Source organism: Marinomonas pollencensis (genome assembly GCF_003387375.1).
Taxonomy (GTDB): domain Bacteria; phylum Pseudomonadota; class Gammaproteobacteria; order Pseudomonadales; family Marinomonadaceae; genus Marinomonas; species Marinomonas pollencensis.
Window position 1 is genome coordinate 1 of sequence record NZ_QUNG01000003.1, and the last position, 115343, is coordinate 115343.

The following is a 115343-nucleotide window of genomic DNA, read 5'->3' on the forward strand; positions in this document are numbered from 1 at the left end:
ACGCCCTTGCGATTCGGATTCTCTTCCCCTCAGTCGGGGTAAGACAGGTTTCTTTCAACCTGACGGGTTTGCCAGCTTCGCTGGGCAAACAAAAATAGCTAATACCATTTGGTATTAGCTATTTCCTTTCCTATTCCAACGACGTATTAGCCCTCTAATCGAGTTTGTAACACAGCACAAAACCGCTGTTTACTAACTTTTGAAAATAGAGCGGGATGCCCGCCACATGGGTAAAATGACCGCAGCAAGAAAGCTACAAACCGCCCCATAAGACAACAAATAAAACGCACTTGAGTAATCTAACTGTAAGTAAAAGCTAATAAATAGATAGTTAGGCAAGACGACACAGAGCCACACCCCCACTACCAATATCATCATAGAAAAACTCGACATAGGCTTTACTTTTACCAGCAACCAAGCCGTAAAATACAAGTAAACAAAGGAAGCAAGAACAAAGCCTACAATGCGCTCAATAGAAGGAAGTTTAGCCATACCTTGATTAGCATCAATCAACGCTGTAGGAACAGCTGAATACCACAAAAAACCGACTAGGATTTGCAATAAGAAGACCAGCACTATGGCTTTATGATTGATTTTATTCACGCTAAACTTCACCTCCCTTTAATTATGATTTATAAAGCTCTCTAACCAAATTACGCAATACAGAACGCCATGGTCTTTGTTTTACGCCATAATGGTTAAATATTTTCCGGCACGAGAGCGACTGTCTTTTAACCTGAACAACCACGCCATCCTCTTCCGAAAACGCCCCTTCTAAAGACTCTACTTCCATTTGTGCCTTTGGGTCGAATTGACTAGAGGTCACTAAGATAGCCTCGACCAACCCCACCCAACTGATTTCTTCCGCACAGCAATAATGGTAAACACCTGTATTGCTCGCGCCATAATGTCGTTGCTTGATCAAAGACAGCACAACGCGCGCCAAGTCCGATACTGGTGTAGGACTGCCAAGCAAGTTGTCTTTGTAAGCAAGGTTAACGCCATCTTGAATTAAACCTAATGTACGACAAACAAAATCATCGCCTTTGCCACTGAATAACCAGCCCGTTCTTAAGATAATGTTCGCCTCATTTTTTGCGACCAGTTGCTCTGATTGAATCAGGGCTTGGGCATAAGGCTCGGCACTATCTGGCGTATCTGTCTCAAGGTAAGGAACATTGTTATCACCAGAAAAAACGCGCGCACTACTTATCATAATAAGGGGCGCAGATGCCTCACTGACGGCAGTTAATGTAGCTTGAAATTTGCCGTAATCGCTTTGCAACGCATAACGCAAGCTAAGCGCATCAATAGCCACATCGTAATCTATTGCGGCCAATTCTTGTGCAGCACCATGCTCCAATAGCAAACTTTCCTGAGGGCATACCCAATCAATGTCTCCCTGCGCTTTAGAAAGCTCTAATAACGCGGCCCCCACTTCTGACTCAGCGCCCAATAAAAGGACACGAATCGGGGCATTAATATCTTGTTTATTAGTCAAAGTGTATCCTTGTACCACTTAGGAAAAGTACTAAGAAGGTTATTATTTGTTTGTCGAGCAATGTCGGCAACACTGCTGTTTCTTATTCTGGCTACGCTCTGTGCGATACGAGGGATCGAAAGCGGGGTATTAACCTCTCCCTGAAAACCACACACTGGCATATCCGGTGAGTCCGTTTCCAAAACAAAAGCTGTATCCTCTAATTCCGCTAACACTCGATGCGCCTTCTTTGCTCTAGGGTAGGTAATCGTGCCACCTATTCCTAAAATAAAGCCCAGTTCCTGCAGACGGTTTGCTTGCACAAGGCTGCCATTAAATGCATGCACTATCCCGCCATAAATAAAGCCTGTGTCGCGTACTGCTTTAATCACTAGATCATAACTTTTTCGCGCATGAACAATAATCGGAAGTTTTAAATCACGCGCGATTATGAGCTGTCGAGAAAAGAAAAACTGTTGCTTATCCAACGCCATCGCACCCGGCCAGCAATCTAGCCCTATTTCACCTATCGCTAACGCATCATTGGTTTCACAGCACTCTGCCAAATGCTCAATATCATCACTCTTGGCCTCACCAAGAAAGTAAGGGTGCAAGCCATAAGCTACTCGCCACTGCGGGTACGCAACAGCGAGTCGAGTAACCCGCTGCCAGCTCGATCTCGTTGTAGAAGGCACCAAAAAACCCTCTACTCCCGCTTGCTGACAAGCACTCATTAAAGCATCACGTGAGCTATCAAACACGCTAAAATCTAAATGACAGTGGCTATCGTTATACATCAATAAAGATTACATCATGAAACAGGATACGCCTAGAGAGCACTAAGCATAGATATGAAAAATAGAGCTCTTTTACCATTATTATGGTTTCAAATGACAATTAGTCCACTTTGGTGCATTTCTCAACTGCAGTTAACATACCTCGCAGCATACCTACTTCTTGTTGATCTAATTGCGCTCGTTGATATAAGCGGCGAAAACGCGTCATCACTTTACGAGGTGCTTTCGGATCCAAAAACTCAGTTTTTGTTAGTACTTTTTCTAAATGCTCTAAGAAAAAGTCGAGCTGTTCAACGGTAGCAGCAGGAACATCCCACTTGGGCGCAACCACTGGAGCATCAGCTATCAACAATCCTTTCATACGAAGTTCATAGGCAATCACCTGCACCGCAGCCCCAAGATTTAGTGAACTGAAGTCTTCAACCGAAGGAATATGCACATGATAATGGCAACGCTGTAACTCCTCGTTGGTCAGTCCACGGTCTTCCCGCCCAAACACAAATGCGGTCTCCAACTGCTCTTCAAAAACCAAATCCACTGCTTGCCTTGGATCCACTAGAGGGCATGGAATATGACGCTCGCGCGCGCTGGTTCCAATCACTAACTGGCAATCTGCTAGCGCCTCTTCTAGGCTATCAACTACAACCGCATTATCTAATATATCCGTCGCACCAGCCGCTCGACTTACCGCCTCAGGGCTTGGGTATTGCTTAGGAGCCACCAAGTAGAGATCGGCCAACCCCATATTTTTCATTGCCCTGGCGGCCGCGCCAATATTTCCTGGGTGAGACGTGTTTACCAAGACAATTCTTACTTTATTCTGCATGTTATGAACTACCAATTTCCAGCGATCGAATGATTTTGTGAATGTTAACAGATTTTTCTTTCAAATCCTTAAAGCGATCAGTTTTTGAACAATTTGCACTGGTTAAAAAACTCCTTTTGCGTTAGAATCCGCGCTCATATTTTGTGCCTTTCTTAAGATTGCTTCATAAAGCATTGCAGCAATATAGAAAGGCACTCGCTCTTTAACACTTTATTAGCAACTGTGACGTCTTTGACTAAAGGCGGCACATGACTCTTATTTGGAACAATTGACGGTACCCTATGCAACCTAGAATCAATGTCGCAATCAAAGCTGCTCGCGCAGCAGCAGAATACATCATTCACTCTCAAGAGAAGCTTCTTTTCGACAAAGAGCAAGGGCAAGATGCCGCACAAGTTTACCAAACAGTATGTTCAGGTGCGGAACGTGCAATCGTTTACCATCTAGAAAAAGCCTACCCTGGTGACACTATTACCACCCGCCTACAAGGCAGCGTGCAAAACGGTGAAGAAGGTGAATGGATCATTGATGCCATCCAAGGGCAACATTTGTTTAGCCGTGGTCTAACCGGTCATGTCATCACTATGAGTTATCTAGTTGCTGGTAAAGTTGAGCACGCTCTCGTGCTAAACCCTCACACAAAAGACGAATTTTATGCCAGTAAGGGCCGCGGCGCTTACCTAAACAACACTCGAATTCGCACTAGCGTTGCACGCACACTCGAAAAAACAACCATTGCTGCTCAATTTCCTGCGACAGACCGAACTGCGCCTTACTTATCTGGCCAATTAACCGTTTTGTCTGAAGTAGCTGAGAAAGGGGCACGAGTTGTTATGCAAGATGCGCCAGCCCTGATGCTTGTCAACACTGCTGCAGGTCGCTTAGATGCTGCTTGGGGCATCAAGCTTCAAGAGTGGGAAATGCAAGCCTCTCTATTTATTGCTAAAGAAGCAGGTTGCCTGTTCGCCAACTTTGACGGTTCTCCGAGCATTGAAAATGGCGACGTATTATGCGCTAACCCACGTTTATTCAAGGTTTTATTACCGACTCTAAACAAGCACTTGAAATAATTTTCATACAAAAAGGCCCACTTGAAAGTGGGCCTTTTTTTCAAAGTCTAATTTAAGACTTATAAATATTCTCATAGCAATAGTTCGTTGCTTCTACGAAACCATCTACACTGCCGCAGTCAAAGCGTCGACCTTTGAATTTATACGCCAACACACACCCTTCTTTAGCTTGCTGCAATATAGCATCAGTGATTTGCACTTCACCATTTCGGCCTGCAGGTGTATTACGTATTTTATCAAAAATGTCAGGTGTCAAAATGTAGCGACCAATGATCGCTAAATTAGAAGGCGCCTCTTCTTTCGTTGGCTTCTCCACCATGTCAGTGACACGATAAAGACCTTCCATCATATCATCGCCTTTAATTACACCATATTTATGCACTTCGTCTTCTGGCACTTCTTGAATAGCCACAATCGTACAACGGAACTGGTTATACAACTTAACCATCTGTGCCATCACACCATCATCGTCGGTTTCGCCAAAACACAAATCATCCGCTAATACCACACCAAATGCTTCGCCGCCGACTAATGGCTCACCGGTCAAAATAGCATGACCTAAACCCAACATTTGATTTTGTGGAATATAAGAAAACACGGCATCCGCGATCAGGTTTCTAATACCTTCTAAATATTGCTCTTTGCTGGTACCAGAAATTTGGTGTTCAAGTTCATAACTAATATCAAAATGTTCACCAATTGCTCGCTTACCACGACCCGTTACAAAGGTGACGTTCTTTAGACCCGCTTGTACCGCTTCTTCCACACCGTACTGCACCAAAGGTTTATTTACGATAGGAAGCATTTCCTTAGGCATCGACTTGGTTGCAGGTAGAAATCGTGTGCCATATCCTGCCACAGGGAATAAACATTTACGAATCATACTCTATCCTTAAAAATAGCATTAAAGAATGGCCACTAACGCATAAAAGTAGCGGCCTATTAATTAGCTTAACGTGTTACGTGTCGTTGATAAAATAACACTCGTTAAACGATCCAAAACCGGAGAATTTAATTTATACCAATGCCAATACAGCGGCACGCTGAGCCTGTTATTAGGGAACAATGAAACGAGCTGCCCCTCTTTAAGCTCTTTTTTTACCTGCACACTAGGAACTAAAGCACAGACCGTACCACCCATTACCATTTCTACAAAACCATGAGAGGAAGGATACCAGTGACTATTACGAATGTCCGCCTTTACTTGTAGACACTCATCCTGGTAGCGCCCCCATAGATCATCAAACTCATCAAAAATAAGTGAAGGAGCCGACATCACCGTGGCCACACTAATCACCCCATCTAGGTGTTTACGTATAAATTCAGGAGACGCCACTAACTCATAGGTCATATTGCCTAAAAACACCGACTCGCCCCCTGACACAGGGGTTCCTAATTGGCTTAAACAAGCCACCACCTCACCAGTTTGCAAAATTTCTCGCGTCTTACCTTGATCAGCGGCTTTAATATGCAACCTCGTCTCATCAATACGAGAAAAAGCACTGAGCACTTGCGGAAACCAGGTCGCCAGTGCGTCATAATTGATCGCTATTGCCAATGGCTGATGGCTGTGCTCTTGTTGCAAAGACTCAAAAAGACCATCTTCTAAGATAGCCACTTTATTGGCATGCGCTAATAATTGCTCGCCCAACGGGGTTGCTGAAATCGGGCGCGCCCTGATCAATATTGGTCCACCGCAGTCTTGCTCTAAACGTTTGATACGCTGAGAAACAGCAGATTGCGTTAAACCAAGGTAGTCTGCAGCTCGCTCAAAACCTTGAAAGCGCAACACGGCCACAAAACACGATAGAGCCTTGTAATCCATCATAACTATTTCTTATGTAATTTAAGTTAAATTAATTTAAATTTAATTGTAAACCTCTTTAGTATCAAGACATTCAAACAAGTAAGACATAACGAGAGCAACATGATTGCATTTTTAAGCGGAGCGATTACCGGCGGCGGGCTAATTATCGCGGTTGGCGCCCAAAATAGTTTTTTACTCGAGCAAGCCCTAAAGCGTCATCTCGCCTTTCCCATCGCATTTTTATTTATCCTTAGCGACGTGCTGGCTATTGCCCTTGGTGCGTTTGGGTTTGGTTTACTGATTCAAAACAGCGACTGGCTGTTAATGCTGTTTCGTTGGGGTGGCGTGATTTTTCTACTTTGGTTTGCCGCACAAAAATGGCGCTCTTCTTTTATGGATGAGCAGATCATAGTAGAGCAATTGAACAAACGTTTGGCAGGATGGAGCTTACTCAGCATGGCTCTTGCTGTGACTTGGCTAAACCCTCACTTTTACATCGATACGATGATTTTAATGGGAAGTTTATCTAATCAGTTTTTGGCCGATAAATGGTTGTTTGTGGTGGGCGGCGCAGTGGCCTCTTGCCTGTGGTTTTTAACCCTCGCCTTGGTTGGTCATGCTTGCGCCAAATGGCTTAAATCTGCACTCTTTTGGCGTTGGTTTAATCGTGCTAATGCACTGCTTATTACTAGTATCGCAGTGAAAATTGCCACTCAACCATTAGTGACTTAGCCACTAATGGTTGAGTCTAGAAGGCTATAGTTTAATTTCAACCTCATGGCTTTCATCTGGGGTGGTGGACGAAGTTGAATCCGCCTCTACCCACATTTCTGCGGTGGCAATAGGACTCACAGACAGCGCCACTTGAATCGGATCACTTTGCTCTTCAATGACCATCGGCGGTTGATAGTTAATCCGGTACAAGGCCATCAAAGCCACTGAAAAGTTAATCGCTGCAACAAACCAGAACAAGGCATCAATTTGAATAAAGTCCATTAAAGAGGCTGCCAGTAAGGGGCCCATCATACCACCCACACCATTGAGCAAAATCATGCCACTACTCGCGGAAAGTATTTGTTCCGGGCGTAATTGGTCATTCATGTGAGATGACGCTAACGAGTACATTGGGAAAGTAAATGCCCCTACACAGAACATCCCCACCATCATAATCACCTGACTGTTACTCATATTACCAAACGGCACAATAAAGGCCGTTAGCCCACCTACTAGGCTTACCCATAATATCGTCACACGACGGTCCTGACGGTCCGACAGCTTTCCTATCGGCCACTGCAAAATCATCCCGCCAACATAACTCGCACCTATAAATAACGAGATCTGTCCAATACTCATGCCAATACTCTGAGCATATAAAGCACCAAGCCCCAACAACGCCCCAGCAGTGATCCCGGCAGCCGTCACCCCTGTTACCCCGAGCGGCGCGGTCTTAATCAACCCCACAATATTGAGCTTTTCCGGCACATTAATGGTTGGAGAAGGTGTGCGCACCAACAACAAAGGCACCAACGCCATAGAGATCAGCACCGAGGTCAAAATAAACAAGCCGTAACCCCCAGGAGAAGACAAGTTCAATAACACCTGCCCAAGCGTCTGACTGGCCCATATTTCAATGGTATAAATGGAAAATAGTCGGCCTCGAGTTTGGTTGGTGGCAATGTCGTTTAACCAACTCTCCGTAACGATATACAAACCGGCATAACACAAGCCTGTTCCCATCCTCATCAGCATCCAAAACCAAGGATTTACCACCACAGATTGCATCAATATGGTCACCGAAGCCAAGGACGCTACTGCGGCAAAGACGCGAATATGGCCAACATTTTTAACCCAAACAGGCACCAAAATAGAACCGGCAATAAACCCCAAATAGTACGACGACATAATTAAACCTGTCGCCGTAGTATCAAAAGACTCTATTGAGGCTCGTATACCAATCAATGAACTCTGCAAGGCGCTTGCCATCGAAAGAATAGCAATACCAAAAAGCAAACTCCAAATAGGAAGCAGTAAGGTTTTAAACATGAACATCCTTCGTATTAGCAGGCAATGTAAGCAAAATAGGTGGTTATAATTTCGGCAGACTATACCGACACAATTGCTGAATGCAATAACTAATCAATCGCTTAAAAAAATTACCACCAAGATGACTTTTCTATGACTCAGTGTAGAGCGGGTAACGCGTATAAAGCAAAAATCAAATCTACCTACTCAAGCTTATTGCAGCATCATTCAAGTTTATTTAACGGACAATATCCATTCAAAAAAACAAAGCGCCGATATTGATGATTAATGCCCCTTGGCCACTCTCTATCACTCTAATAAAGCCAATAAAAACGCTACTAAGATCAAAAAATGCAGCATGATTTTTCACGAAGAAAATATAAATCAATGAAAGACGATCTAAGTCAATGACACAAAAGGCACGCAGTAGCACAATTTATGGATTCTTTTTACGCCAATTTAAGAAGTCTCCTTTCCATTGGAGTCGATCACGCTTTTTACTGAAGCGGCTCAAGTTATGCTGGGTATTTTTATGGATTTTGCAAGTTGGCTTACTTACACCATTTTAGGCTTGTCGCCCGACACAAAATTAGCCGATGCCCTGCACTTCTTTGTTGAAGACGTCACTAAAATCTTCGCCTTACTCTTGTTTATGATTTACCTAATTGCCTCATGCGTGCGTCATTAAACATCGAAAACGTGCGAGACTACTTAGCTAGAAAACATTGCAGCATGGGTTACCTTATGGGCTCTGGTTTTGGCGCTATTACCCCATTCTGTTCCTGTTCGAGCATTCCTATCTTCTTAGGCTTTACCTCTGCGGGCATACCCGTAGGCATCACTATGGCCTTTTTGATCACCTCCCCTTTGATCAATGAAGTGGCCGTGCTATTGCTAATGGGCCTTTTAGGTTGGAAATTCACGCTACTTTATGTGGTAATCGGCATGTCCGTTGGAATTTTAGGAGGCTTGTTTCTCGATACAATCAAAGCAGAAAGGTGGCTACAATCTTTTGCCGCCAAAGCGCTTGCTAAAGGTAAATATGGTCAACAAGACGCCGTCAAGACAAGGTTAAAAACAAAACAAATTTCCTATAAAGAGCGCCATCAATTCGCTAAGGAAGAATCATTTGAAATTTTTGGACGTGTCTGGAAGTGGGTCATTGTCGGTGTTGGACTGGGCGCCGCGTTGCACGGTTTCATCCCTGATGGTTGGTTGCAAGAACACTTAGGAGACGGGCAGTGGTGGTCTGTGCCTGCCGCGGTATTACTTGGTATCCCTCTTTATTCCAACGCAACAGGAGTGATCCCAGTGATGGAAAGTCTCATCGTTAACGGTTTACCAATAGGCACAACACTGGCTTTTTGCATGAGTACCGTTGCCGCCAGCTTTCCTGAATTCATTTTGCTAAAACAAGTCATGCAGTGGAAGTTATTGGCAACATTATTTGTGATGTTGTTGTTTTCATTCACCCTAGTCGGTTGGCTGTTTAATTTCTTCACCCCTTTCCTATAGAGGATCAGATTATGAAAATTATCAAAGTACTAGGTAGCGGTTGTGCAAAGTGCAGCAAATCAGTGGAGCTCATTAAAGCCGTCGCTCAAGAGCAAGGCACAGCGGTTTCAGTCGAAAAGGAAACCAGCCCTCAAACCATGATGGAATATGGTGTGATGAGCACACCTGCGGTGGTCATAGATGAGGTGCTAGTCCATTCAGGCTCCGTTCCACAGGCAGCAGACATCAAAGAATGGTTGGCATAATACAAGTACGACACCTCGTTAACTGTTATCTGGCGGCTTCTCGAACGGTTAACGTATGTTTGGAGCAAAAGCCATTTGGAGAACTATTATGAGCAGTAAAATGACCTTTCGCGTCATCGCTAATCGAGTTGATGCCCATGGCAGCACAGTCAATTGTAAAGACGCCTCTCTAGTTATCGACACCGACTTACAAGGTCGAGCTGACGCCTTTAATCCTGCAGAGCTATTAATGGGAGCCTTAGCAGCCTGCATAATTAAAGGAATTGAACGGGTAACACCAATTTTAAAGTTTGATCTAGAAGGGCTTGAAGTAGAAATTCATGGTGTCCGACAAGACACTCCCCCCAAAATGGAATCTATCCAATATAGCATCAGAGTCAAAACCGAAGAGTCGGATCACAGGCTCGCCTTATTACACGACAATGTTCGCAAGTTCGGCACCGTATTTAATACCATAGCCCCCGGTACTGAGCTCACAGGGACATTAGTTCGAGCCTAATGGCTTGCTCACAGCCATCATAAGCCCCAGACACGTGTGTCGCTAAAAGAGTGACAAAAAAGCGAAGATAAAAACCTTATCTTCGCTTTACATTGAACAGAACTAAAAAAACCTCACGGCGTTAAAAACACCACGGATTATTCTCTTATGACGACACTTCGGTACGACTAAAATGCTTACCTAACAGCGCATGGTAAAAGTTATGGTCGCTCAAAATACCCACACATTGGCCTGCATTTTCTAGCACCAACGGTCGATCTGTATGATAACGAATTTCCACTGCATCACGCATAGTGATTGTTTCATCTACTCGAACAACGGTATTTGCTGGAACCTGCTCTATCGGCATGCCAGGTGCCCATTGAGCACTAGCTACTTCTTCTTCGAGGTTATAAACACCTTGGAATTGACCAGAATCCAACGCCAACCAAAGGTTCTCACCTACAGAAAAACGCGCTTCTTTCTTCGCTAGTTCTGCAATCGGAGTCATTAGCGCACTGCCACATAAGACATTGAGCGGGTTGGTATGAGCCACAAACTTCTCAACGTATTCCGTGGCTGGGTTCAATACTATTTGTTCAGGCTCATCTTGCTGAATGATGCGAGCAGATTCCATAATGGCGATTTTGGAGCCGATTTTTAGCGCTTCATCCAGATCGTGACTAACGAAGATAATCGTCTTGTTTAAGCGCTTTTGCAGTTCAATCAATTCATCTTGCAATTGAGAGCGAATCAAGGGATCAAGAGCGGAGAAAGGCTCATCCATCAACAATACATCCGTGTCCATCGCAAAAGCCCGAGCCAATCCAACTCGTTGTCTCATACCGCCAGATAGCTCATCTGGTTTTTTATCTGCCCATTGGGTCAAGCCCACCATGTCTAACTGCTCTTTCGCCTTAGACAGACGCTCTTTTAGCCCCATACCTTGCATTTCAAGACCGAAGGCGACGTTTTCTAATACCGTCAGCCAAGGCATTAATGCAAAACTTTGAAACACCATAGACACCCGATGAGTTCGCATATGACGTAACTTAGTCTCATCACAGGTGGCCATATCGACCATCTCGTCACCGTCTCTAACTAAACAGCGTCCACGGGCAATTTTATTGAGTCCATTAACAGCTCGAAGCAAGGTCGATTTACCAGAGCCTGAAAGCCCCATTAAGACACAAATTTCGCCCTCGTTAACTTCGATGTTGGCGTCTTGAACCCCAACCACATCACCAGTCAAACCGAGAATATCGTTACGTGTGTGCCCTTTATCCATTAGAGGGAGTGTTTTGGCTAAATTATCGCCAAAAACAATATCTAGATGCTCTATTGTTACCACAGCCATTATTATCCCTCTTTTCTCATCGATGGTGTTTTACAAATACGGTCCAACATAATCGCGACCAAGACAATAGCAACACCCGCTTCGAAGCCTTGCGAAATATTAACCGTGTTCAAGGCGCGGATTACTGGCTTACCTAAGCCATCAGCCCCAACCAAAGCTGCTACAACCACCATAGACAAAGACAGCATAATACATTGAGTAATACCGGCCATAATGCTTGGCATCGCAGCAGGAAGCTCTACTTTGTAAAGTAATTTTGATTTTGTACAACCAAAAGCAAGCCCAGCTTCTAATAGCTCACTTGGCACCTTGCTAACACCGAGGTAAGTCAAACGAATAGGCGCTGCAATAGCAAAAATAACCGTTGAAATCAGACCAGGCACATAACCTAGACCGAATAGAATAAGAGTTGGAATCAAGTACACAAAGGTAGGAATAGTTTGCATCAAATCTAAAATAGGTCGCAACATGGTATACAACCAAGAGCGATGCGCTGCCGCAATACCAATTGGCACGCCGATAATCACACTGAAAGTCGTCGCTGACACCACCAACACCAAGGTTTGAATAGTTTCTTCCCAATACCCCATATTAATTATTAACAATAAAGAGGCGGTAATGAAGGCCAATAAGCCAATACTGCGGTGTAAGAACCAAACACCAACCAAGACAATCGCAATTACGACCAGCGGATGAACCCACATAATAGAGTCAACCATAGATGTGATCATGGTTTCTAATACCATGGAAATCAGATCAAAAAAGCCAGAAGCTGAACCTACAAGCCAGTCAACAAAGCTTTCCATCCAGGCGCCAAGAGGGATTTTATTATCCGTTAGCCAATTCATATTTTTCTCCCGATATATCAAAAACTGACGTTAGCGACACCGTGCCGCTAACGTTCTAGAGCGTCATTGCTGACTTCTTTATAGACCCAAGTGCGTTTTAACTGCCGCTAGGCCATTACCGCCTGACTGTGTTTTTACGCCATCAAGCCAAGAAGTTAGAGCATCGGGATTTGCCGTTAACCACTCTTTTGCAGCGACTGCAGGTTTTTTACCATCGTCTAGGATATAACCCATCACTTGGTTTTCCATTGACATGGTGAACTTAAGATTTTGTACCAACTTGCCTACGTTTGGACATTCAGCAAGATAGCCTTTACGGACGTTGGTATGAACGTTCGCGCCACCGTAATTTGGTCCAAAGAAATCATCGCCACCCGACAAGTAATCCATGTCGAAGTTCGAGTTCATTGGATGGGGAGCCCAACCTAAAAAAGCAATCCATTTATGTCGACGAATATTGCGTTTTACTTGAGAAAGCATGCCTGCCTCGCTTGATTCCACCAACTGGAAATCACCAAGGCCGAAGGCATTTTTGTCTATCATATCTTGGATCAAACGGTTCCCGTCATTGCCCGGTTCAATACCATAAATACGTCCGGCAAACTCTTTACGGTGTTTGGCTAGATCAGAAAAATCGGTCACCCCAGCATCATAAGCCTCTTTGCTTACTGCCAGTGTGTATTTAGCACCTTTTAAGTTCGGTCCTAAATCTTGCACCGTACCTGCTTTCAGGTATGGAGCAACATCGGCCTTCATCGAAGGCATCCAGTTACCGAGGAAAATATCAATGTCTCCATTCGCCATGGAGGTATAGGTAACAGGTACAGACAAAAGCTGTATCTTAGTTTGATAACCTAGACCTTGGAGTATTTCCGTTGCCACAGCAGTGGTAGAAGTGATGTCAGTCCAGCCAACATCGGAGAAGCGAACAGTGGAACAATTCGCCGCCATTGTTAAGCCAGAAATACTGGCGATACTGACCGCGAGCGCGACCTTGCTTGCCTTCTTTAACATAACCTATCCTCTTTTTATGGAAACCCATTACGAACAAAATTTGTTCAATTAATTTACCGCACAGCCAAACGACTAATGCTTAAACACTAACTCAAGGTAAGCAGCAATCTGGCGAGTCGAACGCGCCGTATCAATACCTCCTGATAAACTTCCTCTCAACCACATGCCGTCAATTAACGCCGCCATGGTTTGCGCAACTTCTCGCGCTTTATGTATTTCAAACGCTTCTTTAAGAATCACAACCAAGGCCGTATGCAGGCGATGGTAGTAAACATTCTGCAAGCGATACAATGACGGTGTATGCATCGCCGATGCCCAAAAACCAGTCCATGCCTTTACCACCTGCGGGTGAGTTTGCGACTGGCTAAGGCTGGCATGAACCAATGCCATGACTTTTTCTTTAGAGGTCTTATCTTTAGCCTGCGAAACGTCTTTACGTAAGCCTGAAAAAAACTCTTTGATTAAGCTTTTCATCGTTTCTTCAAACAGACCGTTTTTACCACCAAAATAATGATTAATTATGGCTGGGGATACACCTGCATTTTTACCAATAATACTGACCGTTGCGCCCGAAAACCCGTGCTCATCGATCGCATCAATCGCAGCTTGTATTAGCTGAGGTTTTCGTATTTCTTGCATTCCCACTTTTGGCATTACGCATCCTTTTTTATTAAACAGGCGTTTAATGAAAACTATACTAGGCTGCTTTTACAATGAGGGTCAACCCTTGACAAATCAAAAACTTAGTACACTAAACAACTTAACTATATGATTTTAAAAAGAAAAATAACAAATGAAATAAATTTAAACTTTTCTTCAAGGCAGTCAATTGTCGGAAAGTTAAACTTTAAGGACGTTTTTTGAAGGCCTGTTTGTTTTTTGATCATTATAGTGCGATTTTTTAAGCTTTTGTTTAAAAAGCATTCGCGTACAAGATATAGTAAAAGAGGATCTGCCTAGATTAACAATAGAGTTCAAAATACTGATAGGAATCGAAAGAGAATGGATGAGCAAATGTCATGCTTTGATAAAGAGATCGAACGCACTAACAGCCAAAGTGATAAATGGAGCAAATACCCTCAAGATGTGATTCCACTGTGGGTCGCCGATATGGATTTTGAGTCACCAGATTGTATTAAACAAGCCCTCAGTGAGCGTCTTGATCATGGTGTCTTTGGCTATACCCACGCATCAAAAGGTCTAGAAGAAAACATCATTAAACACGCTGAACAGCGCTATAACTGGGAGCTTTCTAGGGCTCAAATCGTTCACCTACCAGGTCTAGTCTGCGCTTTGCACTTGGCGGTTAGAGCCTTCTCCAACGAAGGCGATAGCATCGTTGTTCCTAGCCCTATCTATCCTAATTTTAATAAGGCCGTTCTCAACGCCAATCGCGAGCTATCTCATGTCGAAATGCAAATAAAAAACGGCCGTTGGGTACCTGATATGCAGGCCTTCGAAGTCGCCTGCGCCCAACCGAATAGTAAGATGATTTTGCTGTGTAACCCGCACAATCCAGGTGGCACGGTTTATACCAAAGCAGAGCTGGAGGCGATTCATCAACTTGCCAAGCGTTATGACTTATTGGTAGTTAGTGACGAGATTCACTGCGATCTGATTCTCGATGATCTGCCTCACACGCCTTTTGCCAGCGTGAACGAAGACGCGGCGAACCGAACCATTACTTTAATGGCACCAAGCAAAACCTTTAATGTAGCAGGCTTAGGCTATGCCTTCGCAGTGATTGCCAATCCAACACTAAGATCCGCCTTTAACGACGCAAAAGCAGGGCTAGTGCCATACCCTAATTTACTCGGATTAACCGCAGCCAGTGCGGCATTCGCTGAAGGTCAAGATTGGCATAAATCACTGTTAACTTATCTTAAGAAAAACCGTGATCTGATCGAAGCTTGGCTGCCCAATACACCTCTTAAGATGGTGCATTTAGAAGCCACTTATTTAGCTTGGATTGATGTCTCAGCGCTACAACTTGATAACCCTCATCAATTCTTTTTAGCGGCAGGAATAGGAATTTCTGATGGAAAAGATTTTGGCAATCCTAACTATATTCGCCTAAACTTTGGGTGTCCTAAATCACGACTCGAAGACGCGATAAAGCGAATAAACAATGCTTTGAAAAAGCATAATTATCTATAGTTTCACTTTATTAAAAAGGAATTAGGTACGCATAATCGAGCCCCTTGGAGGTTATTATGATGACATTACCTATCGATACCTTTGTTGATAACTATATTGAGCACGCATCTGCCAATATGCGTGCTGACTTGCATGAGATAATTGCCATAATGCGCCTGATAGCTCCCAACGCGGAGCTTTCTTTTGACTTTGGTATCCCCTATTTCCAACAAGATTCTGAGCTACTATTTGGCGTTGCTGCCCGCGAAGATCATCTGTGTATTTATTTTAATGATTGCACTCAATTTTATTCATTTGCAGAGCGTTTAAACCATGCCCAATTTGGTGAAAACTGTCTAAGCTTTCATCGTCTTAATGATATTAATATCAACGTGTTTGCTGAACTTTTAAGTCAAATAAAAGTCCACTCAGTAAAGCGAGGGCGTGACCGATTAGCCCATTTGTTGCATTAATACCGGGGGACGTCTATTTAGCACTTTGTTTAACTAGGCGTTTGTTCACTACTTAAAGCCATGTTATTGATTAAAAGAGTGTTTTATTATAAAAACATAGAAAATAAACAGGTTAAAAATGTCATAACATTCGCACCTTGACCCGATAGGCACTCAGGCTAAATGATCGATTTTTCCTTACGTATTAGCATTTTTATATGTTTGCTCTGCCTGCTCATAATTTGGCAATGGAAAGCCCCTAGAACGCCCTTAAAACAATGGTCTTGGCGCTGCTTTCATAATCTGAGTTTGTTGTTATTAGGGGCTCTATGTGTCCGCCTCATCCAGCCATTACTGCTCTCTATTGTTGCTTTTATCAACTCAGGTGAAGGCCTGTTCAGCGTTTTCCAGCTTCACTATTGGGGGCAAATATTGCTTGGCATTGTCGCCTTAGATGCTCTCATTTATTGGCAACACCGCCTATTTCACCGTATTCCTTTACTTTGGCGCCTTCACCAAGTACATCATAGCGATCAAGCCTTAGACGTGAGTTCTGCGCTTCGTTTTCACCCTATCGAAATTCTGCTTTCGCTATGCATTAAGGCCATTGCAATTTTAGCTTTAGGCATTCCAGTAGAGGCGGTTTTAGCCTTCGATATACTGCTAAATGCCTGCGCTATGTTCAATCACACCAATGTTCGCCTCCCCCAATACGCTGAATCTGCCATCAAGCTATTCATCGTCACCCCAGACATGCATCGCATTCATCATTCGGTGCGTTTTAGCGAAACTAACAGCAACTATGGATTTTGCTTGAGCCTCTGGGATCGCATATTTCATAGTTATACAGAATGCGCTAAAGGTGGTGACGATCACATTCGAATCGGCTTACCAGGCCAAAAAAACAGGTTAGAAGCATCCATAAAGTCCCTATTATTGATGCCTTTCAAACCGCCTTCTACAGTCACACAAAAAACATCTCAACAGAATAAAACTTAGGAAAGACTATGAGCTATCACGACATAAACCACATTGAAATGCGCATCATCGGCTGCCTAATTGAAAAAGAAATCACCACACCTGATCAATATCCATTAAGCGTTAATGCTCTGGTCAATGCCTGTAATCAAAAATCCAACCGAGAACCGGTCACCAGCTACTCAGAGTTAGAAATCCAAGATGCCCTAGACACATTGGTTGAACGAGGCTTGGTCACTCAAGTCTCGGCTTCCAACAGCCGTGTCAGCAAATACCAACATCGCTTCTGCAACACAGAATTTTCTGACCTACAGCTCTCGCCAGGCGAATTAGCCGTCATTTGCTTATTGTTTGTCAGAGGAGCACAAACACCAGGTGAACTACGCTCTCGCAGTGGACGTTTGTACGATTTTCAAAACCGAGAAGAGGTTGAGCAGGCATTGCAAGCCTTACAAGAAAAAACTGGTGGGCCGTATGTACAACAGCTCGCTCGCGAGCCTGGAAAACGAGAATCTCGTTATCAAGAGTGTTTTTGTTCAACCTACCAAGCTGAAGTAAATACTATTACTGCCACGTCCGAAACAACCCATGAGGCATCACTTGAAGCACGCATCGAAACACTCGAAGCCTTAGTTTTCAGCTTATCTGAAAGATTAGCAAAGCTAGAAAATGACAGTGGACTATAATGACATTTAGCGTCAGACTTAGCCGCTTTTGAAGATAGTGCATATACCATCACAAGTGATATATGCACCCGCCTTATTACGTGAAAAGGAGAGTTCCATGAAACAAGTACGTTGGGGAATTATCGGTACCGGTAACATAGCACGCCTTTTTGCGAGTGACTTTCGTTATGCTAAATCTGGCGAACTCCGCGCTATCGCATCACGAGATAAAGCATCGGCAGACGCCTTCTCCGCCGAGTTTGATATTGAGCTCGCATTTGTTGACTACTTCTCATTGATTAACAGCCATGAAGTAGATGTTATTTATATTGCCACACCACACACATCCCATTACGATTTAACGAAAGCCTGCCTGTTGGCTGGTAAAGCGGTATTATGTGAAAAACCTTTCACCCTAAATGAAGCCCAATCAAAAGAGCTTTACGAACTTGCTGCCGCGCAACAGGTTTTCTTAATGGAAGCCATGTGGACCCGCTTTAACCCTGTTATCGAACAAACAATTGAATGGGTAGAAGAAGGCGAAATTGGCGATCTACATAGTATTCAAGCCAGCTTCAACTTTCTCGCTCCCACAGATCCAAACCACCGACTAATGAACCTAGAAATGGGGGGCGGTGCGCTGCTGGATATTGGTATTTACCCCGTGTTCCTCGCTCAACTTTTCCTTGGAAAACCTGACTTTATACAGAACCAAGCCGTAATTGGAGATACCGAAGTCGATGTGTTCGAACAAATTTTACTAGGCTGGGATAGTGGTCAGCTGGCGTCTTTAGAAGCATCATTGATTTCCTGTCACCCAAACCGTGCGATTTTGTCTGGCTCTAAAGGCTACATTGAAATTGATTCACAATGGTTCAAGGCGAGATCTTGTCGCCTTGTTTCTAATGAAAACCAAGAACGAGCTGTCGAATTTGATTTCCCTGGTGAAGGTTATCAATTCGAGGTTGATGAAGTAAATCGCTGTTTAATGGAAGGTTTGCTGGAGAGCCCTAATCACAGTTGGCAAGACAGTCTTGAGTTAATCTCTACGCTAGATGAAATTCGCCAAGATATAGGACTCTACTACCCAGGTGAACCAGAACTTCGCCACCCCGAAGAAGAGCTTCATGACCATCATCATGAACACCATCATCATAAGCACTAATCTTGTTGAAGCTTGTTTAACTTAACCGACAAGCCATGAAACTAATCACCTTCATGGCTTGTCGCACTCTAATAGCGACAATCTCCTGGCTAACCAAACACCCATTGGCTTAACCAAACACTGGCTGGAAGTGTCACCACACAGAGAATCGTTTGCAAGGTGATATAAGCCGCCATGCGCTCGGCATCTCCGCCTAGTTGTCGCGCTAAAGCATAGGCAGAAGTTGCGGTAGGCACCACACCGAATAAAATAGCCACCAGGGCTGGCAAGCCAGTCATCCCTAACCACCAGCACATTCCCCCAATTACTGCAGGAAACACCATAAAGCGAGCCATAGTCGACAATACAAATGTCATGCCCACAGAGCGAATCACATCCAATCGCACACTCGCGCCCACTGCTAAAAGCACCATGGGTAAAGCCGCCTTAGAAAGCAGTTCTGCCATATCAGAAATGACCGGCACGGGAGTCACTCCTAACAAGTTCAAACTGCTTCCTAGCACAATAGAGATAATTAAGGGGTTGCGGATCAAGGCACCACTTAAGAGTTTTGGCAAAGAAGGATAAACCTTACTACCCGCTTCATTTGCTGACGGTTTACCATGCATTAACACCATACTAACCACTAAAAATACGTTTACCGATGGGATCAGCACAGATGCACCCAATGCCGCATAAATTAGCCCTTCATTGCCATACAAGCTGCCAGCCAATGCAAGTACGATAAAGGTATTAAAACGCACCCCTGCTTGTAGCATGGATGACCCAGTGGGTGCTTTGGCTCCGACTAACCAAGCACTGGCAAAAGTAAACAGCGCGGTCACGATCAGGGCGCACAATAAAATCAGCGCATAACTTGCCAATAATGGATTAGAGAAATCTATTTGTGACGTTTTATAAAAAAGTAAAGCAGGAAACAGCAACCAATAGGTGAGCTTATCGACACCTTGCCAAAACCCTTCCATAGGAAAGCGGAAGCGTTGGCATAAAGCGCCGAGCATCAGTAACAAAAATATTGGAATTATCGCCATTGAAAGTGAAAACACACTGCATCCTTATTGTGACTAAAGCTCAACCTTTAGCATTTCATTAAACACCAATCTTGCTTGGCCAGCTGTTCGATAAACCAACTTAGCCCACGCCCTAGCTCTTCTCTTTTCCATACTAAATAAGCCACTTGATTAGGCCGTGGTATTTCACATTCGCGGATCACCAAACGACCAGTATTTACTGCCTCTCGAATTCTGTGTTTCGGCAAATACCCGACCCCTAAACCTGAACATTGCGCCTCTATTTTACTGCGCATAGTATCGACTTTTACCACTTGTCGGCTAGCGAAAATACCACTGTCGCGAGCCGGAAAAATTTTTGATGTATCTGACACCACAATCGCAGGGTAATCTCTTAACTGCGCGGCGCTAATTGGCGCCTCGAGCAAAGCTAACGGGTGTGAAGGAGACAAGGCGAAGACAAATTCGACCTCGCCTAAAATGCGAGTATGAAAATCGCCTTTAGGCCGCTCTCCTGTTGCCCCTATCACCAAGTCTACACGATCATCTTGTAATGCATCCCAAGCACCTCCGACAGCCTCCTCAGACAGAATCACTTCTACCGGTCGATCCTGTGATAAGAAATCCCCAACCACCGAAATCAGTGGTTCCTCTGACAATACCGTATCACGAGCAATTCTTAATCTTGGTTCCCACCCCGACTCTAATGCCATAACCGACTCTTCTAAACGCCGTGCGGCGTCTAAAATGGAGCGACCTCGCTCTAAAACCAGTAAGCCTGCCGGTGTTAAAACCGCTTTTTGACGGGAGCGATCAAAAAGCGGCACGCCCAGATCTTCTTCCAGCTTTTTAACCGTGTAGGTGAGTGCAGAAGGAACTTTAAATAAGGCCTCTGCGGCGGCGGCAAAGCTGCCGAGCTGATCAATCGCTTCTAGTACTCGAAGTGCCTCTAATGTGATCGCATTATTCATACCCTTCTCGCTTTGTTCAATTTTTTTGAAATAATAACTCAGAATCTTCTAATTTTCTTTTCAGCTACCGACTCATACACTCAGCACACAACACATAGAGCAAGCCTAAAAGAGATCGCCTAGCTCATATATCGACTATAGATGGAGTTCAATAATGATCACTATTCGCCATGCAAACGACCGAGGACATGCCAGCTTTGGCTGGCTAGAAAGCCGCCACACCTTTTCTTTCGGTAGTTATTACGACCCTCAACAAATGGGTTTTTCTCACCTTAGAGTCATTAATGACGACAAAGTGACACCCGGTGCGGGATTCGACACACATGGACACCAAGACATGGAGATTATCAGCTATGTCTTGCAAGGACGTATTGCCCATAAAGACAGCACTGGAAACATCAAAGAATTACCTGCAGGTGAATTCCAATTAATGTCAGCAGGCGAAGGAATTCTTCACAGCGAGTTTAATGCCTCAGATACAGAAGCATTGGCCTTCCTACAGATTTGGATTGAACCAAACGTCAGAGGGGGCAAACCAAGCTATCAACAAAAAGCCTTTGGAAAGCAACATGGTTTAACTAAAATCCTCACTCCTGACGGTCGTGATGGTACATTGAGCATTAAACAAAATTGCCAATTAGATCAACTTATTCTCGACTACAACAAACAGGAAACCATCACTATCCAACCTAGTCGAAACCTCTATATTCATCAAATCGAAGGTGAATTAACCCTACCAGATGGCACAGAATTAAGACCAGGGGATGGTGTAAAAGTCCGTTTCGAAGAGACCCTCACCTTGAAAAACATCAAACAAATTCAAGCAAAGGCGCTCGTTTTTGATCTTGCTTGATGGCCGCTAATACTCACGGATGAGAAGAGAACGTCAGAGGCTCTGCCTCGCTTTTATGATCACTTTAAAACAGAGCGAAAGAATCGACTTAAAACACTAATTTATTGCTTGATCCGTTACTGTCTTATTTTCTTTACAGCTATTCCACATTTTCCCATCTTAGTGCATTGTATTTTGTGCTAAATACGGCAGAATGGATTGCTTGTTCAAGCAAGTAACACGCGTTATTTTTCCTTATAGCGGTAACGCTGTGAGTCATTCTAAAAGGACCCCGTAACTATCATGTTTAAGCATTTAAAAGCCGTTTCTGGCGACCCTCTTTTAGCCCTTATCGTTGCCCACAAACAAGACACAAACCCAAACAAAATTGACTTGGGTGTGGGTGTCTACAAAGACGACAATGGCGCGACCCCAGTTCTCAGCAGTGTGAAAAAAGCAGAAGCCATTTTGCTTGAACAAGAAGATTCTAAAAGCTATCTCGGTATTTACGGTGCAGCAGAGTTCGAAGCCATTATCCAAAATTTAATTCTTGGTGAAGGCAATCCATTGATTGCGTCTGAACGTGTTCGTTCAACACAAACACCTGGTGGTACTGGTGCGCTTAAAGTGGCAGCAGATTTCATTAGCGCTAATTTAAAAGACGCGCGCTTGTGGGTCAGCGATCCAACATGGGGAAATCACCAATCCATCTTTAATTCTGCTGGCGTTGAAGTAAAGTCCTACCCTTACTATGACCCTAAAACCAATGGCTTGCGCTTCGACGATATGATGGCAACCCTAAAAGCCGAAGTAAAAGAAGGCGATGTGTTATTGCTTCATGCTTGCTGCCATAACCCAACGGGGATCGACTTACAGCAAGGGCACTGGGAAGTATTAACGAATTTCGTCAATGAGCGTGGTTTATTGCCTCTGGTTGATGCTGCTTATCAAGGCTTTGGCGATGGTTTAGACGAAGACTTAGCGGGTCTGCGCCATATGGCCGCAAATGTAAAAAATATCTTGATTGCGAATTCGTTCTCGAAAAACTTTGGCATTTACCGCGAACGCTGTGGCGGTTTAAGCATCATGGCGGAAAACAAAGACGAAGCGAACGCTGCTTTCTCTATTGTCGGCCAAGCAATTCGCGCCAACTACTCTATGCCCCCAGCACACGGCGCGGCGGTTGTTTATACCATTATGAGTCGTCCCGAGTTAAAAGCAGAGTGGGAACAAGAAGTAACTGAAATGCGTAACCGCATCAATGGTTTGCGTGAAAAGCTAGTGGCTAAATTAGCCGCTTCTGGGGTCAGCAAAGACTTTAGCTTCATTAAAGATCAACGCGGTATGTTCTCTTACTCTGGCTTAACGCTCGAGCAAGTACGTACTTTGCGCAGCGATTACTCAATTTATATTGCCGATACCGGTCGCATGAGTATTTCTGGTGTCAGTGATAACAACATTGATTACTTATGTGAAAGCATCGCGAAAGTAGTGGGCTAATTCGTCTTCTATTTAGCGCTGGCTAGCAATATAAAAAAACGCGAATAAGCTCCCCTTATTCGCGTTTTTTTATTCACCTAAAAGCCCAGCTAACCCCTTGTTTAATGCAGGGTATGAGGCTTGTTAGCTTGTTCTGACATTGGAATTTCCGGATGGTTAAATTGCGCCAAGCGAAGAATAGAAGACTCTATATTATCCCGCCAGAACTGAATTTCTTCTTCGACCATGCTTTCTAACTTTTTCCAGCCAGCTTCGCTGCCAAATAAGCGCACTGCAGCCAGAACATCATCATAGAACTCTCGATTTGTTTCATCCAAACCAAGACCAATAAGACGAGAACCTCGCATAAAGCCAACACACCATTCTTCCACTAGAATGTGGCTCTCACCCTCTTCCATTTCTTGCTCTAAATAAACAGGATACAGGTCTCCATGGACCAGAGTATTCATGGTTTCCATATACATGATCAGTACAAGGCTAAGGAATTCGTCTTCTTCCTCTGAAGAGCCCCACTTAGGCTGATCTTCATTGGCGCCCCAAATAGCACTCAACCAGAAATCAGGAGACAGTTCTTGCGAAGAGCAGCCGATTGCGGTTAAAAAGCCATCCAATTCTGACACACAAAGAATAGATCTATCCGTTCCAAGCGTAGACAAATAATGGTCTAGACGCTCATAAAGCGCCTCTTCACTGATGACGTTAAGATCTTCATTATCAGACATGTAATAGCATTCCACTTTGTTGCTGGTTTCTCTAAGTGTAACCCGCCTTGCCAAGACTTGCTGATGAAACACTCAAATTTGATCCACAGAGGGGCGTTCACTCCCACAAGGGACGAAAAACGCCTCTCTAAAGAAAGCACTTTTCTCTACTAAACTTCAACAATGGCTAGGTTGCCATAGGTTTCTAGCCAATGTTTACGGTCTCCTGAACGTTTTTTAGACAACAATTTATCCAGAAGTTCGCCTGTGTCTAAAGGGTCTTCCATGGTTAGCTGGATCAACCGGCGAGTATCAGGAGCCATTGTCGTTTCACGCAACTGAGCAGGGTTCATCTCACCCAAGCCTTTGAAACGCTGAACGTTAGGCGTACCGCGTTTGTTCTCTGCCTGCATTTTATGCAAAATAATGTCTTTTTCTTCATCATCCAAGGCATAAGAAACTTCTTTCCCTAAGTCTATTCGGTACAATGGAGGCATAGCCACAAACACGTGCCCAGCTTTCACAAGACTTGAAAAATGACGTACAAATAAAGCGCACAATAGGGTAGCAATATGCAACCCATCGGAATCGGCATCCGCTAATATACAAATTTTTCCATACCGCAATCCGCTCAAACTTTCTTCGCCAGGGTCCACTCCCAAAGCAACAGAAATATCGTGAATCTCCTGCGAACCCAGTACCAAGCTAGAGTCGACTTCCCAAGAGTTTAAAATTTTACCTCGCAAAGGCAGAATGGCCTGAAAATCTTTGTCTCGCGCTTGCTTTGCAGAGCCACCTGCTGAGTCCCCTTCTACTAAGAAGAGTTCACTGCGGCTAGAATCTTGTCCAGAACAATCCGCCAACTTACCTGGTAAAGCAGGACCTTGAGTAATTTTTTTACGCACCACTTTTTTACTGGCTTTTAACCGTTTTTGTGCGCTATTAATCACTAAATCGGCAATTTTCTTGCCATCTTCCACATGCTTATTCAACCATAAACTGAACGCATCTTTGGCCGTCGCAGAAATAAACGGCACAATCTGACGAGAGGATAAGCGTTCTTTCGTTTGCCCAGAGAATTGTGGCTCTTGAATTTTTGCTGACAGCACATAACTACAACGATCCCAAATATCCTCTGCCGTCAGTTTAACGCTGCGTGGTAATAGATTATGGAACTCACAGAATTCACGAATCGCTTCCAATAAACCAGTACGTAAGCCATTTACGTGAGTGCCGCCTTGTGCCGTAGGAATAAGGTTAACATAGCTCTCTGTTACCAGTTCTCCACCCTCTGGCAGCCACTGCACAGCCCAATCGACACCTTGCGTTTTTTCAGTTAAGCCACCTAAAAAAGGTTCGTCTGGCAACAGCTCAAACCCTTCATTAGCTTGCGCCAAATACTCTTTTAATCCGTCCTGATAAAACCACTCTTCACGGGCTTCTTCAGTACCGCTCTGGTCGATGAAAATCACATGTAAACCAGAGCACAAAACAGCTTTGGCTTTTAATAAGTGCTTAAGACGAGATAATGAGTATTTTGGACTATCAAAATACTTACCGTCAGCGGAGAATTTCACTTTTGTGCCGGTGTTTTTCTTACCCACGGTACCAATTTCGGCCAGTTCAGAGGTTTTAAAACCATCCGCAAAACCAATGTGGTAATGTTTGCCATTACGCTTCACAAACACTTCTAATGAGGTGGATAAGGCGTTAACAACAGACACACCAACACCGTGCAGACCACCAGAAAACTGGTAATTGTCACCGGAGAATTTACCACCAGCATGAAGTTTAGTCAGAATCAATTCTACCCCCGACACGCCTTCTTCTGGATGAATATCCACCGGCATACCACGGCCATTATCTTCTACGCTAACAGAGCCATCTTTATAAAGAATCACTTCTATACGGTCAGCATGCCCTGCTAACGCCTCATCTACTGAGTTATCAATAACCTCTTGCGCTAAGTGGTTAGGGCGCGTGGTGTCGGTATACATTCCTGGACGTTTTTGTACTGGCTCTAAGCCACTCAACACTTCTATCGATCCGGCGTTATATTCTTTAGCAGACATGCGTATTTGTTCTTCCAAATTGAGATTACGATACTAAGATAAAATACTGTATCGAGTTAGGATGTAAATAAGATGATCTAGAGTCTATCACTGGAGTTGAAGCCTGTGAAATAGACCTGTTACTTAGTGACTATAATTACTCAGAGATTCCAGCAAAGCGCAAAATATCCGCACTAAAACGTTCAAATCCGACAAATCGATGATCACCATTTTTTTCTTGGGTTAGCTTAGCGGTTTGCGAAAAGACCTGTCGCGCCATTCGATAATCCAAAACTTCATCACCTTCTTGCAGCATTAACCAATACCGCTCTGGTGTCGGATTTGACACCGCTAAGGCGGTTAACTCATCCATATGACGTTGAGTTAATTCATAGTGCTCATCCGTGTAAGGGTTATATTGAGGACCTAGATAATCCAGCAATAACGTGGGTGCTTGTACCGCTGGGTTGACTAATATCGCTTTCAGCTGAAATTTTTCGGCCAAGTAACTGGCATAAAACCCACCCAGTGAACTGCCAATTAAGGTGATGCTGGCACTAGGATACATCGTCATACGAGTGCGAATCAGTTTTTCCAATAGCATGATTGCTTGCGCTGGCTGCCATGGCAAGCGTGGCGAAATAAAGCAATCACTTACCCCCATAGCCTCTATTGCCGAGCTTAACACCGAGGCTTTATGAGAACGCTCTGAGCTATTAAATCCATGGATATAGAGCAAGCTGTTCAATGCGCTCCCCTCTTTACTGATGTGTTATCAATTGAAAAATAAGGATATTTTCCCTGAAAAAGACCCAATTTAGGCAAATTGGAAGTAAGGCGTCTCGTAAAGGCGATGCCCATGCTTAAGGCATAATTCTAACAGATCAGACAACTGTTGATTTAAGCGGAACTTTTCGTCTCTATGGTACATATCACCATTAGGGTATGGATAGCTGCCGCGATATTGGCGATGTCCATCCGTTATCTCAGCAATGCCCACGTCGTGATATAAGCGAATCGTCATAGCAAGCTTATTATCAAACAGTAATGCATTACTAGTGTGTGCGCCGAACTCTAATAACACTTCGGTGGTAAATCGGCTTTCTTTACTAAGAGATAAATGCAATCGGCTCTCTTGATCGCCAGCACTATGAATCGAAAAATGCCATGTATCTTCTTCCTCGTGCCCACGCATCAGTTTAGCCACACGGCGATAATTCAACTCGCCGAGCAGCTGTAAACTGGATAAATCAGGGACATACTGTTTTGACATTTTTTCTGTTACCTCGGTCATTTTTGTGATGTATTTCCTTCTCTTAGTACATCTTTTAAAGGCGTATTTGTCGCTTTCATGGCTTTCAGTTGCTGTACCATTCTGCTGTCTTTATCGTGCCAGTATAGATTAAACCAAGCAAAGAAGTCTTCACGATCACTCGTTGCTGCCTGATAAGTCGGTTGCAACATAGATTCAGGCAATGCCACGTCTCTTACTATTAGCTGCGCCTCAGTTAAACGACCGCAGAGCAAATCCCAAAATGAAATATTTTTCTGGCCATATAAAACATTGATGTCTGTGAGACGAGAGAACTTTCCTGGCATCGCTTGTAATACCAAACTGACACCACCCGCTTTAGGCTTCAATAAGCAGTGATAAGGCACTCCTTGTTGACGGTGTTTTTTAGGCGAAAATCGAGTGCCCTCTACAAAGCTTAGCACCGAGTTAGGACGCTGCATAAAACGTTCACAAGATTGTCTCGTGGTTGCTAAATCTTTGCCTTTAAGATGTGGTGATTTTTGCAGTTTAGCTTTACTGTAGCGTTTCATAAAAGGAAACCCCATCAACCAAGCCGCCGATCCAACCAAAGGCAACCAGAACAATATCTGTTTTATGAACACTCTAGGCAATGGGCGACGCCCATTTAGTTGGGCTAAAATAATATACACATCCGCCCAAGAGCGGTGATTTGCCACCATTAAATGCCAATGCTCAAAATCTTTCTGCATACTTTCATCAAGCTGCCAATACACCCCCAGCACCCTCTGAAACCACCATTCATTGGTACTGATCCAACCTGAAAAGCAGACATCATAAAGTTTCTCTGTGCGCGCTAAACTGCGCTTTTTCTGCCAAAGGCGAGAAACCGCAAATACATGCATCAAACCAGCCCAAAACAACACATTGCCACACATAAAGCAGAAGGACATCACTCCAATTAAGGGGTGAATCAGGGTGAATCTTCCTAACGCCAAAGAATGAATTCGCTTCATTTTCTATCAACACCAACGCTTAACTAGCTTAGCTTTGTTTAATGCAAACCACTGCAACCCCATGATAGTACTTGCATTCTCGACATCAGTATCAAGCAAAGCAATCGCCTCATCTGCAGTCATTAGGTGCAGGCGAATATCTTCATTTTCTTCATCTAAACCATGGGTACGATTCACATCGACGCTCGTGGCATCAAATTCGCCAGCATACATGCGTAAATACTCAACTAAACCACCAGGAGAAGGGACAAACTTAAACAGGTATTCGAGACGCTTCACAATCACCCCCGCCTCTTCCAACGATTCGCGGCGAGCAACCTCTTCATCACTTTCCCCTGCTTCGACCATGCCAGCCACCAACTCAATCAACCAAGGTGATTCACTCTTAGGCAAACTTGGACGAAACTGCTCAATCAACAACACTTTATCCGCCACAGGGTCAAACAATAATACGCACACAGCATCACCACGCACCATCATTTCACGAGTCATGGGCTGACTCCATTCACCGTTAAATTTTTTGTGTCGCAGGGTCAGCTTATGCATTTCGAAAAAGCCTTTGTAGACGCATTCATCATCGATGACATCCACATCTTGCTGACTATAAACAGGTTTAAAAGCCATAATTACTCATCCTATTTCGTGGCGTGTTAATATCTCATATCAGCTGCAATCAAATCACAACCAAGCGAGTGTTGGAATTTAGATGACGCTATCAAATCAACAAGGTATGCTCATTTATTGATTTAAGGAGACAAATTCATGGAAGTCGTCCGTTGCCATTGGTGTTTAGGCTCACCAGAGTACATTCGCTATCATGATAATGAATGGGGGAAACCTGTTTATGATGACCAGACGTTATTTGAGTATATTGTACTCGAAAGCGCTCAAGCAGGTCTAAGCTGGATTACTATTTTACGCAAACGCGAAGGCTATCGAGCGGCATTTCATCAATTTGATCCCAGCAAAGTCGCTGCCATGAGCGAACAAGACGTTGAGCGCCTAGTACTCAACCCCGCCATTGTTCGTCATCGTGGGAAAATCAGCGCAACCATTAAGAACGCTCAGGCTTTTCTCGCCGTGGCAGAAGAATTTGGCTCATTCAGTGACTATTACTGGTCTTTTAGCGATCATTGTATAATCGACAATAAAGTGCAAACGATGAAAGATGTGCCCGCTACTACGGCACTATCAAGCCGCATCGCAAAAGACATGAAAAAACGCGGTTTTCATTTTTTCGGCGCGACCACTTGCTATGCGTTTATGCAAGCCACTGGGATGGTCAATGACCACCTAGAAAACTGCTCTGCACGCCCTTAAAATATGGCATAAGCACCTTGATTTTACTAATGTTTCCTATTGCCTTACCGATAACAAGGTAAACCTTATACGGCGGCAAAGACGCGCTATACGCAACACTCTACACTCACTCTTGATTGGTTTGGTATTGATTCCATGTTTAACAACAAAAGTATTCTTATCACTGGTGGTACTGGCTCTTTTGGCCACCAATACGTAAAAACCCTGTTGGCACTCTACCAGCCAAAACGGCTCATAATTTACTCTCGTGATGAACTAAAGCAATACGAAATGCAGCAAGTGTTTGATGCGCCTTGCATGCGTTACTTCATCGGTGATGTGCGCGATAAAGACCGCTTAACTCAGGCCATGCGTGATGTTGACTATGTGATTCATGCGGCTGCCCTAAAACAAGTTCCCGCCGCGGAATACAACCCGATGGAATGCATCAAGACCAACATCCATGGTGCGGAAAATGTCATTGCGGCCGCCATTGCTAATAATGTAGATAAAGTCATTGCACTATCAACCGACAAGGCTGCTGCACCAATAAACCTTTATGGCGCGACAAAACTGGCTTCCGATAAATTGTTTGTCGCAGCCAATAATATGGTCGGGCAGGGCCGTACTCGCTTCTCTGTCGTCCGTTACGGCAATGTAGTTGGCTCGCGAGGGTCCGTCGTTCCCTTCTTCCAAAAACTAGTCAAAGAAGGGGCCAAAAGCATTCCTATTACTCACCCTGAAATGACCCGTTTCTGGATCACTTTACCAATGGGAGTCGACTTTGTTTTGCACAATTTCACCCGTATGCACGGTGGCGAAATCTTTATCCCTAAAATCCCCTCCGTACGCATTATGGATTTAGCGGCAGCTTATGCGCCACATACTCCCACCAAAGAAGTGGGAATTCGTCCTGGTGAAAAGCTACATGAAGTCATGTGTCCTGCTGATGATTCATTTCATACTTTTGAGTTTAAAGATCATTATGTCATAGCCCCTAGCATTAAGTTCTACCAAGATGACATCCGCTTTGATCGTAATAAAACAGGAGAGCAAGGAACCTTAGTAACCGCAGGGTTTGAATACCAATCCGGTAATAACCCTCATTTTTTAACCGTTGACGAGATCCTCGCCTTTAATGAGTAATTCTGGTTTTATTCCATACGGCAAACAATCCATCAGCGAAGATGACATTGCCGCTGTGGTGGATGTCTTAAAGTCCGACTTTCTCACCCAAGGTCCGGTAGTAACCGCTTTTGAAGACGCCATAGCAAATAAAGTTGGCGCTCAATATGCAGTGGCCGCAAACAGTGCAACCTCCGCACTGCATCTGGCCTGTTTGGCCTTAGGGGTTACCACAGGGGACCGAGTCTGGACATCTCCCAATACTTTTATCGCATCCGCTAACTGTGCTCGCTATTGCGGTGCAGAGGTAGATTTCGTGGACATTGACCCTCAAACCTACAACCTTTGCGCCGTTCAACTCGCCAAAAAACTGCAACAAGCTAAGCGGCAGAAGCGCTTACCCAAAGTGGTCATCCCGGTGCATTTCGCTGGTCAATCTTGTGATATGCAAGCCATTCACGCGTTAGCCAAGGAATACGGTTTTGCAATTATTGAAGACGCGTCACACGCCATTGGCAGTACCTATCAAGGCCAGCCTGTGGGCAATGGCCGCTTCAGTGATATTTGCGTATTTAGCTTTCATCCGGTGAAAATAATAACCTCCGGAGAAGGAGGGATGGCGGTAACAAATCACGCCCCACTCGCTCAACACATGCGAACTCATGCCCAACAAGGCACCACTAAGTCACCCAACGAACTGACTCAGCAACCTGGGGATTGGTACTACGAACAACATACCTTAGGTTTTAATTATCGCATGACCGAACTGCAAGCGGCGCTTGGTTTATCCCAACTAGCACGCTTGGATGCCTTTATCGAACAACGCCATGCGCAATTCCAACACTACCAAACACAGCTCAAAGACTTTCCTATTACGCTACCTCACCAAGCGCCAGACAACTATTCTGCTCTGCACTTGTTTCCCATTTTATTGCCTAAAACCAGTAAAGCAGCGAGGAAATTAGTATTTGATATATTGCGACAAGCTGGCATAGGCACTCAAGTTCACTATATTCCAGTGCACACCCAACCTTATTATCAAGCACTTGGCTTTAGCCAAGGACACTGCCCTATTGCAGAAGATTATTACGCACGCACCTTAAGTTTGCCGCTTTATAGCGAGTTAAATGAAACCCAGCAAAATCGCGTGGCATTGTTGTTAAAGCACGCCTTGATTACCAGTAGAGTAATGTCAGCATGAGCCCAACAAGGTCTTTACAACGCGTGGCGGTCATTCCTGCTCGGGGTGGCTCACAACGCATTCCTCGGAAAAATATTCGTCTTCTCAATGGCAAGCCATTACTGGCCTACTCCATTGAAACAGCCCAAGCGAGCCAGTTATTCGATCGTATCATTGTATCAACAGATGATCAGGAAATTGCCTCTGTCGCCCGCAGCTATGGTGCCGAAACGCCTTTTCTACGCCCCCAAAATTTGGCCGACGCCTTTACTGGTACGACCCCAGTGATGCAACATGCATTACGCTTTTTAATCGACCAAAATCAAATGCCGAATGAGGCCTGTTTGATCTACGCCACCTGCCCTTTACTTCGCCCCAGCGATCTTATCGAAGGGTTTCACGCGTTAGACAATGCCAGCTTTTGTTTCTCCGCAAGCACCTTTGATTTTCCCATTCAAAGAGCCTTATATTTAAACGACAAGGGTGTACTAACTACCCTGTTTCCTGAACACATAGGAAAGCGATCACAAGATCTAGTGGAAGCCATTCATGACGCGGGGCAGTTTTATTGGGCAACGACTAAAGACTGGCTAGAAGATGGGAATATTTTCGGAGAAAAGTCCAAACCTATAATGCTACCAAGACACAGAATTCAAGATTTGGATACGGAAGAAGATTGGCAACGTTTAACACAATTAATGGCGCTGTATAGCTAGCCGTTTCCAGGTTTGGCAAGTGCCTCATGGATAATCAGAGCAACACGAGCAGCACCTTGGCCATCAACAAGGGATTGGGCCACCAGTTTGGACGCCTGCAACCAAGGCGTGTCAGACCAAGCTAGTAATGCTTGCTCTACCAATGCGTCTATTTGGCTGGCGCGCTGAGTAACAGGCAGATGATCAAAACGTACCGCTTGGCACCACCCCAGAGGCACATGCTGTTGCAATGAACGGGTTTGGTTATCCGCCACTTGAGCAAATATACTTGGCACTCCCATCGCAGCAAGCTCAAACAAGGTTCCTCCGGCTGCTGAGATTGCTAGTTTTGCCTCCTTCATAACAGGGCTAACTTCTGACAAGCCTTGTTTAAAGTCAATTTTATGGCGTTCTGAAAAGGCTTTTACCGCCTCACTATTCAGCGCATTTTTACCGCATAAAACCAATATTTTCTCTAATGGGAAATGGCGTCTCTGCAGGCTTTTCAAAATGCCCAATGTCAGCATTAATGGGTCTGTTCCACCTAGGGTAAGCAATAACTTTTCAGGAAAATGACTCGCCTGAGGCTTGCTCTGAAATTCCGCCCGTAATAAAGCAAACTGAGGACCAGTTAACGAAGTTTGGACCTGTGGAGAGTATTCTTCATGCAGTGGGTTTAGTACCCATCTGGCAGGAAAAGCACCGCGTTCATTCATGTCATCCAACACCAATAAATTGGCTTGATATTGATATAAACGAGCAATATCTGCTGCCTGATATTGGTAGTGATCTAAAATCACTAGATCCACTGTCGCGGCCTGCTGAAGAAACTCTTGTTCTGTGTCAATCAATTGATCTTCTGGTTGCGCAAAGGTGGCGCAAGCTCGATGCACAACAAACTGGCAATCCCACCCCAAGGCTTGCAAGGCCGCAATCAGTGCCTGACAACGCACCCGATGCCCCATACCAATGCCGACAGACGCATCGGCACGTACTAGCGCTTTCAATCAAGAAGCTCCCAAAATAAAGGCTGCCCCTTTTGCACATCAGACGAGAGGGTTCTGCCCATTACCTCAGACCAATGCTTAGGTGCGAGCCCCAAAGAAGGGCGAATGATTTTCAGATGCTGATCAGACAGCACAGTCCCCGCGGGAAGGTCTTGGGTAATATAAATAGAGCGACGATACTTTTTCGCTTTCTGCTCCGCTTCTGAACCACCATAAGTTACTTTTCCTAGCGCCGCTTTAGCACTTCGACAGGTCTCGACTAAGACCTTCATTTCACTCGGCTCGATAGAAAAAGCCGCATCCACACCACCCGCCTCTCGATCCAGTACAAAATGCTTTTCAATCACAGTCGCACCCAACGCCGTCGCAGCAACCGCCGCCCCTATTCCTTGCGTATGGTCTGATAAACCAACAGTGCAGCCGGTTCGCTTTGCTAAATCCGCCATTGTTAATAAATTGGAGTCGTCTATTTTAGCAGGGTAAGTACTAGTGCATTTAAGCAGTGTAAGAGGGTTATCACCAATCGCTCGGATGGCAGCAATGGCTTCTTCGATTTCTTCGAAGCTTGCCATACCGGTCGACATAATAATCGGCTTACCTGTTTTAGCGACAGCCTGAATCAAAGGAATGTCGGTCATTTCAAACGAGGCAATTTTGTATAAGGGCACATCCAATGACTCAAGAAATGCCACTGCGCTCAAATCAAAAGGAGAGCTAAATGCAACGAGCCCCAAGGACTCAGCGTAGTCAAATAAAGGCTTATGCCATTCCCAAGGTGTCGATGCTTTCGCGTACAAATCGTATAAATTAGTGCCATGCCACAGGCTATCGCTTTCTGACACCATAAACTCACCATGACGAACATCAAGCGTCATGGTATCTGGTGTGTAAGTTTGCAATTTAATCGCATCAACACCGGCTTCTGCCGCCGCGCGGATCATTGACTTTGCTAATTCAAAGTTCTGGTCATGATTACCAGACAACTCAGCAATAATAAAAGGCGTATTTTCAAACATAAATAAGCGTTAGCCATTATAAAAGGTAATAAGGTGATCATTGCCCTGATCAACAAAATCGGAAGCTTGCTGCACTAGACTGGGCATTTCTTCCAAAAACTCACACCATACGGCAAATAAAGCCTGGGCGCGCTGGACGGCTTCAGCTTCATTTTCATGCTCAAAAATAAACTTAACCATCAAAAATGCCGAATAGGTAAAAGAGCCAATCAATAGATCTTGAAGGTGTCTGTGGACACTGCCTTTTAAAAAATAAATAGTCCGATGATGTGACCATAACAAGTCACAGACAGCTTCTCGTGTTGTAATAGAATCATCCCAGCCCTGTTGTAATAGCTGTGTTACCTTACGAAAATCATCCACTGAAATCAGCGTTTCAGGGGGTTGATTTAATAGGCTCTGAGGGGGCGTGGTAAAGAAAGCTTGATCCAGCAAATCAATAACGTGTTGATGGTCAATCTTTGGGTCTAAAATCATCACATCTTCAGGCCTAAGTGGCTCAACACCTTCTATTTTAGCCCCATCTGACAAATTATAGCTGTTAAAGCCACGGCGCTTATTTAGCTGCCGAGTAAGCGACTCTAACTGCACCCTCGATGTCTCCATAATATTAGTGCCATAAATAACACCACCAAAATTCCCTTCTCGCTCAATCAGCTTCGCATCTTGGAAACTTTGAAACCCTGACTCTTTGCCGTCTTTATAATAACCACTATGAATCGAATGGTGGCTGCCTTTATCTTTAAAACCATTGTCCACACCAAGGTAATAAACTGTATTAAAACCAAAGAGTTGTACATAAGAAAGTGCTAAATTAGCCACCACCGGATTGCAGAAATTAAGCTGCACATAGTCACTCATATCCCCTTGGGAACGGGCTTGGTTAAGAATCAAGGAGGTTATCGCTTCCCCTGGTTTCATCGCCATGCCGGAGCGTTTAAAGTACTGAAAGTACTCAGGGTGCATAACATTAACAGACAGCCCCCAAATTTGATCTAGGTAATCTTGATCAAGAAACAAGAACTTATCCACTGTCTGTTTCATGCGTTCAATATCGACATGAATATCCGGAGTGATGCCCAATTTCTTTAAAGTATTGATGGTCGAGCCACAGCAGACCAATAAAACTTGATCGCGAACCTCTTTAATTAATTCAATACCTTGGTCTAAAGAAGGGCCGTTCCCTAAAATAAAAACAGGAATATCCGTTACCCATTTAGGCAAGGCATCTCGCCCTTTAAATTGCGCCAATCTGGTATTAGGCAAAGAGCGTAACCCTTGCGCAATGCCAATAAGGGCATCATCAAAAAACCCCCACCCCATCACTTGACGCGCATAATGCTTTTCAAAATAAGCGATAGCGCTGTCATTTTCAGGACTACCATAAGCCACATGTAAAAAGGTCTCAGGAGCCATAAAATAGCCATTCTCCGCTAATTGAAGAATGTACTTTTCTGTGAACTCTTCAGGCTCCACACCAAGAAAAAAGTGTATCGTGCGCCCATCAGTGTTAAACGTTTCTAATATTGGCTGCCAATCTATCGCAAACAAAGAATAATAAAAATAATCTAAATCGCATTCATATAGGTATAGGTGTTTGACGTTTCGGCGCGCGAGGAAGGCTTCGAGTTGATACCCTAATTCAATACCAAAAAAGACCGCTGAACCAACAAATTCAGGTAGCTCCTGCTGTTTCTTAAGTCCTTTTTTTTGTTCAGTTATGACGTCCATCATTTTGTTGCTATAAAACACATGACGGCTAGGGTGGTTATCAGTTTTGTCTAAATTGAGGAAGGTTTTATTCGGCGATGCCAGCGAAGACAATACTTTTTGCTCCGACTGTAACCTAGGCTGCTGGGAAAAAAGCGGTGCTGTAACGTCTTCCCGAAATAAGTTCAGGTCGCCGCTGGCTTCCATATAAATGTGTTTTTTTAGCGGTTTGAAGTTCACAAACTCTTCATAAATATGCGGCATAACACTGGCAAATAACGCCATGTTTTTAAGGTAACGCTCAGTAAGAGCTTGATCATGCTCTTTAATCCGCTCTAACCCTTGAGAAAAGAGTAAAATAAATTCTTCTGCTTGCTCTACAGAAACAGGGGAGCTTTCATTTAGCATATTTTACGCCTTTATACTGGCTAACGCCTTTACGTGTTTTTGTTGACTGAAAAAGCTGCTCTTGCATCGTATCGTGAAGACTCTGGATAAACGCTATTGCTTGTCGATGTAAGACTATAAAATGTTTTATTTGAGCGTCTATTTGAGCATTACCAGAAGGCTCAATCGTGCGGATAAAGTCATCGTTATGTTCACAAAACACGAGTATTGCTTGACTGTCTTTTTCCTCAAGTGCGGTTTGTAACGTCTCGATCGAGCGCTTCAGATGAGCCGCATCCAGCATTAAACCGTTCCTGTACGCGCTTGGTTTCTATCTTCATAGGCCTTTTGCTTATCCATATCAGAAATCTGATCCCAAGCCCCTTTGATTTGTAAAAGCAGCCCCATCACCTGATCAAGAATTGCAGTATCTTTAGTAATACTTGCCTCTGTAATCTGCGCTGTCATATAGTCATACAAAGACTCCAGATTATCCACCAGCTCTGGGTTGACATCACGGTCTAATGCATCACGCAGACTATTAATAATTTCAACCGCACTAGTCAATGCAGTCGCTTTCCCAGCCCAGTCAGCTCGGGCTATACAACCTTTACCCAGCGCAAGTCGCTCTAACGCACCTTGCATTAAGAGCTGAATGACTCGATGAGGATCGGCAGAGGCCAAATCAGACTTCAAGGAGTCCTTTTTATAAGCATGAATCCCTTTTTTCTCGTACATACACAACCCCGTTTTGTTACAATTTAAACAATTTTACAGCTTACCTAGAGTGGAATTTAAATACTCCCCTTGGGCTTTCATATTAGAAAGTTGTGACCCCAAGCTCGTAAATTTATCCCTCAAAGAATCTTCATATTTCGTCATGCGATCTTCATACGATTGCAGCGTTTCTTCGGTATTGTCTTTGGATTTTTGGATAGAATCCTTTAATGCCTGATTCATACCATCACGGCCAGAATAGCTGTTTAGAAGCCTATCTAAAGAGCCTGCTAACCCTTGGCTGCCGGTAAACAAGGCAGGTAATTCGTCGTAATTCTGACTGATGGCCTTATCAAGCTTGGCTTGATTGATGCTCAGCATTCCTTTACTCCCCATTTTGATTCCTAGATCAAAAACGGAGGAAAGTTTACCCGTGTCAGAATGGGTTGACATAAGACTACTGGTCATCGAAGACTGTAGATTACGAACCATGCTATTACCATTCAGCACCGAGCCTTTGGCCGCGCTTTGAGCTAATATTCCGACCAAATCATTATAAGATGAAACAAAGCTTTTGACGGTTTCTTTTACCGTCTCTTCATCATAACTAATATCAACTTTTGTCGGTTTCGATGTCAGCGCTAATGCATCAATCGTTAATCCCGACACAGCTTTATCGAAAGTATTACTGTCATTGCGAATGGCGATGCCATCTACCGTAATAACGGCATCTCTCGCTTGATCATTTGCCGACACAGCCATACCGGCAGACAAACCTTCTGTAGAGACGCTGTCTAAAGACAAACCACTTGGGTTTGTCGGTGCATCTTCTAACGCTTCTTTTTCGTCTTTGGTTAACGTGTCTGAAATAGCTAACTGGGATAAAGGCGTAGGAACGTTCGAAATGGTTAGAGAATTACCATCCCCTTCTTTGTCTGAAGTGATAGTAAAAAATAAATCTCCAGCTCCGTTATCAACCAAATTTGCCGATACACCAAAATTGTCTTCTGCAGTGTTGATTTGCTGTCTTAATTGAGAAAGTGTGGTCTTAGGTGAGACATCCAATGTAAAAGACTGATCGCCTGCGCGGAACGTTAACTCGCCGCCACGGGCCGTAACAACATCATCACCTGAGCTGAATAACCCTGGAGTGGATAAAGCTCGGCTACCTTTAGCGGTTTGGTTGACACTGATTTCATATGAGCCATTTGATGAACTGCGGTTTGCTGTTACATCCAATACTTTGTCATCATCAGGCTGATCGATAACAGCGTTACGCCCAATAAAAAGATCACTGTCGTTGAGTTTTTCCACACTGGATTTAAAACTATCGATGGCAGAGCCAACAGAACCTAAAGCTGATAGTTTTGAGTCATAACCTTGAATGGTGTTTTTATACAGCTTAACTTTATCATCTCGCTGAGCGCTCACCATTTTATTAACAAGTGACTCTAGATCAACTCCTGATCCAGCCCCCAATGAGCCAACGGCCATAGCTTCTCTCCTGATCTTTTAGACATTATCAAAATGACGTATCACACTCGACTATTCACCAAAGTGCCTTTTACATCACTTAGCTCACTAATAATATCATCGATTCGCTCTGACATTTTCAAAAAATCTTCTGTGGGAATTTGACGCACTACATCACCAGAAGATTGATCGACAACTTTCACAATGTTTCTGCCGCCATCTTCTGTGGTTTCAAATGACAGACGAACATTTAATTGAGCCATTTTACTATTCATGCTCTCCACTTGGCTTGGTTCAAGCTCGGGAGAAACACTTTGACTTTGCGGTTTATCAGTACCGACTCTATTGGTATCGGACAAGGCTTGGACAACTTTAGACTCAAGTTGCTTTCGTGCAGTAAATTCATTCGAAGTATGTTGCTCTGGCCTAAGAGACATACTGTGTAAAGCTTGTTTAGAAAGATCGCTAGAACTAATTGACATACCTCAGGTCCTCTAAAAACAGACAAAGCTGAGGCATTGCCCCAGCTTTTAGCTATGTAAGACTATCTCGAAAGGACTATCTCAATAAAGACAACGCGGTTTGAGGACGTTGGTTTGCTTGTGACAGGATCGACGAGCTAGCTTGCTGCAAAATCTGTGCACTGGTTAGTGCGGCAGTTTCTTGAGCAAAGTCCGCGTCTTTCACTCGAGAACGAGCGGCAGATACGTTTTCTGTAATATTACTAAGGTTATTAATAGTAGAGCCAAAACGGTTTTGTACCGCACCTAGCTCAGCACGCTTAGAGTCCACGGCAGAGATCATAGAATCAAGAACACCGATCATACTCTGAGCATTCGCCATAGACGTGATGGACGCTGTAGATATACTTACTTGAGAAGAAGCTTGGCTAGACAAACCAGACATAGTGAAACCACCGTTACCGGCAAAATCAATAGATCCATTCGCACCCGCGTCTTTCATATTAAAACTGATGGTTTGATTAGAGTCTGCACCAACTTGGAAGACACCATCATAAGTACCGTCTAGCAAGTTACGACCACCAAAAGTAGTGTCCGATGCAACACGGTTGATTTCTTCAGATAATTGAGACATTTCTTGCTGCAAGGCAGAGCGATCTTCGTCTGTATTAGACCCGTTCGCAGACTGCAAAGACAAAGTACGCATACGCTGAAGCATATTTGTCGTTTCGTCCAATGCACCTTCAGCCGTTTGAGCCAAAGAAATACCATCGTTGGCGTTACGTACAGATTGATTCAAACCATTAACCTGAGAGGTTAAACGATCGGAAATTTGCAAACCTGCAGCATCGTCAGCAGCACTGTTGATTCGACTACCAGAAGACAATCGCTGGAAAGCTGTGTCTAACGTTTTCCCTGAATTCATCAATTGACGCTGAGCGTTAAGAGATGAGGCATTCGTGTTTACATAAAGAGCCATATAGCCTCCAAAGATTTCAGAAATCCTGCAAAAAAGCAGTACTCGTCCTTGATATCGACGGAGCTTTATAAAACTTTAGCAATTTATGGCAATTATTTACCTAATAGCGGCAAAAATGATCCCACCACAAGGTAATTTCATTCCTAAGACATTGAAAAACATCACTTTTATTTTGTTTATAAACATCTAAACAAATGTGTATTTTGGGTAAATTTCAGGCATAAAAAAGCCAGATGACAATATTCCCACCTGGCCAAAAGCCACTTCTAGGAGAGAGAAGTAGCCTGCTTCGAAAAATTCGAAACAACAAAGTAAGCGGCACCTATAGTACCGCCCTTATAAATGTAATTAATTACCCAATAATGACAACGCTGTTTGTGGTCGTTGATTGGCTTGCGCAAGCATACTACTGCTGGCTTGCTGAAGAATTTGTGCACTGGTTAGTGACGCGGTTTCTTCTGCAAAATCTGCATCTTTGATTCGAGAGCGCGCCGCGGAAACGTTCTCTGTGATATTGCTCAAGTTATTAATGGTTGAGCTAAAACGGTTTTGTACCGCACCTAATTCTGCTCGCTTGGTGTCTACAGCAGAAATCATGGTATCCAATACAGAAATCATACTTTGTGCATTGGCCATACTAGAAACTGACGCCAATGTTTCAGATACTTGAGGGGTAACAGCACCGGCAGACAAGCCAGACATGGTAAAACCACCATTACCTGCAAAATCAATCGAATTAGCGGCGCCACCAGACTGCATGGTAAAACTAATCGTCTGATTTGCATCAGCACCCACCTGAAACACACCTTCATAAGTACCGTCTAGCAAGTTACGACCACCAAAAGTGGTTGTATCTGCGACTCGGTTAACCTCTTTAGATAATTGAGCCATTTCTTGCTGAAGCGCGGCTCTATCTTCGTCTGTGTTTGAACCATTGGCGGACTGAATAGACAAAGTACGCATACGCTGCAACATGTTAGTCGTTTCGTCCAACGCACCCTCTGCAGTTTGCGCAAGAGAAATACCATCGTTAGCATTTCGCACTGACTGATTTAACCCGTTAACCTGAGAAGTCAGTCGATCACTGATTTGCAAGCCGGCGGCATCATCTGCTGCACTGTTGATTCGGTGGCCAGAAGACAAACGCTGAAAAGCTGTATCTAGTGTTTTTCCTGACTGCATCAATTGACGCTGAGCATTTAATGAAGACGTGTTGGTATTTACATATAAAGCCATTTGTTTCTCTCCTAAACATTAAAATCTCGACCAACAACCGTTTGATTTAATTAGTTATTTGATTGTTTGCCTGTATGATTTAGTTATCGGCAAGAGCGTTGGCACCTTTAGCTTTTTTTTAATCTTTTTTAAGTTTTTTTTACGCAAGCCAAGGTGCAACGAGATAAATATAAAAGGAGAGAGCCAGTTATCACTGGCTAGGGTTAAATCAGATGGTTAATGAATTGCAAGCCGAATTTTTGCGCATCGACTTCACCTACTACTTCAACGCTGGTACCAGGCTTAGATAGATCGATATCAGTAGAAGCAATGAAGGTCTTATTATTCACACTATAAACCTGTCGCACGAGCGCCGGCTGAAAATCATGGCTTAGAGTGAGCACAAAACCAACTCGACCATTTGACAAAGACACACAAGAGCCCACTGGAATCCTACCAATACTTTTTAGAAATACAGCCAACAAGTTTTTATCAAACGCCAAGCCAGCTTCTTTAATAAGCTGTCGTCTGGCTCGCACTGGCCCCATGGACTTTTGATGAACTTGCTCAGAAGTCAGGGCGTCATAAGCATCTATAATGGCCGCTATCTTGCCATAAATAGAAATCTCTTTCCCCACTTTCCCTTTAGGATAACCCGCTCCATCTACTCGCTCATGGTGATCCAATAACATATGATAGATAACCTTAGATATGTTATTTGAGCGCCTCACGATTTGCTCACCTAACTGAATATGTTTGCGAAACAAATCAAATTCACCATCAGTCATTCTGGTTGTTTTATTAATCATCGCAGTGGGTAAGCGAAAACGCCCCAGATCAAACAATAAAGCCCCCAATGCAATCACATCAACATAAGCCTCTGATAGCTTCATAGAGCGAGCAAAGTGAATACCTAACACAGCCATTCCCATCGCATGTTGTGCAATATAAGCTGAAGCATCCTTCAAATGGCGAATCGCCATTAAAGCGTGAGGGTTTCTTGAATAGGACTCAATAAGGCGAGAACAAAATTGCGCTAGACCATCAATATCGAGCTGGTTACCTTGCTTAAAACGCTCTACTTGCTCAAGCAATAGTGAGTGACCATCTTCAAATAGGCGAAACGCAGTGACCACTTCATCATTAAAACCAGTCGGCTCAATGTTTGATCGTTTCGTTATTCCTTTATCGGACTGAGCAATGCTAGGCTCGCGGGTCGCCTTGGGCTCTGGTGTCGCGAGCGGCTTCGCCTCCACTTTAGGAACACGTTTTCTCCCCTCTCGATCAGGCTCAATAGACTCCAACCTAGCCTTATACGAAAGAATATATTCTCGCGTATTATCGTTTAACTCCTGTCGAAAATAGCGAAATAAATTGCCGCCTTTAATCGACTTTTCACGCCACTCTTTAGACGACAATCCTTCATGAAGTTTTTTGAGACTACGAACAGATTTGCCTGTCGCAATGGAAAAGCACAACATTAAGAAACGCTCTTGAGCGTCATACAATCGATCCTGCCGACTATTTAACAACTGATCGTCATTAAAATAAGGATCAAAAGGAAGCATTTTACTTTCTAGAACAGGGCGAACTTCATCAAGTGCTAATTGCCGCAGAACCACACTCACTATGCGTTCTTTACGTCCATGTTCAAGAATCAATTTTTTAGCACGTTTATGGTTAACAACCGCATTTTTTATCTTAAAAATATCGAGTATTTCATCGATATCAAAATATCCAGCACCGATTTCAGCCCCAAAGCATGACTCTATCTGAAATGATGTCATTTCCGATTACCTTGAGTGATTGAGATCAAATTTTATTAAACAAAGATAAATTACTGACCCGAGAGAACAGCTTTTGTGAAGAAGTAAGGGCGGATTCAGCCATCGACAACTCTGTCGCGGCCGCCCCCATATCCAATCCAGCAACCCTATCTTGGGCCATAATATTTGACAACTGATTAGCCGAACTAAAATCGCCTCGCTCAGATAATGTGTTTAAACGAGCACCGACTGAAGAACGGCCTTCTCCAATTGACGCTTGAGTATTCACAACACTGACTTGGGCATCATGAAGGGCTGCATCTTTTTCATCCGATGTTGCATTCTTATCACGCAACACCGCAATAGCATCTTTTAATTGGTTCAGAACATTGTCACGTTTCGGCGGATTTAGCGAAACTTCTATTGCTGCACCAGGTGCCCCCTTAATAACAAAAGACATACCATTGATTATAAGCGGTTGATTCGGTTCATACACACCAGAGGCGACAAGATTACCAGTAGAGTCCATCAATGAATACTCGCCCGGCGGACCAGAATAAAAAGGCACTTTCTCTCCGTCTTCTGGCGGTAACTGTGCTTCGGCCTGAGCGTCAGCAGCAGCACCTAACGGAGTAGTCGTCAAAACAAAATTATTCGCGACACCACTGGTGGCACTGTAGTTGTCACTTAAAAAAGCATCAAAGTCGCCTTCATCATGCACCTTGGCACTTAAAGAGACGTTTCCCGCTAACAAGGTTGCGGTAAAGTTATTCCGCGTCCATACATCCTGAAACAACTGTTTACCGGTATCATTAATAGGAATTTTTCTATTTTCTGATATCTGAGCAAACTTTTGCCCTTCATTACCAGTCCAATCATAGCGACCATCTGGACGCAGTGTAAAAGCGGGACTACTAATGTCTGTACCCGCAAAAATGTAACTGCCATCGGCGCTCTTTGAATTCATCAAATCCGCCATAGAGTCGACCATTTTCGAAATCTGTTCGGTAATAGCATTTAAGTCATCTTGAGTATTTGCAGTATTTTCTGCTTGAATGAACAAGGTTCGAGCATCATCTAGGAAGCCATTTAAACTGTCTAAAGCCACCTCTTCATACTCAAGATGGCTTTTCGCCATCTTCATATTACCGTCGTACTGCTTTAATTGACTTGAGCTGTTTTCATACTGCAGCACCTGGCCGGTACCAACCGGGTTATCGCTAGGCTTAACAATACTCGTCTGTTCAGAGATTTTCTTATTAATATCCATATAGCGATCATTTGCTTTTGAGATCGCTTGGCTAGATTGCCCATAAATTAAGTTATTAGTGACTCTCATAAGCTTACCTCACAGCCCCTAGCAGTGCATCAAAGGTGGTTCTCGCCGCCGTAATAACTTGTGCAGCTGCAGAGTAGGACTGTTGATATTTCAATAAATTCACTGCTTCTTCATCTAAACTCACACTGGATACTTCATCACGCCTAGCAATACTTTGATTCATTACCACTTCACTAGACTGGCGATTAGTCTCTAATGCAGCACTTTTGCTACCAACCGAGGTAACCATGTCAGAAAAGGCTTCTGCCAGTGTTGTCTTCCCTGATACAAGAGATTGGTTTTGTAAGTTCGCTAACTGCAGACCATTAAAGTTATCTGCCGAGCCGAGATCCCCCATACTCATGCTAAATTCATCGCCCGCCTTAGGGGAAGATGAGATGGACACATCAAAACCTGCCTCTTCAGCCAGCCCCGCTTGGGCCAGCAAATCCTTGAAATCTTGGGCATCATTCACAGAAGAAAGGACGTTACCTTGCTCATCACGCACTTCATATGCATTGTCTGATGTGAAATAAATGCTGTGTGGGGCGACAGGATAAAGCTCACCATTCACTGAAAAAGCCGAACTGCTTGGGTCTGTATTTGTTACCGAGGTTAAACTCAAGCTGGCATCAGATAAGTTATTGGGGTTCGTCGTCACCCCTAGAGGAGCACTTAAAGCAATATCATCGCCATTTTTAGCCGCGATAGAGATGGCTGAAGCCGCACCGTCGGTAGGCGAAAAACGATAGGTATCATGCAGTTCGTAATCGTTTAAATCACCAAGATGAACACTCACCCCTAAACCATCCAAGTGGTAATCACCATTTTTATCCGCCTGTGCTGTAGTCAGGTCTAGTAAGGTGGATTTTGGGCTTGCTTTTCCATCCAAATCAAACACTTTAATGGTGAATTGGTTATCATCGGTTTTCGCCAACTCATAGCTACCAAGCGCAACATCAGCAGATTTTCCCGCGCTAACATGCACAGCGATATCATTCGCCTCACCCTTGTTTTCCGCGTCAGCATAAACTTTAATATCACCTATCTTAAACAGGTCATTACCAAAAGCGCCAGCCGCATCCAATCCCAAACCATTCTGTTGATTCATCGCATCAGCAATAGAGATAGCGTTCAAGCCTAACTCTCTATCACTCTTTTCAGCGAATTCTGTCTGATAATCCATTAACGCACCGATAGACCCACCAAGGTGTTCTGTCTTTGCTGCCACTTGGTATTTACCAAAATCAATAAAGAGCTTTTTCTGACTAGGGTTATTAACATCAGGCACCGCTTTTAACACTGTCGCCGTTTTATCCATAACCAAAGGCTGACCACTACCAAGATGTACGGTCATTACTCCATTATCCGCATACTGTACTTTTACATTCACATAACTGGCGATTTCTTTGGCTAATAATTCCTGCTGATCTCGCAACTCGTTAGCAGGAGAGGTGGAACCCGTTTCTTCTTGCAGTATTTGGCTATTCAGATGAGCGACTTGACGAGTCAGATTATTCAACTCACCTAGTGAGGTTTGCGTTTGCTTATCCGCAATGGTTTTTTGCTCTCCGACTAGCTTTGACAAGGTATGATAATGTTCAGTTAGGTCTTTCAAGCTAGAATGCGCTAACTCTCGAAGCGATGAGGAGGTCGGGTCGTTATTCACCTCATGTAAGGATTTAAACGCCTTGTTAAGATAGTTGTTTAACGACACGCTATTTTCACCTAACAAGCCATCTGCGGTAGACATCATAGAGTGATAGGTGTCGTAGTAAGCATGGGAAGAGGTGTCTGTTCTTACCTGATCATTAACAAACTTGTCTACAATACGCGAGGTATCTTGAATACGTACTGCGCCAGTTGGCGAACTGACCGTGGCAGTTTTTTGGCGGCTATAGCCTTCCGTATCCACATTGGCGGTATTTTGACCAGTCGTATTGATACGAGCATTACTACTCTGTAATCCCGACAAACCAATTGAATATAAACCAGAGCCCATCGCTCACACCTCTAGAACATGAAAAAGCATTTTACGTAATAAACTATCGGCAAGCTCTGCAAGAACTTTACCAAACCATGAAAAACAACATCTGTACGTTATAGAGACTCAAACCACTTGCTGGACAGAATATGGTTAATTTTATCAGAGTACTTAGGGTCCGTTGCGTACCCTCCTTTTTGCAAAGAGGCGGCAAAACTTGACGCATCCTTGCCGGCTTGCAAAGCTTCTTTATAACGATCACTGGTGGTCAAAAAATCAGCGTAGTCATTAAAGCTTTGCGAAAAAGAGTCGTACGCTCGAAACGCCGCTTTCTCCTGCTTTGCAATGCCATCTCGATATTCCAAGGTATTCACAACGGCTCGATCACCTTGCCAGCGGCTGTCTGCTTTAATACCAAAAAGATTAAAGCTCGCGCTGCCGTCTTCTTTGGCAATGGGGTATTTTCCCCAGCCAGTTTCTAGGGCAGCTTGCGCTAAGATAGCCTTAGGATTAACGCCCAGCTTTTCAGCCGCCTCTTGTGCATGTGGCCATAACGTTTGGACAAATGATTCTGGTGAATCAAACGCCACAGAACGAGCAGATGGCTTTACTTCAGCAGCCACACCAGCAACAGGGGTAGCGCCAGACAAATTATCTTTAGCCGCTTCCAAAGACGTTTTTTCCGCCATTTCTTTTTGCACCGCTTGCACAAATTCCGTTGATGCTTTTTGCGCTAAGGCCTGGACTCTGACTAAATCTTGGTTAGATATACGCGTTAATAAATCCGTATCATCATGGCTTGAGGCGGCAGCACTACCTTTTCCCTCATATTGCCTTATTAACGCCTCGGAAATGCCAATTCCACCCGATCTCGCGAGTGTCTGAGACATTTGAGAATCCATCATATCTTGATATTGTTTTGTTTGAGCACTAGAAAAAAGGCCACTGCCAATTGACTCGTTACTGGCTCGCATATTTTTAAGCAGCATATTAATAAAGATGGACTCAAACTGCTGAGCAACGTCTTTTAATGCTGTTTCAGGGTCTTTTTGCGCCTTTGTCTTTAGCGCCGACAAGGCCGAAAAATTACCGAAAAAATCATCAGAGGAAACTGCTTTCATATACTCGCCTATATCACCACAAAGTCGGCGTTGATCGCGCCCGCTTCTTTTAGGCCTTCTAAAATAGCCATCACATCACCAGGAGCCGCCCCCACTTGATTCACTGCTCGTACAATATCATTCAATGAGGTACCCGGATCAAAGACAAACATATGACCGCTATTCTTATCGACCTGAACATTGTTGTTGCGAGGCGATAATATCGTCTCACCACCAGTAAGTGTGCCGTCTTGCCCAGGGACCGGAGGAGCCTGATTAATCGTGACGGTTAAACTACCATGGGTTATCGCCGCCGGAGACACTTTTACATGCTGACCAATGACGATCGTGCCGGTTCGAGAGTTAATCACAATACGCGCCCTTTCTTCCCCCACTTCCACATCTAAATTTTCCAAGATAGACAAGAAAGTAACACGCTGACTTGAATCACGAGGCGCGGTAACCCGAATTGAGGTGGCATCTAAGGTACGCGCCACTCCAGGCCCTAATAAACCATTAATTTTATCCGTTACTTGTTTTGCCGTCGTAAAGTCAGGTCGATTTAAATTAAAGGTCAGCGTATCGCCATTATCAAAACTGTTAGGCACAGAGCGCTCGACACTTGCCCCATTAGGAATTAAGCCCACGGTAGGAATACTTAATGACGAACGAGAACCATCGGCACCATCAACCCCTAATCCACCGACCACCAAATTACCTTGCGCCACTGCATAAACCTGACCATCTGCCCCCTTTAACGTGGACAACAAGAGGGTGCCACCACGTAAAGAAGCAGCATTACCAATGGACGAAGCCGTAATATCGATTTTTTGACCTGGTTTTGAGAAGGGTGGCAAGGTCGCCGTTAAAGAAACCGCCGCAACATTTTTAGAGGTTGCTGTTACCCCAGCTGGTAAAGTCACACCAAATCGAGACAACATGCTAGCAAAACTCTGATTGGTAAACGGTGTACTGTCCCCTGTGCCATTCAAGCCTATTACCAAGCCATAACCAAACAACTGGTTATCCCTTACCCCTTGAACACTGGCAATGTCTTTTAAACGCTCTGCTTGCACCCCAAAAGAGAGAAGCAAGGTTAAGATTAATGTTATTTGTTTCATCTTTATCACCCATGTTAAGGCAACAGGCCAAAACGATATGTTAGCGTGCAACTATGCCGCTAGATTAATTTGGCATGTCTCGAGAGTTTAATAACCGGCTCACCCAGCCTTGCTCACTTCCTGCTGCCACTTCCCCAGTGCCAGAGTATGTAATTCGGGCATCGGCAACACGTTCAGAATCAACCGTATTATCTGGAGCAATATCCCTTTTTCTCACCACGCCAGTGAAACGCAAATACTCATTCCCCTGATTCAATTTAAGCCACTTTTCACCGCGCACTGCCATCAAACCATTGGGATAAACTCGGTAGACAGTCACCGTAATAATGCCCGCTAGGCTGTTGTTCTGATCCGCCGAAGCATTACCTGAAAAATTCGTTGTTTGAGCAGGGACATCGGTATCCATATTCAAGGTTTGCCCTAACACTTTAGGATCTGGAATGGTCGCTGAAGCAGTTTTGGAAATAGCGGCTGTGTTTGCCTTAGTGGACGTCGTACTCTCATTAAGGTTGATCGTTAAAATATCACCCACTTTGCTCGCGGTTTGATCACCAAAAAACACATCTCCCATACTGGTATTATAAATGCCTCCACTAGGAGCCTGAGGTGCGTTAACACCATCTGGGTATACTGGTGCGTAAGCGGGATCATCTGATTGAATATGCTCTGTCGTTTTAGGGCCAGACATAGGGTTTGCTGGATCAGGCACATAACCTTTGCGAGGGACTGGTTCCGGTTCTGGCTCCGCTTCAGCCGCCTCTTCGTCGTCATCCGCAACCGCATCGGCTACCGCATCTACCGCCGCAGCGCCCGCTCCTGCCGCTGCGGCATTAGCCACTTCTTGCTGATCTATATCCCATGTTAAACAACCACTTAAACAGCTTGCTAATAGCACTAAGACCGCTAATTTGATATTCATATTGGCACACCAATCCTAAAGCTGCTGTATAGCAAAGCTCATCATACCATCTGCTGATGCAATCACTTTAGAGTTCATCTCATAAGCTCGCTGAGTGGTAATCATGTTCACCAGCTCTTCAATCGAATTCACATTTGAGGCTTCCAACATACCCTGGCCAAGTGTTCCTAAAGAATCCGTTCCTGGAGCACCAACAATCGCAGGGCCACTTGCATTGGTTTCTGTGTATAAATTCGCGCCGATAGAGTCAAGCCCTGTAGGGTTAACAAAACCAGCCAAATTAATAGCCCCTACTTGCTGCATGTCTGCCTGCCCAGCTTTTTTCACAGACACCACACCATCTTGTGCAATATCAATTTCTGTTACATCTGGGTCAATTTGAATACCTGGGTCGATTAACAAGCCATTAGAAGTGACTAAATTTCCGTCACTGTTCAACTGCAAACTACCATTGCGGGTATAAGCCATAGTGCCATCTGGCTGTAATACCTGAAGAAAACCTCGCCCTTGAATAGCCACGTCTAGTTTTCTGTCTGTTACGTTAAAGTCACCATCAGAAAAATCTTTCTGGGTTGCGCCAACCTTAACACCAGTACCCAACTGCAGACCGGAAGGTAATTCCGCATTTTGCGCACTCAGTCCGCCAGGGGCACGAACCGTTTTGTACATTAAGTCTTCGAACACAGCACGGTCTTTTTTAAACGCCGTTGTTGATACATTAGCCAAATTATTGGCAACAACATTAAGCTGTTTATCCATGGCGCTTAAACCTGTTTTACTTACCCACAGCGCTGAATTCATAGAAGCCTCTTTTGTTATAACTGGTAAATTTTTGAATACTAAAAAATGAAATACTTAAAAATATAAAAAACACTAAGCCAACAAACGGGCTCACTTAACGTTAAGCATTTCGCTGTAAAATTCTTGCTGATGCGGCACTGTCTTCTCGTATTGTGTCCATCATTTTGATATTCATTTCAAAGCGACGAGAAAGATCCATAATGTGCGTCATTTCTTCAACCGCATTAACATTGCTACCCTCAATAAACCCTGAGGCCAACTGAACATTTTGATCCGCACCAAGGTCTTGCCCAGGCACTTTTGTGTGAATCAACCCATCTTCTCCCTTGCGGATAGTGTCGGCCTCTGGATTAACCAATTTGATCTGGTCGATCACTGCCACTTCATTCGCAGCACCACCTTGCGGAACAATTGAAATAGAACCATCAGAGGCAATGGTAAGGCTTTCTAATGGCGGCAAAAAAACCGGACCATTATTTCCGACAACCGGTAAACCTCTGCCAGTTACCAGCTGACCTGCGGCGTTAATTTGTAAATCGCCAGCTCGGGTATAGGCTTCTTGGCCTTCACTGTCATACACAGAAATAAAACCTGACCCTTTAACTGCAACATCAAGATTTCGACCTGTTTGAATCATGTCGCCTTGCGAGTATCGAGTGGCAGGGTTTTCTGTCATAGCGTAGACACGGCTAGGAAAATGCTCGCCATTAACCTGCATGGATCGCGCTTGCTCAAAGTCCGCACGAAAGCCTGTTGTATTCACATTGGCTAAATTATTGGCGTGTATAGTTTGGGCATTCATCGTCTGTACACCCCCACTCATTGCAAGATACAAGGCTCTATCCATTACCATTTCCCTCAATAAACAACTCTCTATTAGGGTATTACTATCAAAAAGCGTACCAACTCAAAGAAAAAACAAAAAAGATGCAAAAAAAAAGCCGCAATAGAAGACTATTTGCGGCTTTTCTGGAAATCAAAAATGCGATTAACGTAGATTTATTATCGTCTGTGTTACCGTATTTTCAGTTTCTAATGTCTTAGAGTTTGCCTGATAGTTACGCTGCGCCTCTATAAGAGCAACCAATTCAGAGGTCAAATCCACATTCGACTCCTCAAGTGCCCCACCTTGCACGCTCCCTAGGGTGCCACTATTTGGTCGACCAACACTCGCAGGACCAGAATCTTTGCCCGCTACCCATGCCGTATCACCATCTGGCACCAAACCGTCAGTATTATCAAAGGTTGCCAAAGCTAACTGGCCAAGTGTTGCCGTTTGCTGGTTAGTATAAGTGGCAATAAGGTTACCATCCTCATCAAACGACACCCCTTGAAGCTCACCAGCTGAAAACCCATCTTGCTTAAATTCATCAGTACTATCGAGAGCGAACTGAGTCGAGCCTGTAAGGTCAACTGGGATAATAGAATTTCGGTTTGTTGGGTCAAACCCTTCAATTTGCAGCTGTACTGGTTGAGGAGAACCAAAAGGTGGAATACCTTTATAAGCACCAGACAAGTTACCCGCAGGGTCAAAAGTGACGACCGTATCTTTCTCCAAGTAACGCTTATTCTCACCTGTGGTTGGGTCAATATAAGACTCTTTACCATCCACAGTTGCACGCAACTCATAGGTATTATCTTCACCTTGCTGAATAAAGTAATACCCCAGCGTGTGTGTCTCACCTAGCGCATCATAAACATTTTTAGTGTTACCGTAGCTGTATGAAGACGGGTCTGTTGGGTCAAACGCAGGGCGCGCAATATTATCTGGCGTACGGACCAAAGTTGGATCCAATGTCCCAGCGATCGCCACCCCATTCAAGGTACCACCCGCTGCGATAGGATTCTGAGTCAAATTCGCAATATCGGCAACAGTTGGCTCTGTTGCGCCGCTGTACAACAAAGCAAATGGCGGCTCATCAACGCCATCACCATTATAATCCGTAGTCTCAGCACCATTGAAAGTGGCGTAAGTTGGCTGCATAAACGGCGCACCAGTATCGTCTGTCGACTTACCATCAACCGTTGCATAAACCTCATAAGTATTAGGCATTTTGCTTTTGGCATAATAGTAACTAATCAAGTGATTGTTCCCATTGCCATCTGCTACCGTTTGCGTCTGAGTGTAATCGTAAGTGTCTGGGTTGGCTGGATCAAAATCCGCTCGAATATACGGCGGCACATCCTCCCCTTCAGAGTTTAAGTTCACTTTTAGATTTACTTCAGAAGTAGCCTTAGGAGGAATTCGAGCAGTGGGCACCACCATGTCTTCTAAGTTACCGCCAATAATACCATCAACCGCGTTATAACCTTGCACCTTGGCACCTGAGTTCGTCACCAAGTTTCCATCTGCATTTAACTTAAACTCACCCGCACGCGTAAAAGCTTGAGTGCCAGCCCCGGCATCCAATACAAAGAACCCAGTGCCATCGACCGCCAAATCCAAATTGTTATCAGTATAGGCTAGATTACCGGATGAAAACTCTTGAGAAACACTTGCGACGCTCACGCCGGAGCCAATGATGTTACTACTCCCAGCACCTAGCACGTTGCTGTTGTACAAATCATTAAATTCGATGCGTGATTTTTTAAAACCCGTTGTGTCCGCGTTGGCAATATTGTTACCGGTCACGCTTAAATAGTCAGCAGACGCTTTAATACCTGATAATGCTGTATTGAAACCCATATTACGCTCCAGTTATCCTAATATTTCCAATTCGTTTGTTAGCTTAACTTTGCCGTGATTCTCGACGTTCAAAACCGTACCATCAGCACCATTAATCGTGACCCCTTGAATACGACTAGGCAGCTGAGTCGTTAAAGCAGACACCTCCCCCTTATCATTTACCATTGAGGCGGCAAAACGATATTCACCAGGCGGCAAAACATTTCCGGCATCGTCTTTCTTATCCCAATCAAATTGCCCTGTATCCAACTTAGCGGTACGGACTAATTGATCATTGGCATCATAAATTTTTAGCGTGGCAGACTTTGCGCCTTCCGGCAGCACGGTACGCAAGGCTACATCCTCTTGCGACTCTGTCACTGTTGTCTTATCTGCCTTCATCATCAACGACTTACCAACCAAGCTAGATGCTCCCAATGCTTGGTTAGAAGTCAACGACGTCGTCATGTTTTTTAACTGGTCAGAGATACTCGAGAGTTTTTCAAGCGAGCTAAACTGAGACATTTGCGACACCATGTCATTGGTGTCTTGTGGTGCTGTAGGGTCTTGCCCTTTTAACTGCTCGATATAAAGCTTCAAAAATACGTTTTTATCCGCAAGACCACCGGTGGCGTCTTTCTCCGCCACACTATCTGGCTTTTCTATGCCAGCTTTGGACTTTGCGCCATCGGTACCGTATTGAGATATCAGGCCTCTTAACCCATTATTATCTGATATATTCGCCATCTCTCACCCCTATGACTGTCCTAGCGTAAGCATTTTTTGCATCATGCTTTTCGCTGAATTCATAATTTCCACATTGGTCTGAAAGGATCGAGAGGCAGACATCATATCCGCCATTTCTTCAATCGGATTAACATTAGGGTAGTACACATACCCATCTTCGTTAGCCATTGGATTATCCGGCTCATAACGTGGCTTTAATGGCGCATCGGACTCAACAATACCATCCACTTTCACCCCGATTCCTGCCCCGATATCATCAGCCCCAGCACCATTCCAGCCGCTTTTTTGCATCTCATCATTCATCATTTGAGAAAAAACCGGCTTACGAGCTCGATATGTCTGGTCTGCAGAGCTGGCCACACTGTCTACATTGGCCATATTACTTGCCACCGTGTTCAGACGAATTGTTTGGGCACTCATTGCAGACCCGGAAATCGTAAAAATATTACTAAGAGACATAACGATTAATTCCCTGTGAGGGCTTTTTTCAGGCCACTAATTTTTCTGTCTAAAAACATAAAGCTAGTATCAAACTGCATGGAGTTCTGTGCGTACTCAGCTTGCTCACGCTGCATATCAACGGTATTGCCGTCTAATGATGGTTGACTTGGGTTGCGATACAGCAGACCGCTGCTCTCGCCCATTGTGCTATTACCCTGTATATGGCGATCATTGTCACTCGCTAAACGCAGTTTGCTTTGCTCATTGTTAAACATTGAGTCGAAGGAAATGTCTCTCGCCTTATAATTTGGCGTATCTGCATTAGCAATATTATTGGCTAGAACAGAAGCTCTCTCACTTCTAAATTCCAGCATCTTGTCATGCCCTGCAAACGCTTGATTAAATGATATGGCCACGCCACCTCCTAACGACTAATACTTAAAGCTTTGATTTTAATAAGCAATATCAATGCCAATTAATTTATCTTTATTTATCAATAGCTTAGAATTTAAAAAAATGAAATCGGCAAAAAACGGCAAGCTAATCCAACCTCCAGAAACAAAAAAAGCCACGCTTGGCAATCAAGGCATGGCTTATTAAGAAGAGACTCTTTTGTTGCAGGTATTATCTTAGCGACTTGGCTTTATAAACAATCCCTGGGTGACACTGAACAATTTCAAACAAAGAAGACAGACCACTTAGCGCCTCAGAGCCTCCTAAAAATAAATACCCTCCAGGATTAAGAGAGGCATGCATACGCTTCAAAATATCGAGTTTGCGCTCTCCATCGAAATAAATCAGAACATTTCGACAGAAAATTATGTCGAATTTTCCCAATGATGCAAACGAGTCAATCAAGTTTAAATACCTAAAATCTACCCGTGCTCTCAAATGGGGTTTTATTTTCCAGGTGGAGGCGTCTATTTTATCAAAATACTTATTTTGTAAATCGGCACCAAGCCCTCGAGCGATCGCCAAACTATCGTACTCTCCCTGCTTAGCATGCTGAAGAATATTAGTGCAAATGTCCGTCGCAACAATCCTTTCTCCAGCTTTCAAAGCACTCGGTTTTAACGCCTTATACTCATCAATAACCATACTAATAGAATAGGGCTCTTGACCTGTAGAGGACGCCGCAGACCATATTTTTAGCGGCCTTTCTGTCATTTCTGGCAGCACTTTATTTCTCAGAATCGTAAAAGGATGAGAGTCACGAAACCACAAGGTTTCATTGGTCGTCATCGCATTAATCACTTCTTCCTTCAGGCGCGCGTTACCAGTACGCTCCAACGCATCAACTAATTGCTCAATTTTAGTATACTTTTCTCTTTCGAGAATTTTGCCTAAACGACTAGCGACAAGGTATTGTTTATTCTCACTCAGTGAAATCCCACACGCTTTTTGCAGAAAATTTCTAAACCTAAGATAGCCATTTGGTGTAATTGCATTTGTACTACTGAGCATTAAAACTCCTAAAACAGCAGAGATCATAAGCGCCTTTGAGTACACACTCCCAAAAACACAATTTACTAATCAGCTTGAACCTGCACCGTTTCAATGGCCAAGCGGGCCAACTCATCTGGCTGAAACTTAGCTAAAAAGCCATCAGCTCCCACTTTCTTAACCATCGCTTCGTTAAAAACACCACTTAATGACGTGTGCAGGAGAATGAATAAATCCTGCAAACGACTGTCATTACGAATCGCTGTCGTTAAAGTATAACCATCCATTTCTGGCATTTCGATATCAGAAATGACCATGGCAAACTCTTTGGTAACATCCGCTCCATCTGCCACCATTCCCTGTAAATATTCCAACGCTTCACGACCGTCATTCAACACCGTCGTTTCAAAGCCTACCTGCTCCATACAACGCTTGATTTGCTTACGGGCCACAGATGAATCATCAACAATAAGAATATGGTGCTTTTTAGCATTCGCGTGAACACCTTCACTGACAATCCCATCAGAGATATCCTGACGTGTTGGCGCCACTTCAGATAAAATCTGCTCCACGTCAATAATTTCAACCATTTCCTGGTCTACTTGACAGACAGCAGTAAGATAGTTGTCATTGATCAAACCTTTTGGTGGCGGCTGAATGTCACTCCAGTTCATGTTGACAATTCGCTCTACACCTCGCACCAAGAAACCCTGAATACGGCGATTATATTCGGTAATAATGACAAAACATTGCGCGATGTTTTCCATCGGGCTAGCGCCAGTCGCCAACCCCAAGTCTAGAATAGGAATAGTGCCACCACGAATATGAGCAACGCCTCGCACTACCGAACTACTGTGCGGTAAAGCGGTTAATTTAGGACACTGCAACACTTCCTTCACTTTAAACACATTAATCCCGTATATCTGCTTTCCATTCAGACGAAAAAGCAATAATTCGAGGCGGTTCTCCCCAACTAGTTGGGTACGCTGGTTAACGCTCTCGAGAACACTAGCCATAAATGTCTCCTAAAAAAATGTATACGTAAAGTGAGTATTAAGTCAGACTCATTAATATTAAAATATAAGCCATAATAGAGTGATTATCTCTATTTTACTAATAACTTAACAATACCAAAGAGAGTTTATTATGTCGTCAATAAGGCTAATAATAGCCTTTGCTTGTCTCCAAGCCAGCCACAGCTTTGCCTTATCGATCACTGAACAAATACACAAGTATATTAATCTGGTTGAGATCCCAAGGATCGCCACGGTATACCCTGATGCAGACATTGAAATCTCACTGAACAACCAAGCAGCTCTAAGCTACTTACCCGCCTGTCAAGACGCCAATATACAGATAGAAAACCAAAGGCCAAATGCCTCAAAACGCACGACCTATGCAATACACTGTAATTCACCTGAATGGAAATCCTTCGTTCCCGTCACTCAATCCATCCTAATATCAGCATTTAAGGTGACCACTCCAATCAATCGCGGCCAGGCAATCACGCCACAAAACACCAGCATTGGGCAAGTGGATATCACCAGTCTGCGAGGTCAGGTGTATACCAAAAGCCACCCACCTTTCGGACTAATCGCTTCTCGCAATTTGCGCATCAATGCTTTCATTACTGATAAGGTCACCAAACAACCTACTTTAATCAAAAAGGGTGAGCGTATTTTAATCACCGCCAGAACAGGCAACATTGTTGTCAAAATGAATGGAAAAGCGCTGGAAAATGGCATTAAAGACCAACAAATTAGAGTGCAAAATACCAGTTCTGGGCGAATTATATACGCAAAAGTTGTAACCGACAGTGAGGTTCTTGTAAACTACTAAACTGTGTTTCATTGCGATCTATAAATAACGACTTTTTCTGCTAAAGTTTTTTCAAATAAAGCCGTTAAAGCAAGTAGGCAAATCATTCAAGGCGGAAGCAACCTAATGGCAATAAATTTCACAGGGATATCAAACCAAGGCGGCGTTAGCAAAAATAGCCGCACGCCCGCTGAAGACTCCACATCAAAAACAGCGGTGGACGCCAATACATCTGGTGCTGGTACTATGGCTGAAGACACAGTTAGGCTTAGTGGCACCGCTCAAACCCTACAGAATCAAGAAGCCAAAATTAACGGTTTATCTGATATCGACCAACAAAAAGTAGATCAAATTAAGCAAGCCATTGCATCTGGAAACTATAAAATCGACTCACAGAAACTGGCTAGCAACATGGCGTCTATGGACTCATTATTCTAGACTGTCATTAATGCAGTCTTAATTGGTTTACCTATATGTTGCCCATCGCCCCTGTTTTCCTTAGAAGTAAAGAAATTCTACAACAACTTTCCTCTCTTCTAGACAGTGAAAGAGTGGCATTTGGTGAACTCAACAGCGAAGCCATTGTCAGTATCGCTGCTGAAAAAAGCGCCCTCCTAGATGAAATGAATCTATTAAATGAGAGAAGAGTTAATCTGCTCATTAAATTTAACATCATAGATCGCAAAAAACCTTTAGAAGAAGATTTCAAAACTTGGCTACTAGAGCAAGATAGCAGCATGGATGAAACTCGCCAACTAATGGAAGAATGCGAAACACTGTTGACCCTCTGCAAAACAAAAAACCAAAGCAATGCCAGAATTCTCACCACCTTACAGAAACGCAATAAGCATTTATTTGAATTATTACAAGGTCACAACGATAAAAGTAAAGTCTACACATCAAGAGGCGCCACACGCCCAATTAGCAGTAAGCACACTTTAGGTAGAGCTTAAAATTCTCATATAAATCAATTGTTTCCCTTCCCAAAATTTGAGTTACGCGCAAAATTCAGGTATAAATCTCCTAATAGAAAACAAATGTCCCCTTAGTTCAGCTGGATAGAACAAGGACCTCCTAAGTCTTAGACGTGAGTTCGAATCTCGCAGGGGACACCAGACACAAAAAAAGAGCGCATGCGCTCTTTTTTTACATAAGACAGAACAGCTTATTGCGCTTCTATCAACTCAAAACTATGAACGATCTTCACTCCGCCTTTTTCCAACATCAAAGACGCAGAACAGTATTCTTCAGCCGATAACTTCACCGCACGCTCTACTATTTTCTCTTTAAGGTTGCGACCTGTTACAACAAAATGCACACGGATTTCGGTAAACACAGCGGGGACCGAATCGGCACGATCTGCATCAATTTTCGCCACACAAGAGACAACATCTTGACGAGACTTTTTCAGAATATTAACCACATCGTAAGAGGTACAGCCGCCTAGCCCAGCTAACAGCAACTCCATTGGACGAACACCCACTTTTTGGTTGCCGTCTATTTCAATACTGAAGCCAGATCCTGTTTCAGCAGTGAAATGAACATCTTCTTGCCACGTTACATCGGTTTTCATTATTTAACCTTCTCTAGACTCTTATTCAAACAGCTCAGCCAGTTTTTCACCTGGATTCTGCGCCTTCATAAACGCTTCTCCAACCAAAAAGGCATGTATTTCATTTTTACGCATCAGCGCCACATCATCTCGAGTATGAATACCACTTTCGGTAACAATAAGGCGATCATCTGGCACCCCTTTCATTAGCTCAAAGGTATGATCTAAACTTAAATCAAAGGTATGTAAATCTCTGTTATTAATACCTAAAAGCTCTGTTTGCGTATGCTCAAGCGCCAAATCTAATTCCGCTTTATTATGCACTTCCACCAGCACATCCATACCTAGCTCACGAGCTAGGGCATCAAACGCCTTTAATTGAGCCCCATCCAAGCAAGCCGCAATCAGTAGAATACAATCAGCACCAATCGCACGCGCTTCCATGATTTGATATTCATCTACCATAAAATCTTTACGAATAACGGGCAACTTACATGCGTTGCGTGCTTCTACTAAATAATCTTCATGGCCCATAAAAAAGTCTTGATCCGTCAATACGGACAAACAGGCTGCGCCATGCTGTTCGTAGGAACGAGCAATCTGTGCCGGCGAGAAGCTTTCTCGCAGAACGCCTTTACTAGGGGAGGCTTTTTTGATTTCGGCGATAACCCCTGCTTTACCCGCAGCCACTTTATTGCGCAGCGCTTGAGCAAAGCCTCTTGGCGCGTTATGTACATTTGCTACAGAAGCTGCCACTTCTAAATTAGCGTAAGAAGTTTGTCCTTTTCGCGCTTCTATTTCTTCAAACTTTCGCGCCACAATTTTTCTTAAAATAGTTGGTATTTCTACTTGCATAACAACATCCTTCGCTTCATTACTCAGCGTTTTTATAATAACGAGTAAAGCTCGCTAGCTCTGAAAGCTTCACTTTCGCCAACCCGCTACCAATCATGTCCTCTGCCATTTCTACACCTTCTTTTAGTGTATCCGCAACACCACATACATAGATGGCAGCACCAGCATTTAACGCGACAATATCACGCGCAGGGTTTTCAACCCCTTTGCCATCCAAAGCACTTTTTATTAACGCTAAGCTTTCTGTTGAGTCTTTTGCTTGCAGCGCATTAAGAGACTGCAGAGGAATACCAAAGTCTTCAGGGCTAATCGTATATTCCGTGATCTCACCATGATTAAGTTCAGCAACATAGGTTAATCCACCTATGCTAATTTCATCCAAGCCATCTTCTGAGTGCACCACCATTACATGCTCGCTGCCTAACGCTTTCAATACTTCCGCGATCGGCCGCACCCATTGCTTTGCAAACACTCCCATTACCTGTCTTTTGGTTCCGGCAGGATTGGTTAAAGGGCCCAATAAGTTAAAGATGGTGCGTGTTGCCATCTCTTTACGAGGACCCACTGCGTACTTCATTGCCGAATGGTGATTAGGAGCAAACATAAATCCTAACCCAATCTCTTCAACACAACGACGAACTTGCTCAGCAGTCAAATCAAGATAGATGCCAGCTTCTTCTAATACATCCGCACTGCCTGATTTAGATGAAACAGAACGTCCTCCATGCTTGGCAACCTTTCCCCCTGCTGCGGCAACAACAAAGGCCGACGCCGTAGACACATTAAATAAATTGCCACCATCGCCACCTGTCCCACAGGTATCGACTAAGTGTTCTAGCGGCAAATCTACCTTCATAGACAATTCGCGCATCACTTTCGCGGCAGCGCTAATTTCGGCAACGGTTTCGCCTTTCATTCGCAAACCAATTAAAAAACCACCAATTTGAGCTGGAGTGGTATTACCTGTCATTATATCGGTCATTACGAGACGCATTTGATCGCTGCTCAAATCCTGATGACTCGCCACAGCTGAAATTGCTTTTTGGATATCCACCCATTACTCCTATCGCGTCAAAAAATTTGCTAACAAGGCATGCCCTGCCTCGGTCAAAATAGATTCTGGGTGAAATTGCACCCCTTCTACTGGTAAGGACTTGTGCCGCATACCCATAATCTCATCTCGCTTACCATCCGCTCCTTGCGTCCAGGCAGTTATCTCGAAGCAGTCTGGTAAAGTAACTTCATCGACAATCAACGAATGATACCGCGTTGCGCTTTGAGGGTTAGGTAAGCCGTTAAAAACAGACGTTTCATTGTGATAAATTAAAGAAGTCTTGCCGTGCATGACATTTCTAGCACGAATAACATCACCACCAAAGACTTGGCCAATACTTTGATGGCCTAAGCAAATACCTAAAATAGGAATTTTACCGGCAAATTCACGAATCGCCGCCATCGAGATTCCTGCTTCATTTGGTGTGCACGGACCGGGAGAAATCACCAAATGAGAAGGGGCTAGCTGGGCTATTTGCTCAATGCTAATCTCATCATTTCGATAAACGCAAACTTCTGCTCCCAACTCACGAAAATACTGTACTAGGTTGTAAGTAAAAGAGTCGTAATTATCAATCATTAACAACATGTCTATACTAACTCTTTGATTTTATATAAGGCATAAAAATACAGTGTCACACTTTCCCAGAGAAGCTTTTACCCCCCACTGAAAAGGCAATACAACCATCATCGATCCTCGATTTTAAAGGATTTGGCGGCCGAACACTAACCCCTTTCTTTCGCTCACTGAGGATTCGCTCAGTTGCTAAATAAAATCACAACAAAATATCAAGAAAGCTCAACATTATTCAATTTTATCGTCAAAAATGGCCTAACAATCCACTCTAGTTTGAAACAATCAAGGTTATACTTCACACTAACACTCCGTCACCACTTCTTCTCTTTTCGGTTATAAAGGACACGCTGTGCACAACCAAGTTGCAGACCTTATTGAAGCATTAATTCAAGATGAGCACTCCTACGAGTCCATTGGCAAAGCCATGGCCGAAGCAACCCCTGACGATGTTGCTCTAGCGCTAGAATCCATCCCTCTTACACAGCGCACCAGAGCATGGCAAAACATCAAACAAGCGAAGCGCCTCGACATACTCGTGGAAATGCGTGGCGAGTCACGTAGCTTATTGCTAAAGGAGCTTGAAGAGTCTGAAATCGAGGCGTTATTCGCCGATGTTGATGCTGAAGATTTGTTGGAAATAGCCGACTCTTTGCCAGACAAAATGGTGGATTTGGCACTCAACCAGATGGACCACAAACAGCGTGAGTACTATCAAAAAGGGATAGTGTATGACGACAACCTGGTTGGTCGCTGGATGGATCACGAGTTACTTATTGCGTCCCAAAGCATACGCTCTGCTGAAGCACTGCGTTTATTAAAGAAAAGCACCCCCAATTACACAGATATGATCTACCTAGTCAATCGAACCGGTCGCTGGGTGGGCTGCGTTAAATTTGATCAGTTATTCAAAGCACAAGGTCACGAAGCCATTTCCAGCTTAATCGACGAAGACTGCCCTTTTGTTCTCGCCACAACGGAACTGACCAAAGCCGCTGAGCAACTCGAAAAAGCAGAACTGTCGGCATTGCCTGTGGTGGATGAGCATCATATTTTACTCGGTCGCTTTCATACTGGACTGGCGCTTGAAAGCCTTCGTCTCGCCAATGAAACACAACAAATGTCGACCGCAGGTTTAAACGAAGAATCCGATTTATTTGCACCGGTAAAACGCAGCGCAGCCACTCGCGGCATCTGGCTTGGAATCAACCTTTTAACCGCTTTTTTAGCCTCCTCTTTTATTGGGCTATTTGAAGCAACACTGCAACAAGTGGTTGCTCTTGCTGTACTCATGCCCATAGTTGCCTCTATGGGTGGCATCGCAGGTAGCCAAACCCTTACGTTAATCGTACGCGGTTTAGCCCTCGGCCAAATCACTCGCAGCAACTTAAAGTCGCTGCTTTCAAAAGAACTAAAAGTCGGTATCTTAAATGGTATTCTCTGGGCAATTGTAATCGGCGTTGTCACCCTATGGTGGTTTGAGAACCCGATGCTCGGGGCGGTTATCGCTATGGCCATTATCGTCAATATTCTTATGGCGGCGTTTTCTGGGGTCATTATCCCGGTTGTCTTAGATAAACTAAAAATCGACCCGGCATTATCAGGGTCCGTTATTTTAACCACGGTCACAGACATTGCGGGCTTTGTGGCTTTTCTAGGCTTAGGCACTTTATTTCTTCTTTAAATACGTTATCGCAACTTAATTAAGCACATTTTAAAATAGGACAGACAATGACTTGGGAAAACGCGCAAACATATTTAGGGTTAGGTGACTCAAACATGCACTGGATAGTGCGTGTTTTTATCGTCGTATTGCTGACCCTAATAGTCAATTTTATTGCAGTACGTGTGCTTGACCGCATCGAGCACCATTTAGGCAAAACCAAAAACCCATGGGATAACATACTTATCCGAGCCACCCAAAAACCCTTAGGTGTTTTTATTTGGTTAGTCGGTATATCAGTGGCCGCTGAGATCTCAGGCACTGAACTCGATCCCACATTCACATCTATCATCTCAGCATTACGCGATGTCGGGGTAATTGCCCTGTTAGCTTGGTTCGTATTGCGATTCATCAAAGAGGCAGAAAATACTCTTACTACATCAAGCAAGGTGGCGAAAAAAGTAGATGTCACCACCGCCAGCGCTATCAGTAAACTGTTGAGAGTCTCGGTTATCATCACCGCCTTGTTGGTCATACTGCAAACGCTAGGCTACAGCATTTCTGGGGTGTTAGCGTTTGGTGGGGTCGGCGGTATTGCAATTGGTTTCGCCGCCAAGGACTTACTGTCGAATTTTTTTGGCGGCCTGATCGTCTATCTCGATAGACCCTTTGTGGTTGGTGATTGGATTCGTTCGCCGGATAAAAACATTGAAGGTACGGTAGAAAATATAGGGTGGCGTCAGACCCGTATTAGAACCTTCGACAAACGACCACTATACGTGCCTAACTCAACTTTCTCGATCATTTCAGTTGAAAACCCTTCACGCATGAGCCATCGCAGAATTAACGAGACCATCGGCGTCCGATATGATGATTTCAGCAAACTTCCTGACATTCTAGCGGAGGTGAAAACCATGATAGCTGAACATGAGGCATTAGATATGAGCCAAACTTGCATGGTGAACTTCAATCAGTTTGGGCCTTCTTCACTGGACTTTTTTATCTATACTTTTACCAAAACAGTGGATTGGAAAACCTTCCATGAAGTTAAACAAGACGTACTGTTTAAAATTATGACTATCATAGAGTCTCATGGAGCAGAAGTAGCATTCCCAACACACACTGTTCACATGGCCAACACAGAACCCATGTCACTGGGCAAGCCAGAAGCGAACAATCAAACAGCATAACGAAGCGCGCAACTTAACGATAAAAAAAGGGCCTGAGTGTTAACTCAAGCCCTTTTCACTTAGAAAAAACTATTTAAATCAGCAGTTCAACAAGGTCATCAATCACTGCATCGGCGCCTAACGAAGCAAGATCTACCCCCTGATGGTAACCATAAGTCACCAGTGCGCACTTAAAGCCTGCCTTATTAGCTGCCCGACAATCCGTCATAGAATCACCTATCATCAAACACCTCTCCGGCTTTGCTTCAATCGATTCACTGCAGTGCAATAGCGGCAATGCTGAAGGCTTTTTCTCTTCAAGTGTATCGCCCCCTAAGAACCAACCAAAATACTCTGTTAGTTCAAAGTGATCTAAAATAGGCTTGATAAAAACACTTGGCTTATTTGTCACCAACGCCATTGGAATACCTTGATGCTTAAAGGCTTTTAATAGCTCTCTCACATTCGCGTAAAGCGCTGTGTTCTGTGTCAAATGAGCAAAATAATGGGTTAAAAATGTTCGATAGCACTCTTCATGCTTGTGCGGATCAAGATTAGCCCAAGACATTGCCTGCTCTATTAACTTAGCCGCCCCAAAGCCAACCCAGCCTCGCACTCGCTCTTCTCCGGCTAATGGCGCATTCTGCTCAGCAAGAAACGCACCCACTGCGCTCGCAATGTCAGGTACACTGTCAATCAAGGTACCGTCTAAATCAAAGCAAACCAGCTCCGGCCAACCATCAAACCAGCTTTTAAAATGTCGTGGTGTTTTCATTAACGCACACTCGCCAACTCTGTGCGCATTAGGTCAATAACCTTTTTATAATCGTCTTTACCAAAAATGGCTGAGCCAGCCACAAAAGTATCCGCCCCCGCTTGTGCTATCTCTGCGATATTTTTTTCACTGACGCCCCCATCTACTTCCAAGCGGATATTACGCCCACTCTCATCAATCATTGATCGAACTTCACGCAACTTATCTAAAGTGCCGGGAATAAAAGACTGGCCGCCAAAACCAGGGTTTACGGACATCAACAATACCATATCGATTTTATCCATAACGTACTTTAAATGATGTAATGGGGTTGCAGGATTAAAAACCAAACCCGCACGACAACCACCATCTTTAATCATTTGCAACGATCTATCAATGTGCTCACTGGCCTCTGGATGAAAGGTAATACTGCTTGCGCCAGCCTCAATAAATTCACCAATCATACGATCCACAGGCTTTACCATAAGATGTACGTCAATGTCCGCCGTCACTCCATGCTTACGCAACGCTTTACAGACCATGGGCCCTATCGTTAGATTGGGAACGTAATGATTATCCATCACGTCAAAGTGAATCATATCGGCTCCCGCCTCTAGTACGTTATCCACCTCTTCCCCTAGACGGGCAAAATCGGCGGCAAGTATCGAAGGGGCGATAATAAAATTATTCATATCTGACTCCAGCAGTGACAAAATAGAAAACAGCTTACTTTACCTGACATTTTAACAAGGCACTCTTAATAAGTATTGGAAACAATGAAGAAAAATTATCCGTGTGTTAACGCTAAGATCTTGCTGGGGCTATCGCTGCTTATCTCGACTGCGCTCTATTCTGCCGAAGAGTCAACCATTGCTCCGACAACTCAGTCACCTAACAGTACCAATACGTCACCACCAAAAACTGAAAAAAGAGTTTCCCCAAGTCCTCAAAAAACACGCATCCAAGCCTTGGAAAACAATGTAAAACAAAACCATCTAGGCCATCAAATCAATCTTTTGGAGGCGCAAGGCAAGTCTTTCTTGACGCTATACAGGCAAGCGTTAACCGGGGATTCTCAAGGTTGTGCTATTTTATTGCCGTCTGACAATGAACACCCAGATTGGCCTGCGGTTATTTCCCCGTTAAGAAACACACTACCTGAATACAGTTGGTGTACGCTCTCCATGGAAATACCAGATATTACACCACGGGCACAAGCCGTCACAGATACCTCGTCCAGCCCTTCTATAGAGGCCGACAACAGCCTGATTCTTGCCAATCAAGAAGAAGTATTTGCACGTCTACAGGCGGCAATTAGTGATCTGAAAAACAAAGGAAATGACAAACAAATTGTGCTGATTGGTTACGGTACTGGCGCAGCGTACGCTCTGCACTTTCTCGCGCAGAATAAAACGTTAGGTGACGCTCTTGTACTAATCAATATGGTCACACCAGGGCCTGAAAACAATTATGATTTGGCACAAGATCTTAGCCTTATTGAACACCCTGTACTGGATTATTTTCTCGCCGACTCAGCGAGCAACCAAAGGTTTGCCAGTTGGCGTAAACAGGCCGCGCAACAAAGAAAGGGAGACACTGGCTTATTCACTCAGCTAATCGCGACAGATGAACTCAATAGTCCATCTGAAGACACGCAGCAAATGGTGCAGAGAGTTCGAGGGTTTCTTAAGCAAAATACCGCACAAGTCGAGCAAGTTAAGCCCCTGCCTGAATACAAAAAAGGGCTTTTCTATGAAAGCCCTTAATCTTCAACCATAATAGCCCGTAGACTATTTACGAGATTTTTTGATCATCTCATAAGCCGATTGTATTTCTTGAGTACGTTCTTTAGCGTGCTCAATCATTTCATCAGGTAAACCTTTGGCACTTAACTTATCCGGATGATGCTGACTCATGAGCTTACGATAGGCTTTTTTGATCTCCCCATCACTCATTTCTGAACTCACCCCTAATGCATCATAAGCCGCTTTCAATAAATCTTTCGAGTTCGCACCATGTGGCGAAGATTGATAACCTTGCCTGAAATGCGCTTGCTGCTTAACTTGTATATGCAAACTTTCAAACTCAGCGACAGACACGCCAAGATAAGCACAGACCTGTGACACCAAGGACTTTTCTTCAACACTAAAATGGCCATCGGCATAAGCAGACACCAACAAGATTTCTAACAAAGTACGCGTAAGGTCGCCCGGACCAACGACATTTTTAAACTGCCCCAACACAGCAGACAAATCAAAATTCGCAGATTTACCCTCATTAAAAAGCTGACGCGCTTGCTCTTGAGCCATAGGCGATAAGCGTAAACGCTGCATGACGGCTTCGGCTAACTGTATCTCTTCTTCAGATACTCGCCCATCAGACTTAGCCAATCGTCCCATTAGTAAAAAAAGTGTACGAAAAAAAGTTTCTTGTTGCTGGCGCACATTTACACGCCCACGCAGACCAACAAAAGCCTCCCCACGCTTGGCACTATCTAGCATTGCGCCTACAAATAATCCGAGCAATCCGCCCCAGAATCCCATCACGATGGTGCCTAAAATTGCACCAATCAACTTCCACATAAAGATATTTCTCCAGAATCGGTAGCCCGTAGAGGCCTGCTTAGATTATCATTTGTCATTATAAAGGACCCGACTAGGGGAAGAGTCCACTTTAGGACAATCATCATTTGGCGACAAGTATACCCTGCATGGTTAAGCATTCACGTATTTACGCTTTATTTTTTCAAAGTCTTTTCATTTTACCTGCGGCCCATGCGAACCAATGGGACTGGGTTCCTCGAGAGTCTTTACCCGCGGAACAACAAGCTCAACTGGGGAGATATTGCCAAGGGGCATATATTGATCAATGGAAAAGTCCTAATTCTGAAGACACGAATCTTAAAGCGGATTTAATTTACCGAGATGAGAATGGTGTTGTTCACCTTAATGGCGCGGCAGAAATTATTCAGCCCACCTCAAGCCTACAGGCCGATAATATTGAAGGCGTGCCTGACAAATATTATAAGACTGATGGCAATGTTATTTTAAGGCAAAAAGGACAGATGATCCGCGGCTCCAGCGGTTATGTCTCTAGCGCCACTGATTCACCAACTGAATTTGTTGACGCTCGGTTTATTAACCTAGAGTCTGGTCAGCGTGGCGCCGCTAAATCACTATTGCGCAGTAAAAACGGCATTATCTTTATCCACCAAGGTTATTACACTACCTGTGAACCAACAGAAGAAAGCTGGCAACTATATGGTTCAGCCATTGAACTTAACCCTAATGAAGGCTTTGGTACCGCAGAAAACGTTCAGATCCGTATTCACGACGTACCTGTCTTTTACTTTCCTTGGTTACGCTTTCCGCTAAATAATGCACGCCAAACCGGTTTCCTATTCCCTACTTTTGGTGTTTCTGGCAGTAAAGGCATTAGTCTTTCGGCTCCTTTCTACTGGAATATTGCACCCAATTACGATGCCACCATCACCCCTCATTACATTCAAGAAGAGGGCACGGGATTTGACCTTGAATTACGTCACTTAGGTGTTTACGACGACACTACCTTTGAACAATCTACCTTTGACGATAATGACGAAGGCGAACAAATTGTTCGAAAATTCAAGACCGACCTAACGCTAAATAAATACTTTAGCAGTGGTTTATTGTTGGAAGACAACCCTACAGAAGATAAATACCCTGACGCGAACACAACTTCTATTGGAGAAGAAGACAACTACGAACGAAGCGGCTATCTGTCGTTTAACAACGGTAACTTTAGCAGTAAAGCCACAGTACGACGTTACCAAACGCCGGACCCAGATGAAGATGCGCCATTTGAGTGGCTGCCTCGAGTCGAATCTTCTTACCGTTATGCAACTGGTTTGTTTGATTACAGTGTCGACATGCAGTACACCGACTTTTATGACCCGGATGAAGACGATTTTGATGGTCAGCGAACCGCTTTAAACCAAGATTTGAAGTTTAATTTTAGCAATGCTTGGGGAAGCTTCACACCAGGTATCTTGGTGCAAAATAGGGACTATTCGATCCACGATTACACGGATGACTCTGATTTCGACGCCAGCCTAAATCACGTCTCCACGTACTTTGATACAAAAACCGTATTTGAGCGCAGCATCATTAGAGACGACCAAGTTTGGCGTCAAACACTTGAGCCAAGACTAAGCTTCTTAGACTCGCCCTATACGGATCAAACAGACATTGAAGACTTTGATGCCAGCACCTCGGTGATGAGCTATTCCCAAGCCTTCAGTCATGAGCGCTTTAGTGGTAATGACCGAATCGGTGATACTCGTCAGTTTACACTTGGCGTAGAAAGCCGTTTATACGATGAAAACAACAATGAGCGCTGGGCATTTAAACTGGCACAAATCCAGTATTTAAAAGACCGCTTTGTTTCCACCAGTGGCGACACAGACAGTGACACGCCGGTAGATGATGACAGTACTAGCCCTTTATTAGGGTCGGTAACCTATACAGGCAGCGACCGCTTTAGCCTTACCGCTAACGCTAACTATGATATAGGCGAAAGCGATACAACCCTTACTCAAGTTATTGTAAAACTAAAACCAGTTGACGAAGTTAAAGTGAATTTAAGTTATCTTTATAGCATTGATAACGACGACGAAGATGACGATACCAATCAAAGTAATATCGGCACTATTTTCCCAATCAATCAAAACTGGTCAATGTTTTTACAACACACCTATGACTTCTTTGACGACAGAAGTACAAAAGAAGTGGTCGGTCTAGGCTACGAAAATTGCTGTGTCAAAGTATCGGCAAGCTATCAACACTGGCTTAATGATGACAGCGAATTTGAAAGCGGCTTTTTCCTACAGTTTACGTTACGTAGTTTAAGTAGCCCTGGCGCTAAAGATAACAGCACTTCTAGTATCGCTGATGATTACTGGAACGATGGAAAAGTTGGATACTAATGATGAAATTATTTTCTTTTACACTCGGCGCATTACTCATTTTTGCGCCTTTTCAAACCCTTCAAGCGGCGCCGGTAAAACTCGACGGAATCGCTGCAATTGTTGATTCACAACCGATTCTAGACAGCGACATCGAAGCGCGCTTTAACGTGGTTAAAAGCCGCATTCCGGGTGGTGAAATGACCCCTAACATTCATCGCCAGATCCTGAATCAACTGATAGATGAAACGTTAGAAGCCAATTATGCTGTCAGTGTTGGTATGCAAACATCTAGCAGCACGGTTGATAAAGCCATCACTAGTGTGGCCCAGAGAATGAACCTCGATCTCGACGGTTTGAAACAAGTACTGGCAAAACAAGGCATCAACTACAGTCGCTACCGCGACCAAATTGAAAAAGAAATCTTAATCAACAACATCAAAAAAGAAATCATCAAAAAACGGATTTCTATTACAGATCAAGAAATAAGCGACTACTTAAGCTCGGACACCAGCCTGAGTAAAGACAAAGATGAAGTGCACTTAAGACACCTCTTGATTCGCTCCAATCAACCCAACGAAGCGAAAACCAAAATCGAAGCCATTGCTCAAAAGATTCAAACTGAAAGCGACTTTATCGATGAGACAATTGCTAATTCCGATGGCCAATTTGCGATCGAAGGAGGAGACCTAGGATGGCGCCCTCTTAACCAATTACCACCTTTGTTCGTCAGAGCCTTGGGCAACAGTCAGCCGGGATCATTAGTGGGCCCTATCCAAAGTAATGCAGGCTATCACCTACTTTGGATAATGGATAAGCGCTCCCCTTCGACCACAATTCAGCAACAAACAAAAGCTCGTCATATTTTGGTTCGCAGCAATCAAATTCGAGATATGAAGCAAACTAAGGCACTGGCAGAAGACATCTACCAGCAGCTCGTGAAAGGCGCAGACTTTACAGAGCTAGCGAAGAAGTATAGCGAAGACCAAGGCTCTACATTACAAGGTGGCGAACTGGGCTGGGTATCACCGAAAACCATGGTACCAGAATTCGAAAACGTCATGGATAACACGGCTGTTGGCGACTTCAGTAAGCCATTTCAAACCCAATTTGGTTGGCATATTGTGGAAGTGGAAGGCCGCCGTAAAGCAGACATCAGCGAAAAAGTACAACGCGCTAAAGCAGAACAAGCTTTGATTGCACAGAAAAAAGATGTTGTTCTCAGCAACTGGTTAGCTGAGTTAAAAGCCGACGCTTTTATTGACATCAAGGACTAGCAGCTCAATGACGAAACAAGTTGAGAACAACGATCTGCCAGTGGTTGCCATAACATCAGGAGAACCAGCAGGCATTGGCCCGGACATTATCCTCAGCGCATTGATGAACCAATCATTCAATGCGCGCCTTGTGGTTCTGGCGGACCCAGATCTTCTTCATGAAAGAGCTGAGCAACTAAACCTCAAGCCCAATTGGATCATAGTCGACACGGCCGACAAAGCTCCTATTCATCAACTGGGAACAATTTGTCTGCTCCCCGTCAAATTGGCTACCACAAGCCAAGCAGGCCATTTAGATGTAGCAAACGCCCCTTATGTCTTAAAGACTTTAGAAATAGCAGGGAAAGGTTGCTTAAATGGTGAATTTGATGCCATCGTCACCCCGCCCGTTCATAAAGGCGTACTCTGTGAGACTGGCGTGCATTTTTCAGGGCATACAGAGTTTTTTCAGGCTCTGTGTCATTCAGAGCAAGTGGTGATGATGCTTGCAACGGACGCGATGAAAGTTGCACTGGTCACCACTCACCTTCCCTTGCAGCAGGTTCCTCAAGCGATTACCGATGAAACCTTAACCCGGGTTATCAAAGCGCTTAATCACGACCTGAAGACAAAATTTGGCATTCGCTCACCTCAAATACTAGTCTGTGGCTTAAACCCTCATGCTGGTGAAGATGGGCATTTGGGCATGGAAGAAATTGAGGTCATCAGCCCAACGCTTGATCGTTTAAGAAGCGAAGGGATTGATTTGATTGGCCCGCTACCAGCCGACACACTGTTCACCGCCAAATATCTAGATCACGCAGATTGCGCGTTAGCCATGTATCACGATCAAGGCCTACCTGTGTTAAAATACTCAGGGTTTGGTAATGCCGTCAATATTACGTTAGGCTTACCGATTATTCGAACTTCGGTCGATCATGGCACCGCCATTGATTTAGCCGGTACTGGCACCGCCAATGACGGCAGTTTAAAAGTTGCCATTCAACACGCCATCAACATGGCCAATAACGCGAAAAAACATTCCTAATGAGCAAACCACAGTCCCATAAAGCACGAAAACGTTTCGGCCAAAACTTTTTACATGATCACGGTGTCATTCGCCGCATTGTTGCCTGTATCGGCCCTAAAAAAGGCCAACGAATCGTTGAAATCGGCCCAGGTAAAGGCGCCCTAACAGAAGGCATTATTAGCCTTACTGAACGCATGGATGTGGTTGAATTAGACCGCGACCTAATCCCTATTTTGAAGGTGAATTTGTTCCGCTTCCCTGACCTTACCGTTCACGAGGCAGACGCAATGAAGTTCGATTTTGCTTCGCTGGCGACAGAACAAAATATCCGTGTTGTTGGTAATTTGCCTTACAATATATCGACGCCACTGATTTTTCACCTTTTGAGCCAAGCCAGTGTCATTGAAGACATGCATTTCATGCTACAAAAAGAAGTGGTCGATCGCTTAGCCGCACGCCCAGGCGACAGCCTGTATGGCCGCCTAAGCGTCATGGCTCAATACTATTGCGCTGTCGAATCCTTATTCATTGTTGGACCAGAGTCTTTTGATCCTGCGCCTAAGGTAGAATCCGCTATTGTGCGCATGACGCCACACAAGACATTGCCTTTCCCAGTGGCCGACATTAAAGGCCTTGAAGACACCGTCAGAATTGGTTTTCATCAACGTCGCAAAACGCTACGCAACAACTATAAAGGTGTATTGGACAACGATGACTTCGAGGCTTTAGGAATCGACCCTAGCCTGCGTCCAGAGCGACTCGATGTCGAAGAGTTTGTGCGCATTGCTAACTTTATTCATAACAAGGAAGCCTAGATGTTGAAGTACGACGTTGCCGTCTCTGTGCAAACTGAATACTTGGCTCAGCAATCCATGCCCTCAGAGTCTCGATTTGTATTCGCCTATCACATCACAATCACTAACTGTGGCAGTGAAACGGTAAAATTGAAGTCAAGGCACTGGATTATTACGAACGGCAATGAAAAAGTTCAAGAAGTAAAAGGTGACGGTGTCGTCGGTGAGTACCCCCATTTGGAAGCGGGTGAATCCTACCATTATACCAGCGGCACTATAATGGATACGGTAGTAGGTAGCATGCACGGCAGCTACCTATTTATCGCCGACGATGGCACTGAATTTGAGGCGCCAATTCGTCCATTCACCTTATCTGTTCCCAACCAGGTACACTAAAGGATTTACTATGGCAACCTATGTCATTGGCGACCTACAGGGTTGTTTGACACCGCTAATAGCCTTACTTGAACAAATCAATTACCAACAAGAAAAAGATCAACTTTGGTTTGCAGGTGACTTAATTAATCGAGGCCCTGAATCCCTCGAAACCTTGCGCTTTATAAGATCTCTTGGCACCAACGCCAAAGTCGTATTAGGCAATCACGATCTTCACCTAATTGCGGTAGCCCATGGGCACAGCCATCTAAAACGCAGTGATACTTTGTTTGACATACTCTCAGCAAGTGATCGTGACGAGCTCATTAATTGGCTTAGACAGCAACCTTTATGTCATTACGACGCTTCACTCAACACCATAATGACACACGCTGGCGTTCCCCCTTGCTGGACACTTTCCCAAACACAAGAACTTGCCAGGGAAGTTGAAAATCAACTTCGCGGAGCGCATATTGATGATTTCCTTGCTGTTATGTATGGTAATAAGCCCAGAGTGTGGGATGACAGCTTAACGGGGATGGATCGCCTACGTGCCATTACCAATTATTTAACTCGCATGCGTTTTTGTGACTCGCTAAGTAAATTGGACCTAAAAACCAAAGAAGGTCCAAATACCGCCCAAACAGGCTATGCCCCTTGGTTTACTTATCCGTCTAAGCTCCCTGCTGACTGCCATATTGTGTTTGGTCATTGGGCGGCATTAGAAGGGGTGAGCAACCAGGAAAGAATACATGCTTTAGACACAGGCTGTGTCTGGGGAGGCAGTTTGACTGCACTTCGTTTAGAAGATAAACAACGCTTTAGTACCCCTTGTTCAACGAACTGGAAATCACTATGACTTATTCTTGCATTGACGTCTCAGACGCGCTTCCAATCATCGAAAATAATGCCCTAATCGTGGATATTCGTGACACCGCTAGCTACCAAAACAGCCATATCGTTAATGCGATTAGCCTCAACAATGATAACGTACAGCACTTTATTGATAGCAGTGACAAGACACGCCCAGTGATTGTTTGCTGTTACCATGGCAATAGCAGTAAAGGCGCCGCGGAATACCTAGCGGCACAAGGCTTTAGTGAAGTCTACTCACTAAATGGTGGCTATAGCCAATGGAGCGCCATGTTTCCAGAACAATGCGAGCTAGGTGCTTAATCTCAATCATGTCGGATTATCAGGTATATTTAGTCGGTGGTGCCGTTCGAGATCAACTACTCGGACTGACCGTAAAAGATCATGATTGGGTTGTCACAGGCGCCACACCAGAACAATTAGAAACAATTGGCTATCAACAAGTTGGCAAACAATTCCCTGTTTTCCTTCATCCAAACAGTAAAGAAGAGTACGCGTTAGCTCGCAAAGAAAAAAAACAAGGCCAAGGTTATACCGGCTTCATTTGTGATTTCTCACCAGACATTAGCCTTGAGGAAGACCTAGAGCGCCGCGACCTCACCATCAACGCCATCGCGCAAGACAAAGATGGTCAGCTTATTGACCCTTTTAATGGTCAACAAGACCTTAAAGATCGTCTTTTCCGCCATGTTTCTGAGGCTTTCGTTGAGGACCCATTACGAGTCCTACGCGTTGCTCGGTTTGCTGCTCGCTTCGCTGAGTTTGGCTTTCGTATTGCCCCTGAAACACTAAGACTAATGCAAACTATCAGCCAATCCGGCGAGCTGTCCAGTTTAACTCCAGAGCGAATCTGGAAGGAACTTGAAAAAGCATTACTCACAACTCATGCTGATGTTTTCTTTGACGTATTGGTTAAAGCGGAAGCGCTTCCTGCCCTTTTTCCAGAGTGGGTGTGGCAGCCTAGTCAAGCACTCAGGAGTCAATTACAACAACCCGACTTAAGCGCCGCCCAGCGTTGGGCTATTTTGTGCCAGCATACGCCATTGAACGCCTTAGAAGTGCTGCAAAAACGCTTAAAGTGTCCCAATCAATTTAAGGGGCTCGCCGAGCAAGCACGCGCCTTTATTGAAAGACAAACAATTCCAATGCCTGCGGCGCACTGGGAAAACTGGCTTACCCAAGTGAGCGCCATAAAAAAGCCTCAACCATATCAACGCCTGATTGAGGTTTTATCCTTGATCACCCGCACCCAGCAAAACCTGTGGCTTGAGTTACGTAATGAAATAGCCCAAATCAACGCCGCCAACCTAATAAAACAAGGCTTAAGTGGGGCAGAACTGGGAACCGCATTAAAAGCGGCAAGAGTACTGACATTAAGCGAGCAATCTCACCCCTTTGTTACTCACAGCGACTAGTAAGCGCTCACCTTTTTCCTGGCTATTTTAACCCCTACGGCCCGTGCTGCTTTGATCGCTCCAGGCTTACGTAGCGTCATTACCAAGGCATTGATGTCGAATACTTTTATCAATTCGTCTGCCAAATGCTCAGCCAGTGTTTCGATTAATTCAAAAGTGCGCTCAGCACAAAAAGCGATGATGAAATTAGAGATCGCTTCATAATCTAGAGTTTTCGACAAATCGTCAGTTTGTGCAGGCTCGCGATTGTCATGCTCCATTTCAAGGTCGAAGACCAACTCTTGCTTAATCACCTTCTCCCAGTCATAAACGCCAATCACCGCTTGCGCAGTAAGCCCCTCAATAAATACAAGATCATTCATGCTCATTGCTCCTTAACAGGCGGTAATTCGGATAGTGGCCAACGCGCCCGAATCGAAAGATTCAGAGGGGAAAACTGTCCATTCACTAAACGCTGAGCGCCAGCGTAGGCAATCATGGCTCCATTATCGGTACAAAATTCAGGACGCGCATAAAAAACATTGCCGTTAATCTTTTTCAATTGTGATTCAAGCTGTTCGCGCAATCTCTGGTTAGCACTGACCCCTCCCGCAATAATTAGCTGCTTAAGACCTTCTGCTTCAAGTGCACGGCGGCATTTAATCACTAAGGTGTCCACTACTGCGGTTTCAAAAGCCAATGCCGCGTCCGCTTTAAACTGCTCATCACAGCGGTCTTCATCCAACGCACTATGAATGGCCGTTAAAAACGCCGTTTTTAAACCACTAAAACTAAAATCTAGCCCTGGTCTATCCGTCATAGGACGTGGGAATTTAAGACCACTTTTTAGTGTCCCTTGCTTGGCCAGCGCCGCAATTTGTGGTCCCCCTGGGTAAGGCAAACCAATCATTTTTGCAGCCTTATCAAAGGCCTCGCCTGCAGCATCGTCTAAAGACTGCCCTAACAAACGATATTCACCAATCCCATCTACTCTTACCAATTGAGTATGACCACCAGAGACCAACAGAGCGATGAATGGCATCTTTGGCTGTTTTTCTTCCAACATAGGCGCAAGTAAATGCCCTTCCATATGATGCACGCCCAGCGCAGGAATATTAAGCGAGTAAGCCAAAGAGCGGCCAATTGTTGCCCCAGCCATAAGTGCCCCCACCAAACCTGGGCCACTGGTAAAAGCAATAGCGTCTAACTCGGCCTTTGTAATACCGGCTTCTAGCAGAACCTCATCAATTAAGGGTAAGGTTTTTCGAATGTGATCCCGCGACGCTAACTCAGGCACCACACCGCCATATTCGGCATGTTGCGCTATCTGTGAATATATTTTATGCGCTAATAAACCATTCTCTGTATCGTAAATGGCTATGCCTGTCTCATCACAAGAGGTTTCCAAACCCAGTACTTTCATTCACACCATCTCATTAATTTTAATTTCAGCCTATTGTAACTCATCTAACGAAAAGGCGTCAGGTGACAAAACCTATTAGACAGAGCTGATCAAAACCTTTACAATATGCGCGTTTTCAACTTTTAAATTAAAAGGCAGGTGATTTTTCTAGTTTGGCTCAGGCTCTTGTTTACCCAGATAAACAGCGAGAAGAGATACCAAACCCCTCTTATTAAAGACATCAATACATTACAGACGCGAAATAGTCTGTTCAGGGTAAGAAAAATCGATCTTATGTAGATCTCACTCTGTCCAACAAAAGCGCGCTTTGAAAGCCTGTCAAATACAGGTATGATTCACGCCGTTTTTGTGAACACTTAAACTTAAAAAAACATTTTAAAGGTAAAAACATGCCAGCTGTAAAAGTAAAAGATAACGAACCATTTGACATCGCTCTACGTCGCTTCAAACGCTCTTGTGAAAAAGCAGGCGTTTTGGCTGAAGTTCGTCGTCGTGAATGCTACGAAAAACCAACTACACTTCGCAAACGTGCTGCAGCCGCTGCTGTTAAACGTCACGCTAAGAAAGTTTCTCGTGAGCAGAAAAAATTCCAACGTTTGTACTAGGCCGATCTGCCGTTTGGCAATTTGCTAAAAAACAAATGTTTTGCCTAGACGCTCGATGCATTTAGGCTTATAAAAACGGCTAGTTAATTAACTAGCCGTTTTTTTTGCTTATATACTTGCCTACTAGAAAGTAAAGAGGATCCCATGTCAGACTTAAAAAAACACATTTCCGATACCCTTAAAGCGGCCATGCGCGCAAAAGAAAAACAGCGTGTAACCGTAATTCGTACCATTTTATCTGAATGTAAAAAAATCGAAGTGGACGAACGTATTGAACTAGATGACGCACGCGTATTAGCCGTTCTAGACAAAATGAACAAACAACGCAAAGACTCTACTCAACAGTTTATTGATGGCGGCCGTGAAGACCTAGCCAAAGTAGAGCAAGAAGAAATGCTTATTATCAGTGAGTTTTTACCTGCACCACTCACAGACGAAGAAGTGGCTGAAATCGTGAAAGCCGCGATCGCCCAGACAGGCGCCAGCTCAATGCAACAGATGGGCGCTGTGATGGCCATTGTTAAACCCCAAGCTCAAGGCCGAGCAGATATGGCACAGATCAGCAAACAAGTTAAAGCACAATTGGGCTAATATTATGGCTGGACGCATCCCCGATCAATTTATTGATGAGCTGCTGGCTCGAACCGACCTAACTGACGTGGTTGCGTCCCGCATTAGCCTAAAAAAAACAGGGCAAAACTACAGTGCACTTTGCCCTTTTCATAACGAGAAAAGCCCTTCTTTTAGCCTCAACCCCAACAAACAATTTTATTATTGCTTTGGCTGTGGCGCAGGCGGCAACGCCATCTCTTTCGTAATGGAGCATGACCATCTGGACTTTATCGAAGCGATAGAGCTGCTGGCAAAAGAGGCAGGCATGGAAGTACCTCGAGACCAAGGTGCTCCCGACCGTTACGAACAAAATGCAGAGTTGCTCAAACGCCTTTCAGAAAGCGCACAATTTTATCAGCAGCAATTAACCCAACACCCAGATAAGAAAAAAGCCACCGACTACCTATCGAGAGACCGCGGACTATCCGGTCAGATAGCCAAAATATTCGGCTTAGGTTTTGCGCCTCCTGGCTGGGACAACCTACTGAAACACATAGGCACACGAGCCGAAAGCCAAGAACAGCTGCTTCACGGAGGCATGCTAGTAGAAAAGAAAGACCAACCTGGTCATTATTACGACCGTTTTCGCGATCGGATTATTTTTCCTATTCGCGACTCTCGAGGTCGTGTTATTGCCTTTGGTGGCCGAGCTTTTGGCGATGAAAAACCCAAGTATCTGAACTCTCCAGAAACCCCTGTTTTTCACAAGAACCAAGAGCTATACGGGCTTTTTGAAGCCAAGCAAAACACCCCAGTGCTGGATCAAATTATCGTAGTGGAAGGCTATATGGACGTTATCGTCCTTGCCCAACACGGTATCACCAACGCTGTCGCCACGCTTGGCACTTCGGTAAATAGCCAACACATCCGTAAACTCTTCAAATTGGTCAGTAAAGTGGTGCTGTGTTTTGATGGCGATAAGGCGGGACGCGCGGCAGCTATTCGCGGTTTAGAAGCCGCACTTCCTGTTATGCAGGACGAAAAGCAAATTCGCTTTCTCTTTTTGCCTGAGGGTGAAGACCCTGATTCCCTAGTAAGAAAAGAAGGCAAAGAAGCGTTCAACAATCGCTTAGCCGACGCCTCCTCCCTTTCTCACGCTTTGTTTGAGCACGCCAGAAATCAAGTCACTTTAGGCGATGAAGAAGGCGAAGCGCAATTTACACGCAACGCCATGGGCTTAATCCAACAAATCCCTAAAGAGCTAACGTTTCGCTCGGTACTTATTCGCCAATTGAGCGAACAATCTGGCATCGACAGTGAGACACTCAGCAACACCAACATTAAAACTCGCCCCAACACGTCAACAAATGACACAAGCTATGCTAGCTCATCGAGCCACACCATGGACGTCTCCTATGAACAAGGCGCACCAGACTATCAGCACTATGACATGGCGCCATCCTTTGATGAGTATGACGACTACCAAGCAACGGGCAGCCAACCTGAATATAAACCAACAAAAAACACGTCATTTAAAAAACCTTTTAAAAAAGGCAAATTTCATAACAATGAACCAGAATTGCCGCCAGCACCACCCAGTTTAAGTCGTCTAGCAAAGGCTTCTTTGTGTCTTTTACTACACCCACACATAGCCAAAGAAATAGAAATCCCCGACCCGATTGTCAATAAAGCCGAAGGGCATCTACAGCTGCTATGCAAGATTTGGCGCTACTTCCACAAGCACCCTAAGCACAATGTTGGGCATTTTTTGGTGGATTTAACAGATCCGGATATGAGCAATGCAGTGCTTAAACTACTCAACCATAACGACGCACCGATTCAGTTAAAATTACCTCACCCACAACAAGAGGTAATCGACGTAATTGCCAAGTTAGAAAAAAATCTTGGTATGGAGTCCTTGAAAAATGGCGCAAGTGATTCCATAAATACAGAACAAGAAAAGCAAGATTGGCGGAATAGAATAGAACAAATCCGACGAAAAAAATCATAATTCTTGTTCAATATTCACTCAAAAAAGAGACGAATATCTGGATAAAACTGATTGATTTTGTTATAATCCGCTGCTTGCAAAACTCCCAAACGAATTTCTAACGATAGGTTGTCGAATGCCAGACACTCAACAGTCGCGTCTCAAAGAGCTGATCGCTAAAGGTAAAGAACAAGGTTACTTAACCTACGCAGAAGTAAACGATCACCTTCCTGATGACCTTTCTGACCCAGAGCAAGTAGAAGAAATCATCGCCATGATCAACGACATGGGGATTACCGTTTCTGAAGTTGCTCCAGATAAAGATAGCCTTCTTATGGAAGAAGGTGATTCGACCGATGAAGCGGCCGCTGAAGAAGCTGCCGCCGCATTGGCCGCTGTAGAAGGCGATGTCACTCGCACGACAGACCCGGTCCGAATGTATATGCGCGAAATGGGGACAGTAGAACTACTAACCCGCGCAGGCGAAATTGCCATCGCGAAACGTATCGAAGAAGGTACCCGCGAAGTCATGGCTGCCATTTCATACTTCCCTGGTGCCGTTGATGTTCTGCTTGACACTTACGCCAGAGTCAAAGAAGAAGAAGGTCGCTTAAGCGATATCTTTAGCGGTTTCATTGATGGAGATGGCGAAGAGCCTATTTTCGAAGAGTTATTAGAAGAAGTGCCTTCTGAAGAAGAAGCACCTGATGATGACGCTGATGAATCCGATGATGACGAAGAAGAGGAAGAAACGGAAAGCGGTCCTGATCCAGAAGAGACAGCGTTGCGTTTCAATGAAATCTCTCGCATCTATGAAGAACTTAAAATATTGCTTGAAACTCACGACAGACACGAAGATGTAGTGAAAGCCAAGCAAGAAGAGCTAAGTATTAGTTTTGCTCCGATTAAACTTGTTCCGAAATTGTTCGACGAACTGATCGATCGCGTGCGTTCGCGCATGGATAAGGTACGAGAGCAAGAACGCTTGATTATGCAAGTTTGTGTACGCAAAGCTGGCATGCCTCGCACAGAGTTCTTGAAACGTTTCCCAAGCAACGAAACAAACAATACTTGGCTACAAGAGCAAATCGACTCAGGTGCTAGCTATGCGGCTGGCCTTGAAGAAAACGAAGCTGAGTTTATGCGTAGTCAGCGTAAACTTCGTACCGTTGCGAAAGAAACAGGCCTGACCATTGCTCAGCTTAAAGAGATCAATCGTCGTATTTCTATCGGTGAGACGCGCGCCCGCCGAGCTAAAAAAGAAATGGTTGAAGCCAACTTGCGCTTGGTTATTTCGATTGCGAAAAAATACACCAACCGCGGCCTGCAATTCTTGGATTTGATTCAAGAAGGCAACATTGGCCTTATGAAAGCCGTAGATAAGTTTGAATACCGTCGTGGTTATAAGTTCTCTACTTATGCAACATGGTGGATTCGTCAAGCAATCACACGCTCGATTGCCGATCAGGCTCGTACTATTCGTATTCCAGTACACATGATCGAAACGATCAATAAACTGAACCGCATCTCTCGTCAGATGCTTCAGGAAATGGGTCGTGAAGCAACACCTGAAGAGCTGGCTGCTCGCATGGATATGCCAGAAGATAAGATTCGCAAGGTATTGAAAATTGCGAAAGAGCCGATTTCAATGGAAACCCCAATTGGTGATGACGAAGACTCTCATCTAGGCGATTTCATTGAAGATGACGGTGCTGAATCTCCGATTGATACAGCCACTATTGAAGGCCTACGTGAATCAACAACTACCGTCTTAGCAGGGCTGACCGCTCGTGAGGCGAAAGTGCTTCGTATGCGCTTTGGTATTGATATGAATACCGATCACACGCTTGAAGAAGTCGGCAAGCAATTTGATGTTACCCGTGAGCGTATCCGTCAAATCGAAGCCAAAGCATTACGTAAACTTCGTCACCCAAGCCGATCAGAGCACTTGAGAAGCTTCCTAGACGAGTAACTAATTGTTTTAGTTCAGGTCGTTATTAAAAGCCATTGAGATTCTCAATGGCTTTTTTATTCACAACCTTTCAAAAAAAGAAAGCATCTTCAATAAAACTGTCATACACTCAAAGCATAATCGAGCAAAAGACAGTGAGATTCAGCTTGCAAAGACTTTATCGTGGTAATCAGCACGACAGTTTGCTGAAACGCTTTTCACCTAGAAAAACGCTCAGCAGCAACCCTAAATGGCGCTTTTATCTTAAGCACCTCCTCTCTTTTATACGCCAAAAATTCACTACCACCCCCTTTAAATACTCTCTTTCTAATCAAAACAGTGTCATTGAGATTTCTCTCGCCCAAAAGGAGTAATGCCGTATGGAAAAAATTTACGTCCTAGATACCAATGTACTATTACATGACCCTTTAGCTATTTATGCTTTTACCGAGCATAAAGTCGTCATTCCCATGACAGTGCTTGAAGAACTCGACATCATCAAAGACAGACGAGATAAAGACGTTAGCAGAGAAGCAAGACTCGCCATCAACACCATAGACAAAATAGTCGGAGACGCTTCCCCAAAACAGCTGCAAAGCGGCGTTACCATCAAAAAGCCTCATCAAGTAGACGATGAGGATACACCACAACAAGCCAATGAAGGTTCATTGGCCATTTTTCCTGATCAACAAATCACCCATACTGACAATATCCCTTTTCTCAATGGCAATCATGACCACGCCAACGACAACCGCATTATCAATGTCGCCCTTAGCCTACAGGCGACCAACCCAAGATCGTCTGTCTGCCTAGTGACAAAAGACATTAATATGCGCATAAAAGCAAAAGGCTCAGGCTTAGAGCGCGTTGAAGATTACAGAAAAGACAAAGTCTTAGACGATGTCGACTTGATGAGTAAAGGGTATATTCAAGTAGAAGGCAGCTTCTGGTCTAATCTCGACAGTGTTCGTACAGAATCACACGGCCGACACACGGTACACTTGATTAAGAAAGACACCCTCCCCACCCTTTACCTCAATATGTTTATTATTGATGATGAGGAGTTTGTCGGCTTTGTGGTAAATATTGATAAAGAGTACATTTACCTATTAGATATTAACAAACAGAACATCATGCACCAGAGCTTCTGGGGCATTAAACCTCGTAATTTAGAACAAGCCATGGCCTTCTACCTATTGCGACACGACAATTCAGACTTAATGATAATGACAGGGCCAGCAGGCTCAGGAAAGACACTGCTCGCGTTGGCCTATGGATTACAAGTCACCATGGAAGAAAAGCGTTTTAATAAGATCATCGTGGCACGCTCTACCCCTCCAATGGCGGAAGATATAGGTTTTTTACCTGGAACAGAAGAGGAGAAGATGGCGCCTTGGCTAGCCGCTTTTGATGACAACTTAGAGATCTTACACGGTGCCGATGAACACGCTTTCAGCAGTATCGACTACGTCAAACAGAAAGCGAACATTCAGTTTAAATCGCTTAACTTTATGCGCGGCCGCTCATTCAATAATGCGCTAATTATTATTGATGAGGCACAGGGCTTAACGCAATTTCAACTTAAATCCATTGTCACACGCATCGGCAGTAACTCTAAAATTATTGTCCTTGGCAACCTAGCTCAAATTGATAATAAATACATCACTCCACTGACATCTGGCCTGACTTACCTTGTCGAAAAATGTAAAACCTTCAAATATGCCAGCGTCATGCATGTTAACGGAATAGAGCGCAGTAGACTGGCGGAATTTGCTGAAGAAAATTTATAACGCAGCGCCGCATCAACAAACAGGCACAAAAAAGGGAAGACCAAGTCTTCCCTTTTTAACAAGATTAAAAGTAAAGGACTATTTACTGACTTACTGATTTGGCCAGCTCAGTAATTTCATCCCACTTTCCTGCTTTCACCAAGTCTGTTGGTACAATCCAAGAACCACCAACACAAAGCACATTTGGCAATGCTAGGTAATCACGGAAGTTGTTTGCTCCAATACCACCTGTTGGGCAGAATTTAATCTGAGGTAAAGGCCCACCAAATGCTTTCAAGGCTTTCACTCCACCATTTACTTCTGCAGGGAAAAATTTGAAATGGTCATAACCATGCTCCATACCCAACAAAATGTCAGAGATAGTCGCAACAGCAGGTAAATATGGAATGTCATATTCCTTACCTACTGCCAATAAGTCAGCCGTCATTCCTGGGCTAATGATAAACTGAGAACCCGCCTCAACCGCTTGAACATACTGCTCTCGTGAACACACAGTGCCGGCACCCACAATCGCTTCTGGCACTTCTTTACGCAGTGCCGTGATCGCTTCCAGTGCCGCCTCAGTGCGCAGTGTTACCTCTAATACAGGCACGCCGCCAGCTACTAAAGCTTTTCCAAGTGCAACCGCTTGCTCAACATCGTCTACCACAATAACAGGCACTACCGGTGTTGCCGTCATCACTTGCGCTGAAGTTAATGAAGTCGTCATAATCTAGTCCTTCTTAGCTTAATAGTCGTGCCAGTTACGGCCATCTTTGATCGGTAATGCCATCGATGCAGCAGGCCCCCAAGAACCAGCAGCGTACTCTTTAGGACGCTCACTCGTTTGATTCCAAGCAGACATAATGCCGTCAACCCATTTCCAGGCCGCTTCCACTTCGTCATAACGCATAAACAAGGTGGCATCGTTGCGCATTACATCCAACAACAAACGCTCATAAGCCTCTGGGCTACGTTTATTATGGAAGGCTTCGGTCAAACTCAAGTTCAAGTCAACAGGCTGAAGATTCATACCTTCGCTTGCACCAGGCACTTTGTTCATTACAGTTAAAGAGATTTTTTCTTCTGGCTGCAAACGAATAACCAATTGATTACGCTGCAATTGGCGATTACTCTCATCGCTAAAAATACTGTGTGGCACAGTCTTGTACTGAATCACAATTTCAGAATAACGCTGACCAAGGCGCTTCCCTGTTCTTAAATAGAATGGAACACCCGCCCAACGCCAGTTATCGATATCTGCTCGCAATGCAACAAAAGTTTCCGTACGAGACGCAGGGTTACTGCCTTCTTCGTCAAAGTATCCAGGTACTTCTTTACCCTTGATAACGCCACGCGCGTATTGCCCACGTACCGTTTTTGTATAAGCATTTGCGCCTTCAATTGGACGTAATGCTTTTAGCACTTTGATTTTTTCATCGCGCACTGAATCCGCATCCATACGACCTGGAGGCTCCATCGCCACAAGGCACAACAACTGTACGATATGGTTCTGCACCATGTCACGCATTGCGCCTGCGTCATCGTAATAACCCCAACGCCCTTCAACACCCACAGTTTCAGAAACAGTAATTTGCACGTTATCAATGTGTGCACTGTCCCACAGCGGCTCGAACAAGGTATTACCGAAGCGGATAGCCAATAGGTTTTGTACCGTCTCTTTACCAAGATAGTGGTCAATACGAAACACTTGCTGCTCGGTAAAGTTCTCCATCACTTCGTCATTAATAGCACGAGAAGAGTCTAAATCACGGCCAAGAGGCTTTTCTAACACCACGCGCATACGGTCTTTGTTTAACCCATGGCTAGCCAATGAAGAACAAATAGAACCAAATAAACTCGGCGATGTAGCCAAGTAAAACACAACATCTCGATCATCACCGCCAATTTGCTCGTCATTAAGACGAGCAAAGTCAGACTCTTTTTGCGCATCAACAGACACATAACTTAAACGCGCCTTAAACTGGGACCAGACTTTGTCATCTCCCACACTCGCCGGCACAAACTCGTCCAACGCGACGCGTACTTTATCTTGATAATCTTCTGCGCTCATTTCTCGTCGAGAAGCGCCAATAATGCGTGTAGTTGGTGCTAACAAGCCATCCATTTCAAGATGGTACAAAGCGGGCAGCAACTTGCGCATAGCAAGGTCACCACCACCACCGAAGATCACTACATCACAGGCTTTCAAACTTGCCTTCATATTCTTCATTCTCCAACTAATCTAGGCTTTCGATACAAGATGAGATGCGTAACAAGCGCACCCCATCAGCCCTGGGTATTCAGACAGAACAACAAAGGTCGGAATCGGTGACACAAACTCTTTCATACGACCTTTTTCTTGCATGGCATTACGAAAGCCACTTTTTTGAATTTCATTGATATAACGCGGCACAATCCCACCGGCAATATACACACCGCCACGGGACTCCACTGACAACACAAGGTCGCCAATCACACGGCCTAAGAAGACAAAAAACTGCTCTAATGCCGCTTCCGCAATAGGGTCATCTCCCGCCTTAAGCGCGTCCCCTATCTGTGGCGCCGTCAGACGACGCTCAATACCGCTACGAGACGCTAATGCCTCATAAATATTTTCCAATCCCATCCCTGATAAAACACGCTCTGCCGATACGCGTTCATGGCGAGTCCGCAGAAAACGTAAAATGTCATCCTCTTGCTCATTACAGGTGGCTAAATCCACATGACCACCTTCACCAGATAAAACAATGTTAGGCCCCACATCCTGTGGCACAACACACGCCACACCAAGACCAGTGCCGGCACCAACAACCCAAGCAGCTTCTTTGCTATCCACTTCAGAATGTTCACCAATAACCATAAGATCTTCTGGTTTCAGCACTTCTAAACAATGGCCAACCGCATCAAAGTCGTTCAACAGTTCAAGCGCTTTATCTTCACCAAAGTAAGCTTGCACTTCTGCTCGTGTAAATTGCCAAGGGTTATTAGAAAAGCGAATAATAGGAAGGTCGACTGGACCAGCAATGGCAAGCACAATGGCATCGATATTATCCATATCGACACTACAATGCTCTATGTAGTCAGCCGCAGCATCAAAAAAGCTTTCGTAATTCTTGCAGGCGAACACCCGCACTTCTTGCGGTGTGTACTCATGTATTGGAACCAGTGCAAAACGCGCATTGGTGCCGCCTAAGTCGGCGATCAAAGCGTGGGACATAAAAGAACCCTATCTGATTTTTTTGAAATTTTATAACAAAACAACCTTGAAAAATACCGATGAATGGAATTTTCACGGATTAATATGTAATAAAATTACATATTACCGAATTCTGTTTAGAAATTTAAACACCTTCGTTGGCACAGATCTTTTTCGGTTATTTTTATAGTTATAGAGACGTTCATCCGCTAATTTCAGCAACTGCTTGTAGTTCGTCGGAGCATCACCGATCACACTAGCACCACCAAAACTGACGGTAATGGGAACCAAGTTAGACTTGTACCTCAGCGGGTTAGACTGAAGGTAATCATGGATAGACTCAGCAATTAAAAGCGCTTGATCATAACTCTTGCCAGGGGTTACAAAAACAAACTCATCACCAGCAAAACGGAATGCCAAACCTTGTTTATGCACGTATTTTAGCAGACGTTTAGCAATGTATTCCAACACCTCATCACCACAGTTGTGACCTAGGGTATCATTGATTGACTTAAAAGCATCACAGTCTATAAACACCACGGTAAGATCCCTCTGCTGCTTTTTGGAACGAGAGAACTCTCGCTCTAGCATTAGCTCTAGCTGACGACGATTTAGTAAGCCTGTCAGTGGGTCACGCGTGGCTAAATACTCAAGCTTTTCTCGCGCTGTCACATTACTTAGACAAATGGAGATCTTAATCGCTAACTGGTCTAATAAAAACGTATCTTTAGTCGCAGCATCATACCTTGAGCTGTCTGAATCTGCCTGACAAAATAGACCGACTAGCTCTCCATCAATTGTTAATGGTGATACTGCGACAGAGGAGACTATGTCCCGATAAACAGGCGGAATAATCTCACGACAACTAGCAAGGTTATTATTCACAAGTACCGTTTTATTGCCCGACTTAATAACGTCGATCATCACATGACGGCGAGTAAACAACACCCTATCTCTCAGGTCAGGGGTTTTCTCAAGGGTTTCAATTAGGTGGGATAAAGGCGCTTCATTAATAAGATTGACCCATACATAGGGTACATTGAATTGCTTCTGGACTTCTTTGGTCAAAGTGGAGACAAATTGATCACAACGGCCAATAGAAAGAATGCAGCGCTCAATTTCAAAGAACTTAAGCGCAATCGCCTCATTTTGCCTTACATTGTCTATTAGCTCATTTATATCATGCATGCATCAAATGTCCCGACCGCCCTGTAGCGACATAGAAAGAATCATAGTCATTTTTACTAAAGCAATTGATCTATAATATATTATAGTACGATGCTTCAATCCTTTGAGCCATTAATAACGTCCAAACCTGGTTAAACTTTTGTCACAATATTGCATCGTCTTAGTTTTTCCTTAATCACTTCAAGCCTCTTGTTCATCCTGAAAAGAAAGCTAATTTATTATTTTTTTTGCTAATCTATTCACTCCTACTGCCGATACACTTTTCATCCTTGATAGTGAGAGTAGTCATGAACATTAGAGACGTTGTCCAAACCCAGTTGACGCAAAGCACCAGTGCTGGGAAACCCGTCTCAGGCAATGCTCAATTTGCCTTAATGATGAGCCTATTTAGTCAGCCAGGCCCTGCACTCATGGAAGAACCCGATACAAGAAGCGTTCATGAACCTCATGCCATCACTCGACCTATTCAGTTTTCCAGTGGCATTATTGATAATCCATCGGCAAACATTGCCTTGCTAAAAGCACTTAACGAAGAGCCTCTGGCACAAGGCACCCCCTATCAATACAATGCGGTAGAAGCCCTAGAAAACCAAATCAGCACACGCATCTAGCGCACCTATTTCGTGGCCGCCCCTATTTCAACACCACAACGCTGAAACAATTGACTCCAAGCAAATGCATGACGCTGTGAAGCGCGCTGATATTGTCGCCAGAGACTATCATCTTGAGTAACAGACAAAATAGCAAGATGTTGCTCTAAGGCTTTGGGTAACGGGCTCCCAAGCTTAGCTATCTGCTCTATTAACGGCAATAGTCGATAAGCGGCACTGTTCATTCGTGCCATATAGGGCTGAATTTTCTTTATATAATGGCGCTCAAACTGTTGGCTTAAAAAAGCCAAGGGAGGGCCACACACTTCATCGGGTAAACCTTCTATAGCGCTAGAGACAGCGGTTAAAAAACGCTTCAACTGCGCCAAGCTATACATCAACTGCCCTGCATATTCACTGTCACTCAAGGCTTTCAAATCCGCTTCATACGCCTTACCCTCAACCCTAGGTAAAGACCTTAGACGCTCACCTATTTGCTTTATACTCTCCAATGAAGCCAGCAACGACTGATAATTCACCGAACGATTAGATAAAGGAATAAAACCATTAGAGAGACTAAAAAATGCCTGACCTTCTGCCCCATTAAACACCGCATTAGTATAAGCAATGGGTAACTCCTTACGTTTTAGCCGCGCGATCTCGTGTAACTTATCTGCCAATTGGGTATTTTCAATAGAACACGACTCAATGGCTCGGATGATATTAATTTCATATAAAAAACGCTGACTATTTGGCATAACCCGACCCAGTACACTGTTTCGTTCACCGGCCAAAAAGCCTACATCGCACTGCTGTAATGAGAGAAAATCGAGTATGCTAACGTCAAATTTAGTAAGTGCTTGCTGGCGCTGCTGCAACGGCGGGTACAAATTCGGTGATACAAAGTCCGGTAGACGAACTGCAATGTATTTCGAACGAGACAAATCATCTACGTAAGCCAATAGAAGCGATTCTGGCTGATACCTTGATGTGCATCCAACCAACAACAGTAAACCAGCAACACCCCATATGACTTGAGGAAATAAACGAATTAATATGAACAAGCTGCTAATCCAAAAACGTGAAGAAATCTCTGAAACGCGCGTCGCAAAAATGGTATTCCCCGGCACCACCAACCACTATGACACCCTGTTTGGCGGAATCGCATTGCAATGGATGGACGAAGTGGCTTATATCGCTGCGACACGCTTTGCAAGAAAACCTTTAGTGACTATTTCTACCGAGCAAGTCAACTTTAAACAACCCATTCCGTCAGGCATTTTGATCGAACTCGTTGCCCGAGTTGTTCACGTAGGTCGTACATCACTTAAGGTCGAAGTGAATATTTTCTTAGAAGAGCTCGACAGTGACAAACGCACTAAGGCCATTACTGGACACTTTAATTTTGTTGCGATTGATGAGAATAAAAAGCCTGTTCCTATTTTCAGTGAAGACAACCAAATATGAGAAAAGCGCTTATTGAGCCAGAATCAAAAGCTTATCGATACTCTGATTCTGGCTCCTTAAGCTTATTGCATTTTTTGTTTGGCTATTTCTGAAGCTAATTCATCAAAGCTTTTTTTCGCTTCTAACTTTTGATAAATGGCTTGATTGTTTTTCATTGATGTTCGCAAAATATCTTCAGAGATGCTCTCCGTTTGTTTTGGGTCTAACCCTACCAACACCACCAAACCACCGCTTGGGGTTGGTAGCTGGCGCAACACACGAGAACCAACCAAGGTTTGTTCGGTGATTTGTTTTGTCACAACACTGTTCACCCTGTCTACACTTTCCGCATCACCTGCACCAGTGGTTTCAACATACTGTTTGACCATATTCTGCAAATTTAAGCTTAGCACTTGAGCCAGTTCGACACGTGCTGCTGTGGCCGCCATTTGCTTCATATAATTTGGGCCTGCTGCTGATTTTTCACTGTAGCCTACCGCTGACAATTCAACGCCTTCTACTGGTGCTCCACAAACCCATTGTGGCGCGGCTTTATTTGAGCCATCGGCAAACACACAATCTGCTACAGGCTCCGCTTGAGTGAGCACTTCCTTTGAACTACATGCCGCTAATAACAAGGCGGTTGCGGCAATACCAAGTAATTTAAACTTCATTCTATCCCCACTCTCAAATAAATAATTCGCATTCATTCTATAGTAGACGAATTTGCCTGACAAAAACAAAAAAAGGTGCCAATAGGCACCTTTTAAAAAAGTTATAAAGCGTTTACTTACTCAGTAAAGTTGGCTTTATCTTCTTCGGTAACGTCTTTCATAGACAATTTAATGCGGCCACGCGCATCAACATCTAGTACTTTGACAATCACGTCCTGACCTTCTGACAAGAAGTCAGAAACCGCGCGGATGCGTTCTTCAGCGATTTGAGAAATGTGAACCAAACCATCTTTACCAGGTAGAATGTTCACGAAAGCACCAAACTCAGCAAGACGAACGACTTTACCTTGGTAAAGTTTGTCCACTTCTGCTTCTGCTGTGATCTCATGGATCTTAAGCAAAGCAGCATCAGACGCTGCTTTATCAGCAGCGTAAATGCGTACTGTACCGTCATCATCTAGGTCGATAGAAGCGCCAGTCTGTTCTGTAATAGAACGGATAGTCGCGCCACCTTTACCGATAACATCACGGATTTTTTCAGGATCAATTTTGATTGTCGCCATAGATGGCGCATTTGGAGACACTTCAGGGCGAGCGTAACCAATCACTTCTGCCATTTCACGCAGGATGTGCTTACGCGCGTCCATTGCTTGGCTTAGTGCGATATCCATGATTTCTTCATTGATACCTTCAATTTTGATGTCCATTTGAAGTGCTGTGATACCTTCTTCAGTACCCGCTACTTTAAAGTCCATGTCACCAAGGTGATCTTCATCACCCAAGATATCAGTCAATACTGCAAAGCCGTCGTCTTCTTTGATCAGACCCATAGCGATACCAGCGACTGGCGCTTTAAGAGGAACACCTGCGTCCATCATAGATAGAGATGCACCACAAACAGAAGCCATAGAGCTAGAACCGTTTGATTCAGTGATTTCAGACACGATACGAATTGTGTATGGGAATTCATCTTCAGATGGCAATACCGCTTGAACACCACGACGTGCTAGACGACCGTGACCGATTTCACGACGACCAACACCGCCCATACGACCACATTCACCTACAGAGTATGGAGGGAAGTTGTAGTGCAACATGAAGCTATCTTTGCTTTCGCCAGCAAGACCGTCAGACATTTGCGCATCACGGCTAGTACCTAGAGTACAAGTCGCAATCGCCTGAGTTTCACCACGAGTGAACAAAGCAGAACCGTGAGTTTTGCTCAACAAACCAACTTCAACGTTGATTGGACGAACGGTTTTGTTATCACGACCATCGATACGTGGCTGACCGTCGATAACACGACGACGTACAGTACGTTTCTCAAGTTTCGCGAAAGCACCTGTTACGTCAGCTTCTGAGAATTCACCTTCTTCAGTAACTAGCGCTTCAACCGCCGCCGCACGCACTTCGCTTAGTTTAGCGTAGCGTGCCATTTTTTCGCTGATGCCGTAAGCTTCTTCGATTTGTGCTGCGTAGCCTGTTGCTAGTGCTTCAGTTAGTGAAACATTAACCGCTTCAGCTTCCCATTCCCAACGAGGCTTAGCGCACTCAGTTGCGAATTCAGAAATTGCTGTGATGGCCGCTTGCATTTCTTTGTGTGCGTAAAGTACCGCACCTAGCATTTCGTCTTCAGTAAGCTCTTGTGCTTCAGACTCAACCATTAGGACTGCGTCTTTAGTACCCGCAACAACCATGTCTAGCAAAGAACCGTCTAGATCTGCGTAGCTTGGGTTAAGAACGTAGCCAGACTCATCGTTAAAGCCAACACGTGCTGCACCGATAGGACCATTGAATGGGATACCAGAAATAGTCAAGGCAGCAGACGTTGCTAACATAGCCGCAATGTCAGCGTCTAGGTTAGTGTTCGTCGACATAACAGTACAAACAACCTGTACTTCGTTCATGAAACCTTTTGGAAACAATGGACGAATAGGACGGTCAATTAGACGAGAAGTCAGTGTTTCTTTTTCAGAAGGACGACCTTCACGTTTTAGGAAGCCACCAGGGATTTTACCGACAGCGTAAGCACGCTCTTGGTAATGAACAGACAGTGGGAAAAAGTCTTGACCAGGTTTTGCTGATTTTGCACCAACTACAGTAGCTAGCACTTGCGCATCACCAATAGTACAAAGAACCGCACCTGTTGCTTGACGAGCAATGCGGCCAGTTTCTAGTGTTACCGTATCGTTACCAAACTGGAACGTTTTTGTTGTAATACTCACACGTATTCCTTTTCATTAAAAAAAATTACTTTCTCCCAAAGATCTTCTTTTAAAGCCAGTACTCATATGCACTCTATGCTAGCTCACTTTATTCGCGATAAAAGCACATATGAAGTACAGGCTGTCCCTTGGGAGACCAATAAAAAAAGGGCCATAATAACTTATGGCCCTTCCTTAGTCTTAGCGACGCAGACCTAGTTTTTTGATCAAACCAGTGTAACGTGCTGCGTCTTTACGCTTAAGGTAATCCAACAATTTACGACGTTGGTTTACCATGCGAATTAGACCGCGACGAGAATGGTGGTCATGGATATGAGCTTTAAAGTGACCTTGAAGACCTTCGATGTTCTTAGTCAACAATGCTACTTGAACTTCAGGAGAACCAGTGTCGCCTTCCGCTACTTGAAACTCTTTAACCAACGCTGCTTTTGATTCTGCAGACAATGCCATAATCTATATCTCCAATTTAATATGCTATAAGAAAATACAGGATAGCCGAGCATATTTTCAGTTACCCTATAGCCAGCAAGTTTAACACTCTTTTTAGCAGAACTCACTGCTATTTATGCGCGCTCTCACTGGTATTTAATAGTCGCTGAGGGCGGATATTCTCCCCTCTTATTTTACCCAAGCCAAGAAACCTTTGACTGCCTTGATCGTAAAGTCTCACCAGGCTGTCATCCGCTAGCGAGATAGGGCTCGCCACGGTACGACCGAACAACATATCTTTGGTATCTTGAGCGGGTAATTCTATCCGATCCAAATACTCGACCGCTGAATCCATTGGCATCAAATAAGCATCAAGTGCGTCTTCACCTTGCTCGGCAATCGCCTCAAATTCTTCAAGGGTAAGCATTCCTTCTGGGGAATAGCCTGCCGTTGAGACGCGATGCAAGGATTTCAAATGCGCACCACAACCTAACGCCTCACCAATGTCTTCGCCAATGGTTCGAATATAAGTCCCTTTTGAACACTGAATATCCAGGGTCAACGAATCGTCTGTTCTGGACACTAGGGTCAGATTAGAAATCATAACTTGGCGACGTTTCCGTTCGATGACAATACCTTGCCGTGCGTATTCATACAAAGGCTTGCCTTCGTGCTTCAACGCCGAATACATAGGTGGGATCTGCTCTATTTCACCACGAAAACGATCCAATATAGCCTCAAGCTCTGCATCCGTTAATGCAGGAACCGGCTCATCACTCAGAATCTCACCTTCACGGTCTCCCGTGGTGGTTCTTTTACCAAGTTGGATGCAAGTTAGATAACGCTTATTTGCGTCTAAAAGGAACTGCGAGAACTTCGTCGCCTCGCCCAAACACAAAGGCAACATTCCTGTTGCCAATGGGTCTAAAGCACCGGTATGGCCCGCTTTCGCAGCCCGGTATAAACGACGAACTCGCTGTAACGCTTGGTTTGAACTTAAACCGATGGGCTTGTTCAGTAGTACGATACCGTCTACCGAACGCCATTTTGTTTTAGACATACCGTTCAATTACTCGCTTTCGTTACCGTTTTTTGCTTCATCATCACGAATTACTTCGTCAATCAAAGCAGACATACGCGAACCATTAACGACACTTTGATCGTAATGGAAACGCAAATGCGGCATCACTCGAAGTTTCACTTCTTTTGCCAAACGGCCACGCAAGAAACCTTTTGCACTGTCTAAAGCTTCCTGATTTTCAGCCAACACTTCTGGCTGATCATCTTTACCCAAAACCGTGTAATAAATGTCCGCATAGCCTAAATCTTTGGCCACACGTACTTCGTTGATAGTAACCAACCCTAAACGAGGATCTTTTACTTCAAACTGGATCAAGGACGCCAGCTCCTTTTGGAGCTGGTCACCAATCCGACTAGTACGACTAAATTCGCCTGCCATGATTTTGTCCTATTAAAGAGTACGCGCAACTTCGACGGTTTCAAAAACCTCGATTTTATCGCCTACCTTAACATCGTTGTAGTTCTTCACACCGATACCACATTCCATGCCTTTGCTGACTTCGTTAACCGCATCTTTAAAGCGACGAAGAGACTCAAGTTCACCTTCGTAAATAACCACATCATCACGCAATACACGGATCTGTTTGTTACGGTATACCGTACCTTCAATCACCATACAACCTGCGATCAATCCGAACTTAGGAGAACGGAATACATCACGCACTTCTGCTGTACCTTGGATATCTTCGCGAAGATCTGGTGTCAACATACCAGACAAGGCAGATTTCACATCGTCGATAATGTTGTAGATTACGCTGTAGTAGCGCAGATCAATGCTTTCACGTTCGATAAACTGCTTCGCAGAAGCATCCGCACGCACGTTGAAACCAAAGATTACCGCTTCAGAAGCCAATGCCAAAGTCGCATCAGTTTCCGTAATACCACCAACACCGCTAGATACGATGTTCACCTGAACTTCTTCTGTGTTCAAGTCCGTTAATGACTTGATCAAGGCTTCCAAAGAACCACGAACATCGGCTTTAAGCACAACATTTAGCGTACGCACTTCATCTTTGCCCATTTCAGAGAACAAGTTCTCCAATTTCGCAGAATATTGGCGAGCAAAGCGAACTTCGCGGTATTTACCTTGACGGAAGTTAGCCACTTCACGAGCTTTACGCTCATCCGCTACAACGATAAATTCTTCACCGGCTTCTGGCGTACCGTCTAGACCTAAAATCTCAACAGGAATAGAAGGACCTGCACTGTCAATGGCTTTACCATTTTCATCCAACAAGGCACGAACACGACCCATTTGCAGACCTGCTAAAACGATATCGCCTTTGCGCAAAGTACCGTTTTGAACCAACAAGGTAGCAACCGAACCACGACCGCGATCCAAGCGAGATTCCACAACGACGCCTTTACCAGGTGAACTCGGTACCGCATTTAGCTCAAGTACTTCAGCTTGTAGAAGCACAGCTTCTAGAAGCTCTTCGATGCCTTCACCAGACTTAGCCGAAACACCAACGAACTGGATGTCACCACCCCATTCTTCCGGCACGACTTCTTGTGCGACCAATTCGTTTTTAACACGATCAATGTCCGCACCTTCTTTGTCGACTTTCGTCATTGCAACAACCATTGGCACTTCTGCTGCACGAGCGTGCTGAATTGCTTCAATGGTTTGTGGCATAACACCATCATCGGCAGCACAAACAAGAATAACGATGTCTGTTGCTTTCGCGCCACGCGCACGCATAGAAGTAAATGCAGCGTGTCCAGGTGTATCTAGGAAACTGATCATGCCGTGTGGCGTTTCCACATGGTAAGCACCAATGTGCTGGGTAATACCACCCGACTCACCCGCAGCAACGCGCGTGGTACGAATGTAATCCAGTAACGATGTTTTACCATGGTCTACGTGACCCATTACAGTAACAACTGGCGCACGTTTGATTTCTTCACCGTCGTAATCGATTGCTTCAATCATGTCGTTTTCGACAGCGTTTTCATCGATATATTTAACGGTGTGACCCATTTCTTCAACAACCAAGGTTGCTGTATCACGATCAATGGTTTGGTTAATGGTCGCCATTGCGCCCATTTTAAACATCACCTTAATCACTTCAGCTGCTTTGATTGTCATTTTCTCAGCAAGATCTGCAACAGTAATACTTTCTGGCAATGCCACTTCATGTATTTGTGGTGCCGTCGGCTTTTGGAAGCCGTGCTCTTGCTTAGATGGTTTCTTCCCTTTACGACCAAGCTTACCGCGACGGTAATCATCATCGCCATTCACATTAACGCGGGAACGTTTGTTATCTGAGTTATTACGGCCACGGGGTTTGTTATCGCCATCTTGGCGAGGTGCCCCTTTTTTACCTTTAGGCGCAACCGGCGATTTTTTGTTATCCATCGCTGGTTGAGACGCTTTTTTCGTCACTTTAGGCTGTTTTGGTGCTTCCACGGGTTCTGCCGCTCCTATACCGGAGTCATTCTGCTCCGTATGGTTTTGCACATCAGCATTTGAAGGTGTGGATTTCACAACCTCCTGACGTGCCTTTTCTTCGGCTTCAGCTTTGGCTTTTGCCGCCTTTTCTGCTTCAAGCTTACGCTCAGCTTCAAGACGAGCCTGTTCTTCGGCCTCTAGACGCGCCTGTTCTTCGGCCTGACGCTGCGCAAGAACTTCTTGTTGTTTCTGAAGTTCTTCATCGGCATCATTTCGCTTCACATAAGTGCGCTTTTTCTTAACAGCAACATTAACTGCTTTACCGCCATCACCGCGAGATAAGGTGCTGGTCTTCTTACGCTGCAATGTAATACGCTGCGCTCCATCATCCTCATCGCCGTGCTGACGCTTTAAATAGTTTAACAGTATTTGCTTTTCAACATCAGAGACGTCTTGGTCCTCACTTTTGTGAGGAAGACCAGCGTCTTTCATCTGAGCCAGTAGCTTATCGACTGGTGTTTTCACCAGTTCGGATAGTATCTTTACGGTTTGAACTGTCATTAAGTTCCCCCTTATGTACTCAGATTTTACTCAGATTCAGCAAACCATGGTGCGCGTGCAGTCAAGATAAGTGTGCCGGCACGCTCTTCTGTCATACCGTCAATATCAAGTAACTCATCAACAGACTGCTCAGCAAGATCTTCCATCGTGATCACGCCTTTAGAAGCAAGCACAAGAGCAAGGTGATTATCCATCCCCTCCATCTCTAAAAGGTCTGCTGCTGGCTTAGCACCGTCTAATTGTTCTTCCGCTTGAAGTGCTTGGTTTAGCAAAGCTTCTTTAGCGCGAGAACGTAGTTCATTTACTAAATCTTCATCAAATCCGTCGATATCTAACATTTCTTCCATTGGGACATAAGCCACTTCCTCTAAGGAAGCGAATCCCTCTTCGACCATTTGAATAGCCAAATCGTCGTCAATTTCCAAGTTATCAACAAACAAGTCGATCAACTTTTGTGACTCTTCTTGCTGTTTTGCCTCGGCATCTTCGCTGGTCATCACATTCAAAGCCCAACCCGTTAGCGCTGACGCTAAACGAACATTTTGACCATTTCGGCCAATGGCTTGCGCAAGGTTGTCACTTTTTACTGCAACGTCCATAGAATGCGCATCTTCATCAATCACAATCGAGTCTACTTCAGCAGGAGACATGGCATTGATGACTAATTGAGCTGGATTATCATCCCAAAGAACAATATCAACTCGCTCACCGTTCATTTCATTGGAAACCGCCTGCACACGTGCGCCACGCATACCGACACAAGCACCAATTGGATCAATACGACGGTCATTTGTTTTTACTGCAATTTTTGCACGTAAACCTGGGTCACGAGATGCACCACGGATTTCAATCACTTCCTCAGAGATTTCAGGCACCTCTAAACGGAACAACTCAACCATAAAGTCTGGAGAGTTACGCGATAAAATCAGCTGTGGCCCACGATTGTCTTCGCGAATTTCTAGCAACAAAGCACGAATACGATCATTCATACGGAATGTTTCACGAGAAATCAGCTGATCTTTTGGCAATGCCGCTTCCGCATTCTCACCAAGATCAACAATCAAGCTATCACGCGTCACTTTCTTCACTTGACCGTGTACTAGTTTACCCACTTTTTCAGAGTAGCGAGCAACCACTTTTGCACGTTCAGCTTCACGTACTTTTTGTACGATAACTTGTTTTGCCGTTTGTGCCGCGATACGGCCAAACTCTTCAGATTCAACTTCTTCTTCGTACACTTCACCGATGCCAACACCTAAATCTTGCTCTTCAGAGTCATCGATTGTTAGCTCGGACGCTGGTGCAGAATAATCTTCATCAGCGACGATGTTCCATTGACGGAATGTTTTATAATCACCAGTACGCTGATCAATAGAAACACGAATAACGGCGTCTTCTTCAAAACGACGTTTGGCAGCACTAGCTAAAGCAATTTCAACGGCTTCGAAAATAACTTGTTTCGGAACATCTTTTTCGTTGGAAACGGCTTCCACTACCAAAAGAATCTCTTTGCTCATCCTTTTAGCCTCTCTTCAAGGTTAATTTTTAAAATTGTGGAACAACATTTGCCTTTTCGATTAAATCGATTGGCAACAGGTATTCTTCTTGGTCTACACGGATAACGACATCTTCATTTTCGATACCCATTAACTGCCCTTTAAATTTACGACGCCCATCAAACGGCACTCGTAAACGCAGAGAAACAACAGACCCTACATAAGCTTGGTACTGAACCAGATCAAACAACGGACGATCCAAACCTGGAGAAGACACCTCTAAGTTGTATTCCCCTGTAATAGGATCCTCAACATCAAGAATAGAGCTAACTTGTCGGCTGACTTGAGCACAATCTTCGACATCTATCCCTTTTTCAGCTTCGGTTTCAATAAATATACGAAGCACTGAGTCTTTACCCTGAGATAAATACTCCATGCCCCAAAATTGAACCCCCAAACCTTCTACGACAGGTCGGATTAGCTCTTCTAAAATCGTATATTTCGCTGACAATCGCCTTCTCCGAAACGGTAATTTTCTAAACGCAGAAACAAAAAACGGGCTCGAGGCCCATTTCCATTCATAACCAGTCACAGTGCAGATAACAAAAAACCCCATATAGGGGTCCATATAGCTCGCCTTAATAACATTATTAAGAGAGCAGCCATTCGAAAATGGCTTGTCATGCCAAAACTCAACACTGAGTAAAAATTGGTTGCGGAGGCCGGATTCGAACCAACGACCTTCGGGTTATGAGCCCGACGAGCTACCAGACTGCTCCACTCCGCGACAAACTAACGACATTATACAGTAAAGATAACATCAACTCAATATTGGTACCGATGGCCGGACTCGAACCGGCACAGCCTAAGGCCACCACCCCCTCAAGGTGGCGTGTCTACCAATTCCACCACATCGGCATAACCACACTCGCCTCTAATTTACTCAGTAGTTGTTGGTAAATCAGACGCAGTATCTGAGGATTTCTTTTCATCACCTAACTTAGGCATTTCAACACTGTCATCAACTTGAGACGCGATCGGTGCCAAATCATGCGCACCAGAAATGCCATTTGCTTTTTCGCTGGCAAAATATGCCAAACCAAAGCTCGTCAAGAAAAACACTAGAGCAAACACAGCCGTCATACGACCAAAGAAGCTACTGTTACCTTGACTACCAAATACGGTTTGAGAAGCGCCACCACCAAAAGAGGCTCCAGCGTCTGCACCCTTACCTTGCTGTAGCAATACTAGAGCGATAATAAGAATCGCCGCCAATACATGCAGAACTAACACAAGAGCTTCCATTAAATTATCCTGCCGCTTTTACTATTTCTAAAAATTCTTTTGCATCAAGCGATGCACCACCTACCAAGGCACCATCTATATCAGGCATCGCAAATAAATCGCGACTCGACGATGCTTTCACACTACCGCCATATAGAATCTGAACACGCTGAGCGACACTCTCTGAGAAACTAGCAAGAAATGCTCTAATCCCAGAATGAACTGCTTGCGCCTGTTCCGCTGTTGCCGATAGTCCTGTACCAATTGCCCAAACAGGTTCGTAGGCAATAACGATACGATTAAATGCTTCTACGCCCAGCAGATCTAGCACCGCTTTAATCTGTCTTTCGCAGACAGCTAAGGTTTGCCCTGCTTCGCGCTCTTCCAATGTCTCGCCTATACAAAGCATCGGAATAAAGTCTTTATTTATAAGCGATTGCACCTTAAGTGCCACAACATCATCCGTCTCTCCATATAGAGAGCGACGCTCAGAATGCCCAACTAAGACATACTTCACAGCAAAATCTTCTAACATTGAGGCTGACACTTCACCGGTGAAAGCACCGCTTGCTTTATCACTTACATTTTGTGCCGCCAGCTTGATTTGATCATTCTGAGCACACAAAGTAGACACTAAATGCAAGTAAGGAAACGAAGGTGAAACAACCACTTCAGAGTTAGAGGAGTCCGCTTTAAGTAAATCAGTAACAAGTGCTGTAATAGACTCCACAGAGCCATTCATTTTCCAGTTACCTGCAACTATTTTTTGACGAATCATACTCTAACCCTTAAATTCGAGGCGCCCATTCTATGGAATGGAGCGCATTGTTTCAAGCATTTATTTTTGCCAAAAGCAAAAACACCTTAGTTGATCACCGCAAATTAACCCGCTACCACCGCATTCACTTCATCGACTAGATAATCAATCAACTCATCAACGGTTTCATCATCGCGCCCTTCCACCATGACGCGGATCAAGGGCTCAGTTCCAGAAGCGCGCAGTAGCACACGCCCCAACCCGTTTAAGCGCTCATTGGCGGCCGCGATCGCTTTTTGCAAAGAAGGAACTTCAGTCGGAACAAAGCGCTTTTCGACACGGATATTTTTCAGCTTTTGCGGAAACTTAACCAAACCTTTCAGCAGTTCTTCTAGCGTTTTTTCTTCTTCTATCATCGCCCTAAGCACTTGAAGCGCCGCGATAATGCCATCTCCGGTTGTCGTGATCGAGCGACATACAATATGACCCGATGGCTCACCACCCAATACCCAACCGTGCTGAACCAGCTTTTCGTTAACATAACGATCACCTACAGCAGCCCGACTAAAACCAATACCGCTTTCTGAAAACGCCAACTCCAGACCAAAATTACTCATTAAGGTACCAACTACGCCACCACTAAAGCGGCCAGTCTGCATCAAATGATTGGCAATAACATACAGGACATCATCACCGTCACGAACCACACCATTATGATCAACCAAGATCAATCGATCGCCATCGCCATCCAGCGCAATCCCAATATCCGCCTTTTCAGCCAACACTGTTTCTCGCAAAAGCTCAGGTTTTGTCGCCCCGCTCACCTCATTGATATTCAAGCCATCTGGCTTAATACCAATCGCAATCACATCCGCACCAAGCTCAGAAAACACTCGCGGAGCTACATGGTAAGTTGCACCATCAGCACAATCGACTACGATCTTTAAACCGCTCAACTGAAGACCGATCGGAAAGGTTCCTTTACAGTATTCAATATAGCGGCCAGCGGCATCCTCGATACGTTTAGCGCGCCCTATCAAGCTGGACTCAACCACTTCCATTGGCTGATCCAAATAGTATTCAATACGCTCTTCTATTTCGTCTGAAACCTTCCCGCCTTCTGCGGAGAAAAACTTAATACCATTATCTGTATAAGGGTTATGAGAAGCACTAATAACGATACCAGCGCTAGCACGAAAGGTTCGTGTTAGGTATGCAATTGCTGGGGTTGGCATAGGCCCGACAAGGCGCACATCAGCACCAGCAGCCACAATCCCAGACTCCAAAGCAGACTCAAACATATAACCAGAGATACGCGTATCTTTGCCGATTAATATCTTCTTATCTTTTTCCTTAAATACCTGACCAGCAGCCCAGCCAAGCTTTAGCATAAACTCTGGCGTAATTGGCGTCGTGCCGACCTTACCTCGAATTCCGTCTGTTCCAAAATACTTACGCATTACACTTCTCTCTCAATACGATACATTAGCTCTAACATGTCGACATGGGGCTTAACATCATGAACCCTAAACAATCGAGCACCTTGGGAATAGGTCGCAGCATTCGCCCCCATAGTACCATATAGGCGCTCATCAACTGGCACACCCAGCACATCGCCTATCATGGTCTTACGCGACAAACCTATCAATAAAGGAAACCCTTTACGCTTAAACTCTGCCGTATGATTCAGCAAGGTAAGGTTATGCGGAAGCGACTTTCCAAATCCAATACCCGGATCTAAAATTAATTGACTGCGGTCAATGCCAGCCGCTTCACAAGCCGCAACGCGCGCCATCAAATAAGCGGTCACTTCTTCCATTACAGAGTCATAAGAAACATCATCTTGCATAGTGCTTGGGCTGCCTCGCATATGCATAAGGCACACTGGCAATCCCGTTTGGGCCGCCGCTTGCAAAGCGCCCTCGCGCTCTAATGCTCGCACATCATTCAACAAACCCGCACCCAAGCGGGCACTTTCTGTCATGACTGATGGCGTACTTGTGTCCACAGAAACAATCGTATCAAAACGAGCCTTAATCGCCTCAACAACAGGCAAAACTCGATTCATTTCTTCTTCAATCGTGACCGGCTTTGCCCCTGGGCGCGTAGACTCTCCCCCCACATCAATAAAGCTCGCACCATCCAGAATCATCTTTTCGGTTTGAGTTAAAGCATCATCGAGGGAAGAATAAGACCCGCCATCAGAAAACGAGTCTGGAGTGACATTCAATATCCCCATCACATGAGGACGAGACAAGTCGAGCGACTTGTCTCCAAAGGTCATAAAAGACATTCACTATCCATAGAAAAGAGTACCGAGTGAGTTAAGACTCACCCGATATTTTTGAATTGGTAGAGCTCGCAGTATTTGCAGAAGAGTCAAAATCATCTTGTCCTTCTACTGGCGCTTTCTCCACCCCTTGATCGGACGCTTGAGATTCATCAGCTTCTGGCGCTGCATCACCTGTTGGTGCATTACCACTAGGATCAGACCAACCTTCAGGCGCAGAAGGCTTTTTGCCATCCATTATTTCTTTGATTTGCTTCGCATCAATTGTTTCGTATTGCATCAATGCCTCAGCCATCACATCCAACTTACTGCGGTTATCATGCAGGATCTGCGACGCTTTCTCATAACAACGATTGATAATATCTTGCACTTCAGCATCAATTACTTTCCCTGTCTCTGGTGAGAAGTAATTTGCCTTACTGCCCGTTGGACCAGAAATGTAGCTGCCGCTGTTATCATCTTCTTCGTAGGCGAATGGCCCTAGCTTTTCAGACAAGCCCCATTTTGTCACCATGTTTCGCGCAATACTCGTGGCACGCTCAATATCATTGGAAGCGCCTGTCGATACACCATCAAAACCATGGATAATCTCTTCCGCTATACGTCCACCATACAAGCTACAAACCTGACTTTCTAAGCCAATTTTGCTGACACTATATTTATCTTCTTCAGGCAAATACATAGTCACACCCAAGGCGCGACCACGAGGAATAATAGACACCTTATAAACCGGATCATGCTCAGGTACTAAGTAACCAATAATCGTATGACCCGCTTCATGGTAAGCCGTATTCAGCTTCTCTTTCTCGCTCATTACCATGGTTTTACGCTCTGCGCCCATCAGGATTTTATCCTTAGCTAGCTCAAGCTGTTCCATATTTACCAAACGACGGTTAGAACGCGCAGCAAACAAGGCCGCTTCGTTAACCAAGTTAGCCAAATCCGCACCAGAAAAACCAGGCGTACCACGGGCAATATTTTTTGGCTCTACATCGTCGTCACAAGGTACTTTACGCAAATGCACTTTAAGAATCTGCTCACGACCACGAATGTCAGGCAAACCAACTTGTACTTGACGGTCAAAACGACCAGGACGCAATAACGCAGGGTCTAACACGTCTGGACGGTTAGTCGCAGCGATAACGATAATACCTTCATTACCTTCAAAGCCGTCCATTTCAACCAACAATTGGTTCAATGTTTGCTCCCGCTCATCATTACCGCCGCCCATACCGGAACCACGGTTACGACCTACCGCATCGATCTCATCAATAAAGATGATGCAAGGGGCGTGTTTTTTCGCTTGTTCAAACATGTCACGCACTCGAGACGCACCGACACCAACAAACATTTCCACAAAATCAGAACCAGAGATCGTAAAGAAAGGCACTTTGGCTTCACCAGCGATGGCTTTAGCCAGCAAGGTTTTACCGGTACCTGGAGGTCCGCACATCAAAATACCACGTGGAATTTTGCCACCTAGACGTTGAAACTTACTTGGCTCTCTCAGGAAATCGACCAACTCTTCTGTGTCTTCTTTCGCCTCATCACAACCGGCAACATCAGCAAATGTGGTTTTAATTTGGTCTTCAGGTAACAAACGCGCTTTGGATTTACCAAAGGACATTGGTCCGCCTTTACCACCGCCACCACCTTGCATCTGGCGCATAAAGAACATGAAAATGGCCAAAATAAGCAGAATCGGGAAACTCGCGACCAAAAGTTGCGTCCAGATACTTTGACGCTCAGGCATTTTACCTTCGACAACCACTTTATTGCTTAATAGGTCATCCATGATTTTAGGGTCCGCTGCCGCAGGACGCACAGTATCAAAAGTGTCACCGCTAGTTCGCGTACCGCTAATGGTATAACCATCAACTACGACTTTCGCAATGCGGCCATCATGAACCTCTTGGACGAATTCAGAATAAGAAATTCGATTTGTATCAGATGTCGTATTAAAATTGTTGAATACGGTCAGCAGCACAGCAGCAATAACTAACCACAACAGTATATTTTTCAGCATATCGTTCAAGAGCTCACCTCTAAACGGTTATTTTTAATGTTTCCAGTATAGTACCAGAACACGCTTAATTAACCTTTGTATTGTCTTCCTAATAAATAAACTTCGCGGCTACGAGCACGCGATGCATCCGGTTTTCGTGTTACCACGTTCGCAAACTGCGCACGCATAGCTTTGAGGTATTCATCAAAACCTTCTCCTTGGAACACTTTCACCAAGAAGTTCCCGCCAGGACGCAAGACTTGCGCCGCCATGTCCAACGCTAGCTCAACAAGATACATTGCTTGCGGCTGATCAGACGCACTATTACCACTCATATTGGGGGCCATATCTGAAATTACAAGATCTGCCTTTTCATCCCCCATTTCAGCCAATATAGCTTCGTACACACTTTGCTCAGTAAAATCCCCCTGCACAAAGGTAACACCTGGCAAAGGTGCCATTTCTAAGATATCAGACGCAATGATTGTGCCCTTATCCCCGACCAATTTTGCCGCAATTTGAGACCAGCCTCCCGGCGCGGCACCCAAATCAACCACCCGCATCGATGGACGAAACAATTTGTCTTTTTCGTTTATCTCTATCAGCTTATAACTGGCTCTAGAGCGATAACCATCTTGTTGGGATTTTTTGACATATGGATCGTCAAAATGTTCCTTCATCCAACTATTACTACTTTTTGATCTTGCCACGGTTTCATCATACCTAAATCAGTCTATATTCCGCTATAATATCGCTTAACCTCTAAAGCCTCCAATAAAGAGGGTTAACTAAGATGAGAAATTTTTATTATGAGTCTGACAAACGCACAAAAAAAGCAATATCGCTTAATTGGTCACGCCCTTAACCCGGTCGTTATGATCGCAGGTAACGGCTTGACCGAATCAGTATTAACAGAAATCGACCGAGCACTAGAAGATCACGAGCTAATTAAAGTACGCATCAGCGTAATGGACCGTGACGTAAGAACCGCATTAATTGCAGAAATTAGCAAAATAATGAAGTGTGAAGTGGTACAAACGATTGGTAAGGTTGCACTTTTTTACCGAGCAGCACTAGAACCTAACCCAAAGCTTTCCAACCTACTTCGCTAACTGCGTCAGTGAAATAGCCTTTTCTGTATAAAAAATAGGCTATTTCACTAAACTTTCTAGATCTCAGGCCGATATCCTTATGCATCTCATAAAGGATTCATCCAATGCTATTTATAGAAGCTTTAAATAGGGTCGGAACTCAGCCGAATAGACCTCAAGCAACAGGCAGACTTAAAAATCGTCCTTTTATTACACAGAAAGACTCTGTGGACTTAAGCACGACCGCGAACGAGGTGAAAGAAATTCACTTAGACAGCGAACAAAAAACCCCTTTAACAGCTTCATCTAGTATTTTTGCCAATCTAATCGAGCACATACTCAACCACATTTTAAATACTGAGCTTTCCATTCTTTCTCCAGAAGAACTCAATATAGACGACAAAGAATGGCGTCTATTTTTACAAGCTCCACCCAATAAAGCACAAACTGATGCGCCAACAACATCTAACAGCTATCAGGAACCAGAAATCAGAAAACAACCCGCCAAAAAACAGCTGCGCTTCCGCATCCCTGTAAAGCCAGCTTACGGCCCTCCTGTTGAAATGATGGTTCTTGTGTCAGCACACCAAGGCTCGCCAGAAATCCCTTATTTTTTCTCTATGCTGCCAAAAGAAAATACACTGCCGCTATTAAAGACCCCTTACACACCGGAGTTTATTGCTCAACAAATTACCTATTATCATATTTTACTGGACTTGGACGGTGAACAAGATCAACTCGCGCCTTTATACCCTTTGTTAACCCCGCCACCTTCAGAAGAAGACATCAAGACACCTGACATTTACGGCTTAAGGCTCTGGCGAACACAAGGATCTAGCCTGCGTCCAATTGTGCTTGGCGACAAAAAGATGGGGTTGCTGTACATAGGCCATTATCCTCCATTAAACAGCCAAGCTCAGACAAAATATGAAAGCGGACAAAAGCCTCATTACCTTTATACTAAAGCGTAACTTGGCTAACGATCGAAACTAACGGCACAAAAAAAGGCCCTTCAATGAAGGGCCTTTTTACGAACAAAGCATTTAGATACTGAAACTTGCACCACAACCACAGGTTGACGTTGCGTTGGGGTTCTTCACAGTAAAACGAGAACCCTCTAAGTTTTCTTGATAATCCACTTCTGAGCCTACTAGATATTGAAAACTAAGCGGATCTACAACTAAGGTTACACCATCTCGCTGAACCTCAGTATCGTCTTCTTGATGCTCTTCATCAAATGTAAAACCATACTGAAACCCCGAACAACCGCCTCCTGTCACATAAACTCGCAACATTAAGCGATCGTTTTCTTCTTCCTCAATCAGAGTTTGCAACTTAGCTGCCGCCGCCGACGTAAACTCGATGGGATTTGCCGATTCCACAACACTCATTTTGATACCACTAAACCTAATTTAAGAATACCCAAATTATCCTCTTAACCTAGTAAAATAGTCAAGTATTGATCAATGCTCTCGCGTTGAGCGGAATGAGACTTCAGGCCATTTTTCTTCTGCCATCATCAGGTTGACACGGGTTGGCGCCAAATACGTCAAATGTCCACCACCATCGATTGCCAAGTTATCTGCACATTTTCGTTTAAACTCTTCGAAGCGCTTAGGGTCTTCACAGTCTACCCACCGGGCACTGTTGACGTTAACCGCTTCATAAATACACTCAACCTTATATTCATCTTTCAGACGATAAGCGACTACTTCGTATTGAAGTTGGCCTACGGCACCAACAATAAGCTCATTATTGCGCTGCGGCATAAATAGCTGAGTCGAACCTTCTTCAGAAAGTTGCTGTAAGCCCTTTTGCAACGCCTTCATCTTCATCGGGTCTTTTAAGCGAACACGACGAAATAGTTCAGGTGCAAAGTGTGGAATACCAGTAAATTTAAGATCTTCACCTTCAGTGAAAGTGTCACCAATCTGAATGGTTCCGTGGTTATGCAGACCTATGATGTCACCAGAAAAGGCTTCTTCCACCCCTTCACGATCCCCAGCGGTAAAAGACACGGCGTCGGTAATTTTAATGTCCTTACCTAAACGGCAGTGTCGCATCTTCATACCACGACGGTAGGTTCCAGAGCACACTCGCATAAAGGCAATACGGTCACGGTGTTTTGGGTCCATATTGGCTTGAATTTTAAAAATAAAACCTGAGAATTTTTCTTCTGTCGCTTCTACTTTTCGAGTATGGGTTTCACGGCCAATAGGCGCTGGAGACCACTCAACAAAACCATCAAGCATTTCGCGTACACCGAAGTTAGACAGTGCCGTACCAAAAAACACCGGTGTTAGCTCACCATTTAAATACGCTTCTTGATCAAACTCATGACTTGCACCACGTACCAATTCAATCTCTTCTACATAAGCTTCCCAATCATCGCCTAACAAAGCCTTAGCTTCATCAGATTGCAAACCTTCAATGCGAACATCGTCCATCAAGGTATGACCACGACCACGAACAAAAACATGAATCGTGTCGGTGTAAAGGTTATAAACCCCTTTAAAGAAGTCACTCATACCAATCGGCCAAGTAATGGGCGCAGCGGCAATTTTTAATACTTCTTCTACTTCATCTAACAGATCAATAGGATCACGAATATCGCGGTCCATCTTGTTGATAAAGGTCAAAATAGGCGTATCTCGCAAACGACATACATCCATTAGCTTAATGGTACGATCCTCGACCCCTTTTGCCCCATCAATAATCATTAACACTGAGTCAACAGCGGTCAATGTACGGTAAGTATCTTCCGAGAAGTCTTCGTGCCCAGGTGTATCGAGCAAGTTAACAGTACGGCCTTTATAAGGAAACTGCATCACAGATGAAGTAATCGAGATACCACGTTGCTGCTCCATCGCCATCCAGTCAGAAGTCGCGTGTTTATCTCCCTTACGGCCTTTTACTGACCCTGCTGTTTGAATAAGCTGCCCAAGCAACAACAACTTCTCTGTAATTGTGGTCTTACCCGCATCAGGGTGAGAGATGATAGCGAAAGTACGGCGCTCATCGACTTGATTTATAAATTCTTGACTCATTTTTATGGGATTCTCTTTTATGCACGTTTTTATTGGCTACAAAACGTGTTTTATGCAATTTTTTACTGTTGGGCGGGATTCTATCAAAACCCTTTTCTTTTCGCTCATTTAAAAATACGGAAGTTGTGCCTTACCCACCTGTTTCTAATGCTTATTACTATTGATCCCTCTAGGTTTACAGATAAATGGGCAAGGCAGCACTGCCTTTCACTTGCCGTACAGCAAGGTGAGTATGGAAATCCTTCACACTTGATAAGCGATGCAGCTTTCTTGTAAACGCCTCAAAACCCGCCAAGTCCTTACTCACCACCTCGACCAAATAATCGTAGGCACCTGACACAATATGTACATTGATAGCTTCTTCGATGTTCGAGATATCTCGCTCAAAATCTTCTACTGACGATGCTTGATGGTTATTCAAACGCACATCCACAAAGAAGCTCATACCAATGCCGATTTTCGTTTTATTCAATCGAGCTTGATAGGACTCAATGTAACCTTCCTCCTCTAGACGCTTTAGACGTCTTGCACAAGGTGAGGGTGATAAACCAACCTTCTCTGACAATTCTGCCGTAGAGAGTCGCCCATCGCTTTGAATAATCTTTAGTATTTCTTTATCAATTCGATCCATAGTGGCGCCGATTTCCATCAGTATTTAATTTTAAGACGATTCTTTCCGCCAAGATTAACAAAATTAGAGATCAATTTGCCAGATAAAAGCGCTCATCACAGGAGATAATAGCAGTCATAACAAGTCACTCTAAACCGAGCATTTTAGCCATGAAACAGATTGAATTAAGCCCTCAAATTAGCCGCTCGAAAGGCACCTTCCCTCCTCTTCTAATGGGCTATATTGCGATGACACTGGTGCTGTTAATCTGGTCTGGCTTTGCGCTGACAATGCGATCAATTCACAGTTCGCCTTTGTCCACTGCCGATGTGGCTCTTATTCGCTTTGCGGTGCCTTTTATCTTGCTGCTGCCTTTTCTTCCTTCTCGTTTTCAACAGATCAAGAACGCAAGATGGTCGGATATTATGCTGATTTTATTGGGCGGCTTGCCCTTCTTCTTTTTGGCCGCTTATGGCGCAAGTAAAGTACCGACGGCTTATGTGGGGAATTTTTTAGTCGGCACTCAACCTTTTTTTGTGCCTACACTTTTGTATCTCGTCTATCGCCAAACCCTTAGCAAAACACAAGGCGCTGCGCTTTCTCTTATTCTAATCGGCATCATGGTGATGACTTTTGGCGATAATCAGATCTTATCCAATACCATGAAAGATGGTTTATTGTTTTTGATTGCTGCCAGCCTAGTATGGGCTGTCTATACCATTGGTTTAAAGCGCGCGACGTTAGACCCTATAGCCGTAGCACTTATTTTGTCGTCTATTTCCCTGGTCATGACCATCAGTATGATAATTTTCGGCTTTATTGACAGCCACTTAGAACAAATCACTCTGCAAAATTCATTCGTCTTTATTATGGTTCAAGGGGTAGGTGTTGGCGTATTAGCCACCACGGGATACACCTATGCAATCCGCCAACTGGGCGCCGCGCGCGCAGCCGTTATGGGGTCTCTCTCCCCGGTGCTCACCGCATTACTGGCTTTCCCTATTTTTGGCGAATCACTTTCTATACCCATTATCGTTGGCATTTCTCTCACCACTATTGGCGTTCTTTTATCAACAAGAACAAAACCGGCTACCCACAAGGAAAACCACTAATGCTATCCACACTTCCGCCATTAGAAACAGACCCATTATGGGAATTAATTCGCCTATTCAAAGAAGATAAGCGAGACCATAAAATCGATTTGGTCATCGGCGTTTATCGAGATGAATCAGGCCAAACTCCGGTGTTTGATATTGTTCAAAAAGCAGAACATTGGCTTGCCAATAATGCACAATCCAAAGCTTACAAACAGCTGTCTGGTAATGCTCAGTTTAATCATCATATGGGGCAGTTTTTATTGTCGCCAGACAAGGCATCCGCCGCTAGCCACTGCACCATACAAACGGTCGGAGGCACAGGGGCATTGCGTGTCTTAGGTGACTTTATTCATCGTCTCTCCCCCAACGCCACCGTCTGGAATACTGATCCAGGTTACATCAACCATCAACCTATCATGGAGGCGGCAGGACTTAGGGTAAACCACTTTAGATGGCAGCAAAAAGAGGGAGTGTTGGACATCGAATCCTGCTTATCTGATTTATCAGACGCTCGCCGCGGCGACATTCTGTTGCTGCATGGTTGCTGTCATAACCCTTCTGGCATTGACCCTACTTTTGCTCAGTGGCAAGCGTTTGCAACCTTCTGTAAGAACACCGGCGTGATCCCGCTTATCGATATGGCTTACCAAGGCTTTGGTGACGGTCCTGACACGGATGCGGCGGGTTTAAGGTGGCTTGTTAGCCAACTGGATCTCGTCTTGATTGCGTCCAGCTGCTCCAAAAATATGGGGCTGTATTGTGAACGCATAGGTGCGGCAACCATTGTCACAAAGGACACCGCACAACAAACGAGTGTAAGAGTGTTATTAGAGCACATTGCGCGCGTTAATTACTCAATGCCACCCGATCATGGAGCCGCCGTCGCGGCATTTGTTTTCAGCCACCCAGAACAATGGAGCGCAGAGCTAACCCAGTGTCGCCTACGAATCTTAACCATTCGCCAGCAACTAGGAAGCACCCTAAAAGCGTTAGGCGCCAGCGCGGAACTGTGCGCTCTCGCCAAGCAAAAAGGCATGTTTTCTTTATTGCCATTTAGCGCAACTCAGATGCAACAACTGCAAGAGAAGCACGCTATCTACGGCACCTCTAATGGCCGAATAAACATCGCCGGACTGCAAACCCACCAAATTCGCACCTTGGCCAATGCCTTGATCGACATCAGCCAATGGGATAATCATAACAACGCGGACCAACTGACGGCCTAATCGCCTTTTTGGCACTCAATTACGCGACCAGAACGACATTAGGTCAAACGTAAAGCACAAAAAAGGAGCCTTTCGGCTCCTTTTTAATCACAAAAATAGCTTAACTTAAGTCGTTATTTTTCGCTGTTATTATGTTCCACACTGTCATCAGCAAGCGCAGACAATTCCGGCGCATCAGCAGGGATCACTTTTCGCCCAGGGAAAAGACGACGCACAAGTACGAAGAACAAAGGCACGAAGAAGATAGCCAATATAGTGGCGGTTAAAGTACCACCAACGATACCAGAACCAATTGATATACGACTATTTGCCCCCGCACCGGTAGAGATTGCCAGCGGCAAAGTACCTACAATAAAGGCCATAGAGGTCATGATAATAGGTCTTAGACGCAAACGCGCACCCTCTCTGGCAGCTTCCCATACCGTCGAACCTCGCATATAAGCCGCTTCGGCAAATTCGACAATCAAGATGGCATTTTTGGATGACAAACCTATCGTTGTGAGCAAGGCTACCTGGAAGTAAACGTCATTCTCCAAGCCTCGCAAATGGGCCGCAAAAACCGCACCGATAATCCCAAGCGGAATCACCAAGATCACAGAGAAAGGTACCGTCCAACTTTCGTACAAAGCTGCCAAACACAAAAATACAACTAAAATGGAAATACTATACAAGATCAGTGATTGACCACTAGATTGTTGTTCCTGATAAGACAATCCACTCCACTCTCCTGTGGTACCAGGCAGAGTATCCGCCACTTTTTGCAGCTCAGACATCGCTTGACCAGAACTCACACCAGGAGAACCACTACCTTGGATTTCATAGGCCGGCAAACCATTAAAGCGACTCAAACTCTTGGCGCCATAAGTCCACTCAGAGGTAGCAAAGGCAGAGAAAGGTGTCATGGTTTCATTTGAGCTACGCACATACCAGTTTTCTAGGTCATTAGGTGAAGAACGGTATTTCGCATCACCTTCTACGTACACTTTCTTCACTCGACCACGGTCAATAAAGTCATTGACGTAATCACCCGCCCAAGCGGTACTCAATGTATTACTAATATCAGCAAGAGAAAGGCCTAATGCAGACGCTTTTTCTTTATCAATATCAATAAAGAGTTGTGGTGCCTCTGATTGGCTACCAAGACGAACACCCGTCAGCAATTTGCTGGCATTGGCATCTTGTAATAGTTTATTACGCATTTCCAATAGGGTTGCACGATCGGTATTACCAGATGCCTGCAACTGAAAGGTAAAGCCATTACTCTGGCCTAGGCCACGAATAGATGGCGGTAACAAACTAAAAATACGAGCATCTCGAATTTTACCGAATGCACCATAGGAGCGCGCAACAATAGCACTAGCACTGTCTTCAGGGTTAGGACGTTCAGCCCAATCTTTCAACACGACAAAGGCAAGACCAGCATTCTGCCCCGTTCCCATAAAGTTAAAGCCTGAGATGGTGAAGATATTCTTGGTATCCTTCTTCTCGTCCACCATGAAATGATGCTCAATATCACGCATTACTTCATTAGTACGATTCAGCGAAGCGCCTTCAGGCAAGGACACCATAACAATGACATAACCTTGGTCTTCTACTGGCAAGAAGCCCGTTGGCAAGTTTGTCATCAACCAACTTAATGCACCAATAATCAAAGCATAGCCAAACATCCAGCGTACTGGGCGCTTAACTAGGCGACCTACGGTATTACTGTAGGCATCTGTCGCACGATCAAAATTTCGGTTAAAGAAACCCGCCAAGCCCCTTTCGCTTTCACCGTGCCCAGGTTTTAGCAAGGTTGCACATAATACTGGTGTTAAGGTCAACGCAACCAGTACAGACAAAGCCATAGAAGAAACAATAGTGATCGAGAACTGACGGTAGATAACCCCAGTTGAACCGCTAAAGAACGCCATAGGTAAAAATACCGCAGCCAACACCACTGCGATACCGATCAAGGCGCTGGTAATCTCTTGCATGGACTTAATCGTGGCGTCTCGGGGTGATAAATTTTCCTCCCGCATGACACGCTCTACGTTCTCCACCACCACGATGGCATCATCCACAAGTAAGCCTATCGACAGTACAATACCAAACATGGTCAGCACGTTTATCGAATAACCAAACAAACTCAAAATACCGAAGGTACCTAAAAGCACAACCGGTACTGCAACCGCTGGGATCAAAGTGGCACGCCAGTTTTGTAAGAAAACAAACATCACAATGACAACCAGTGCGATCGCCTCAAACAGCGTTTTTACCACTTCGTCGATCGAGTCTTTGATAAAAGCTGTATTATCAACTGGGTACGCTAGCTTATAACCATCAGGAAAGATGCCTTGAAGATGGTCCATTTCCTTTTTAACCGCTTCAGAAGTAGACAGTGCATTGGCGCCCGGTGACAACATGACAGCAATACCTGCTGCTGGGTGACCATCTAAGCGCGCAATAACATCATAAGATTCGCTGCCTAGCTCAACTTTGGCTACGTCTTTTACACGAACAATAGC

At 44.4% G+C, this 115343-nt stretch carries 115 protein-coding genes, 3 tRNA genes and 1 pseudogene (1 of these 119 running past the window's edge); 43 read left to right on the forward strand and 76 right to left on the reverse strand.

Annotated features, from left to right (window positions below; translation table 11 throughout):
* Positions 1 to 192: 192 nt before the first annotated feature.
* From DFP81_RS05110 to DFP81_RS05125, 4 genes are all read right to left on the reverse strand, one after another.
* On the reverse strand, positions 193 to 603 hold the full coding sequence (locus DFP81_RS05110) for a hypothetical protein (protein WP_115896697.1): 411 nt from the start codon (positions 601 to 603) through the stop codon (positions 193 to 195).
* A gap of 22 nt (positions 604 to 625) precedes the next feature.
* Complete coding sequence (locus DFP81_RS05115) at positions 626 to 1501, reverse strand: sugar nucleotide-binding protein (RefSeq protein ID WP_115896698.1); 876 nt, start codon at positions 1499 to 1501, stop codon at positions 626 to 628.
* Entirely contained in the window at positions 1498 to 2277 is a 780-nt protein-coding gene (locus DFP81_RS05120; protein ID WP_115896699.1) for a TatD family hydrolase, read from the reverse strand. The genes DFP81_RS05115 and DFP81_RS05120 overlap by 4 nt, the downstream gene beginning before the upstream one ends.
* A 100-nt stretch (positions 2278 to 2377) precedes the next feature.
* A complete protein-coding gene (locus DFP81_RS05125; RefSeq protein WP_115896700.1) occupies positions 2378 to 3103 on the reverse strand; it encodes an RNA methyltransferase in 726 nt (241 codons plus the stop codon).
* A 281-nt stretch (positions 3104 to 3384) separates the two neighbouring features.
* On the opposite strand from DFP81_RS05125, the gene DFP81_RS05130 reads away from it, so the two are divergent.
* Positions 3385 to 4173, forward strand: a complete 789-nt coding sequence (locus DFP81_RS05130; RefSeq protein WP_115896701.1) for an inositol monophosphatase family protein — start codon at positions 3385 to 3387, stop codon at positions 4171 to 4173.
* Positions 4174 to 4225: 52 nt separating this feature from the next.
* Here DFP81_RS05130 and galU read toward each other — a convergent pair whose 3' ends face one another.
* Together galU and DFP81_RS05140 are read right to left on the reverse strand one after the other, a co-directional pair.
* Positions 4226 to 5056, reverse strand: a complete 831-nt coding sequence (gene galU, locus DFP81_RS05135; protein ID WP_115896702.1) for a UTP--glucose-1-phosphate uridylyltransferase GalU — start codon at positions 5054 to 5056, stop codon at positions 4226 to 4228.
* A gap of 63 nt (positions 5057 to 5119) precedes the next feature.
* Entirely contained in the window at positions 5120 to 6001 is an 882-nt protein-coding gene (locus DFP81_RS05140; protein ID WP_115896703.1) for an ArgP/LysG family DNA-binding transcriptional regulator, read from the reverse strand.
* A gap of 99 nt (positions 6002 to 6100) precedes the next feature.
* Between DFP81_RS05140 and DFP81_RS05145 the strand changes: the two genes are divergently transcribed.
* Complete coding sequence (locus DFP81_RS05145) at positions 6101 to 6712, forward strand: LysE/ArgO family amino acid transporter (protein ID WP_115896704.1); 612 nt, start codon at positions 6101 to 6103, stop codon at positions 6710 to 6712.
* Between the two features lie 24 nt (positions 6713 to 6736).
* Here the strand turns inward: DFP81_RS05145 and DFP81_RS05150 are convergent, their stop codons facing one another.
* Positions 6737 to 8023, reverse strand: a complete 1287-nt coding sequence (locus DFP81_RS05150; protein WP_115896705.1) for an MFS transporter — start codon at positions 8021 to 8023, stop codon at positions 6737 to 6739.
* Between the two features lie 496 nt (positions 8024 to 8519).
* Here DFP81_RS05150 and DFP81_RS05155 point away from each other — a divergent pair.
* The 3 genes and pseudogenes from DFP81_RS05155 (at position 8520) to DFP81_RS05165 (ending at position 10261) form a co-directional block, all read left to right on the forward strand.
* A pseudogene (locus DFP81_RS05155) lies at positions 8520 to 9517 on the forward strand (permease).
* A gap of 11 nt (positions 9518 to 9528) precedes the next feature.
* On the forward strand, positions 9529 to 9762 hold the full coding sequence (locus tag DFP81_RS05160; RefSeq protein WP_115896706.1) for a thioredoxin family protein: 234 nt from the start codon (positions 9529 to 9531) through the stop codon (positions 9760 to 9762).
* Positions 9763 to 9850: 88 nt separating this feature from the next.
* Complete coding sequence (locus DFP81_RS05165) at positions 9851 to 10261, forward strand: OsmC family protein (protein WP_115896707.1); 411 nt, start codon at positions 9851 to 9853, stop codon at positions 10259 to 10261.
* Between the two features lie 145 nt (positions 10262 to 10406).
* On the opposite strand, the gene choV is transcribed toward DFP81_RS05165, so the two are convergent.
* The 4 genes from choV to betI all read right to left on the reverse strand — a co-directional run bounded on the left by choV (position 10407) and on the right by betI (position 14113).
* Positions 10407 to 11597, reverse strand: coding sequence for a choline ABC transporter ATP-binding protein (gene choV, locus DFP81_RS05170; protein WP_115896708.1), 1191 nt, complete (start codon positions 11595 to 11597; stop codon positions 10407 to 10409).
* A gap of 2 nt (positions 11598 to 11599) precedes the next feature.
* Positions 11600 to 12445, reverse strand: coding sequence for a choline ABC transporter permease subunit (gene choW / locus DFP81_RS05175; RefSeq protein ID WP_115896709.1), 846 nt, complete (start codon positions 12443 to 12445; stop codon positions 11600 to 11602).
* A 78-nt stretch (positions 12446 to 12523) separates the two neighbouring features.
* Positions 12524 to 13459 carry a choline ABC transporter substrate-binding protein gene (locus DFP81_RS05180; protein ID WP_115896710.1) on the reverse strand — a complete coding sequence of 312 codons (936 nt, stop codon included), beginning with the start codon at positions 13457 to 13459 and terminating at the stop codon, positions 12524 to 12526.
* Positions 13460 to 13531: 72 nt separating this feature from the next.
* Positions 13532 to 14113 carry a transcriptional regulator BetI gene (betI, locus tag DFP81_RS05185; RefSeq protein ID WP_115896711.1) on the reverse strand — a complete coding sequence of 194 codons (582 nt, stop codon included), beginning with the start codon at positions 14111 to 14113 and terminating at the stop codon, positions 13532 to 13534.
* Between the two features lie 348 nt (positions 14114 to 14461).
* Between betI and DFP81_RS05190 the strand changes: the two genes are divergently transcribed.
* The 5 genes from DFP81_RS05190 to DFP81_RS05210 all read left to right on the forward strand — a co-directional run bounded on the left by DFP81_RS05190 (position 14462) and on the right by DFP81_RS05210 (position 18855).
* Positions 14462 to 15616 (forward strand): MalY/PatB family protein, encoded by a 1155-nt coding sequence (locus DFP81_RS05190; protein WP_115896712.1) that lies wholly within the window; start codon positions 14462 to 14464, stop codon positions 15614 to 15616.
* A gap of 56 nt (positions 15617 to 15672) precedes the next feature.
* Positions 15673 to 16068, forward strand: a complete 396-nt coding sequence (locus DFP81_RS05195) for a DUF1801 domain-containing protein (RefSeq protein WP_115896713.1) — start codon at positions 15673 to 15675, stop codon at positions 16066 to 16068.
* 162 nt (positions 16069 to 16230) lie between these two features.
* Positions 16231 to 17046, forward strand: coding sequence for a sterol desaturase family protein (locus tag DFP81_RS05200; protein WP_115896714.1), 816 nt, complete (start codon positions 16231 to 16233; stop codon positions 17044 to 17046).
* Between the two features lie 8 nt (positions 17047 to 17054).
* Positions 17055 to 17711 carry a YceH family protein gene (locus DFP81_RS05205; protein ID WP_115896715.1) on the forward strand — a complete coding sequence of 219 codons (657 nt, stop codon included), beginning with the start codon at positions 17055 to 17057 and terminating at the stop codon, positions 17709 to 17711.
* A gap of 97 nt (positions 17712 to 17808) precedes the next feature.
* Entirely contained in the window at positions 17809 to 18855 is a 1047-nt protein-coding gene (locus DFP81_RS05210; protein ID WP_115896716.1) for a Gfo/Idh/MocA family protein, read from the forward strand.
* Positions 18856 to 18944: 89 nt separating this feature from the next.
* On the opposite strand, the gene DFP81_RS05215 is transcribed toward DFP81_RS05210, so the two are convergent.
* Both DFP81_RS05215 and DFP81_RS05220 read right to left on the reverse strand, forming a co-directional pair.
* A complete protein-coding gene (locus tag DFP81_RS05215; protein WP_115896717.1) occupies positions 18945 to 19901 on the reverse strand; it encodes an AEC family transporter in 957 nt (318 codons plus the stop codon).
* A 32-nt stretch (positions 19902 to 19933) separates the two neighbouring features.
* On the reverse strand, positions 19934 to 20836 hold the full coding sequence (locus tag DFP81_RS05220; protein WP_115896718.1) for a LysR family transcriptional regulator: 903 nt from the start codon (positions 20834 to 20836) through the stop codon (positions 19934 to 19936).
* A gap of 154 nt (positions 20837 to 20990) precedes the next feature.
* Between DFP81_RS05220 and DFP81_RS05225 the strand changes: the two genes are divergently transcribed.
* Both DFP81_RS05225 and DFP81_RS05230 read left to right on the forward strand, forming a co-directional pair.
* A complete protein-coding gene (locus tag DFP81_RS05225; protein WP_115896719.1) occupies positions 20991 to 21689 on the forward strand; it encodes a pirin family protein in 699 nt (232 codons plus the stop codon).
* Between the two features lie 282 nt (positions 21690 to 21971).
* Positions 21972 to 23168, forward strand: coding sequence for an amino acid aminotransferase (locus DFP81_RS05230; protein ID WP_115896720.1), 1197 nt, complete (start codon positions 21972 to 21974; stop codon positions 23166 to 23168).
* A 101-nt stretch (positions 23169 to 23269) separates the two neighbouring features.
* Here DFP81_RS05230 and DFP81_RS05235 read toward each other — a convergent pair whose 3' ends face one another.
* The 6 genes from DFP81_RS05235 to DFP81_RS05260 all read right to left on the reverse strand — a co-directional run bounded on the left by DFP81_RS05235 (position 23270) and on the right by DFP81_RS05260 (position 28812).
* A complete protein-coding gene (locus DFP81_RS05235; RefSeq protein ID WP_115896721.1) occupies positions 23270 to 23890 on the reverse strand; it encodes a UPF0149 family protein in 621 nt (206 codons plus the stop codon).
* 149 nt (positions 23891 to 24039) lie between these two features.
* A complete protein-coding gene (parE, locus tag DFP81_RS05240; RefSeq protein WP_115896722.1) occupies positions 24040 to 25941 on the reverse strand; it encodes a DNA topoisomerase IV subunit B in 1902 nt (633 codons plus the stop codon).
* A 136-nt stretch (positions 25942 to 26077) separates the two neighbouring features.
* Complete coding sequence (locus DFP81_RS05245) at positions 26078 to 26668, reverse strand: YqiA/YcfP family alpha/beta fold hydrolase (protein WP_115896723.1); 591 nt, start codon at positions 26666 to 26668, stop codon at positions 26078 to 26080.
* Positions 26669 to 26737: 69 nt separating this feature from the next.
* Positions 26738 to 27214, reverse strand: a complete 477-nt coding sequence (locus DFP81_RS05250) for a DUF1249 domain-containing protein (RefSeq protein WP_115896724.1) — start codon at positions 27212 to 27214, stop codon at positions 26738 to 26740.
* Positions 27211 to 28188, reverse strand: coding sequence for an acetyltransferase (locus DFP81_RS05255; RefSeq protein WP_115896725.1), 978 nt, complete (start codon positions 28186 to 28188; stop codon positions 27211 to 27213). The genes DFP81_RS05250 and DFP81_RS05255 overlap by 4 nt, the downstream gene beginning before the upstream one ends.
* A 6-nt stretch (positions 28189 to 28194) precedes the next feature.
* Positions 28195 to 28812, reverse strand: coding sequence for an NUDIX domain-containing protein (locus DFP81_RS05260; protein WP_115896726.1), 618 nt, complete (start codon positions 28810 to 28812; stop codon positions 28195 to 28197).
* A 138-nt stretch (positions 28813 to 28950) separates the two neighbouring features.
* Here DFP81_RS05260 and DFP81_RS05265 point away from each other — a divergent pair, with 138 nt between their 5' ends.
* The 4 genes from DFP81_RS05265 (at position 28951) to pseF (ending at position 32508) form a co-directional block, all read left to right on the forward strand.
* A complete protein-coding gene (locus tag DFP81_RS05265; RefSeq protein WP_115896727.1) occupies positions 28951 to 29508 on the forward strand; it encodes a DNA-3-methyladenine glycosylase I in 558 nt (185 codons plus the stop codon).
* Positions 29509 to 29643: 135 nt separating this feature from the next.
* Positions 29644 to 30633 (forward strand): UDP-N-acetylglucosamine 4,6-dehydratase (inverting), encoded by a 990-nt coding sequence (gene pseB / locus DFP81_RS05270; RefSeq protein ID WP_115896728.1) that lies wholly within the window; start codon positions 29644 to 29646, stop codon positions 30631 to 30633.
* The gene (gene pseC, locus DFP81_RS05275; protein ID WP_115896729.1) at positions 30626 to 31813 is read left to right on the forward strand and encodes a UDP-4-amino-4,6-dideoxy-N-acetyl-beta-L-altrosamine transaminase; all 1188 of its coding nucleotides are present in this window, start codon (positions 30626 to 30628) and stop codon (positions 31811 to 31813) included. Before pseB ends, pseC begins: the two co-directional genes overlap by 8 nt.
* Positions 31810 to 32508, forward strand: coding sequence for a pseudaminic acid cytidylyltransferase (pseF, locus tag DFP81_RS05280; RefSeq protein WP_115896730.1), 699 nt, complete (start codon positions 31810 to 31812; stop codon positions 32506 to 32508). Before pseC ends, pseF begins: the two co-directional genes overlap by 4 nt.
* Here the strand turns inward: pseF and DFP81_RS05285 are convergent.
* The 21 genes from DFP81_RS05285 to flgB form a co-directional block, all read right to left on the reverse strand.
* Positions 32505 to 33494 (reverse strand): PseG/SpsG family protein, encoded by a 990-nt coding sequence (locus DFP81_RS05285; RefSeq protein WP_115896731.1) that lies wholly within the window; start codon positions 33492 to 33494, stop codon positions 32505 to 32507. The two genes, pseF and DFP81_RS05285, sit on opposite strands and share 4 nt — an antisense overlap.
* Entirely contained in the window at positions 33491 to 34510 is a 1020-nt protein-coding gene (pseI, locus tag DFP81_RS05290; protein ID WP_115896732.1) for a pseudaminic acid synthase, read from the reverse strand. Before pseI ends, DFP81_RS05285 begins: the two co-directional genes overlap by 4 nt.
* Before the next feature lie 9 nt (positions 34511 to 34519).
* Entirely contained in the window at positions 34520 to 36628 is a 2109-nt protein-coding gene (locus DFP81_RS05295) for a motility associated factor glycosyltransferase family protein (protein WP_115896733.1), read from the reverse strand.
* Positions 36618 to 36911 carry a hypothetical protein gene (locus DFP81_RS05300; protein WP_115896734.1) on the reverse strand — a complete coding sequence of 98 codons (294 nt, stop codon included), beginning with the start codon at positions 36909 to 36911 and terminating at the stop codon, positions 36618 to 36620. Before DFP81_RS05300 ends, DFP81_RS05295 begins: the two co-directional genes overlap by 11 nt.
* Positions 36911 to 37345 (reverse strand): flagellar export chaperone FliS, encoded by a 435-nt coding sequence (gene fliS / locus DFP81_RS05305; protein ID WP_115896735.1) that lies wholly within the window; start codon positions 37343 to 37345, stop codon positions 36911 to 36913. Before fliS ends, DFP81_RS05300 begins: the two co-directional genes overlap by 1 nt.
* 33 nt (positions 37346 to 37378) lie before the next feature.
* On the reverse strand, positions 37379 to 38818 hold the full coding sequence (gene fliD / locus DFP81_RS05310) for a flagellar filament capping protein FliD (RefSeq protein ID WP_115896736.1): 1440 nt from the start codon (positions 38816 to 38818) through the stop codon (positions 37379 to 37381).
* 41 nt (positions 38819 to 38859) lie between these two features.
* Positions 38860 to 39279, reverse strand: coding sequence for a flagellar protein FlaG (locus DFP81_RS05315; protein WP_115896737.1), 420 nt, complete (start codon positions 39277 to 39279; stop codon positions 38860 to 38862).
* Between the two features lie 76 nt (positions 39280 to 39355).
* Positions 39356 to 40237, reverse strand: coding sequence for a flagellin N-terminal helical domain-containing protein (locus DFP81_RS05320; RefSeq protein ID WP_115896738.1), 882 nt, complete (start codon positions 40235 to 40237; stop codon positions 39356 to 39358).
* Between the two features lie 348 nt (positions 40238 to 40585).
* Complete coding sequence (locus DFP81_RS05325) at positions 40586 to 41473, reverse strand: flagellin N-terminal helical domain-containing protein (RefSeq protein ID WP_115896739.1); 888 nt, start codon at positions 41471 to 41473, stop codon at positions 40586 to 40588.
* A gap of 203 nt (positions 41474 to 41676) precedes the next feature.
* Positions 41677 to 43239: an HD-GYP domain-containing protein gene (locus tag DFP81_RS05330; RefSeq protein WP_115896740.1), complete on the reverse strand. Its 1563-nt coding sequence runs from the start codon at positions 43237 to 43239 to the stop codon at positions 41677 to 41679.
* A gap of 25 nt (positions 43240 to 43264) precedes the next feature.
* Positions 43265 to 44557, reverse strand: coding sequence for a flagellar hook-associated protein FlgL (gene flgL / locus DFP81_RS05335; protein WP_115896741.1), 1293 nt, complete (start codon positions 44555 to 44557; stop codon positions 43265 to 43267).
* Positions 44558 to 44561: 4 nt separating this feature from the next.
* A complete protein-coding gene (gene flgK / locus DFP81_RS05340; RefSeq protein ID WP_115896742.1) occupies positions 44562 to 46538 on the reverse strand; it encodes a flagellar hook-associated protein FlgK in 1977 nt (658 codons plus the stop codon).
* A gap of 98 nt (positions 46539 to 46636) precedes the next feature.
* Entirely contained in the window at positions 46637 to 47641 is a 1005-nt protein-coding gene (gene flgJ / locus DFP81_RS05345) for a flagellar assembly peptidoglycan hydrolase FlgJ (RefSeq protein WP_115896743.1), read from the reverse strand.
* Positions 47642 to 47649: 8 nt separating this feature from the next.
* Positions 47650 to 48741 carry a flagellar basal body P-ring protein FlgI gene (locus tag DFP81_RS05350; protein WP_115896744.1) on the reverse strand — a complete coding sequence of 364 codons (1092 nt, stop codon included), beginning with the start codon at positions 48739 to 48741 and terminating at the stop codon, positions 47650 to 47652.
* A gap of 64 nt (positions 48742 to 48805) precedes the next feature.
* The gene (locus DFP81_RS05355; protein WP_115896745.1) at positions 48806 to 49660 is read right to left on the reverse strand and encodes a flagellar basal body L-ring protein FlgH; all 855 of its coding nucleotides are present in this window, start codon (positions 49658 to 49660) and stop codon (positions 48806 to 48808) included.
* A gap of 15 nt (positions 49661 to 49675) precedes the next feature.
* On the reverse strand, positions 49676 to 50461 hold the full coding sequence (gene flgG, locus DFP81_RS05360; protein WP_115896746.1) for a flagellar basal-body rod protein FlgG: 786 nt from the start codon (positions 50459 to 50461) through the stop codon (positions 49676 to 49678).
* Between the two features lie 100 nt (positions 50462 to 50561).
* Positions 50562 to 51308, reverse strand: coding sequence for a flagellar basal-body rod protein FlgF (gene flgF, locus DFP81_RS05365; RefSeq protein ID WP_115896747.1), 747 nt, complete (start codon positions 51306 to 51308; stop codon positions 50562 to 50564).
* Positions 51309 to 51449: 141 nt separating this feature from the next.
* Positions 51450 to 53147: a flagellar hook-basal body complex protein gene (locus tag DFP81_RS05370; protein WP_115896748.1), complete on the reverse strand. Its 1698-nt coding sequence runs from the start codon at positions 53145 to 53147 to the stop codon at positions 51450 to 51452.
* Between the two features lie 12 nt (positions 53148 to 53159).
* Positions 53160 to 53873 (reverse strand): flagellar hook assembly protein FlgD, encoded by a 714-nt coding sequence (locus DFP81_RS05375; protein ID WP_115896749.1) that lies wholly within the window; start codon positions 53871 to 53873, stop codon positions 53160 to 53162.
* Between the two features lie 9 nt (positions 53874 to 53882).
* A complete protein-coding gene (flgC, locus tag DFP81_RS05380; RefSeq protein WP_115896750.1) occupies positions 53883 to 54332 on the reverse strand; it encodes a flagellar basal body rod protein FlgC in 450 nt (149 codons plus the stop codon).
* Between the two features lie 5 nt (positions 54333 to 54337).
* Positions 54338 to 54730, reverse strand: coding sequence for a flagellar basal body rod protein FlgB (flgB, locus tag DFP81_RS05385; RefSeq protein ID WP_115896751.1), 393 nt, complete (start codon positions 54728 to 54730; stop codon positions 54338 to 54340).
* A gap of 52 nt (positions 54731 to 54782) precedes the next feature.
* On the opposite strand from flgB, the gene DFP81_RS18495 reads away from it, so the two are divergent.
* Positions 54783 to 54914 carry a hypothetical protein gene (locus DFP81_RS18495; protein WP_281272013.1) on the forward strand — a complete coding sequence of 44 codons (132 nt, stop codon included), beginning with the start codon at positions 54783 to 54785 and terminating at the stop codon, positions 54912 to 54914.
* Between the two features lie 24 nt (positions 54915 to 54938).
* Here DFP81_RS18495 and DFP81_RS05390 read toward each other — a convergent pair whose 3' ends face one another.
* Both DFP81_RS05390 and DFP81_RS05395 read right to left on the reverse strand, forming a co-directional pair.
* Complete coding sequence (locus DFP81_RS05390; protein ID WP_115896752.1) at positions 54939 to 55778, reverse strand: CheR family methyltransferase; 840 nt, start codon at positions 55776 to 55778, stop codon at positions 54939 to 54941.
* A 65-nt stretch (positions 55779 to 55843) separates the two neighbouring features.
* Positions 55844 to 56773 (reverse strand): chemotaxis protein CheV, encoded by a 930-nt coding sequence (locus tag DFP81_RS05395; protein WP_115896753.1) that lies wholly within the window; start codon positions 56771 to 56773, stop codon positions 55844 to 55846.
* Positions 56774 to 56903: 130 nt separating this feature from the next.
* Between DFP81_RS05395 and flgA the strand changes: the two genes are divergently transcribed.
* The 4 genes from flgA (at position 56904) to DFP81_RS05415 (ending at position 58690) form a co-directional block, all read left to right on the forward strand.
* Entirely contained in the window at positions 56904 to 57596 is a 693-nt protein-coding gene (gene flgA / locus DFP81_RS05400) for a flagellar basal body P-ring formation chaperone FlgA (RefSeq protein ID WP_115896754.1), read from the forward strand.
* A gap of 105 nt (positions 57597 to 57701) precedes the next feature.
* Positions 57702 to 58013, forward strand: a complete 312-nt coding sequence (gene flgM / locus DFP81_RS05405) for a flagellar biosynthesis anti-sigma factor FlgM (protein ID WP_115896755.1) — start codon at positions 57702 to 57704, stop codon at positions 58011 to 58013.
* Between the two features lie 35 nt (positions 58014 to 58048).
* Positions 58049 to 58528 (forward strand): flagella synthesis protein FlgN, encoded by a 480-nt coding sequence (locus DFP81_RS05410; protein ID WP_115896756.1) that lies wholly within the window; start codon positions 58049 to 58051, stop codon positions 58526 to 58528.
* 86 nt (positions 58529 to 58614) lie between these two features.
* A tRNA-Arg gene (locus DFP81_RS05415) sits at positions 58615 to 58690 on the forward strand.
* Between the two features lie 50 nt (positions 58691 to 58740).
* Here the strand turns inward: DFP81_RS05415 and DFP81_RS05420 are convergent.
* From DFP81_RS05420 to DFP81_RS05435, 4 genes are read right to left on the reverse strand one after another with little or no spacing between them, the layout of a single operon-like run.
* Complete coding sequence (locus tag DFP81_RS05420) at positions 58741 to 59148, reverse strand: OsmC family protein (protein WP_115896757.1); 408 nt, start codon at positions 59146 to 59148, stop codon at positions 58741 to 58743.
* 21 nt (positions 59149 to 59169) lie between these two features.
* Positions 59170 to 59982 (reverse strand): indole-3-glycerol phosphate synthase TrpC, encoded by an 813-nt coding sequence (gene trpC / locus DFP81_RS05425; RefSeq protein WP_115896758.1) that lies wholly within the window; start codon positions 59980 to 59982, stop codon positions 59170 to 59172.
* A 19-nt stretch (positions 59983 to 60001) separates the two neighbouring features.
* Positions 60002 to 61036 (reverse strand): anthranilate phosphoribosyltransferase, encoded by a 1035-nt coding sequence (trpD, locus tag DFP81_RS05430; protein ID WP_115896759.1) that lies wholly within the window; start codon positions 61034 to 61036, stop codon positions 60002 to 60004.
* A gap of 9 nt (positions 61037 to 61045) precedes the next feature.
* Complete coding sequence (locus DFP81_RS05435) at positions 61046 to 61624, reverse strand: anthranilate synthase component II (RefSeq protein ID WP_115896760.1); 579 nt, start codon at positions 61622 to 61624, stop codon at positions 61046 to 61048.
* 337 nt (positions 61625 to 61961) lie between these two features.
* Here DFP81_RS05435 and DFP81_RS05440 point away from each other — a divergent pair, with 337 nt between their 5' ends.
* Positions 61962 to 63293, forward strand: a complete 1332-nt coding sequence (locus DFP81_RS05440) for a magnesium transporter (protein WP_115896761.1) — start codon at positions 61962 to 61964, stop codon at positions 63291 to 63293.
* A gap of 47 nt (positions 63294 to 63340) precedes the next feature.
* Positions 63341 to 64462, forward strand: coding sequence for a mechanosensitive ion channel family protein (locus tag DFP81_RS05445; RefSeq protein WP_115896762.1), 1122 nt, complete (start codon positions 63341 to 63343; stop codon positions 64460 to 64462).
* Between the two features lie 73 nt (positions 64463 to 64535).
* Here DFP81_RS05445 and DFP81_RS05450 read toward each other — a convergent pair whose 3' ends face one another.
* Both DFP81_RS05450 and rpe read right to left on the reverse strand, forming a co-directional pair.
* Positions 64536 to 65216: a phosphoglycolate phosphatase gene (locus DFP81_RS05450; protein ID WP_115896763.1), complete on the reverse strand. Its 681-nt coding sequence runs from the start codon at positions 65214 to 65216 to the stop codon at positions 64536 to 64538.
* Positions 65216 to 65887: a ribulose-phosphate 3-epimerase gene (gene rpe, locus DFP81_RS05455; RefSeq protein ID WP_115896764.1), complete on the reverse strand. Its 672-nt coding sequence runs from the start codon at positions 65885 to 65887 to the stop codon at positions 65216 to 65218. Before rpe ends, DFP81_RS05450 begins: the two co-directional genes overlap by 1 nt.
* Before the next feature lie 84 nt (positions 65888 to 65971).
* Here rpe and DFP81_RS05460 point away from each other — a divergent pair, with 84 nt between their 5' ends.
* Positions 65972 to 66961 carry a DUF3530 family protein gene (locus DFP81_RS05460; protein ID WP_115896765.1) on the forward strand — a complete coding sequence of 330 codons (990 nt, stop codon included), beginning with the start codon at positions 65972 to 65974 and terminating at the stop codon, positions 66959 to 66961.
* 24 nt (positions 66962 to 66985) lie between these two features.
* Here the strand turns inward: DFP81_RS05460 and djlA are convergent, their stop codons facing one another.
* On the reverse strand, positions 66986 to 67777 hold the full coding sequence (gene djlA, locus DFP81_RS05465) for a co-chaperone DjlA (protein WP_115896766.1): 792 nt from the start codon (positions 67775 to 67777) through the stop codon (positions 66986 to 66988).
* Positions 67778 to 67905: 128 nt separating this feature from the next.
* Here djlA and DFP81_RS05470 point away from each other — a divergent pair, with 128 nt between their 5' ends.
* Genes DFP81_RS05470 through DFP81_RS05505 form a run of 8 tightly spaced genes read left to right on the forward strand, consistent with a single transcriptional unit; the run spans position 67906 to position 75880 of the window.
* Positions 67906 to 70158, forward strand: coding sequence for an LPS-assembly protein LptD (locus tag DFP81_RS05470; protein WP_115896767.1), 2253 nt, complete (start codon positions 67906 to 67908; stop codon positions 70156 to 70158).
* The gene (locus DFP81_RS05475; RefSeq protein WP_115896768.1) at positions 70158 to 71414 is read left to right on the forward strand and encodes a peptidylprolyl isomerase; all 1257 of its coding nucleotides are present in this window, start codon (positions 70158 to 70160) and stop codon (positions 71412 to 71414) included. The genes DFP81_RS05470 and DFP81_RS05475 overlap by 1 nt, the downstream gene beginning before the upstream one ends.
* 7 nt (positions 71415 to 71421) lie before the next feature.
* Positions 71422 to 72441: a 4-hydroxythreonine-4-phosphate dehydrogenase PdxA gene (gene pdxA / locus DFP81_RS05480; RefSeq protein WP_115896769.1), complete on the forward strand. Its 1020-nt coding sequence runs from the start codon at positions 71422 to 71424 to the stop codon at positions 72439 to 72441.
* Complete coding sequence (gene rsmA, locus DFP81_RS05485; protein ID WP_115896770.1) at positions 72441 to 73238, forward strand: 16S rRNA (adenine(1518)-N(6)/adenine(1519)-N(6))-dimethyltransferase RsmA; 798 nt, start codon at positions 72441 to 72443, stop codon at positions 73236 to 73238. Before pdxA ends, rsmA begins: the two co-directional genes overlap by 1 nt.
* A complete protein-coding gene (gene apaG, locus DFP81_RS05490; RefSeq protein ID WP_115896771.1) occupies positions 73239 to 73613 on the forward strand; it encodes a Co2+/Mg2+ efflux protein ApaG in 375 nt (124 codons plus the stop codon).
* A 10-nt stretch (positions 73614 to 73623) separates the two neighbouring features.
* Positions 73624 to 74451 carry a symmetrical bis(5'-nucleosyl)-tetraphosphatase gene (locus DFP81_RS05495; protein ID WP_115896772.1) on the forward strand — a complete coding sequence of 276 codons (828 nt, stop codon included), beginning with the start codon at positions 73624 to 73626 and terminating at the stop codon, positions 74449 to 74451.
* Complete coding sequence (glpE, locus tag DFP81_RS05500) at positions 74448 to 74768, forward strand: thiosulfate sulfurtransferase GlpE (protein ID WP_115896773.1); 321 nt, start codon at positions 74448 to 74450, stop codon at positions 74766 to 74768. The genes DFP81_RS05495 and glpE overlap by 4 nt, the downstream gene beginning before the upstream one ends.
* 8 nt (positions 74769 to 74776) lie before the next feature.
* Positions 74777 to 75880, forward strand: coding sequence for a tRNA nucleotidyltransferase/poly(A) polymerase-related protein (locus tag DFP81_RS05505; protein WP_115896774.1), 1104 nt, complete (start codon positions 74777 to 74779; stop codon positions 75878 to 75880).
* Here DFP81_RS05505 and folB read toward each other — a convergent pair.
* Together folB and tsaD are read right to left on the reverse strand one after the other, a co-directional pair.
* The gene (gene folB / locus DFP81_RS05510; RefSeq protein ID WP_115896775.1) at positions 75877 to 76242 is read right to left on the reverse strand and encodes a dihydroneopterin aldolase; all 366 of its coding nucleotides are present in this window, start codon (positions 76240 to 76242) and stop codon (positions 75877 to 75879) included. The two genes, DFP81_RS05505 and folB, sit on opposite strands and share 4 nt — an antisense overlap.
* Positions 76243 to 76244: 2 nt before the next feature.
* Positions 76245 to 77282, reverse strand: coding sequence for a tRNA (adenosine(37)-N6)-threonylcarbamoyltransferase complex transferase subunit TsaD (gene tsaD / locus DFP81_RS05515; RefSeq protein ID WP_115896776.1), 1038 nt, complete (start codon positions 77280 to 77282; stop codon positions 76245 to 76247).
* A gap of 389 nt (positions 77283 to 77671) precedes the next feature.
* On the opposite strand from tsaD, the gene rpsU reads away from it, so the two are divergent.
* The 5 genes from rpsU to DFP81_RS05545 all read left to right on the forward strand — a co-directional run bounded on the left by rpsU (position 77672) and on the right by DFP81_RS05545 (position 84170).
* On the forward strand, positions 77672 to 77887 hold the full coding sequence (gene rpsU / locus DFP81_RS05520; RefSeq protein ID WP_009835737.1) for a 30S ribosomal protein S21: 216 nt from the start codon (positions 77672 to 77674) through the stop codon (positions 77885 to 77887).
* Positions 77888 to 78031: 144 nt separating this feature from the next.
* Positions 78032 to 78478, forward strand: coding sequence for a GatB/YqeY domain-containing protein (locus DFP81_RS05525; RefSeq protein ID WP_115896777.1), 447 nt, complete (start codon positions 78032 to 78034; stop codon positions 78476 to 78478).
* A gap of 4 nt (positions 78479 to 78482) precedes the next feature.
* Positions 78483 to 80450, forward strand: a complete 1968-nt coding sequence (dnaG, locus tag DFP81_RS05530; RefSeq protein WP_115896778.1) for a DNA primase — start codon at positions 78483 to 78485, stop codon at positions 80448 to 80450.
* Positions 80451 to 80565: 115 nt separating this feature from the next.
* The gene (rpoD, locus tag DFP81_RS05535) at positions 80566 to 82401 is read left to right on the forward strand and encodes an RNA polymerase sigma factor RpoD (protein WP_115896779.1); all 1836 of its coding nucleotides are present in this window, start codon (positions 80566 to 80568) and stop codon (positions 82399 to 82401) included.
* 359 nt (positions 82402 to 82760) lie between these two features.
* Positions 82761 to 84170, forward strand: coding sequence for a PhoH family protein (locus DFP81_RS05545; protein WP_115896781.1), 1410 nt, complete (start codon positions 82761 to 82763; stop codon positions 84168 to 84170).
* Between the two features lie 82 nt (positions 84171 to 84252).
* On the opposite strand, the gene DFP81_RS05550 is transcribed toward DFP81_RS05545, so the two are convergent.
* From DFP81_RS05550 to DFP81_RS05565, 4 genes are all read right to left on the reverse strand, one after another.
* Complete coding sequence (locus DFP81_RS05550; protein ID WP_115896782.1) at positions 84253 to 84879, reverse strand: bifunctional 4-hydroxy-2-oxoglutarate aldolase/2-dehydro-3-deoxy-phosphogluconate aldolase; 627 nt, start codon at positions 84877 to 84879, stop codon at positions 84253 to 84255.
* Between the two features lie 18 nt (positions 84880 to 84897).
* Positions 84898 to 86373 (reverse strand): glucose-6-phosphate dehydrogenase, encoded by a 1476-nt coding sequence (gene zwf, locus DFP81_RS05555; protein ID WP_115896783.1) that lies wholly within the window; start codon positions 86371 to 86373, stop codon positions 84898 to 84900.
* 21 nt (positions 86374 to 86394) lie between these two features.
* A complete protein-coding gene (gene glk, locus DFP81_RS05560; RefSeq protein WP_115896784.1) occupies positions 86395 to 87369 on the reverse strand; it encodes a glucokinase in 975 nt (324 codons plus the stop codon).
* 102 nt (positions 87370 to 87471) lie between these two features.
* Entirely contained in the window at positions 87472 to 88536 is a 1065-nt protein-coding gene (locus DFP81_RS05565; protein WP_115896785.1) for a diguanylate cyclase, read from the reverse strand.
* A 287-nt stretch (positions 88537 to 88823) separates the two neighbouring features.
* On the opposite strand from DFP81_RS05565, the gene DFP81_RS05570 reads away from it, so the two are divergent.
* Positions 88824 to 89147 carry a hypothetical protein gene (locus DFP81_RS05570; RefSeq protein WP_115896786.1) on the forward strand — a complete coding sequence of 108 codons (324 nt, stop codon included), beginning with the start codon at positions 88824 to 88826 and terminating at the stop codon, positions 89145 to 89147.
* Between the two features lie 5 nt (positions 89148 to 89152).
* Here the strand turns inward: DFP81_RS05570 and DFP81_RS05575 are convergent, their stop codons facing one another.
* Entirely contained in the window at positions 89153 to 90190 is a 1038-nt protein-coding gene (locus DFP81_RS05575) for a DUF3080 family protein (RefSeq protein WP_245959090.1), read from the reverse strand.
* On the opposite strand from DFP81_RS05575, the gene DFP81_RS05580 reads away from it, so the two are divergent.
* Positions 90183 to 90593, forward strand: a complete 411-nt coding sequence (locus DFP81_RS05580) for an acyl-CoA thioesterase (RefSeq protein WP_115896787.1) — start codon at positions 90183 to 90185, stop codon at positions 90591 to 90593. The two genes, DFP81_RS05575 and DFP81_RS05580, sit on opposite strands and share 8 nt — an antisense overlap.
* Positions 90594 to 90655: 62 nt before the next feature.
* Here DFP81_RS05580 and DFP81_RS05585 read toward each other — a convergent pair whose 3' ends face one another.
* From DFP81_RS05585 to rlmE, 16 genes are all read right to left on the reverse strand, one after another.
* Positions 90656 to 91246, reverse strand: coding sequence for an LPP20 family lipoprotein (locus tag DFP81_RS05585; RefSeq protein WP_115896788.1), 591 nt, complete (start codon positions 91244 to 91246; stop codon positions 90656 to 90658).
* A gap of 116 nt (positions 91247 to 91362) precedes the next feature.
* On the reverse strand, positions 91363 to 93471 hold the full coding sequence (pnp, locus tag DFP81_RS05590; protein ID WP_115896789.1) for a polyribonucleotide nucleotidyltransferase: 2109 nt from the start codon (positions 93469 to 93471) through the stop codon (positions 91363 to 91365).
* A 180-nt stretch (positions 93472 to 93651) separates the two neighbouring features.
* Positions 93652 to 93921 carry a 30S ribosomal protein S15 gene (gene rpsO, locus DFP81_RS05595; RefSeq protein ID WP_115896790.1) on the reverse strand — a complete coding sequence of 90 codons (270 nt, stop codon included), beginning with the start codon at positions 93919 to 93921 and terminating at the stop codon, positions 93652 to 93654.
* A gap of 109 nt (positions 93922 to 94030) precedes the next feature.
* Positions 94031 to 94960, reverse strand: a complete 930-nt coding sequence (gene truB / locus DFP81_RS05600; RefSeq protein ID WP_115897009.1) for a tRNA pseudouridine(55) synthase TruB — start codon at positions 94958 to 94960, stop codon at positions 94031 to 94033.
* A 9-nt stretch (positions 94961 to 94969) separates the two neighbouring features.
* Positions 94970 to 95359 (reverse strand): 30S ribosome-binding factor RbfA, encoded by a 390-nt coding sequence (gene rbfA / locus DFP81_RS05605; RefSeq protein ID WP_115896791.1) that lies wholly within the window; start codon positions 95357 to 95359, stop codon positions 94970 to 94972.
* A 12-nt stretch (positions 95360 to 95371) separates the two neighbouring features.
* Positions 95372 to 97933 (reverse strand): translation initiation factor IF-2, encoded by a 2562-nt coding sequence (gene infB, locus DFP81_RS05610; RefSeq protein WP_115896792.1) that lies wholly within the window; start codon positions 97931 to 97933, stop codon positions 95372 to 95374.
* A gap of 26 nt (positions 97934 to 97959) precedes the next feature.
* Complete coding sequence (gene nusA / locus DFP81_RS05615; RefSeq protein WP_115896793.1) at positions 97960 to 99450, reverse strand: transcription termination factor NusA; 1491 nt, start codon at positions 99448 to 99450, stop codon at positions 97960 to 97962.
* Positions 99451 to 99478: 28 nt separating this feature from the next.
* Complete coding sequence (rimP, locus tag DFP81_RS05620) at positions 99479 to 99940, reverse strand: ribosome maturation factor RimP (RefSeq protein ID WP_115896794.1); 462 nt, start codon at positions 99938 to 99940, stop codon at positions 99479 to 99481.
* Positions 99941 to 100139: 199 nt separating this feature from the next.
* Positions 100140 to 100216 (reverse strand) — tRNA-Met (locus DFP81_RS05625).
* A gap of 45 nt (positions 100217 to 100261) precedes the next feature.
* Positions 100262 to 100347: transfer RNA gene (locus DFP81_RS05630), tRNA-Leu, on the reverse strand.
* Positions 100348 to 100368: 21 nt separating this feature from the next.
* Positions 100369 to 100734, reverse strand: coding sequence for a preprotein translocase subunit SecG (secG, locus tag DFP81_RS05635; protein ID WP_115896795.1), 366 nt, complete (start codon positions 100732 to 100734; stop codon positions 100369 to 100371).
* A 4-nt stretch (positions 100735 to 100738) separates the two neighbouring features.
* On the reverse strand, positions 100739 to 101491 hold the full coding sequence (tpiA, locus tag DFP81_RS05640) for a triose-phosphate isomerase (protein ID WP_115896796.1): 753 nt from the start codon (positions 101489 to 101491) through the stop codon (positions 100739 to 100741).
* Positions 101492 to 101595: 104 nt separating this feature from the next.
* Complete coding sequence (gene glmM / locus DFP81_RS05645; protein WP_115896797.1) at positions 101596 to 102930, reverse strand: phosphoglucosamine mutase; 1335 nt, start codon at positions 102928 to 102930, stop codon at positions 101596 to 101598.
* Positions 102930 to 103763, reverse strand: a complete 834-nt coding sequence (gene folP, locus DFP81_RS05650) for a dihydropteroate synthase (protein ID WP_115896798.1) — start codon at positions 103761 to 103763, stop codon at positions 102930 to 102932. Before folP ends, glmM begins: the two co-directional genes overlap by 1 nt.
* 31 nt (positions 103764 to 103794) lie before the next feature.
* A complete protein-coding gene (gene ftsH, locus DFP81_RS05655; protein WP_245959103.1) occupies positions 103795 to 105786 on the reverse strand; it encodes an ATP-dependent zinc metalloprotease FtsH in 1992 nt (663 codons plus the stop codon).
* A gap of 68 nt (positions 105787 to 105854) precedes the next feature.
* Positions 105855 to 106475, reverse strand: coding sequence for a 23S rRNA (uridine(2552)-2'-O)-methyltransferase RlmE (gene rlmE, locus DFP81_RS05660; protein WP_115896799.1), 621 nt, complete (start codon positions 106473 to 106475; stop codon positions 105855 to 105857).
* A 99-nt stretch (positions 106476 to 106574) separates the two neighbouring features.
* Here rlmE and DFP81_RS05665 point away from each other — a divergent pair, with 99 nt between their 5' ends.
* Together DFP81_RS05665 and DFP81_RS05670 are read left to right on the forward strand one after the other, a co-directional pair.
* Positions 106575 to 106877, forward strand: coding sequence for a YhbY family RNA-binding protein (locus DFP81_RS05665; protein ID WP_115896800.1), 303 nt, complete (start codon positions 106575 to 106577; stop codon positions 106875 to 106877).
* Between the two features lie 104 nt (positions 106878 to 106981).
* Positions 106982 to 107827: a hypothetical protein gene (locus DFP81_RS05670; protein ID WP_115896801.1), complete on the forward strand. Its 846-nt coding sequence runs from the start codon at positions 106982 to 106984 to the stop codon at positions 107825 to 107827.
* 72 nt (positions 107828 to 107899) lie between these two features.
* On the opposite strand, the gene erpA is transcribed toward DFP81_RS05670, so the two are convergent.
* The 3 genes from erpA to DFP81_RS05685 form a co-directional block, all read right to left on the reverse strand.
* Entirely contained in the window at positions 107900 to 108247 is a 348-nt protein-coding gene (erpA, locus tag DFP81_RS05675) for an iron-sulfur cluster insertion protein ErpA (RefSeq protein WP_115896802.1), read from the reverse strand.
* Positions 108248 to 108319: 72 nt separating this feature from the next.
* Complete coding sequence (locus DFP81_RS05680; protein WP_115896803.1) at positions 108320 to 109903, reverse strand: peptide chain release factor 3; 1584 nt, start codon at positions 109901 to 109903, stop codon at positions 108320 to 108322.
* Positions 109904 to 110078: 175 nt separating this feature from the next.
* Positions 110079 to 110534, reverse strand: a complete 456-nt coding sequence (locus DFP81_RS05685) for an Lrp/AsnC family transcriptional regulator (protein ID WP_115897010.1) — start codon at positions 110532 to 110534, stop codon at positions 110079 to 110081.
* A 149-nt stretch (positions 110535 to 110683) separates the two neighbouring features.
* Between DFP81_RS05685 and DFP81_RS05690 the strand changes: the two genes are divergently transcribed.
* Together DFP81_RS05690 and DFP81_RS05695 are read left to right on the forward strand one after the other, a co-directional pair.
* Positions 110684 to 111625 (forward strand): DMT family transporter, encoded by a 942-nt coding sequence (locus DFP81_RS05690; protein ID WP_115896804.1) that lies wholly within the window; start codon positions 110684 to 110686, stop codon positions 111623 to 111625.
* On the forward strand, positions 111625 to 112836 hold the full coding sequence (locus tag DFP81_RS05695) for an aromatic amino acid transaminase (RefSeq protein WP_115896805.1): 1212 nt from the start codon (positions 111625 to 111627) through the stop codon (positions 112834 to 112836). Before DFP81_RS05690 ends, DFP81_RS05695 begins: the two co-directional genes overlap by 1 nt.
* Before the next feature lie 113 nt (positions 112837 to 112949).
* On the opposite strand, the gene DFP81_RS05700 is transcribed toward DFP81_RS05695, so the two are convergent.
* Positions 112950 to 115343: the 3' portion of an efflux RND transporter permease subunit gene (locus DFP81_RS05700; RefSeq protein ID WP_115896806.1), read on the reverse strand. Its footprint extends 774 nt past the window's final position; 2394 of the gene's 3168 nt are visible here — the last part of the coding sequence; its start codon lies beyond the right edge, outside the window — the gene reads right to left on this strand; the stop codon is at positions 112950 to 112952.

What these genes read in the sequence shown, in the direction of transcription:
- parE (WP_115896722.1), bottom strand. Translation starts at nt 25,941, where the DNA reads ATGTCTGCTAAAGAATATAACGCCGGATCGATAGAAGTGTTGAGTGGC.
- apaG (WP_115896771.1), top strand. Translation starts at nt 73,239, where the DNA reads ATGTTGAAGTACGACGTTGCCGTCTCTGTGCAAACTGAATACTTGGCT.
- DFP81_RS05325 (WP_115896739.1), bottom strand. Translation starts at nt 41,473, where the DNA reads ATGGCTTTATATGTAAATACCAACACGTCTTCATTAAATGCTCAGCGT.
- flgL (WP_115896741.1), bottom strand. Translation starts at nt 44,557, where the DNA reads ATGAGAGTCACTAATAACTTAATTTATGGGCAATCTAGCCAAGCGATC.
- DFP81_RS05130 (WP_115896701.1), top strand. Translation starts at nt 3,385, where the DNA reads ATGCAACCTAGAATCAATGTCGCAATCAAAGCTGCTCGCGCAGCAGCA.
- DFP81_RS05295 (WP_115896733.1), bottom strand. Translation starts at nt 36,628, where the DNA reads ATGCTAAATGAAAGCTCCCCTGTTTCTGTAGAGCAAGCAGAAGAATTT.
- flgG (WP_115896746.1), bottom strand. Translation starts at nt 50,461, where the DNA reads ATGAATTCAGCGCTGTGGGTAAGTAAAACAGGTTTAAGCGCCATGGAT.
- glmM (WP_115896797.1), bottom strand. Translation starts at nt 102,930, where the DNA reads ATGCGTAAGTATTTTGGAACAGACGGAATTCGAGGTAAGGTCGGCACG.
- DFP81_RS05230 (WP_115896720.1), top strand. Translation starts at nt 21,972, where the DNA reads ATGTTTAAGCATTTAAAAGCCGTTTCTGGCGACCCTCTTTTAGCCCTT.
- rpsO (WP_115896790.1), bottom strand. Translation starts at nt 93,921, where the DNA reads ATGGCATTGTCTGCAGAATCAAAAGCAGCGTTGGTTAAAGAGTTTCAA.
- DFP81_RS05315 (WP_115896737.1), bottom strand. Translation starts at nt 39,279, where the DNA reads ATGTCAATTAGTTCTAGCGATCTTTCTAAACAAGCTTTACACAGTATG.
- DFP81_RS05300 (WP_115896734.1), bottom strand. Translation starts at nt 36,911, where the DNA reads ATGCTGGATGCGGCTCATCTGAAGCGCTCGATCGAGACGTTACAAACC.
- erpA (WP_115896802.1), bottom strand. Translation starts at nt 108,247, where the DNA reads ATGAGTGTTGTGGAATCGGCAAATCCCATCGAGTTTACGTCGGCGGCG.
- DFP81_RS05320 (WP_115896738.1), bottom strand. Translation starts at nt 40,237, where the DNA reads ATGGCTCTTTATGTAAACACGAATGCCTCATCTCTTAACGCTCAGCGT.
- flgK (WP_115896742.1), bottom strand. Translation starts at nt 46,538, where the DNA reads ATGGGCTCTGGTTTATATTCAATTGGTTTGTCGGGATTACAGAGTAGT.
- pdxA (WP_115896769.1), top strand. Translation starts at nt 71,422, where the DNA reads ATGACGAAACAAGTTGAGAACAACGATCTGCCAGTGGTTGCCATAACA.
- folP (WP_115896798.1), bottom strand. Translation starts at nt 103,763, where the DNA reads ATGTCTTTTATGACCTTTGGAGACAAGTCGCTCGACTTGTCTCGTCCT.
- pseF (WP_115896730.1), top strand. Translation starts at nt 31,810, where the DNA reads ATGAGCCCAACAAGGTCTTTACAACGCGTGGCGGTCATTCCTGCTCGG.
- DFP81_RS05420 (WP_115896757.1), bottom strand. Translation starts at nt 59,148, where the DNA reads ATGAAAACCGATGTAACGTGGCAAGAAGATGTTCATTTCACTGCTGAA.
- DFP81_RS05410 (WP_115896756.1), top strand. Translation starts at nt 58,049, where the DNA reads ATGTTGCCCATCGCCCCTGTTTTCCTTAGAAGTAAAGAAATTCTACAA.
- trpC (WP_115896758.1), bottom strand. Translation starts at nt 59,982, where the DNA reads ATGCAAGTAGAAATACCAACTATTTTAAGAAAAATTGTGGCGCGAAAG.
- pseI (WP_115896732.1), bottom strand. Translation starts at nt 34,510, where the DNA reads ATGTTTGAAAATACGCCTTTTATTATTGCTGAGTTGTCTGGTAATCAT.
- DFP81_RS05375 (WP_115896749.1), bottom strand. Translation starts at nt 53,873, where the DNA reads ATGGCGAATATATCAGATAATAATGGGTTAAGAGGCCTGATATCTCAA.
- DFP81_RS05505 (WP_115896774.1), top strand. Translation starts at nt 74,777, where the DNA reads ATGTCGGATTATCAGGTATATTTAGTCGGTGGTGCCGTTCGAGATCAA.
- flgA (WP_115896754.1), top strand. Translation starts at nt 56,904, where the DNA reads ATGTCGTCAATAAGGCTAATAATAGCCTTTGCTTGTCTCCAAGCCAGC.
- DFP81_RS05205 (WP_115896715.1), top strand. Translation starts at nt 17,055, where the DNA reads ATGAGCTATCACGACATAAACCACATTGAAATGCGCATCATCGGCTGC.
- DFP81_RS05160 (WP_115896706.1), top strand. Translation starts at nt 9,529, where the DNA reads ATGAAAATTATCAAAGTACTAGGTAGCGGTTGTGCAAAGTGCAGCAAA.
- DFP81_RS05495 (WP_115896772.1), top strand. Translation starts at nt 73,624, where the DNA reads ATGGCAACCTATGTCATTGGCGACCTACAGGGTTGTTTGACACCGCTA.
- choW (WP_115896709.1), bottom strand. Translation starts at nt 12,445, where the DNA reads ATGAATTGGCTAACGGATAATAAAATCCCTCTTGGCGCCTGGATGGAA.
- DFP81_RS05190 (WP_115896712.1), top strand. Translation starts at nt 14,462, where the DNA reads ATGGATGAGCAAATGTCATGCTTTGATAAAGAGATCGAACGCACTAAC.
- rbfA (WP_115896791.1), bottom strand. Translation starts at nt 95,359, where the DNA reads ATGGCAGGCGAATTTAGTCGTACTAGTCGGATTGGTGACCAGCTCCAA.
- pseB (WP_115896728.1), top strand. Translation starts at nt 29,644, where the DNA reads ATGTTTAACAACAAAAGTATTCTTATCACTGGTGGTACTGGCTCTTTT.
- tsaD (WP_115896776.1), bottom strand. Translation starts at nt 77,282, where the DNA reads ATGAAAGTACTGGGTTTGGAAACCTCTTGTGATGAGACAGGCATAGCC.
- DFP81_RS05150 (WP_115896705.1), bottom strand. Translation starts at nt 8,023, where the DNA reads ATGTTTAAAACCTTACTGCTTCCTATTTGGAGTTTGCTTTTTGGTATT.
- DFP81_RS05690 (WP_115896804.1), top strand. Translation starts at nt 110,684, where the DNA reads ATGAAACAGATTGAATTAAGCCCTCAAATTAGCCGCTCGAAAGGCACC.
- DFP81_RS05265 (WP_115896727.1), top strand. Translation starts at nt 28,951, where the DNA reads ATGGAAGTCGTCCGTTGCCATTGGTGTTTAGGCTCACCAGAGTACATT.
- DFP81_RS05140 (WP_115896703.1), bottom strand. Translation starts at nt 6,001, where the DNA reads ATGATGGATTACAAGGCTCTATCGTGTTTTGTGGCCGTGTTGCGCTTT.
- galU (WP_115896702.1), bottom strand. Translation starts at nt 5,056, where the DNA reads ATGATTCGTAAATGTTTATTCCCTGTGGCAGGATATGGCACACGATTT.
- DFP81_RS18495 (WP_281272013.1), top strand. Translation starts at nt 54,783, where the DNA reads ATGCCAATTAATTTATCTTTATTTATCAATAGCTTAGAATTTAAAAAA.
- djlA (WP_115896766.1), bottom strand. Translation starts at nt 67,777, where the DNA reads ATGTGGAAGTTGATTGGTGCAATTTTAGGCACCATCGTGATGGGATTC.
- zwf (WP_115896783.1), bottom strand. Translation starts at nt 86,373, where the DNA reads ATGAAGGCAAGTTTGAAAGCCTGTGATGTAGTGATCTTCGGTGGTGGT.
- flgJ (WP_115896743.1), bottom strand. Translation starts at nt 47,641, where the DNA reads ATGAAAGCAGTTTCCTCTGATGATTTTTTCGGTAATTTTTCGGCCTTG.
- DFP81_RS05395 (WP_115896753.1), bottom strand. Translation starts at nt 56,773, where the DNA reads ATGGCTAGTGTTCTCGAGAGCGTTAACCAGCGTACCCAACTAGTTGGG.
- DFP81_RS05670 (WP_115896801.1), top strand. Translation starts at nt 106,982, where the DNA reads ATGCTATTTATAGAAGCTTTAAATAGGGTCGGAACTCAGCCGAATAGA.
- DFP81_RS05370 (WP_115896748.1), bottom strand. Translation starts at nt 53,147, where the DNA reads ATGGGTTTCAATACAGCATTATCAGGTATTAAAGCGTCTGCTGACTAT.
- rsmA (WP_115896770.1), top strand. Translation starts at nt 72,441, where the DNA reads ATGAGCAAACCACAGTCCCATAAAGCACGAAAACGTTTCGGCCAAAAC.
- DFP81_RS05195 (WP_115896713.1), top strand. Translation starts at nt 15,673, where the DNA reads ATGATGACATTACCTATCGATACCTTTGTTGATAACTATATTGAGCAC.
- DFP81_RS05680 (WP_115896803.1), bottom strand. Translation starts at nt 109,903, where the DNA reads ATGAGTCAAGAATTTATAAATCAAGTCGATGAGCGCCGTACTTTCGCT.
- fliS (WP_115896735.1), bottom strand. Translation starts at nt 37,345, where the DNA reads ATGTACGAGAAAAAAGGGATTCATGCTTATAAAAAGGACTCCTTGAAG.
- DFP81_RS05180 (WP_115896710.1), bottom strand. Translation starts at nt 13,459, where the DNA reads ATGTTAAAGAAGGCAAGCAAGGTCGCGCTCGCGGTCAGTATCGCCAGT.
- dnaG (WP_115896778.1), top strand. Translation starts at nt 78,483, where the DNA reads ATGGCTGGACGCATCCCCGATCAATTTATTGATGAGCTGCTGGCTCGA.
- glpE (WP_115896773.1), top strand. Translation starts at nt 74,448, where the DNA reads ATGACTTATTCTTGCATTGACGTCTCAGACGCGCTTCCAATCATCGAA.
- glk (WP_115896784.1), bottom strand. Translation starts at nt 87,369, where the DNA reads ATGTCCCACGCTTTGATCGCCGACTTAGGCGGCACCAATGCGCGTTTT.
- pseC (WP_115896729.1), top strand. Translation starts at nt 30,626, where the DNA reads ATGAGTAATTCTGGTTTTATTCCATACGGCAAACAATCCATCAGCGAA.
- DFP81_RS05435 (WP_115896760.1), bottom strand. Translation starts at nt 61,624, where the DNA reads ATGTTGTTAATGATTGATAATTACGACTCTTTTACTTACAACCTAGTA.
- DFP81_RS05475 (WP_115896768.1), top strand. Translation starts at nt 70,158, where the DNA reads ATGATGAAATTATTTTCTTTTACACTCGGCGCATTACTCATTTTTGCG.
- DFP81_RS05250 (WP_115896724.1), bottom strand. Translation starts at nt 27,214, where the DNA reads ATGACCGAGGTAACAGAAAAAATGTCAAAACAGTATGTCCCTGATTTA.
- DFP81_RS05665 (WP_115896800.1), top strand. Translation starts at nt 106,575, where the DNA reads ATGAGTCTGACAAACGCACAAAAAAAGCAATATCGCTTAATTGGTCAC.
- DFP81_RS05120 (WP_115896699.1), bottom strand. Translation starts at nt 2,277, where the DNA reads ATGTATAACGATAGCCACTGTCATTTAGATTTTAGCGTGTTTGATAGC.
- DFP81_RS05390 (WP_115896752.1), bottom strand. Translation starts at nt 55,778, where the DNA reads ATGCTCAGTAGTACAAATGCAATTACACCAAATGGCTATCTTAGGTTT.
- DFP81_RS05220 (WP_115896718.1), bottom strand. Translation starts at nt 20,836, where the DNA reads ATGAATAATGCGATCACATTAGAGGCACTTCGAGTACTAGAAGCGATT.
- folB (WP_115896775.1), bottom strand. Translation starts at nt 76,242, where the DNA reads ATGAATGATCTTGTATTTATTGAGGGGCTTACTGCGCAAGCGGTGATT.
- DFP81_RS05125 (WP_115896700.1), bottom strand. Translation starts at nt 3,103, where the DNA reads ATGCAGAATAAAGTAAGAATTGTCTTGGTAAACACGTCTCACCCAGGA.
- nusA (WP_115896793.1), bottom strand. Translation starts at nt 99,450, where the DNA reads ATGAGCAAAGAGATTCTTTTGGTAGTGGAAGCCGTTTCCAACGAAAAA.
- DFP81_RS05255 (WP_115896725.1), bottom strand. Translation starts at nt 28,188, where the DNA reads ATGAAGCGAATTCATTCTTTGGCGTTAGGAAGATTCACCCTGATTCAC.
- rpoD (WP_115896779.1), top strand. Translation starts at nt 80,566, where the DNA reads ATGCCAGACACTCAACAGTCGCGTCTCAAAGAGCTGATCGCTAAAGGT.
- DFP81_RS05330 (WP_115896740.1), bottom strand. Translation starts at nt 43,239, where the DNA reads ATGACATCATTTCAGATAGAGTCATGCTTTGGGGCTGAAATCGGTGCT.
- DFP81_RS05165 (WP_115896707.1), top strand. Translation starts at nt 9,851, where the DNA reads ATGAGCAGTAAAATGACCTTTCGCGTCATCGCTAATCGAGTTGATGCC.
- secG (WP_115896795.1), bottom strand. Translation starts at nt 100,734, where the DNA reads ATGGAAGCTCTTGTGTTAGTTCTGCATGTATTGGCGGCGATTCTTATT.
- choV (WP_115896708.1), bottom strand. Translation starts at nt 11,597, where the DNA reads ATGGCTGTGGTAACAATAGAGCATCTAGATATTGTTTTTGGCGATAAT.
- DFP81_RS05585 (WP_115896788.1), bottom strand. Translation starts at nt 91,246, where the DNA reads ATGAAGTTTAAATTACTTGGTATTGCCGCAACCGCCTTGTTATTAGCG.
- DFP81_RS05695 (WP_115896805.1), top strand. Translation starts at nt 111,625, where the DNA reads ATGCTATCCACACTTCCGCCATTAGAAACAGACCCATTATGGGAATTA.
- DFP81_RS05565 (WP_115896785.1), bottom strand. Translation starts at nt 88,536, where the DNA reads ATGCATGATATAAATGAGCTAATAGACAATGTAAGGCAAAATGAGGCG.
- DFP81_RS05450 (WP_115896763.1), bottom strand. Translation starts at nt 65,216, where the DNA reads ATGAAAACACCACGACATTTTAAAAGCTGGTTTGATGGTTGGCCGGAG.
- rpe (WP_115896764.1), bottom strand. Translation starts at nt 65,887, where the DNA reads ATGAATAATTTTATTATCGCCCCTTCGATACTTGCCGCCGATTTTGCC.
- ftsH (WP_245959103.1), bottom strand. Translation starts at nt 105,786, where the DNA reads ATGCTGAAAAATATACTGTTGTGGTTAGTTATTGCTGCTGTGCTGCTG.
- DFP81_RS05355 (WP_115896745.1), bottom strand. Translation starts at nt 49,660, where the DNA reads ATGAATATCAAATTAGCGGTCTTAGTGCTATTAGCAAGCTGTTTAAGT.
- DFP81_RS05350 (WP_115896744.1), bottom strand. Translation starts at nt 48,741, where the DNA reads ATGAAACAAATAACATTAATCTTAACCTTGCTTCTCTCTTTTGGGGTG.
- rpsU (WP_009835737.1), top strand. Translation starts at nt 77,672, where the DNA reads ATGCCAGCTGTAAAAGTAAAAGATAACGAACCATTTGACATCGCTCTA.
- DFP81_RS05225 (WP_115896719.1), top strand. Translation starts at nt 20,991, where the DNA reads ATGATCACTATTCGCCATGCAAACGACCGAGGACATGCCAGCTTTGGC.
- fliD (WP_115896736.1), bottom strand. Translation starts at nt 38,818, where the DNA reads ATGGCCGTTGGCTCATTGGGGGCTGGATCAGGAGTTGATCTAGAGTCA.
- DFP81_RS05145 (WP_115896704.1), top strand. Translation starts at nt 6,101, where the DNA reads ATGATTGCATTTTTAAGCGGAGCGATTACCGGCGGCGGGCTAATTATC.
- flgM (WP_115896755.1), top strand. Translation starts at nt 57,702, where the DNA reads ATGGCAATAAATTTCACAGGGATATCAAACCAAGGCGGCGTTAGCAAA.
- tpiA (WP_115896796.1), bottom strand. Translation starts at nt 101,491, where the DNA reads ATGATTCGTCAAAAAATAGTTGCAGGTAACTGGAAAATGAATGGCTCT.
- DFP81_RS05580 (WP_115896787.1), top strand. Translation starts at nt 90,183, where the DNA reads ATGAACAAGCTGCTAATCCAAAAACGTGAAGAAATCTCTGAAACGCGC.
- DFP81_RS05550 (WP_115896782.1), bottom strand. Translation starts at nt 84,879, where the DNA reads ATGACGACTTCATTAACTTCAGCGCAAGTGATGACGGCAACACCGGTA.
- truB (WP_115897009.1), bottom strand. Translation starts at nt 94,960, where the DNA reads ATGTCTAAAACAAAATGGCGTTCGGTAGACGGTATCGTACTACTGAAC.
- DFP81_RS05545 (WP_115896781.1), top strand. Translation starts at nt 82,761, where the DNA reads ATGGAAAAAATTTACGTCCTAGATACCAATGTACTATTACATGACCCT.
- flgC (WP_115896750.1), bottom strand. Translation starts at nt 54,332, where the DNA reads ATGTCTCTTAGTAATATTTTTACGATTTCCGGGTCTGCAATGAGTGCC.
- DFP81_RS05235 (WP_115896721.1), bottom strand. Translation starts at nt 23,890, where the DNA reads ATGTCTGATAATGAAGATCTTAACGTCATCAGTGAAGAGGCGCTTTAT.
- betI (WP_115896711.1), bottom strand. Translation starts at nt 14,113, where the DNA reads ATGCCAAAAGTGGGAATGCAAGAAATACGAAAACCTCAGCTAATACAA.
- DFP81_RS05260 (WP_115896726.1), bottom strand. Translation starts at nt 28,812, where the DNA reads ATGGCTTTTAAACCTGTTTATAGTCAGCAAGATGTGGATGTCATCGAT.
- DFP81_RS05470 (WP_115896767.1), top strand. Translation starts at nt 67,906, where the DNA reads ATGGTTAAGCATTCACGTATTTACGCTTTATTTTTTCAAAGTCTTTTC.
- DFP81_RS05200 (WP_115896714.1), top strand. Translation starts at nt 16,231, where the DNA reads ATGATCGATTTTTCCTTACGTATTAGCATTTTTATATGTTTGCTCTGC.
- DFP81_RS05460 (WP_115896765.1), top strand. Translation starts at nt 65,972, where the DNA reads ATGAAGAAAAATTATCCGTGTGTTAACGCTAAGATCTTGCTGGGGCTA.
- DFP81_RS05210 (WP_115896716.1), top strand. Translation starts at nt 17,809, where the DNA reads ATGAAACAAGTACGTTGGGGAATTATCGGTACCGGTAACATAGCACGC.
- flgF (WP_115896747.1), bottom strand. Translation starts at nt 51,308, where the DNA reads ATGGATAGAGCCTTGTATCTTGCAATGAGTGGGGGTGTACAGACGATG.
- infB (WP_115896792.1), bottom strand. Translation starts at nt 97,933, where the DNA reads ATGACAGTTCAAACCGTAAAGATACTATCCGAACTGGTGAAAACACCA.
- DFP81_RS05525 (WP_115896777.1), top strand. Translation starts at nt 78,032, where the DNA reads ATGTCAGACTTAAAAAAACACATTTCCGATACCCTTAAAGCGGCCATG.
- DFP81_RS05570 (WP_115896786.1), top strand. Translation starts at nt 88,824, where the DNA reads ATGAACATTAGAGACGTTGTCCAAACCCAGTTGACGCAAAGCACCAGT.
- DFP81_RS05685 (WP_115897010.1), bottom strand. Translation starts at nt 110,534, where the DNA reads ATGGATCGAATTGATAAAGAAATACTAAAGATTATTCAAAGCGATGGG.
- DFP81_RS05445 (WP_115896762.1), top strand. Translation starts at nt 63,341, where the DNA reads ATGACTTGGGAAAACGCGCAAACATATTTAGGGTTAGGTGACTCAAAC.